112 protein-coding genes and 1 tRNA gene (1 of these 113 running past the window's edge) are annotated in these 111,872 nt (G+C 66.6%); 51 read left to right on the forward strand and 62 right to left on the reverse strand.

Annotation, left to right across the window (positions count from 1 at the left end; genetic code table 11):
• The 4 genes from ACILR9_RS03550 to ACILR9_RS03565 all read right to left on the reverse strand — a co-directional run.
• Window positions 1-1,653: recombinase family protein (locus tag ACILR9_RS03550; RefSeq protein ID WP_395708516.1), on the reverse strand; the 1,653-nt coding region annotated here is incomplete at its 3' end.
• Window positions 1,654-1,796: 143 nt separating this feature from the next.
• Entirely contained in the window at window positions 1,797-2,099 is a 303-nt protein-coding gene (locus ACILR9_RS03555; RefSeq protein ID WP_395708517.1) for a hypothetical protein, read from the reverse strand.
• Window positions 2,100-2,190: 91 nt separating this feature from the next.
• On the reverse strand, window positions 2,191-2,727 hold the full coding sequence (locus ACILR9_RS03560) for a reverse transcriptase domain-containing protein (protein ID WP_395708518.1): 537 nt from the start codon (window positions 2,725-2,727) through the stop codon (window positions 2,191-2,193).
• 1,153 nt (window positions 2,728-3,880) lie between these two features.
• Window positions 3,881-5,392 (reverse strand): DegQ family serine endoprotease, encoded by a 1,512-nt coding sequence (locus ACILR9_RS03565; RefSeq protein WP_395708519.1) that lies wholly within the window; start codon window positions 5,390-5,392, stop codon window positions 3,881-3,883.
• Window positions 5,393-5,618: 226 nt separating this feature from the next.
• On the opposite strand from ACILR9_RS03565, the gene ACILR9_RS03570 reads away from it, so the two are divergent.
• Window positions 5,619-6,293: a winged helix-turn-helix domain-containing protein gene (locus ACILR9_RS03570; RefSeq protein ID WP_395708520.1), complete on the forward strand. Its 675-nt coding sequence runs from the start codon at window positions 5,619-5,621 to the stop codon at window positions 6,291-6,293.
• On the forward strand, window positions 6,271-7,716 hold the full coding sequence (locus ACILR9_RS03575) for a sensor histidine kinase (protein ID WP_395708521.1): 1,446 nt from the start codon (window positions 6,271-6,273) through the stop codon (window positions 7,714-7,716). Before ACILR9_RS03570 ends, ACILR9_RS03575 begins: the two co-directional genes overlap by 23 nt.
• 117 nt (window positions 7,717-7,833) lie before the next feature.
• Here ACILR9_RS03575 and ACILR9_RS03580 read toward each other — a convergent pair whose 3' ends face one another.
• Entirely contained in the window at window positions 7,834-8,079 is a 246-nt protein-coding gene (locus ACILR9_RS03580) for a hypothetical protein (RefSeq protein WP_395708522.1), read from the reverse strand.
• Between the two features lie 214 nt (window positions 8,080-8,293).
• Between ACILR9_RS03580 and ACILR9_RS03585 the strand changes: the two genes are divergently transcribed.
• The 9 genes from ACILR9_RS03585 to ACILR9_RS03625 all read left to right on the forward strand — a co-directional run bounded on the left by ACILR9_RS03585 (window position 8,294) and on the right by ACILR9_RS03625 (window position 20,796).
• Window positions 8,294-9,364 (forward strand): lactonase family protein, encoded by a 1,071-nt coding sequence (locus tag ACILR9_RS03585; protein ID WP_395708523.1) that lies wholly within the window; start codon window positions 8,294-8,296, stop codon window positions 9,362-9,364.
• A 377-nt stretch (window positions 9,365-9,741) separates the two neighbouring features.
• Window positions 9,742-11,274 (forward strand): toll/interleukin-1 receptor domain-containing protein, encoded by a 1,533-nt coding sequence (locus ACILR9_RS03590; RefSeq protein WP_395708524.1) that lies wholly within the window; start codon window positions 9,742-9,744, stop codon window positions 11,272-11,274.
• Window positions 11,274-14,684 carry an AAA family ATPase gene (locus tag ACILR9_RS03595; protein ID WP_395708525.1) on the forward strand — a complete coding sequence of 1,137 codons (3,411 nt, stop codon included), beginning with the start codon at window positions 11,274-11,276 and terminating at the stop codon, window positions 14,682-14,684. The genes ACILR9_RS03590 and ACILR9_RS03595 overlap by 1 nt, the downstream gene beginning before the upstream one ends.
• Window positions 14,681-14,926, forward strand: coding sequence for a hypothetical protein (locus ACILR9_RS03600; protein ID WP_395708526.1), 246 nt, complete (start codon window positions 14,681-14,683; stop codon window positions 14,924-14,926). The genes ACILR9_RS03595 and ACILR9_RS03600 overlap by 4 nt, the downstream gene beginning before the upstream one ends.
• A gap of 29 nt (window positions 14,927-14,955) precedes the next feature.
• Window positions 14,956-16,077 (forward strand): cyclophane-forming radical SAM/SPASM peptide maturase GrrM/OscB, encoded by a 1,122-nt coding sequence (gene grrM, locus ACILR9_RS03605; RefSeq protein ID WP_395708527.1) that lies wholly within the window; start codon window positions 14,956-14,958, stop codon window positions 16,075-16,077.
• 63 nt (window positions 16,078-16,140) lie between these two features.
• Complete coding sequence (locus ACILR9_RS03610) at window positions 16,141-17,430, forward strand: O-acetylhomoserine aminocarboxypropyltransferase/cysteine synthase family protein (protein ID WP_395708528.1); 1,290 nt, start codon at window positions 16,141-16,143, stop codon at window positions 17,428-17,430.
• Window positions 17,431-17,461: 31 nt separating this feature from the next.
• Window positions 17,462-18,796 carry a Rieske 2Fe-2S domain-containing protein gene (locus tag ACILR9_RS03615; RefSeq protein WP_395708529.1) on the forward strand — a complete coding sequence of 445 codons (1,335 nt, stop codon included), beginning with the start codon at window positions 17,462-17,464 and terminating at the stop codon, window positions 18,794-18,796.
• Entirely contained in the window at window positions 18,796-20,133 is a 1,338-nt protein-coding gene (locus ACILR9_RS03620) for a Rieske 2Fe-2S domain-containing protein (protein ID WP_395708530.1), read from the forward strand. The genes ACILR9_RS03615 and ACILR9_RS03620 overlap by 1 nt, the downstream gene beginning before the upstream one ends.
• A 60-nt stretch (window positions 20,134-20,193) precedes the next feature.
• Complete coding sequence (locus ACILR9_RS03625; RefSeq protein WP_395708531.1) at window positions 20,194-20,796, forward strand: glutathione S-transferase family protein; 603 nt, start codon at window positions 20,194-20,196, stop codon at window positions 20,794-20,796.
• 162 nt (window positions 20,797-20,958) lie between these two features.
• Here the strand turns inward: ACILR9_RS03625 and ACILR9_RS03630 are convergent, their stop codons facing one another.
• Window positions 20,959-22,242, reverse strand: coding sequence for an MFS transporter (locus ACILR9_RS03630; RefSeq protein ID WP_395708532.1), 1,284 nt, complete (start codon window positions 22,240-22,242; stop codon window positions 20,959-20,961).
• Window positions 22,243-22,345: 103 nt separating this feature from the next.
• Here ACILR9_RS03630 and ACILR9_RS03635 point away from each other — a divergent pair.
• The 8 genes from ACILR9_RS03635 to ACILR9_RS03670 all read left to right on the forward strand — a co-directional run bounded on the left by ACILR9_RS03635 (window position 22,346) and on the right by ACILR9_RS03670 (window position 29,260).
• Window positions 22,346-22,422, forward strand: a tRNA-Pro gene (locus ACILR9_RS03635).
• Between the two features lie 269 nt (window positions 22,423-22,691).
• The gene (locus ACILR9_RS03640; protein WP_395708533.1) at window positions 22,692-23,555 is read left to right on the forward strand and encodes a bifunctional DNA primase/polymerase; all 864 of its coding nucleotides are present in this window, start codon (window positions 22,692-22,694) and stop codon (window positions 23,553-23,555) included.
• Between the two features lie 276 nt (window positions 23,556-23,831).
• A complete protein-coding gene (locus ACILR9_RS03645) occupies window positions 23,832-25,466 on the forward strand; it encodes a terminase TerL endonuclease subunit (RefSeq protein ID WP_395708534.1) in 1,635 nt (544 codons plus the stop codon).
• Window positions 25,463-25,795 (forward strand): HNH endonuclease, encoded by a 333-nt coding sequence (locus ACILR9_RS03650; protein ID WP_395708535.1) that lies wholly within the window; start codon window positions 25,463-25,465, stop codon window positions 25,793-25,795. Before ACILR9_RS03645 ends, ACILR9_RS03650 begins: the two co-directional genes overlap by 4 nt.
• Window positions 25,780-27,042: a phage major capsid protein gene (locus ACILR9_RS03655; RefSeq protein WP_395708536.1), complete on the forward strand. Its 1,263-nt coding sequence runs from the start codon at window positions 25,780-25,782 to the stop codon at window positions 27,040-27,042. Before ACILR9_RS03650 ends, ACILR9_RS03655 begins: the two co-directional genes overlap by 16 nt.
• Entirely contained in the window at window positions 27,043-27,630 is a 588-nt protein-coding gene (locus tag ACILR9_RS03660) for an HK97 family phage prohead protease (protein WP_395708537.1), read from the forward strand.
• Window positions 27,630-28,181, forward strand: a complete 552-nt coding sequence (locus tag ACILR9_RS03665) for a hypothetical protein (protein ID WP_395708538.1) — start codon at window positions 27,630-27,632, stop codon at window positions 28,179-28,181. The genes ACILR9_RS03660 and ACILR9_RS03665 overlap by 1 nt, the downstream gene beginning before the upstream one ends.
• On the forward strand, window positions 28,178-29,260 hold the full coding sequence (locus ACILR9_RS03670; RefSeq protein WP_395708539.1) for a phage portal protein: 1,083 nt from the start codon (window positions 28,178-28,180) through the stop codon (window positions 29,258-29,260). The genes ACILR9_RS03665 and ACILR9_RS03670 overlap by 4 nt, the downstream gene beginning before the upstream one ends.
• On the opposite strand, the gene ACILR9_RS03675 is transcribed toward ACILR9_RS03670, so the two are convergent.
• Window positions 29,257-29,457 (reverse strand): YodC family protein, encoded by a 201-nt coding sequence (locus ACILR9_RS03675; protein ID WP_395708540.1) that lies wholly within the window; start codon window positions 29,455-29,457, stop codon window positions 29,257-29,259. The genes ACILR9_RS03670 and ACILR9_RS03675 overlap by 4 nt on opposite strands.
• Window positions 29,458-29,712: 255 nt before the next feature.
• Between ACILR9_RS03675 and ACILR9_RS03680 the strand changes: the two genes are divergently transcribed.
• From ACILR9_RS03680 to ACILR9_RS03715, 8 genes are all read left to right on the forward strand, one after another.
• Complete coding sequence (locus tag ACILR9_RS03680) at window positions 29,713-29,952, forward strand: hypothetical protein (protein ID WP_395708541.1); 240 nt, start codon at window positions 29,713-29,715, stop codon at window positions 29,950-29,952.
• Window positions 29,949-30,224, forward strand: coding sequence for a hypothetical protein (locus ACILR9_RS03685; protein WP_395708542.1), 276 nt, complete (start codon window positions 29,949-29,951; stop codon window positions 30,222-30,224). Before ACILR9_RS03680 ends, ACILR9_RS03685 begins: the two co-directional genes overlap by 4 nt.
• On the forward strand, window positions 30,221-30,610 hold the full coding sequence (locus ACILR9_RS03690) for a hypothetical protein (protein WP_395708543.1): 390 nt from the start codon (window positions 30,221-30,223) through the stop codon (window positions 30,608-30,610). Before ACILR9_RS03685 ends, ACILR9_RS03690 begins: the two co-directional genes overlap by 4 nt.
• Complete coding sequence (locus ACILR9_RS03695) at window positions 30,607-30,819, forward strand: hypothetical protein (RefSeq protein ID WP_395708544.1); 213 nt, start codon at window positions 30,607-30,609, stop codon at window positions 30,817-30,819. Before ACILR9_RS03690 ends, ACILR9_RS03695 begins: the two co-directional genes overlap by 4 nt.
• 126 nt (window positions 30,820-30,945) lie before the next feature.
• The gene (locus ACILR9_RS03700) at window positions 30,946-31,512 is read left to right on the forward strand and encodes a MerR family transcriptional regulator (RefSeq protein ID WP_395708545.1); all 567 of its coding nucleotides are present in this window, start codon (window positions 30,946-30,948) and stop codon (window positions 31,510-31,512) included.
• Window positions 31,513-31,810: 298 nt separating this feature from the next.
• Window positions 31,811-32,116: a helix-turn-helix domain-containing protein gene (locus ACILR9_RS03705; RefSeq protein WP_395708546.1), complete on the forward strand. Its 306-nt coding sequence runs from the start codon at window positions 31,811-31,813 to the stop codon at window positions 32,114-32,116.
• A gap of 68 nt (window positions 32,117-32,184) precedes the next feature.
• Complete coding sequence (locus tag ACILR9_RS03710; protein ID WP_395708547.1) at window positions 32,185-33,117, forward strand: tyrosine-type recombinase/integrase; 933 nt, start codon at window positions 32,185-32,187, stop codon at window positions 33,115-33,117.
• A 13-nt stretch (window positions 33,118-33,130) separates the two neighbouring features.
• Window positions 33,131-33,748, forward strand: a complete 618-nt coding sequence (locus ACILR9_RS03715; RefSeq protein WP_395708548.1) for a hypothetical protein — start codon at window positions 33,131-33,133, stop codon at window positions 33,746-33,748.
• Between the two features lie 9 nt (window positions 33,749-33,757).
• Here the strand turns inward: ACILR9_RS03715 and ACILR9_RS03720 are convergent, their stop codons facing one another.
• The 9 genes from ACILR9_RS03720 to ACILR9_RS03760 all read right to left on the reverse strand — a co-directional run bounded on the left by ACILR9_RS03720 (window position 33,758) and on the right by ACILR9_RS03760 (window position 41,272).
• A complete protein-coding gene (locus tag ACILR9_RS03720; RefSeq protein WP_395708549.1) occupies window positions 33,758-36,019 on the reverse strand; it encodes a xanthine dehydrogenase family protein molybdopterin-binding subunit in 2,262 nt (753 codons plus the stop codon).
• A gap of 288 nt (window positions 36,020-36,307) precedes the next feature.
• Window positions 36,308-36,613, reverse strand: coding sequence for a hypothetical protein (locus ACILR9_RS03725; protein ID WP_395708550.1), 306 nt, complete (start codon window positions 36,611-36,613; stop codon window positions 36,308-36,310).
• Window positions 36,614-36,770: 157 nt separating this feature from the next.
• The gene (locus ACILR9_RS03730) at window positions 36,771-37,307 is read right to left on the reverse strand and encodes a MerR family transcriptional regulator (protein ID WP_395708551.1); all 537 of its coding nucleotides are present in this window, start codon (window positions 37,305-37,307) and stop codon (window positions 36,771-36,773) included.
• Between the two features lie 18 nt (window positions 37,308-37,325).
• A complete protein-coding gene (locus tag ACILR9_RS03735; protein WP_395708552.1) occupies window positions 37,326-37,643 on the reverse strand; it encodes an integration host factor subunit alpha in 318 nt (105 codons plus the stop codon).
• A 131-nt stretch (window positions 37,644-37,774) separates the two neighbouring features.
• A complete protein-coding gene (locus tag ACILR9_RS03740) occupies window positions 37,775-38,746 on the reverse strand; it encodes a beta-ketoacyl-ACP synthase III (RefSeq protein WP_395708553.1) in 972 nt (323 codons plus the stop codon).
• The gene (plsX, locus tag ACILR9_RS03745; RefSeq protein WP_395708554.1) at window positions 38,743-39,822 is read right to left on the reverse strand and encodes a phosphate acyltransferase PlsX; all 1,080 of its coding nucleotides are present in this window, start codon (window positions 39,820-39,822) and stop codon (window positions 38,743-38,745) included. Before plsX ends, ACILR9_RS03740 begins: the two co-directional genes overlap by 4 nt.
• 51 nt (window positions 39,823-39,873) lie before the next feature.
• Entirely contained in the window at window positions 39,874-40,068 is a 195-nt protein-coding gene (rpmF, locus tag ACILR9_RS03750) for a 50S ribosomal protein L32 (protein ID WP_395708555.1), read from the reverse strand.
• Window positions 40,069-40,183: 115 nt separating this feature from the next.
• A complete protein-coding gene (locus ACILR9_RS03755) occupies window positions 40,184-40,705 on the reverse strand; it encodes a YceD family protein (RefSeq protein ID WP_395708556.1) in 522 nt (173 codons plus the stop codon).
• A 72-nt stretch (window positions 40,706-40,777) separates the two neighbouring features.
• Window positions 40,778-41,272: a ubiquinol-cytochrome C chaperone family protein gene (locus ACILR9_RS03760; RefSeq protein WP_395708557.1), complete on the reverse strand. Its 495-nt coding sequence runs from the start codon at window positions 41,270-41,272 to the stop codon at window positions 40,778-40,780.
• A 96-nt stretch (window positions 41,273-41,368) separates the two neighbouring features.
• On the opposite strand from ACILR9_RS03760, the gene ACILR9_RS03765 reads away from it, so the two are divergent.
• The gene (locus tag ACILR9_RS03765) at window positions 41,369-41,842 is read left to right on the forward strand and encodes an outer membrane protein assembly factor BamE (RefSeq protein WP_395708558.1); all 474 of its coding nucleotides are present in this window, start codon (window positions 41,369-41,371) and stop codon (window positions 41,840-41,842) included.
• A 117-nt stretch (window positions 41,843-41,959) separates the two neighbouring features.
• Here ACILR9_RS03765 and ACILR9_RS03770 read toward each other — a convergent pair whose 3' ends face one another.
• Window positions 41,960-44,065, reverse strand: a complete 2,106-nt coding sequence (locus tag ACILR9_RS03770; RefSeq protein WP_395708559.1) for a sodium-translocating pyrophosphatase — start codon at window positions 44,063-44,065, stop codon at window positions 41,960-41,962.
• A 172-nt stretch (window positions 44,066-44,237) separates the two neighbouring features.
• Entirely contained in the window at window positions 44,238-45,473 is a 1,236-nt protein-coding gene (locus ACILR9_RS03775) for an MFS transporter (protein ID WP_395708560.1), read from the reverse strand.
• A gap of 182 nt (window positions 45,474-45,655) precedes the next feature.
• Here ACILR9_RS03775 and ACILR9_RS03780 point away from each other — a divergent pair, with 182 nt between their 5' ends.
• Window positions 45,656-47,758 (forward strand): protein kinase domain-containing protein, encoded by a 2,103-nt coding sequence (locus ACILR9_RS03780; RefSeq protein ID WP_395708561.1) that lies wholly within the window; start codon window positions 45,656-45,658, stop codon window positions 47,756-47,758.
• Between the two features lie 51 nt (window positions 47,759-47,809).
• On the opposite strand, the gene thiL is transcribed toward ACILR9_RS03780, so the two are convergent.
• The 21 genes from thiL to ACILR9_RS03885 all read right to left on the reverse strand — a co-directional run bounded on the left by thiL (window position 47,810) and on the right by ACILR9_RS03885 (window position 69,316).
• Entirely contained in the window at window positions 47,810-48,778 is a 969-nt protein-coding gene (thiL, locus tag ACILR9_RS03785) for a thiamine-phosphate kinase (protein WP_395708562.1), read from the reverse strand.
• A gap of 7 nt (window positions 48,779-48,785) precedes the next feature.
• Window positions 48,786-49,253, reverse strand: coding sequence for a transcription antitermination factor NusB (gene nusB / locus ACILR9_RS03790; protein ID WP_395708563.1), 468 nt, complete (start codon window positions 49,251-49,253; stop codon window positions 48,786-48,788).
• On the reverse strand, window positions 49,250-49,726 hold the full coding sequence (gene ribH, locus ACILR9_RS03795; RefSeq protein ID WP_395708564.1) for a 6,7-dimethyl-8-ribityllumazine synthase: 477 nt from the start codon (window positions 49,724-49,726) through the stop codon (window positions 49,250-49,252). The genes nusB and ribH overlap by 4 nt, the downstream gene beginning before the upstream one ends.
• Window positions 49,727-49,728: 2 nt before the next feature.
• Window positions 49,729-50,880, reverse strand: a complete 1,152-nt coding sequence (gene ribB, locus ACILR9_RS03800; RefSeq protein ID WP_395708565.1) for a 3,4-dihydroxy-2-butanone-4-phosphate synthase — start codon at window positions 50,878-50,880, stop codon at window positions 49,729-49,731.
• Window positions 50,877-51,479, reverse strand: coding sequence for a riboflavin synthase (locus tag ACILR9_RS03805; RefSeq protein ID WP_395708566.1), 603 nt, complete (start codon window positions 51,477-51,479; stop codon window positions 50,877-50,879). The genes ribB and ACILR9_RS03805 overlap by 4 nt, the downstream gene beginning before the upstream one ends.
• Before the next feature lie 9 nt (window positions 51,480-51,488).
• Window positions 51,489-52,571, reverse strand: coding sequence for a bifunctional diaminohydroxyphosphoribosylaminopyrimidine deaminase/5-amino-6-(5-phosphoribosylamino)uracil reductase RibD (gene ribD, locus ACILR9_RS03810; RefSeq protein WP_395708567.1), 1,083 nt, complete (start codon window positions 52,569-52,571; stop codon window positions 51,489-51,491).
• A 4-nt stretch (window positions 52,572-52,575) separates the two neighbouring features.
• Complete coding sequence (gene nrdR / locus ACILR9_RS03815; RefSeq protein WP_395708568.1) at window positions 52,576-53,043, reverse strand: transcriptional regulator NrdR; 468 nt, start codon at window positions 53,041-53,043, stop codon at window positions 52,576-52,578.
• 33 nt (window positions 53,044-53,076) lie between these two features.
• Window positions 53,077-54,384, reverse strand: a complete 1,308-nt coding sequence (glyA, locus tag ACILR9_RS03820) for a serine hydroxymethyltransferase (protein WP_395708569.1) — start codon at window positions 54,382-54,384, stop codon at window positions 53,077-53,079.
• Window positions 54,381-54,830, reverse strand: coding sequence for a ribose 5-phosphate isomerase B (gene rpiB, locus ACILR9_RS03825; RefSeq protein WP_395708570.1), 450 nt, complete (start codon window positions 54,828-54,830; stop codon window positions 54,381-54,383). Before rpiB ends, glyA begins: the two co-directional genes overlap by 4 nt.
• Before the next feature lie 374 nt (window positions 54,831-55,204).
• On the reverse strand, window positions 55,205-56,827 hold the full coding sequence (locus ACILR9_RS03830) for an ATP-dependent acyl-CoA ligase (protein WP_395708571.1): 1,623 nt from the start codon (window positions 56,825-56,827) through the stop codon (window positions 55,205-55,207).
• 2 nt (window positions 56,828-56,829) lie between these two features.
• Complete coding sequence (locus ACILR9_RS03835) at window positions 56,830-57,807, reverse strand: 3-hydroxybutyryl-CoA dehydrogenase (protein ID WP_395708572.1); 978 nt, start codon at window positions 57,805-57,807, stop codon at window positions 56,830-56,832.
• A complete protein-coding gene (locus ACILR9_RS03840) occupies window positions 57,804-58,895 on the reverse strand; it encodes an NAD/NADP octopine/nopaline dehydrogenase family protein (protein WP_395708573.1) in 1,092 nt (363 codons plus the stop codon). The genes ACILR9_RS03835 and ACILR9_RS03840 overlap by 4 nt, the downstream gene beginning before the upstream one ends.
• A gap of 200 nt (window positions 58,896-59,095) precedes the next feature.
• The gene (locus ACILR9_RS03845) at window positions 59,096-59,635 is read right to left on the reverse strand and encodes a MarR family winged helix-turn-helix transcriptional regulator (protein ID WP_395708574.1); all 540 of its coding nucleotides are present in this window, start codon (window positions 59,633-59,635) and stop codon (window positions 59,096-59,098) included.
• Between the two features lie 12 nt (window positions 59,636-59,647).
• The gene (locus ACILR9_RS03850) at window positions 59,648-60,379 is read right to left on the reverse strand and encodes an SDR family oxidoreductase (RefSeq protein ID WP_395708575.1); all 732 of its coding nucleotides are present in this window, start codon (window positions 60,377-60,379) and stop codon (window positions 59,648-59,650) included.
• Window positions 60,376-61,191 carry a cyclase family protein gene (locus ACILR9_RS03855; protein WP_395708576.1) on the reverse strand — a complete coding sequence of 272 codons (816 nt, stop codon included), beginning with the start codon at window positions 61,189-61,191 and terminating at the stop codon, window positions 60,376-60,378. Before ACILR9_RS03855 ends, ACILR9_RS03850 begins: the two co-directional genes overlap by 4 nt.
• Window positions 61,188-62,429, reverse strand: coding sequence for an SDR family NAD(P)-dependent oxidoreductase (locus ACILR9_RS03860; protein ID WP_395708577.1), 1,242 nt, complete (start codon window positions 62,427-62,429; stop codon window positions 61,188-61,190). Before ACILR9_RS03860 ends, ACILR9_RS03855 begins: the two co-directional genes overlap by 4 nt.
• On the reverse strand, window positions 62,426-63,586 hold the full coding sequence (locus ACILR9_RS03865) for a thiolase family protein (protein ID WP_395708578.1): 1,161 nt from the start codon (window positions 63,584-63,586) through the stop codon (window positions 62,426-62,428). The genes ACILR9_RS03860 and ACILR9_RS03865 overlap by 4 nt, the downstream gene beginning before the upstream one ends.
• Before the next feature lie 41 nt (window positions 63,587-63,627).
• Window positions 63,628-64,113, reverse strand: a complete 486-nt coding sequence (locus ACILR9_RS03870; RefSeq protein ID WP_395708579.1) for an aromatic-ring-hydroxylating dioxygenase subunit beta — start codon at window positions 64,111-64,113, stop codon at window positions 63,628-63,630.
• 6 nt (window positions 64,114-64,119) lie between these two features.
• A complete protein-coding gene (locus ACILR9_RS03875) occupies window positions 64,120-65,436 on the reverse strand; it encodes an aromatic ring-hydroxylating dioxygenase subunit alpha (protein WP_395708580.1) in 1,317 nt (438 codons plus the stop codon).
• Window positions 65,437-65,596: 160 nt separating this feature from the next.
• Window positions 65,597-67,153 carry an indolepyruvate oxidoreductase subunit beta family protein gene (locus ACILR9_RS03880; protein ID WP_395708581.1) on the reverse strand — a complete coding sequence of 519 codons (1,557 nt, stop codon included), beginning with the start codon at window positions 67,151-67,153 and terminating at the stop codon, window positions 65,597-65,599.
• 12 nt (window positions 67,154-67,165) lie between these two features.
• Window positions 67,166-69,316, reverse strand: a complete 2,151-nt coding sequence (locus ACILR9_RS03885) for a thiamine pyrophosphate-dependent enzyme (RefSeq protein WP_395708582.1) — start codon at window positions 69,314-69,316, stop codon at window positions 67,166-67,168.
• Window positions 69,317-69,697: 381 nt separating this feature from the next.
• On the opposite strand from ACILR9_RS03885, the gene ACILR9_RS03890 reads away from it, so the two are divergent.
• The 10 genes from ACILR9_RS03890 to ACILR9_RS03935 all read left to right on the forward strand — a co-directional run bounded on the left by ACILR9_RS03890 (window position 69,698) and on the right by ACILR9_RS03935 (window position 81,172).
• Complete coding sequence (locus ACILR9_RS03890; protein WP_395708583.1) at window positions 69,698-70,846, forward strand: ABC transporter substrate-binding protein; 1,149 nt, start codon at window positions 69,698-69,700, stop codon at window positions 70,844-70,846.
• Window positions 70,847-71,047: 201 nt separating this feature from the next.
• A complete protein-coding gene (locus ACILR9_RS03895) occupies window positions 71,048-72,097 on the forward strand; it encodes a branched-chain amino acid ABC transporter permease (protein ID WP_395708584.1) in 1,050 nt (349 codons plus the stop codon).
• A complete protein-coding gene (locus ACILR9_RS03900; RefSeq protein ID WP_395708585.1) occupies window positions 72,094-73,863 on the forward strand; it encodes an ABC transporter permease subunit in 1,770 nt (589 codons plus the stop codon). The genes ACILR9_RS03895 and ACILR9_RS03900 overlap by 4 nt, the downstream gene beginning before the upstream one ends.
• Window positions 73,863-74,579 carry an ABC transporter ATP-binding protein gene (locus ACILR9_RS03905; protein ID WP_395708586.1) on the forward strand — a complete coding sequence of 239 codons (717 nt, stop codon included), beginning with the start codon at window positions 73,863-73,865 and terminating at the stop codon, window positions 74,577-74,579. The genes ACILR9_RS03900 and ACILR9_RS03905 overlap by 1 nt, the downstream gene beginning before the upstream one ends.
• Before the next feature lie 242 nt (window positions 74,580-74,821).
• Window positions 74,822-77,113 carry a bifunctional salicylyl-CoA 5-hydroxylase/oxidoreductase gene (locus tag ACILR9_RS03910; protein WP_395708587.1) on the forward strand — a complete coding sequence of 764 codons (2,292 nt, stop codon included), beginning with the start codon at window positions 74,822-74,824 and terminating at the stop codon, window positions 77,111-77,113.
• Entirely contained in the window at window positions 77,110-77,868 is a 759-nt protein-coding gene (locus ACILR9_RS03915; RefSeq protein ID WP_395708588.1) for an SDR family NAD(P)-dependent oxidoreductase, read from the forward strand. The genes ACILR9_RS03910 and ACILR9_RS03915 overlap by 4 nt, the downstream gene beginning before the upstream one ends.
• A complete protein-coding gene (locus ACILR9_RS03920; protein ID WP_395708589.1) occupies window positions 77,862-78,338 on the forward strand; it encodes a MarR family winged helix-turn-helix transcriptional regulator in 477 nt (158 codons plus the stop codon). The genes ACILR9_RS03915 and ACILR9_RS03920 overlap by 7 nt, the downstream gene beginning before the upstream one ends.
• Entirely contained in the window at window positions 78,335-79,147 is an 813-nt protein-coding gene (locus tag ACILR9_RS03925; RefSeq protein WP_395708590.1) for an enoyl-CoA hydratase family protein, read from the forward strand. The genes ACILR9_RS03920 and ACILR9_RS03925 overlap by 4 nt, the downstream gene beginning before the upstream one ends.
• Before the next feature lie 4 nt (window positions 79,148-79,151).
• Window positions 79,152-80,768 carry an AMP-binding protein gene (locus tag ACILR9_RS03930; protein WP_395708591.1) on the forward strand — a complete coding sequence of 539 codons (1,617 nt, stop codon included), beginning with the start codon at window positions 79,152-79,154 and terminating at the stop codon, window positions 80,766-80,768.
• Between the two features lie 2 nt (window positions 80,769-80,770).
• Entirely contained in the window at window positions 80,771-81,172 is a 402-nt protein-coding gene (locus ACILR9_RS03935) for a RidA family protein (RefSeq protein WP_395708592.1), read from the forward strand.
• 135 nt (window positions 81,173-81,307) lie between these two features.
• On the opposite strand, the gene ACILR9_RS03940 is transcribed toward ACILR9_RS03935, so the two are convergent.
• A complete protein-coding gene (locus ACILR9_RS03940) occupies window positions 81,308-82,486 on the reverse strand; it encodes an MFS transporter (protein ID WP_395708593.1) in 1,179 nt (392 codons plus the stop codon).
• Window positions 82,483-83,226 carry a GNAT family N-acetyltransferase gene (locus ACILR9_RS03945; protein ID WP_395708594.1) on the reverse strand — a complete coding sequence of 248 codons (744 nt, stop codon included), beginning with the start codon at window positions 83,224-83,226 and terminating at the stop codon, window positions 82,483-82,485. The genes ACILR9_RS03940 and ACILR9_RS03945 overlap by 4 nt, the downstream gene beginning before the upstream one ends.
• Between ACILR9_RS03945 and ACILR9_RS03950 the strand changes: the two genes are divergently transcribed.
• Window positions 83,219-83,818 carry an Ada metal-binding domain-containing protein gene (locus ACILR9_RS03950; RefSeq protein WP_395708595.1) on the forward strand — a complete coding sequence of 200 codons (600 nt, stop codon included), beginning with the start codon at window positions 83,219-83,221 and terminating at the stop codon, window positions 83,816-83,818. The two genes, ACILR9_RS03945 and ACILR9_RS03950, sit on opposite strands and share 8 nt — an antisense overlap.
• A gap of 168 nt (window positions 83,819-83,986) precedes the next feature.
• On the opposite strand, the gene ACILR9_RS03955 is transcribed toward ACILR9_RS03950, so the two are convergent.
• From ACILR9_RS03955 to ACILR9_RS04000, 10 genes are all read right to left on the reverse strand, one after another.
• A complete protein-coding gene (locus ACILR9_RS03955; RefSeq protein WP_395708596.1) occupies window positions 83,987-85,099 on the reverse strand; it encodes a branched-chain amino acid ABC transporter substrate-binding protein in 1,113 nt (370 codons plus the stop codon).
• A 56-nt stretch (window positions 85,100-85,155) separates the two neighbouring features.
• Window positions 85,156-85,518 carry a DUF6867 family protein gene (locus tag ACILR9_RS03960; protein WP_395708597.1) on the reverse strand — a complete coding sequence of 121 codons (363 nt, stop codon included), beginning with the start codon at window positions 85,516-85,518 and terminating at the stop codon, window positions 85,156-85,158.
• On the reverse strand, window positions 85,515-86,240 hold the full coding sequence (locus ACILR9_RS03965; protein ID WP_395708598.1) for an ABC transporter ATP-binding protein: 726 nt from the start codon (window positions 86,238-86,240) through the stop codon (window positions 85,515-85,517). The genes ACILR9_RS03960 and ACILR9_RS03965 overlap by 4 nt, the downstream gene beginning before the upstream one ends.
• The gene (locus tag ACILR9_RS03970; RefSeq protein WP_395708599.1) at window positions 86,233-87,039 is read right to left on the reverse strand and encodes an ABC transporter ATP-binding protein; all 807 of its coding nucleotides are present in this window, start codon (window positions 87,037-87,039) and stop codon (window positions 86,233-86,235) included. Before ACILR9_RS03970 ends, ACILR9_RS03965 begins: the two co-directional genes overlap by 8 nt.
• Window positions 87,036-88,460, reverse strand: coding sequence for a high-affinity branched-chain amino acid ABC transporter permease LivM (livM, locus tag ACILR9_RS03975; protein WP_395708600.1), 1,425 nt, complete (start codon window positions 88,458-88,460; stop codon window positions 87,036-87,038). The genes ACILR9_RS03970 and livM overlap by 4 nt, the downstream gene beginning before the upstream one ends.
• Window position 88,461: 1 nt before the next feature.
• Window positions 88,462-89,376 (reverse strand): ABC transporter permease subunit, encoded by a 915-nt coding sequence (locus ACILR9_RS03980; RefSeq protein WP_395708601.1) that lies wholly within the window; start codon window positions 89,374-89,376, stop codon window positions 88,462-88,464.
• Window positions 89,377-89,637: 261 nt separating this feature from the next.
• Window positions 89,638-90,210: a glutathione peroxidase gene (locus ACILR9_RS03985; RefSeq protein WP_395708602.1), complete on the reverse strand. Its 573-nt coding sequence runs from the start codon at window positions 90,208-90,210 to the stop codon at window positions 89,638-89,640.
• A gap of 299 nt (window positions 90,211-90,509) precedes the next feature.
• Window positions 90,510-91,109: a hypothetical protein gene (locus ACILR9_RS03990; protein ID WP_395708603.1), complete on the reverse strand. Its 600-nt coding sequence runs from the start codon at window positions 91,107-91,109 to the stop codon at window positions 90,510-90,512.
• Window positions 91,106-91,750, reverse strand: a complete 645-nt coding sequence (locus ACILR9_RS03995; RefSeq protein WP_395708604.1) for a hypothetical protein — start codon at window positions 91,748-91,750, stop codon at window positions 91,106-91,108. The genes ACILR9_RS03990 and ACILR9_RS03995 overlap by 4 nt, the downstream gene beginning before the upstream one ends.
• On the reverse strand, window positions 91,738-92,064 hold the full coding sequence (locus tag ACILR9_RS04000) for a PadR family transcriptional regulator (protein WP_395708605.1): 327 nt from the start codon (window positions 92,062-92,064) through the stop codon (window positions 91,738-91,740). The genes ACILR9_RS03995 and ACILR9_RS04000 overlap by 13 nt, the downstream gene beginning before the upstream one ends.
• An 88-nt stretch (window positions 92,065-92,152) precedes the next feature.
• Between ACILR9_RS04000 and ACILR9_RS04005 the strand changes: the two genes are divergently transcribed.
• The 5 genes from ACILR9_RS04005 (at window position 92,153) to ACILR9_RS04025 (ending at window position 95,580) form a co-directional block, all read left to right on the forward strand.
• Window positions 92,153-93,031: an NAD(P)/FAD-dependent oxidoreductase gene (locus ACILR9_RS04005; RefSeq protein ID WP_395708606.1), complete on the forward strand. Its 879-nt coding sequence runs from the start codon at window positions 92,153-92,155 to the stop codon at window positions 93,029-93,031.
• Between the two features lie 11 nt (window positions 93,032-93,042).
• Complete coding sequence (locus tag ACILR9_RS04010) at window positions 93,043-93,324, forward strand: hypothetical protein (protein WP_395708607.1); 282 nt, start codon at window positions 93,043-93,045, stop codon at window positions 93,322-93,324.
• A 66-nt stretch (window positions 93,325-93,390) separates the two neighbouring features.
• A complete protein-coding gene (locus tag ACILR9_RS04015; RefSeq protein ID WP_395708608.1) occupies window positions 93,391-93,561 on the forward strand; it encodes a hypothetical protein in 171 nt (56 codons plus the stop codon).
• Window positions 93,558-94,595, forward strand: a complete 1,038-nt coding sequence (locus ACILR9_RS04020; protein ID WP_395708609.1) for a hypothetical protein — start codon at window positions 93,558-93,560, stop codon at window positions 94,593-94,595. Before ACILR9_RS04015 ends, ACILR9_RS04020 begins: the two co-directional genes overlap by 4 nt.
• 10 nt (window positions 94,596-94,605) lie before the next feature.
• Window positions 94,606-95,580 (forward strand): hypothetical protein, encoded by a 975-nt coding sequence (locus ACILR9_RS04025; protein ID WP_395708610.1) that lies wholly within the window; start codon window positions 94,606-94,608, stop codon window positions 95,578-95,580.
• A gap of 337 nt (window positions 95,581-95,917) precedes the next feature.
• Here the strand turns inward: ACILR9_RS04025 and ACILR9_RS04030 are convergent, their stop codons facing one another.
• The 9 genes from ACILR9_RS04030 to ACILR9_RS04070 form a co-directional block, all read right to left on the reverse strand.
• Window positions 95,918-96,115: a hypothetical protein gene (locus ACILR9_RS04030; protein ID WP_395708611.1), complete on the reverse strand. Its 198-nt coding sequence runs from the start codon at window positions 96,113-96,115 to the stop codon at window positions 95,918-95,920.
• Window positions 96,115-96,951, reverse strand: a complete 837-nt coding sequence (locus ACILR9_RS04035) for an amidohydrolase family protein (RefSeq protein WP_395708612.1) — start codon at window positions 96,949-96,951, stop codon at window positions 96,115-96,117. The genes ACILR9_RS04030 and ACILR9_RS04035 overlap by 1 nt, the downstream gene beginning before the upstream one ends.
• A 19-nt stretch (window positions 96,952-96,970) precedes the next feature.
• Window positions 96,971-97,411 (reverse strand): hypothetical protein, encoded by a 441-nt coding sequence (locus tag ACILR9_RS04040; RefSeq protein WP_395708613.1) that lies wholly within the window; start codon window positions 97,409-97,411, stop codon window positions 96,971-96,973.
• A complete protein-coding gene (locus ACILR9_RS04045) occupies window positions 97,408-98,829 on the reverse strand; it encodes an amidase (RefSeq protein ID WP_395708614.1) in 1,422 nt (473 codons plus the stop codon). The genes ACILR9_RS04040 and ACILR9_RS04045 overlap by 4 nt, the downstream gene beginning before the upstream one ends.
• Before the next feature lies 1 nt (window position 98,830).
• Window positions 98,831-99,904, reverse strand: a complete 1,074-nt coding sequence (locus ACILR9_RS04050; protein WP_395708615.1) for a dihydrodipicolinate synthase family protein — start codon at window positions 99,902-99,904, stop codon at window positions 98,831-98,833.
• Window positions 99,905-100,081: 177 nt separating this feature from the next.
• A complete protein-coding gene (locus ACILR9_RS04055; RefSeq protein WP_395708616.1) occupies window positions 100,082-100,948 on the reverse strand; it encodes a GNAT family N-acetyltransferase in 867 nt (288 codons plus the stop codon).
• Window positions 100,935-101,969, reverse strand: coding sequence for an NAD-dependent epimerase/dehydratase family protein (locus ACILR9_RS04060; RefSeq protein ID WP_395708617.1), 1,035 nt, complete (start codon window positions 101,967-101,969; stop codon window positions 100,935-100,937). Before ACILR9_RS04060 ends, ACILR9_RS04055 begins: the two co-directional genes overlap by 14 nt.
• A 161-nt stretch (window positions 101,970-102,130) precedes the next feature.
• On the reverse strand, window positions 102,131-103,582 hold the full coding sequence (locus ACILR9_RS04065; protein WP_395708618.1) for a mandelate racemase: 1,452 nt from the start codon (window positions 103,580-103,582) through the stop codon (window positions 102,131-102,133).
• On the reverse strand, window positions 103,579-104,397 hold the full coding sequence (locus ACILR9_RS04070; RefSeq protein ID WP_395708619.1) for a sugar phosphate isomerase/epimerase family protein: 819 nt from the start codon (window positions 104,395-104,397) through the stop codon (window positions 103,579-103,581). The genes ACILR9_RS04065 and ACILR9_RS04070 overlap by 4 nt, the downstream gene beginning before the upstream one ends.
• A gap of 117 nt (window positions 104,398-104,514) precedes the next feature.
• On the opposite strand from ACILR9_RS04070, the gene ACILR9_RS04075 reads away from it, so the two are divergent.
• The 6 genes from ACILR9_RS04075 (at window position 104,515) to ACILR9_RS04100 (ending at window position 110,189) form a co-directional block, all read left to right on the forward strand.
• On the forward strand, window positions 104,515-105,267 hold the full coding sequence (locus tag ACILR9_RS04075) for an ABC transporter permease (RefSeq protein WP_395708620.1): 753 nt from the start codon (window positions 104,515-104,517) through the stop codon (window positions 105,265-105,267).
• Window positions 105,268-105,303: 36 nt separating this feature from the next.
• Window positions 105,304-106,290, forward strand: coding sequence for an ABC transporter substrate-binding protein (locus ACILR9_RS04080; RefSeq protein WP_395708621.1), 987 nt, complete (start codon window positions 105,304-105,306; stop codon window positions 106,288-106,290).
• A 57-nt stretch (window positions 106,291-106,347) separates the two neighbouring features.
• On the forward strand, window positions 106,348-107,142 hold the full coding sequence (locus ACILR9_RS04085; RefSeq protein ID WP_395708622.1) for an ABC transporter ATP-binding protein: 795 nt from the start codon (window positions 106,348-106,350) through the stop codon (window positions 107,140-107,142).
• A 198-nt stretch (window positions 107,143-107,340) separates the two neighbouring features.
• Window positions 107,341-108,576: an acyl-CoA dehydrogenase gene (locus ACILR9_RS04090; RefSeq protein ID WP_395708623.1), complete on the forward strand. Its 1,236-nt coding sequence runs from the start codon at window positions 107,341-107,343 to the stop codon at window positions 108,574-108,576.
• A gap of 51 nt (window positions 108,577-108,627) precedes the next feature.
• Window positions 108,628-109,326, forward strand: a complete 699-nt coding sequence (locus ACILR9_RS04095) for a sulfite exporter TauE/SafE family protein (RefSeq protein ID WP_395708792.1) — start codon at window positions 108,628-108,630, stop codon at window positions 109,324-109,326.
• A complete protein-coding gene (locus tag ACILR9_RS04100; RefSeq protein WP_395708624.1) occupies window positions 109,323-110,189 on the forward strand; it encodes a c-type cytochrome in 867 nt (288 codons plus the stop codon). The genes ACILR9_RS04095 and ACILR9_RS04100 overlap by 4 nt, the downstream gene beginning before the upstream one ends.
• Before the next feature lie 192 nt (window positions 110,190-110,381).
• On the opposite strand, the gene ACILR9_RS04105 is transcribed toward ACILR9_RS04100, so the two are convergent.
• Both ACILR9_RS04105 and corA read right to left on the reverse strand, forming a co-directional pair.
• Window positions 110,382-111,380, reverse strand: a complete 999-nt coding sequence (locus tag ACILR9_RS04105; protein ID WP_395708625.1) for a glutathione S-transferase family protein — start codon at window positions 111,378-111,380, stop codon at window positions 110,382-110,384.
• A 12-nt stretch (window positions 111,381-111,392) separates the two neighbouring features.
• Window positions 111,393-111,872 carry the final stretch of a magnesium/cobalt transporter CorA gene (gene corA / locus ACILR9_RS04110; RefSeq protein ID WP_395708626.1) on the reverse strand. Its footprint extends 588 nt past the window's final position, so the window shows 480 of its 1,068 coding nt (coding positions 589-1,068); its start codon lies off the right edge, out of view — the gene reads right to left on this strand; the stop codon is at window positions 111,393-111,395.

Raw genomic sequence — 111,872 nt, forward strand, 5'->3', positions numbered from 1 at the left:
TCCACGCCCCGAACGCAAAAGGTAACTTCCGCGATGCGAGCCTGTTGAGCGGCCATTTGTCGGCGCTTCGCCGCCTCCAGCGGGCTCATCGGCGATAGGGATGGAGTGGCGGATCACGATTTTATCTTCGCCGACGAGGATCTCCTTGACCAGCAACCGCACGATTTTTTGGCGATCGCGGACGTCGATGGATTTCGCCGACGAGCGGAGCCTGGCCAGAAACGCAGCGAGCGTCTCGGCAAGGCGAAGCGTGGCGGCACGGTCACTCGCTTGATCGGCAATCGATTGCAACTCGGCACGAAGGGCCTGTTCACGTTGGCGCAGCGCCGGGCTGCGCTGACGCAGCTCATCGAGCGAGATGAGCTCTTCCTGGAATGCGGTGACCAACCGGTCGAGACTCTTCGTCGTGCGAATGAGTTCACGCTGCAGCGCATCGACACGGCGTTTGGTTGGATCAGAGTGACGCGCCACCTCCAGGCGACGATCGAGTTCGGCTTGGATGAGACTGCGATCCTCGATGAGCTTGACGACCTCGCTCCACACAACCGAATCGAGAAGGTCCTGGCGGATCGGTCGATTGTCGCAGACCGGTCCACCAAGGCGCCGCCAGCCGTCGGAACCCAAACAGCGATAATAATGGATCGTACGTGCGCTTGTTCGGGTCGACGTTCGATAAAGCGCGTAGCTGCACTTGGTGCAGGACACGATGCTTTGAGAGACGCTGGGCTCTACAGTGCGGCGTGGCCCGCGCTTCTTGTTGTCCTGCAGCCGCTCTTGGGCGAGCGCGAAGGCCGTCGCACTGACGATGGCAGGCACCTCGATCTCGATCCACTCGTCGCGCGGTCTGTCGAGGTGGGTGCTGTCGCGTGCAGCGATGCCGCCGCGCAAGCGGAGTTGTCGAGTGATCCGTTGGCGTGTCGCGGCCTTCGTCTTTCCGAAGCAGGCAGTTCCCTTGTACGCAGGATTGCGCAACATCGCCCACACCACCGAGCGCTCCCAGCGAGCGGCTCTGCGCGTCGGAATCTTCTGTTCGTTCAGCAGGCGCGCGATCGCGCCGATGCTGAGCCCTTGCACGGTGTAGCGTTCGTAGACCGATCGGACAATCTCCGCTTCCGTCTCGATCACCGTGTAATACGCGGCCGTTTGATCGCTCTTGCGGACATAGCGATAGCCGTATGGCGCGCCGCTCAAGACACTGATCTGGCCTTCGCGCGCACGGTGGCGTTTGCCGCGACGCGATCGCTCGAGAATTTGCGCCCGCTCGTATTCGGCGATCATACCTTGAAACTGCAACAGCAGGTGGTCTTCAGGAGACGCTGCACGTGGCGCATTGACGAAAAGGACCTCGATGCCGGCGCGCGCGAACTCTTCGATCAGCAGAATCTGATAAGCATACTTGCGGCTCAGTCGATCGGGCGCGAGGACGAGGACGGCGTGGATCTGACCTTCAGCGGCGAGATCGCGCACGCGCTCGAGGCCGGGGCGGACCAAGCTTGCGCCACTATAACCTTGGTCCTCGAACACCCAACCGTCGGGCACGGTGAAGCCTTGGTCGCGAGCGAAGGCGATCAGTGTCGCCGTCTGGCTGGCGATCGTGTTCTCCTCCTTCTGCTTGTCGGAAGAGACCCGAGCGTAAATCGCAGCGATCTTCATCATCGGCTCCTGTCAGCTTGGTTCGCCCGCCCACGACGCGCACGCAGTCGGAGACCAGAATCGCGTAAGCCTGCTCGAGCTTGGCGACGAGCAAACGGTCGTAGGTGTATTCAAGATGGACAGCGCGCGGCTTGACGCGGCGCTCAGCCACGCCGACCGACCGTCGACAAGAAGCTCGCCAATGCCCGTCGCACGATCTCGCTCAAGGTCAGGCCGCTGGCTGCCGAATAGGTATGGAGCTCGCCAATGAGACTGCGTGGAAGCTTGAACGTCGTCGCGAGCGAAGGCTCGGGCACTGGCGTCGGACGCCCGATCGCTTGCGCCTCTTCGAGGTATCGGTAGGCTTGGCGCAAGGAGAGATCGTAGTCGTGCGACAACTGCTGGGCGTTCTCCGCCATGCTGTTGCTGCCTGACAGCAAGCGTTGCGCGGCGTTGAGCCGTTCCACTTTCTGCGCTTGGGTCGACCGCGTCATAAGACATAAACATATTACCGTTTACGACGCATATCAAGCACTGGTCCGCAGCGCCAACCTTCAATCACACGCTCAAACTGGAAGTTACCTTTTGCGTTCGGGGCGTGATCACACCACCCTGAGGCGTGCCGGTCGTCGTGCGCTCCAGGCGCCCCCCTTCGAGGACGCCCGCCTTCAGCCATTTGTCGATCATCCGCCGGATCACCCCGTCAGTGACCCTCCGGTCGAGCAGCTCACGCAGATGGGCGTGTGCGATGGTGTCGAAGTACTTGCGCACATCGACGTCCAGCACCCAGCGCAGCTTCCCGTCCATGCAGGCATTGCGTAGCGCTTGCAGTGCCTGATGGGCCGAGCGTCCCGGTCGAAAGCCATACGAGCAGTCCACAAAGTCCTGTTCGTAGACCTCCTCCAGAACCATCGCTATCGCCCGCTGCGCCACCTTGTCTTCGAGCGTCGGGATGCCCAACGGTCGCTGCGTGCCGTCCGCTTTCGGGATGTACGTCCGACGCACCGGTGGCGCCTGATAGCGTCCCGACTTGAGGCGCTCCAGCAGGGCTTCAAGATTGCCCTGCAGGTTCGACTCATAGTCCTCCGCTGTCACTCCATCGATACCCGGAGCGCCGTCCTTGCGCGTCCGCCGCCACGCTTCCGTCAGCCAGTCAACGTCGATCAGGTGATGCAGCGAGAACAGCGCCTGGCCGCGCTTGCTTCTCGCCAGTTCGGCTATCCATTGCCGTTTCGTGGACAGGTTTGCAGGGTCCAGTGTCCCCTCCCGTGTTGCCCGTCAATGGCTCTCCACTCGCGACGCCTCCCTTCCCTCGGCCGGGTCTCGATGGGCTCAATTCCCCGGCGTCACCAGTACTATGAAGGCGCTACGACTCCCCGTACCGCATGGCCCGCTCGCTCATGGTGTTCGCGACCGGGCTCCTCGCCTATCTCCTCGTTCGTGCTCTCGCCGAAGCGCTCCCGCTCGGCTGGAGAAGCCGCGCAGGCCAGGACACATTGATCACCCGGCCGTCCCTCTTTGCCGGGTACTCGTCGCGCGGGCGAATACGGGGTCTCCCAGGTTCCCTGGCGGTCCTTCCCATGCCTCTGCCAAGCTCCAGGACCCCGGACGGACCCGCTCTCGAAAGCCATTACTCAAGGCGGGTGCTGCCCCCGCAGCGAAGAAAACGAGGGCTCCGACGGTCAGAGCGATTTCGGGGCTTACCACTTGGCTTCAGCACTCGCTGTCTACGCTTCAAGAGCTCTCTCGCCAGGCCCCTGCAAGACTCGCTTCCGGCTGGCTGGCTAGCCTTTGCCGCGCGGGCTTCGATCCCGCTGAACCGCTTCAACAGGTTTCGGATCAGGCAATCACATGACCTTCCTCCTCTTCAGGGCTTACCCTGGCGCTACCTCGCTGCGCGCGGGATGACACCGGTGATGTTGCCCCAAGGTGATGTCATCCCGCGCGCAGCGAGGGACCTTTCCTCATGCGAGCCTAGGCAGAAGAAGCCCGCGGTCCGGAAGAGCATGAGCGCCACGGGAGTGGCGCGCTCCCAGCAACGAGGACCTGCCCTAAACAGAAGAAGCCCGCGGTCACACTTACACGTGAACCGCGGGCTTCCCGCCCCCTCCATGAACGCGCCCGGCTGCGGGTTCCCCGTCTAGCGGCGCGCGCCCCCCTGTTGAAGGAGTTGACTGCCAAGTCGAGGGAGCTTGTTAAGAAGAAGCCGGCGGTGGTGGGGCCACCGCCGGCTCACCGAGAGGATCAGCTACGCCGCCCGGGGAGAGATAGCGACGAACCTGGTCATCCCCTCTCGATACACTTTCACGAGCACCGGCTTGCCGGTGTCCTTGGCTTCCTTGAGCTTCTCGACAGCCGCCTTCGGGCTGTCGACGGCCTCGCGACCGACCTGCTGCAGGATGTCACCCGCCTTCAAGCCCATCTCCTCGGCCGGGCTGCCCGCCTCGACCGAGGCGATCAGCGCGCCCTTGACCGAGTCGTCCAGCTTCATTTCCTCGCGCGCCTCCTTGGAGAGGGGCGCCAGCGACACACCGTAGGACAGCGGCTCGGCCGTCTTGTCGGCCTTCTCGGCCTTGGCCTTGACGATGCCGCCCTCGTCCTTCTGGTCGCCGACCTTGGCGGTGACGGTCATGTCCTTGCCGTCGCGCCACACGCCGAGCTTCACCGAGGCGCCAGGCTTGGTCGCCGAGATCATGCGGGTCAGGTCCTTGATCGTGTCGACGTTCTTGCCGTCGACGCTCACGATCACGTCACCCGACTTGAGGCCGGCCGCCAGCGCCGGGCTGTCCGGCTGCACCTGGGCCACCAGGGCACCCTTCTCGCCGTTGTACGCCATGCTCTGCGACAGCTCGCCGGTCATCGGCTGGATCTGCACGCCCAGCATGCCGCGCTCGACCTTGCCGTTGGTCTTGAGCTGGTTCACCACCGGCTGGGCCAGGCTCGACGGGATCGCGAAGCCCAGGCCGACGCTGCCGCCGGTCGGCGAGAAGATGGCGGTGTTGATGCCGATCACCTTGCCTTCCATGTCGAACAGCGGGCCGCCCGAGTTGCCGCGATTGATGGCGGCGTCGGTCTGGATATAGTCGTCGAACGGACCGGAGTGGATGTCACGGCCGCGCGCCGACACGATGCCCGTGGTCACGGTGCCACCGAGGCCGAACGGATTGCCGACCGCCATCACCGCCTGGCCGACGCGAACCTTGGTGGCGTCGCCGAACTCGACGAACGGCAGCGCCTTGTCGCTCTCGACCTTGAGCAGGGCGAGGTCGGTCTTCTCGTCGCCACCCACCATCTTGGCATTGAGCTTGCGGCCGTCGGCCATCGTCACCACGATCTTGTCGGCCTTGCCGGCGACGTGATGGTTGGTCACGATCCAGCCGGCCGGGTCGATGATGAACCCGGTGCCGACCGCCTCGGCCTTCTGGTTGGCCTTGGGCTGCGGCTTCATCGGACGCATCGGCTGACCGAAACGCTCGCCGAAGCGCTGCATGAACTCTTCCATCTGCTTCTGCTGCGAGCGGTCCGACATCTGGACCTCGTCGTCGCCCGCCGCGCCGGCCTTCATGGTCACGGCGACGTTCACGACTGCGGGCGACACCTTGGCGGCGAGATCGGAGAAGTCCTGCACGCCCGACACGGTCGGGGCGGTCGGAGCCGCGGCGATCGCCGCCGGCGCCGAGAACAGGGGGGCGATGAGCGCCGGAGCGGTCAACGCCGTCGTCAACGCCAGGGCTGACAGAATGGTCTTGGTCTTCGTCACTTTCTTCATCCTCCTGAAAGGGGCTTGGCAGGAGGGAATATGAGACTTGGCCCATGGCGCGCGGATGGCCGCCGCATTGAATGTTTGTATAGTTGGGGAACGTTGCTTTTGCCGGGAAAACCGCGCAAACGGCGCGTGTTCGGCCTCATTGCCCCGGTGTGGACGGCGCCTCTACGCCGTTGTCCCCAGCCTGGCAAGGGACCGCGATCAGGCAACGGGTGACGACGTGAAGATCCTCCTCGTCGAAGACGACAAGCAGACGTCCGACTACATCAGCAAGGGCCTGCGCGAGCACGGCCACGTCGTCGATCGCGCCGACAACGGGCGCGACGGCCTCTATCTGGCGACCGGCGAGAAGTACGACGTCATCATCGTCGATCGCATGTTGCCGGCGATGGACGGGCTGTCGCTGGTCAAGGCGGCGCGCGCCTCTCAGGTCCGCACGCCGGTGCTGTTCCTCACCACCATGGGCGGCATCGACGATCGCGTGAACGGCTTCGAAGCCGGCGGCGACGACTACCTGGTGAAGCCGTTCGCCTTCGCCGAGCTGCTGGCGCGGGTCGGCGCGCTGGCGCGCCGGCCGCCGATCGTGGCGACGACCTCGCTCAGCGTCGGCGATCTGCAGGTCGATCTGCTCACCCGCACCGTGACGCGCGGCGGCAAGCGCCTCGACCTCTTGGCGCAGGAGTTCAAGATCCTCGAGTACCTGATGCGCCACGCCGGCGAGGTGGTGACGCGCACCATGCTGCTCGAGAAGGTCTGGGATTTCCATTTCGATCCCAAGACCAACATCGTCGAGACCCACATCAGCCGCCTGCGCTCCAAGATCGACAAGGGCTTCGACAAGCCGCTGCTGCACACGGTCCGGGGAGCCGGCTATGTCATCCGCGCCCAGGACTAGCCAACACCAGACTGGCCAACGCCAGACTGACCAAAGCCAGGCTGGCGAGCTCGCCAGCAGCTTCGGGCAGACCCTGTCGCGCATCCTGCGCTCGGCCAGCTTCCGGCTGACACTGTACTACGCCGTGCTGTTCATGGCATCGGCCGGCACGCTGTTCGCCGCCGTGTACTGGATCGCCACGGCGGCGATGCAGGACGACATGGCGGCGGTGCTGCGCTCCGAGGCCTACCAGCTGGCCGATGTCCATAGCCGCAGCGGGCCCAAGGGACTGACCGACCAGATCACCCGGCGCATCAGCTACCGCACCCGGGGGCCGATCTTCTACCTGCTGCAGGCGCCGGGCGGACGTGTCGTGGTCGGCAACCTGCCCGGCATGCCGCCGGTCAACGGTGCGGTCGATTTCATTCCCCAGGGCGACGCACCGGAGGCCGACGGCGAGCGCGCCAAGCTCACCGGCTTCGGCCTCACCCTGTCCGACGGCGCGTTCCTGCTGGTCGCGCAGGATGCCAACCGTCTCACCGACATGCAGCACGCCATCATCGTCGCCTTCGCCTGGGCAAGCGGCCTCACCCTGCTGCTCGCCATCGCCGGCGGCGCCCTGATCGGCTCGAGCTTCCTCGGCCGCATCGACGAGATTACGCGGACCAGCCGGACGATCATGGGCGGCGATCTCTCGGCGCGCATCCCGGCGCGCGGCACCAACGACGAGATCGACCAGCTGGTCGCCAGCCTCAATGCCATGCTGACCCGCATTCAGCAGCTGATGGACGGGTTGCGCCAGGTCTCGAGCGACATCGCCCACGATCTGCGCACCCCCCTGGGGCGCCTGCGCCAGCACCTCGAGGACGCACGCGAACGCGCGACGACGACGGGCGAATACGAAGCCGCAACCGATTCTGCGATCGACGAGGCCGACGCGTTGCTGGAAACCTTCTCCGCCCTGCTGCGCATCGCCCAGGTGGAGGCCGGAGCCCAGCGCAGCGCCTTCACGCAGGTCGATCTGTCGGCGCTGGCGCGCAGCATCGCCGAGGCCTACCGGCCGGCGGCCGAGGATGCCGACCATCGGCTCGACTGCCGGATCGACGACGGCATTGTCGTGACCGGCGACCGTCAGCTTCTCGCCCAGATGATCTCCAACCTGGTGGAGAATGCCCTCAATCACACGCCCGCGCGCTCGACCGTGTCGCTCGCCTTGGCCAAAGCCGATGCGGGGTTCTCGCTGGAGGTCGCCGACAACGGCCCGGGCATCCCGGCGGAGGAGCACGACAAGGTGTTCGACCGCTTCTATCGCCTCGACCGCAGCCGCTCGACCGCCGGCAGCGGCCTCGGGTTGCCGTTGGTGAAGGCCATCGCCGGCCTGCACGGCTTCACCATCCGCCTCGAAGACCGCAAGCCCGGGCTGGGGGTTGTGATCGGGGCGTGACGGCGGCTCCTTACCTCCCTGGCGAAGCTGGGGAATGTCCGAGTCTTCCTCTCCTCCTCCCCAGCTTCGCTGGGGAGGGAGATGATCACCGTGACGGCTGCTTGCGCATCAGGATGATCAGCAGGCCCTGACGCGGGCGATCTCGTCGCGCAGCTCGTCGACCTCGGCGGCCAGGTTTTCGTACTGGCGCGCCTGCGCCACGGACACGACCGACAGATGCAGGACGGTCGCCTGCAGATAGCCGATCAATGCCGCCTGGTAGCCGCTGTCCAGCGGCGACAGCACCTGAAGGTGTCGCTTCGCCTCGATGGCGCGCCGTGCGGCTTCCGCCAGCTCGCGCGATATGGTGGTGTCGTCGATCATTGCCGCTCTCCGCTGCGAAGGTCCATGGGGGCCAGTGGGCCGTTTGCCAAGTCAACTCATAGAAGCGGCCGGTGTTGCGTCTGCGAATGCCACGCCATCCGATTTCAATAGGCGGTGGTTCGTTCCCCCTTCGGGCACACAAGCTCTGGCCACGACAATTCAAGCGCTAGCCACAACAGTTGTCGTCGTCGCGCCGTGACGCCACACTGCCGACATGAAGAAGACCACGCGCCCCTTGTTCGCTTATGTCGGCAGCTACACGACGCCGGAACGTCGTGGCCAGGGCAACGGCATCAACGTCTATCGGGCGGATCGCACCAGCGGTGCGCTCAGTCACGTCCAGCATTATGGCGGCCTCGAGAATCCGTCGTTTCTCGCCGTCAATGCCGACGGGACACGGCTCTACTCCGTGCACGGCGATCGCACCGAGGCCAATTCGTTCATTATCGAACCAACGACAGGGCACATCACCCCGCTGAACCGCCAGCCGACCGGCGGCTACAACCCGGTCCACCTCGCCTTCGATGCGACCGGCCGGTATCTCGCAGTGTGCAACTACGGCACCGATTCGCTGGCCGTTCTGCCGATCGCCGACGACGGCAGCCTGCTGCCCTATCGCACCCTGACGACCGTCACCGGCACGCTGGGCCCGCATCGCGTCCAGCAGCATTGCATGTGCGTGCATCACATCCCGCTCGATCGCCAGGGGCGCTTCTTCTACGTGCCGTGCAAGGGCTCCGATGTCGTCATCGCCTACCGGCTCGACACCAGGCGCAAGATCCTGGTCGAAGCGGCGCGCGTCACGGCCCGTCCCGGTGCTGCGCCCCGCCATATCGATTTCCATCCGCGCAAGGCGCTGGCCTACGTCATCAACGAGCTCGATTCCACCCTCACCACCTATCGCCAGGATCGCGACAGCGGCGCCCTGACGCCGCTGCAGACGATTCCCTCGACGCCGTCCGATTTCACCGGCTACAGCACCGGCGCCGAGATCTGGGTCGATCGCGCCGGCCGCAACGTCTACGTCTCCAATCGCGGCCACGACAGCATCGGCGTATTCGGCATCGATCTCGCCAAGGGCACGCTGGCACCGCGCCAATGGGTGCCGACCCACGGCGGCACGCCGCGCTTCTTCACCTTCGACCCCGATCAGCGCTTCCTCTACATCGCCAACCAGGACGGCCGCTCGATCGTCGGCTACCGGGTCGGCCGCGACGGACGTCTCTCGCCCACCCGCCTCAGGGTCAAGGTCGGCAGCCCGGCCTGCATCGTGTTTTCGCAGTAGTATGGCGGCCTGCGGTGTTCTCCTGTAACCGCCAGGAGCACTGCCGTGCGACAGTTCTCACGGAATCCCGCGGTGATCTTGCGGCAAGCTCGCAGGCACGGTGCCGGGTTTCTGGAAACTGCCAGGAGTGGAATTGGCTCCAGAGTTTCAATTTTCAGGAGACGAGCAGGCACATCTTGGGGTAGAGTTACCGGCTATTCGTGTTCCGAGCAATCACTGAAAATGACGGGGGATGGTGACGTGGCGTGACGCGCCTGTCCTGGTGACTGGTCAGACAGTGCCTGCGGTCACTTGAGCGCCCGCTCCTTTCGAGGGCTCCGTCGTCGCTCGGCGTGGTGTCGTTTGCCGGAATATCCGGCAGACGATTGGGGGGCAGAATGGTTGAAACAGTTCGCGATGACGGATCCGACGGTCCAAGCGCGCCACGCGTGTTTCTGAGCTACGCCAGCGAAGACCACTTTTGGGTGAGAGCGTTCACCGCAGCCGCCCATACCGCGCTGGGGACGGTTCGCGTTGAGGACTACCTTGCAGGCGATAATCTGGCGTTTGGTAACCTCGAGCCGTGGCTGGATCAGCGTATCGGTCGGGCTGCGGTAGTCATCGCCTTCGTCTCGAAAATCTATCGCAGCAAGAAATGGACGATTGTCGAATGGCTTCGGACGCTGGACGCCAAGCGACTCGGCAAGCTGATCTTCGTGCCCGTCATGATGGACAGCGACGCCAAGGTGTGGTGGGGCGAGTTGCGCCGCAACGGCGGCCTTTCGGTCCTGCCGGATGACTACCAATACGCCGATTTCACCGACCACCTGGGCAAATGCCTCGACATCGACCCTGAGCGCACGGCGGTACTCCTGCGGATCAGGGATCTGGCGATGGAAATTCGAGGCATGCTGGCCCATCGGGACGAATCCGGGATCGTGAGAGGTCCAGCCGATGTCGTCGTCCTGGGTCACCCGACGGCCTACAATGACGATGAGCTCAAGGCTCAGTCCGCCGTCCTTCTCAAGGAGCTGACGGCGGCGACATTGAGGGCCGAGGTTTTCGGCGACCGCTGGCGCGGCAGGACGGAGGCCGTCCCACCTCTGAGCAAGGAAGCCATCTTCGTGCAGCCCTTGGCCGCCCTCGAGGCCGCCGACTACGTGGCGGCACCCGGTATCACGAGCAGCAACCTGGAGCGCATCGGGATCGGCAATGCGCGCGTGGCGCTATGGCTGCCAGGCCGATTTCATGACACGGCGTTCGAGAGCAAGGTTAGCGCCAGCCCGCCGGGTGGCGCCGCGACGTTCCGCAATGATACGCCGGATGGTCTCGCGGCATGGCTGAGGGGCCTGCTGCGTCTCCAGGAAACGGCGCTGCGTGACGCTCTCGCCTTGCAGATCGAGGACGTAGGCTATCCGGACGAAGCCGAGCCGGATCCCGAGGCGGTGCGGCTGGCAGCGGAAATTCATGATGGCTTGTGCGGAGTCGTGAATGGAATCGTGAAACCCAATCCAAGCCCCTGGCCTTTCGTCGGCTTCGACCCCGGTCTCAAGGAATTGATCACCATCGTTCAGGGCGACCGCGCCATCGTGGCGGTTCACGATCTCGATATTGCGCCCTCGACCGAGCTGCAGACCCGAAAGGCCATCGAACGGAAATTTCAGGCGATGCAGGACGTCGTGCAGTCGGTGGAATCCGCCACCCAGCGACCGCTCAATCTCTTTCGCGCCGCCCTGGTCGTCAGGAACCCCAAGGTGCTGCCCTTCTTCAGGTATCCCCACGACGGCCGCTACAAAGACTGGCGCCTCTTGCGATTTGATCGGCCGGACGATGACACGCCCCTAAAGCCGGATCCGGCGTCCAAGGCCTATTTTCGAGCCCAGCTCGCTGCCTGGGCAAGTCCGAGGAAAGCGTCATCCCCGGTGCACTGATGGAAGCGAACGCCAAGCCGCTCACGGCGCTGGAGCTGCTGATAGCAGCCTACAAGCGTCGGATGGCCAAGGCCGCAGAGGACGTCGGCGACGTCGCCTCCTGGGGAGCTGGCCAGCCAATCTCGCTCGACGAGGAGGACGCCAAGCTCGCCGGCCAGGCCGACTTCCGCATTTGGCCCTATCCTTATCCCGGCCTGCGATCCTTCCAGCCTGACGAAGGAGAGGTCTTTTTCGGCCGTGACTACAGCGTCGAGCAGGTACGCACGTACCTCGAGCGACAGCGCATCGTGGTGGTCCTGGGAGGCTCGGGGTCGGGCAAGTCATCGCTCGTTCGCGCCGGGCTGCTGCCCTATCTGAACAGCAAGCGACGGATCAAGGGACGCGGCGGAAGTTGGTACTGCGCCGAATTCAGACCGCGCACGAATCCTTTCGGGGAGCTTGCCAACGCGCTGGCGGAGCAACTCCTGATGCCCCTGCTCGGCCAGGAGGTGCCCAAGCTGGCGGAAGCACTAGGCGTCGGCGGCGTATCACCTGGCGAGGTCCTGGCCATATTGCAGGAGAAGCTCCGTCGGGAATTCGACGAAGCGAAGAAGCAAGGGCGACAGGCCCTGCTGGACCTGATCCTCGAGATCGCCAACCGGCGTCTCGATCTGTACGACCGGCTTGTCTCGGGTGGCTTGAGATCGCCGGATCCGAGCTTGCTGCTGCTGCTCGATCAGTTCGAGGAGGTGTTTCGACCCGAGGTGCCGGCAACCGAACGCCGGTTCCTCCTCGACCTGATCGTCGACCTGCACAGAACGCTGGGCGATTCGTCCAGCAAGGGCGCCCTGTTTCTTGCCATCACTATGCGCAGCGAGGAACTCCATCGGTGCGCCGAGCATCACGGGCTGTCCGAGGTGGTCAACAAGAGCCTGTATCTGCTCGAGCTTCTCGATCCCAACAATGCCAAGGACGCGGCGGACCTCCACCGGTCGATCGTCCAACCGGCGCGCAACGTCTTCGACGATTGGGGCTTGGACTACGATCACAGTCATCCCGACGCCCCGTTCGAGCCCGGCATGCCAGCCTGGATCTTGGCAGGCGCCAAGGTCATGTCCAGGCAGTTGGAGCACCGGCCGGACCAGTTGCCGTTGCTGCAACATGCGCTGCAGGCGACCTGGCATGCTGCCGTGCGCCGGTGGTCGGCGACGGACGGCGCGATCGACGCCCCCAGCATCCGCCGAGAAGATATGCCTGGACAGGAGGTTCCAGCCGGCGAGGCGCCGGATCTGTCCGCCTGCTTGCGAGAACGAGCCGACAAGGCCGCGGAAAAGGCGATCACGCGGTTCATCACGGAAGTTCGCATTGAAAGCCCCGACGCGAGCCTTGTCGGAGAGGCTGCCCTGCGGGCGGCGTTCCGCGCCCTGGCCCGGCGCGACGACCGAAACAACTGGGCTCGCCGCTTCGCCAAGAAGGGCGACATCCTTTCCTTTCTCGATGCCGACCCGGAACTGCGGCTCGTACCCGTCGACACCGAGGCGCGCTGGAAAGCCCTGAAGCTCGCTCTGAACGCCTTCCTGGTTCGCGGCTACCTCACGGGTGGCGGCGGCGCACCATACGACATCAGCCACGAAGCCCTGATCCGCAACTGGCCGCGCTTCCTCGTGTGGCTGCGCGATCCGGAGGACGTCGCCAATGCGCTGAACCGGGTGCTCCAGGACATCGATCCCGTGATGTTCAAGGACGACAGCGACAACACGAAGGCCGACGCCATCTCGGTCGATGTCGCCACCAAGATCGCCAAGGTGACCAACAGCAACGGTCTTCCACGGCGTTGGGGAGAATACCAGATCGCCACGGCGCTGGTTCGCTCGACAATGCGCCAGCGCTGGGGAACCACCGAGTCCAAGGCGCTCGATGAAATCGGGAAAGTCTGCACCGAAGCGGACGCTGCGCGCTACCGTCTCGCAGCGAGGCGCCAGCAGGATAACAGGGCGGCGAGTGGCATCGTTGCCTTTGGCGTGATCCTCGCTGCGATCGTTGGCCTTTGGTACCAATCCAAAGAGACGCTGGCGCAAGTCAAGCAGGCGGAGTTGAACGCTGAAAAGGTGGCCGCGGAAACCGCGACGCGGACCGCAATCGAGTCAGGGGAACAGATGAAGAAGTCGGCGTTGATGATGGGCGCCAACAGCCTGATCGGTTCCATGCAGTCGGAGAAGAACAATTGGCCGCCAGGCGTGCGCGAACGCGCCGCCGTGCACGCGCTCGGAATGGTGACGGCCGGAGAAGGCAAAGCCCTGGAACTACCGAAAGCGGAAAGTCTCCTGTGGAAGCGCTGGGACGTTGGCGTGCGCACAATTCTTGGTGCGACCTTCGTGCTCTCCAGGAAGCCTCGCCTGATTGACGATCGCGCTATCGCAGGATCGTGCGTAGTGGTTACGGAATCGTTGTCTGCCCAGAAGTCGGACCCGACGCCGCTCGACGTCAGATCGGGTACAGAGGCGCGCATTCACGTGGGGGGCAAGGGCGAGCGCAGAAATCTCGATATACAGATCAAGTCCGCGCAAGTGCCGGAGTGGACGAGAATTCCATTCGACCTGCCCGCTCCGGTATTGGGTGGTCAGGTGTGCTTGGCGCCAGGAGCGGGCCTTCTCACACTCACGGCGCCTCGCAACCAGTTGCCGAACATAGTCGCGTTGAAGTGGCTGCGCTGCGGAGCAGATCAGGACAACTCCAACTGCAATCAGAACCCTTGGATATTCGAAGCGACCAACATCTGGCCGCAAATCGGCATCGCGCAGGACGAGATGCCGGTCGAAAAATCGACACCGTGCATCCGAGCGATCTGGGAAGATCAGGAGATGGGCCTTCTGAATGTCGATTTCACGAGCGGAGACGAGCTCGACTGCAGCATTCCAGCGGAGAGCACCGAATTCACTGCGTCGTTCCTGCCTGGCGCCGCCAGCCCGAGATTGCTGCCCTCGATCGATATCGAAACCGTCGAAAGCGACCCAAGCGCGACAATCGAGTTCGACAATGGCCCGATCCCGGAAACCGAATATGTGTGGAAGCTTTCTTCGGAAGTCACGTTGAAGAAGCGGGAACAGGATAAGGAGAAACGCCGGATGCAAACCAGCGCGCCATCGAGGCTTACGCTGGAGTCCACCGGTACGCCTCCCGGCGGGCCGAAGGTCTTGCTGCAGCAATTCGTGATCCGAATGCAAATCGAGAGAGCCGGCCTGGATGGCAATGACGACCTGATCCTGATCGACAAGGCAGGTCAGTCCTGGCGGATAGCGACGAGCATGAAACATTTCAAGGAAGTGCTCAGAGCCCGGGCTTCCTACGAGTCCAAATACTACGATGAGGAACTCTACTTCCTCATGACGGATCAAGAACGGAATTTCAAACCAGAGAGCAATCGGAGATGACGCACAAGTTCGCTTGGCTTCTGTTGCCGTCGTTCCTGGCGCCGCTCGCAGGAGCGAATGCCGGCCCCAAGGACGGAGGTGAATCGCCCGCCGTGACTCGTCTCGACGAGATCCGTGCGTCGCTTCTTGACCACGGCTCGATCACGGTCGAGGTTGACTCTCCCAACGGGCAGCGCACGGCGCAGTATTGGCCGAACTGGGGAAAGTGGCCCAACTGGGGGAATTTCTGGTTCAACAGGTAACCGCCGATCGCCTCTTTGGCCGTACCCGCATGCTGGTGCTGCAGGGTACGCCCTTCTGCAATATTGCCTGTGACTATTGCTACCTGCCGGGCCGCGACGACAAGCGACGGATGGATCACGACACCGTCGGCGCCGCTATCGAGTTTCTGTATCGTGAAGGGCTGGCCGGCGATACCCTCGATATGGTCTGGCACGCCGGCGAGCCGCTCGCCCTGCCCCGAGCCTGGTATGAGCGCGCCTTCGCCACGGCAGCGGCTGCCGCGCCGCACGGGGTGCGACTGCAGCACTGCGTGCAGACCAACGCCACGCTGATCGACGCCGAGTGGTGCGATTTCTTCCTCAGCCACGACGTCAGGGTGGGCGTCAGCCTCGACGGGCCGGCACGCCTGCACGATGCACGGCGGCGCACCCGGAGAGGCGTCGGCACGCATGCCGCAGCCATGAAAGGGGTTCGCGCGCTGCGCCGACACGGAGTGCCGTTTCATGCGATCTGTGTCGTCACCCGCGAGGCTCTCGACTCGGCCGACGACGTGGTTGACTTCTTCCTTGCCGAAGGGGTCGGCGATGTCGGCTTCAACATCGAGGAGGTCGAAGGCATCAACTGCACCTCGAGCCTCGCGGCAGGGGCCGACACCCCGGTGCGCTTTGCCCGCTTTCTCGACCGCGTGCTGGAACGGGCCGAGGCCTCGGGTCAGTTGACGGTGCGCGAGGAGCGCAATCTGCGTGACATGCTGCAGTCATCCGATTTCGGCCAGCTACCTGGTAACGACCAGAATACACCGTTCTCCATTGTGACCGTTGCACGCGACGGCACGCTCTCGACTTTCTCACCGGAGCTCGCAGGATTGTCTCATCCCAGGCTGGGGTCCTTCGCGCTCGGCAATGTGAAGAGCGCAACCCTCGCCGGCATCCTGGCCGATCCGCGGTGGGTCGCATTGTCCGAAGAGGTGGCCGAGGGCGTAAGGGCCTGCGCAGCGCGCTGCCCTTACTTCCGCCTGTGCCTCGGCGGGGCGCCTTCCAACAAGCTCGCCGAGTTGGGCACCGCCGCTGGCACCGAGACGCTCTTTTGCCGCCTGACGCAGGTCGCCGTAGCCGAGGTAGTGCTGCCGCGACTGGAAGCGAGGCTGAAGGCCGCCACGCACCCGGTTTGACCGCTTGCCCGAGCTGTGGTCGGAATTGCACCGTTTCATCTGCCAGCACGACGGAGCGTTCCGGTGAGCGACAAGACCTATGGCTTCGAGACGCTATCGATCCACGCCGGTGCCGCCCCCGACGCCACGACCGGCGCGCGCGCCCTGCCGATCTACCAGACGACGGCCTACGCCTTCGACGATGCCGACCATGCGGCCGCGCTGTTCAACCTGCAAACCGTGGGCTTCATCTACTCGCGGCTCACCAACCCGACCAATGCCGCGCTCGAGACCAGGCTCGCGACCCTGGAGGGCGGGCGCGGCTGCACGGTCACCTCGTCCGGCCATGCGGCGCAGGTGCTGGCGCTGTTTCCGCTGATGTCGTCGGGCGCCGAGATCGTCGCCTCATCCAGGCTCTACGGCGGCTCGCTGCAGCAGATGCGCAACACCTATCCCAAGTTCGGCTGGAAGGCGCAGATCGTCGATGCCGACCAGCCGGACAGTTTCAAGCGCGCGGCGAACGAGAACACGCGCTGCTTCTTCATCGAGAGCCTGGCCAATCCCGGCGGCGTGGTGAGCGATCTCCAGGCGATCGCGCGCATCGCCGAATCGGTCGGCGTGCCGCTGCTGGTCGACAACACGCTGGCCACGCCTTACCTCTGCAAGCCGATCGACTACGGCGCCACCCTGATCGTCCATTCGACCACCAAGTTCCTGAGCGGCACCGGCACCTCGATGGGCGGTGCGGTGGTCGACTCGGGCAAGTTCGACTGGACTCGCGGGGCCAGGTTCCCGAGCCTCGCCGGGCCCGAACCGGCCTATCACGGCCTGAACTTCTTCGAGACGTTCGGCGACATGGCCTACACCTTCCACAGCCACGCCGTCGGCCTGCGCGACCTCGGCCCCAGCCAGGCGCCGTTCAATTCGTGGATCACCATGCTCGGCATGGAGACGCTCGGCCTGCGCATGGAGCGCCACTGCGCCAACGCGCTCGCCGTGGCGCGCTTCCTCGAGAGTCATCCCGCTGTGGCCTGGGTCAACTACGCCGGCCTGCCCTCCAACAGATACTTCGCGCTGGCGCAGAAATACCTGCCCAAGGGCGCGGGCTCGGTGTTCACCTTCGGCGTCAAGGGCGGCTACGACGTGGGCGTCAAGGTCGTCGACAACGTCGACCTGTTCTCGCACCTCGCCAACATCGGCGACGCCAAGAGCCTGATCATCCATCCCGCCTCGACCACGCATCGCCAGCTCACCGACGAGCAGCGTGTCGCGGCCGGCGCCGGACCCGACGTGCTCCGCCTGTCGATCGGCATCGAAACGGTGGACGACATCATCCGCGATCTGGCGCAAGCTCTCGACAAAGCGATAGCCTGATGGTGCAGGCTTTCGACAAGGCGATGGTGCGATGCTGAGCAAATCCGACAACGACCTTCTCACCCTGACCGGGCCCGGCGCCCCGATGGGCGACCTGCTGCGCCGCTTCTGGATGCCTGCCCTGCTCTCGGCCGAGCTGCCCGAACGCGACGGGCCGCCCAGGAAGATGAAAATCCTGGGCGAGGATCTTCTGGCCTTTCGCGCCACCGACGGCCGGGTCGGCATCGTCGAGCCGCACTGCCCGCATCGCGGCGCCAATCTGTACTACGGCCGCAACGAGGAGTGCGGCATCCGCTGCGCCTTCCACGGCTGGAAGTTCGATGTCGACGGCAACTGCGTCGACCTGCCGACCTCGCCACCCGAGTCGACCTACAAGGACACGATCAAGCTCCTCGCCTATCCGACGCGCGAATGGGGCGACATGATCTGGGTCTACATGGGCCCGCGCGAGCATATGCCCGAGCTGCCGCAGCTCGAGCTCGGGCTGCTGCCCGCTTCGCAGCGCTACGTCACCAAGAAGTGGCAGGACTGCAACTGGGTGCAGAGTGTCGAAGGCGCGCTCGACACGGCGCACTTCTCCTTCCTGCACGCCGTGCTGGCCAAGGACGAGGCGGTGGCGCGCGCCGCGCTGGCCAAGGCGGCGATCGCCGACCAGTCGAAACCCGACGATCGCATCCGCTGGATCCACAACGACCCGCGGCCGAAATTCACCATCCACGGCCACGATGCCGGCCTGCTGATCGGCGCGGCGCGCAAGACCGACGGCGCCGATCTCTACTGGCGCATCTCGCAGTTCCTGATGCCCAACCACGCCTACACGCCGACTGCCTTCCCGGGCGAGATCTACTATGGTCAGTGCTGGGTGCCGGTCGACGACGGGTCGTGCTGGATCTACACCTACTGCTGGAATCCCGACCGGCCCTTCACCAACTCCGAGCGCGCCAAGTTCGACGGCGGCTTCAACGTCCATGCCGAGGTCGACGCCGAGTACGTGCCGCTGCGCAATCCGCGCAACGACTACCGGCTCGATCGGCAGGCCCAGAAGACGGTGAGCTTCACCGGCATTGAGGGTGTGAGCGAGCAGGACGCCGCCATCCAGGACAGCATGGGCCCCATCCAGGACCGCACCCGCGAGCATCTCGGGCCGACCGACGTCGCCATCATCGAGTTCCGCAAGCTGCTGATGGGCAGCGCGCGCGCCCTGCGCAGCGGCGAGACGCCGAAGGCGGCGGGCAAGGCGGGCAAATATGCCGTGCGCGCCGGCGGCTGGGTCGCCGCACCTGACAAGGACCTGGTCGCCGTCATGACCGAACGGTTCGGCCATCGCGACGGCTATGTCGGCAACCATTACGGGCTGGGGGACTGATGCTGAGCAAGGCGGACAACGAGTTCCTGACCCGCGGCGGCCCCGGCACGCCGATGGGCGACCTGCTGCGCCGCTTCTGGATGCCGGCGCTGCTGTCGGACGAGCTGCCCGAGCGCGACGGGCCACCCAAGAAGATAAGGATCCTCGGCGAGGACCTGCTGGCCTTCCGCACGACCGACGGCCGGGTCGGCATCGTCGAGCCGCACTGTCCGCATCGCGGCGCCAATCTGTACTACGGGCGCAACGAGGAGTGCGGCATCCGCTGCGCCTTCCACGGCTGGAAGTTCGACGTCGACGGCAACTGCGTCGACCTGCCGACCTCGCCGCCCGAGTCGACCTACAAGGACACGATCAAGCTCCTCGCCTATCCGACGCGCGAATGGGGCGACATGATCTGGGTCTACATGGGCCCGCGCGAGCATATGCCCGAGCTGCCGCAGCTCGAGCTCGGCCTGGTGCCGGCGGCGCAGCGCTACGTCTCCAAGAAGTGGCAGGACTGCAACTGGGTTCAAAGCCTCGAGGGGGCAATCGACACGGCCCACTTCTCCTTCCTGCACAAGGTGCCGACCACGGACGAGAGGACCAGGCTCGAGATCTTTCGCAGCACCTCGGCAATCGGCGCCGGCCAGGAGCTGCAGGACCGTATCCGCTGGGTGATGGACGATCCGCGCCCGAGATTCGCGATCGCCGGCCACGATACCGGGCTGGTCATCGGGGCGGCGCGCAAGACCGACTCGGCCGACAAGTACTGGCGCCTCTCGCAGTTCCTGATGCCCAACCACGCCCTCGTGCCGGTGGCCTTTCCGGGCGATGTCTATCACGGGCAGTGCTGGGTGCCGGTCGATGACGTGAACTGCTGGATCTATACCTACAGCTGGCTGCCTGACCGGCCTTTCACCAACTCCGAGCGCGAGAAATATGCCAGGGGCCTCAGCCTGCACGCCGAGGTCGATGCCGACTACGTGCCGGTGCGCAACATCCGCAACGACTACATGCTCGACCGCGCCAAGCAGAAGACGGAGAGCTTCACCGGCATCATGGGCGTGAGCGAGCAGGATGCTGCGATCCAGGACAGCCAGGGGCCGATCCAGGATCGCACGCGCGAGCATCTCGGCCCGACCGATCTCGGCATCGTCGAGTTCCGCAAGCTGGTGATGGGCGCTGCGCGGGCCCTGCAGAAAGGCGAAACGCCGAAGGCGGCGCAAAGCGCCGGGCAGTACGCGGTGCGCGCCGGCGGCTGGATTGCGCCGCCCGAGCGCGATCTCGCCGAGGTCATGACCGAGCGTTTCGGCCACCGGCACGGCTATGTCGGAAACCAGCACGGGCTGGGGGATTGAGTTAGACCGTCGCGCGGCGCTGCATTATCGTCCGACGCCGTAACGGCGGGGAGACATTCCGTGACGATCAAGATCTATGGCCCATCGGCCTCTCGGGCATCGCGCGCACTTTGGATCGTGCACGAGCTCGGCGTCCCCTTCGAGCACATTGCCGTCGAGATGAAGGACCTGAAGAGCGCCGAGTATCTCAAGGTCAACCCCAACGGCAAGGTACCGACCCTGGTCGACGGCGACTTCAAGCTGTTCGAATCGATGGCGATCAACCTCTACCTCGCGGAGAAGCACGGCAAGGACGGCTTCTTTCCGGCCAGCGCCGAGGACCGTGCGCTGTGCACCCAGTGGAGCTTCTGGGGCATGACCGAGGTCGAGAAGCCCCTGCTCACGGTCCTGATCGACATGTTCATGACGCCGCCCGACAAGAAGAAGCCGGAGGCGGTCGCCGAGGCGCTGAAAGCGCTGCCCAAGCCGTTCGGCGTGCTGAACGGCGCGCTCGAGGGGCGCGAGTATCTGCTGGGGTCGACCTTCACGGTGGCCGACCTCAACCTCGCCTCGATCTGCAGCTGGGCCAAGCCCATCAAGTACGATTTCGGCCCCTTCCCCAACGTCCAGGCCTGGCTCGACCGCTGCCTCGCCCGCCCGGCCTACAAGGCGGCAAGGAAGTAGGAGCTACTGACGAGACGAAAGGTCCCTCGCTGCGCTGGGGATGACAGCGATTCTGTCATCCCCAGCGCAGCGAGGGACCTTTCTTCATGCTCTTCTCGGACTGCGGGCGTCTCGCCCGTTCATGATCATGAGCGGGCGAGACGCCCGCGGTCCAAGAAGAGCCTACTCCGCCGGCTGGGCCGCTGCCGAGATCGCCCGCTGTGCCTGCGCCCGCTCGCCGCCGGGCAGCAACAGCGCCACCAGGGTGATTAGCAGGGCAACGCCGGCCAGCCCGTAGAACAGCAGGTCGAGCTCACCCGTCGCCTTGCGTACCCAGGCGATCAGCAGGATGGCGATCGGACCGGTGCCCAGCGCAACGACGAACTTTGCGCCGAAGCCCAGCCCATGGTAGCGGCTGGGCGTATAGCGCGCGATCAGGATGTTCTCGATCGGGCCGGTCGCCGCGCTGAGGACCGCCGAGGCGATCGCGCCCAGGATGGCGAGATAGCCGTTGCCCATGGCGAGCGCGAGCATGGCGAGGATCTGCAGGGCCGAGGCCACGATGTAGGTCGACTTGAGCGGGTAGCGGTCGATGATCGTGCGGCCCATGACATACTGCGCAAAGCCCGAGACGATGTAGATCATCGACGTGGCGAGACCGACCCACAGGACGGCCTGGGTCACCACACCCCATGACGCCAGCCCGGCACGCAGGCTCTCGATGTCGCTGGCCAGCCGGGTCTCGAACACCAGGGCGGCCCCGAACATCACCGCGGTCCAGATAATGCCCTCGAACGCCATGGTGACGGAAAGGACGGAAAAGACCCGCCAGAATTCCTTGCGGCCGGTTTGCGCGCCGGCCGTCGCCGGCATCGGCCGATCGCCGACCCGGCCGCGCCGGACCTCCCAGAGCAGGCCCGCGCCGACAACCAGGCAGACGATGCCGGGCACGATGAAGGCGGCCCGCCATGAGGCCAGCGTGATCAGCACGCCGGGCACGATGCCGTAGAGCGCCAAGCCGGCGCTGCCCCACAGGCCGTTGACGCCCATGGCATGGCCCTGCTCGCGCGCGGTGCGGATGATCCAGCCGATGCCGGCGGAATGGTAGATGGCGCCGAACACGCCCAGCCCGCACAGCGCCAGCGACAGCATCAGCGTGTCGCCCTTGGGCACCAGCCCGCACAAGATCGAGGAGAGGCCGAGGCCGAAGAACATGATCACCATGGTGAGCGGCGCGCCGATGCGGTCCGACAGCCAGCCGGCCGGCAGGGACATGATGCCGAGCAGCACCGTGGCCGGCGCGTAGAGCTCGAGCAGGCTCTCCGCCGGCATGTCCCAGGCGACGGCCAGGGTCAGCACGATGACGGCATAGAACGCCGTCATCATGTGCATCAGCGCATGGCCGATCGAGGAGAACACCAGGACGCGCCGGCCGATGTCCGGGCCGGCGGAAGCTACTGTCGTCATGGCGCCTGTATCTTCTTTGCCCGCTCCCTGTGCAAGCCGGCTTGCGGCATCGCTGCCATTCGCGCTAAAGCCCCTTTGCCGAGGCGGTCGCCACGGCACCGGTCGGGGCGTAGCGCAGTCTGGTAGCGCATCAGTCTGGGGGACTGGGGGTCGTCGGTTCAAATCCGGCCGCCCCGACCAACTAACCCTCGAAAGCACTGCATTCCTGCTTCCGCTCTTCGCGTGGGCCAAACGCGAAAACGGAACAGAACAGCGACGAAGTGCACAACTCGGCGCACAGAGTCCCGGAAAAGTCCCGGAGGATGTTCGTCGGCCGTTCACGGCGAGCGACCCGCCGAAAATGAAATGCCCGGCAGCGGCGGCAACCACTGACCGGGCAAGCATTCACGAAAACACTGACAGCACCCAATATCGCACCACCGACCCCGTGGTCGCAAGCGTGGTGCGGGTTGAAAGCAAACCCGCACTCGCGGCGCCTCGCATCATCGCCGAGCACTTCGGGCTCGACGCATGAGCTTTGCCGCCATCCACCGCGCAACGGCCTGACCGTCGTCGACATCGACAGCACCGACGACAGGTTGGTCGACGAATGCCTCGCCCGATTCGGCGACACTCCGCTGCAGGTCCTCACGCCCAGCGGCGGGCGCCATCTCTACTTCCGGAACAACGGCGAGACGCGCCGAATCCGCCCGCTGCCCGACGTCGACGTACTCGGCGCTGGCAACGTCGTCTGTGCCGGCTCTGTCGTGCCCAAGGGACGCTATCTCATCGAGCGGGGCTCCCTGGACGACATCAACCGGCTCCCCGCGCTACGGGCCGCGCTAGCCTCGCCGACGAAGGTCGAGAAGGTGCCGGTGGGCGAACGCAACGAGACGCTGTTCCGCTACTGCCAGAGGACGGTGAGCTTCTGCGACACGCTGGACCAGCTTCTCGACGCCGCTCGCACGTGGGCGGATAACCAGCTAGCCGCGCCGTTGCCGGACGCCGAGATAGTCAAGACCTGCAACAGCGTGTGGAACTATCGCGGAGGCAGGAGGCGCGTCATGAACCACATCGTCGAATCGCCTACATGGGCGGCGCTGGTGGCCAAGCCCGATGCACTGGCGCTGTTCGCCTATCTCTCGGCCGAGAACGGACCCGATGCCGACTTCATGATTGCTGATGGGCTCGGCCCCGCGCGTGGCTGGTCGCATCGCTTCGTTCCGACCGCCCGCAAGGCGCTGCTCGACATGGGCGTCGTCCGCTGCGTAAGGCGCCCTGGCAAGAAAGCGCCCGGGCTCTATCGCTGGAATTTAGACCTGACGAATCCGTAGTGTAATCCTTCATCACCCTCTCCCCCTCATACAGGGGGTGTAGGGGGCTGGGGCAGCGCGCGGCGCAGGCGCGCTTCGGTCGGGACGATTGACAGCTACGTCATGGTCGGGCGGCTCGACCTGCCCCGCCGTCGAGGCCCGCGCGTAGCGGCGCCAGCCAAGCGAAGCGCAGCGCGGGCCGGCAACCGACAAGCTGCCTGTCAATCTGTGTGTCCCCGCGCGTCCCCGCTCCGCCCTTCGATGTGGCGAGCGTGGCGCGCATCATCACGCAACAAAATGACCGACGCTGCCAACACCGCACCTGACCGTGCGCGCAACAATCGTGCGCGTGCCGGCTCGCGGGTCCCAATGCCTGGAAATGAGCCAGAGGGGCCGAACCGCTGGAGACCTGTCGCTTTCTCGCTCTCTGACGAAGCCATCGCCTTCTTGCACACCTTGCGGATCCCCGAGGGGCCCCATGCTGGCGAGAAGATTCGGCTGGCAGAGTTCCAGCAGCGCTTCATCCGGGGCGGGCTGGCAGACGGCGTCTCGATTGCTGCTCTCTCGGTCGGTCGCGGGGCCGGCAAGACGATGTTGGGTGCCGGGCTCGCCTTGGGCGCGCTGCTGGGCAAACTCGACAGGCAGCCGCGGCGCGAGGTCATCGTCGGCGCCAAGACCCGCGACCAAGGCCAGATTGCCTGGCGCTTCGTGGAAGGACTGGCGGCCTCGCTGCCGGTAGCGACCCGTAAGAAGCTGACCTTCGTCCGGGCGCCTCGCTTGGAGGTGCGCTACGAGGGCGACGGCGGCGGCCATGCTCTCCGCGTGCTGGCCAGTGACGCCCGCAATGCGCTGGGACTGGCCCCGGTCTTTGCCCTACTGGATGAGCGCGGCTTCTGGGACCCTGACAAGGGGGACGCCCTGGAGGCGGCCATCTTCTCGGCGCTGGGCAAGCGCGCCGGCCGGGCCATGGTCATCTCGACGTCGGCCCCCACCGACTCGCACAGCTTCTCTCGGCTGCTCGACGAGCCCGGCGAGGGCGTCTACGTGCAGGAGCATCGCGCACCTGATGGCTGCGCACCCGACGATATCGAGGCGCTGAAGCTCGCCAACCCAGGCGCCGTTGAGGGCATCGGCTCGAGTATCGAGTGGCTGCAGGCGCAGGCGCGCCGCGCGATCGCCAGAGGCGGCTCGACACTCTCCAGCTTCCGCTTGTTCAATTTGAACCAGCGCGTGAGCGATGAATCGCGGGCCGTGCTCATTTCGACGGACCAGTGGCTACGCTGTGAAGCGCAGGAGCTGCCGTCGCGGCAAGGCCCGCTGGTCTGCGGTATCGACCTGGGCGGTTCATCGTCCATGTCCGCATGGACAAACTTCTGGCCCGAGACGCAGCGCCTGGAGTGCTACGGCGCGTTCCCGAGTTCGCCGTCGCTGCTCGACCGTGGCCGGCACGACAGCGTCAACGACCGATACGTCGAGATGCACAAGCGCGGCGAGCTGATGACGCTGGGCGGCGCCGTCGTCCCGGTGCACGAGTTCGTGGCGGCCATGCTGGCGAAGCTCGACGGCCATCCCATCGCCGCTATCTGCTGCGACCGCTTTCGCCAAGCCGAGTTCATCGAGGCGCTCGCCAAGACGGCGCTGCGCATCGTGCCGACCTGGCGCGGACAAGGATGGAAGGACTCCGGAGAGGATACCGAGCGCTTCCGGCAGATGGTGTTTGACCAGCGCGTGAAGGCGAAGCCCTCGCTCTTGCTGCGCAGCGCCTTCGCTGATGCCGTCGTGCTGGTAGACCCCACGGGCGCGGCCAAGATAGCCAAGGGTCGCTCGCTCGGGAGAATTGACCCCGCTGCCGCCTCGGTCCTGGCTGTCGCTGAAGGCGCCCGGCTACTGGCGCGCACCGCGAAAAAAGCTCGACCTGCGGTGTGGGCATGAGCGCTGTGCATCATGACCGCCGGTGGCCCGCCCTGCGCCTCGCTGCGAAGCGACGCGATGGGTGGAAGTGTGTGGGCACGTTGCCTGACGGCGACGCGTGCGGTGCGCGCGGCCGACTCGAGGTCGACCATATCAAGCGCGCTCGATTGCGACCTGACTTGGCCTACAACCTCGACAATCTCCAGACGCTTTGCATTGCATGCCACATCCGGAAATCACGGGCCGAGCTTGGCTTGCGCTCCGACCCGACGCACGCGGCATGGAATGAGTTAGTGCGTCAGCTGCAACTCCCCTCGAAAAAGGAAACAAGCGAATGTTGGAATCAGTGAAGATTTCTCGCCGTCAGAGCGAGATTCGTCAGGCCCTCGCCGGCTTGGTTGGCAAGGCGACGCCGACCGAAGACGAGACGCGGCAGATGGAATCGTTCGACTCGGAATACCGGACCAACGAGACGCGCTTCCGCGCCGCGCTCATCGCCGAAGACAGCGAACGGCGCGACGCTGGCAAGGACCTGGAGACCCGTGGCACAAAGGAATGGCGCGAGCTGGTCGGCCGTTTCGAGCTGCGCCAGGTCGTGTTGGCGCTCGACGAGGGCGCGACGCTGAACGGGCCGACGCAGGAGATCGTGTCGGAGATGCGCGGCGCCGGCGGCTATCGCGGCATGCCGGTTCCGTGGGCGGCCCTGGAGCGTCGCGCTGGTGAGACCGTCGCCTCGGGCGTGTTCGACCCGACCGAAATCAAGCCGGTCATCGACCGCCTGTTTCCCGACAGCGTCGCGGCTCGCATGGGCGCGCAGATGATTAACATCGACACCGGCCTGGTCGAGTTCCCAATCGTCTCGGGCTCTGTGACTGCCGGCTGGGCATCGACCGAAACCGGCAACGTCGCAGGCCCGACCGTCTTCGCCACGACCGAGCGAGCACTGTCGCCGGACCAGAACGTCGGCATTCAGGTCAAGCTCACCCGCAAGACCCTGAAGCAAAGCGGCGCGGCATTGGAAGCCGCAGTCCGGCGTGACATCAACGGCACGATTGGCACCGTGATGGATGCCGGCGTGTTCAATGGCACCGGCTCGAGCGGCCAGCCGCTGGGAGTCATTTATGGCCAGTCGACCTACGGCTACGGCACGACGGCCGTCAGCGCCGCCGCCGCGGCGGCAGTGTTCCGCACCGTCGCCGCTACCTTTATGGTCGGCAACTCGGCGAACGGGCCCGGCGACGTGAAGATTCTGGCGCACCCGCAGGCCTGGACCTACATGGACGCGGCGCTGGTGTCCGGGACGGCGGTCTCACAGTGGGACCTCCACCTGAAGAACTTCTCGGCGGCGAACAACGTGCTTTCGTCGCTGGCGACGTTGACCGCAGGAACCCCGGACACGTCGGTCGCGCTTCTGACCACGAGCGCCGGTGGCGTCCCCCCGATTTTCATCGGCGCCTGGGGCGGCATCGACTTGATTCGTGACGCCGTGTCGGACGCTCAATCGGGAATGTTGAGGCTGACTGCGATTGCGACAATCGACGTCAACGTCTCGCGGCTGGCGCAACTGCATTTGCTCACCGCTCTGCAGGTCGAGTAGATGCTGTTCGGCGGCTTCTCTCCCGGCGGCCTCGAAATCCGGCAGGACGGAGACGGTTCACGCCGTCTTCGTGGCCGGTTCCCCTATGGTCGTCGGACGGTACTCGGCGAGGGCAAGCGCGTCACGATGGAAGAGCAGTTCGCCGCTCGCGCCTTCGCGCCACGTGTCAACGTGACCGGCGAGGACATTCACCTGCTCTTCGGTCACGATTTCTCGCGCCCGCTCGCCAGCCGCGCGACCGGCACGCTGGAGATCCGGGACAACGATGACGCGCTCACGTTCGATGCCGTCATCACGTCACAGATTGCGACAACGACACATGGCCGCGACGCCCTGGCGTTGATGGATTCAGGCCTCGCCGCAGGCCTCTCGCCCGGCTTCACGGTGCCCGATGACCCCGGCGCCGAATCGGTGGTGCGCGAACCTCGGGCGCTCATCCGGACCATTCGAGCTGCCAGGCTGTGGGAGCTTTCAGTCGTGACCCGGCCAGCATATCCCGAGGGTACGGTCACGGCTCGCAATTGGCGGCCTACCAGTGAGCGAGCGGACGCCGGCCTGCAGCGCATGCTCACTCGATGGAGGGCTTGATGAATGCGGTGCTCATCTTCGTCAACGAGGCATTGCCCGATGAATATCCGGCAACGCCAGAAGGCCTGAGCGACGCGGCTACCGCCATCAACGCCGACATGGTGTGGCAGCGCATCGAGTCGTACGTCTGCACACGCTACACTGAGCGCGCCGTCGAGTTCATCGTCGAGGGGCCCGGCGACTGGCGGCCGCCGCTGAAGCCGGTCACGCTGGCCACTGTCGAGGAATGGCGCGGCGAAACCTGGGTGAACACGACACTCGCACCGTCGCCGCTGGGCGGATTCATCCTGAAAGGCTGCGGCCCATATCGCTTCACCGGCATTGCCGGCGAAGACGATGCCGACATACCCGCCACCGTCACAGAAGCGTTCCGCCGCATCATCGAGTACATGGCCGGCATCGACGAGAGCGACAGACCCGGCGCCCGCAGCGTGACGGAGGCAGTGCCAGACGTGCACAGCACGACCATTGAGCGCTCGCCGACATGGATGGCGCAGGCGCTGCAGAACAGCGGTGCGGCCGACCTGCTGCGCAATCTCAGGAGGGCATGACCTTGGCTTGGTACTGGCCCTTCAAAACTGGGTTGAAGAACAACCCGGTTTCTGAGCAGCGCTCGAGCATGAGCGGCTTCACGGTGGAGTTGATGGCGGCGCGCGAATCCTACATCTCCGGCCGCCGTGGCGTCGCAGAGCTGACAGGCACCGCACAGAGCTGCATTTCCCTGTGGGAGAACGGCTTTGCCCTCGCCGATGTCATCGGCGCTGATATTCTCGACCGTCGTACCATGGCGATGTTGGCGCGTTCGCTGGCGCTGCGGGGCGAGGCGCTCTTCCTGATTCGCGACAAGCTGACGCCGTGTAGCGACTGGGACTTGTCGACGCGCTTTGGAGTGCCGCGCGCCTATCGTGTCAGCATTTCCGAGGCGGGCGGCGGCACCACGCAGACGGTGCTCGCCGCGGAGGTGATGCACATCAGGATCGGTAGCGACGTCGCGGCACCCTGGATAGGCACCGCGCCATTGCGGCGCGCATCGCTCACGGCCGGCTTGCTGCAGGCCGTCGAGTCAGCGCTCGGCGAGGTCTACGAGAACGCACCAATCGGCAGTTCCATCATCCCGTTCCCTGAGGCGCCCGACGTCGACATGGTGACGATGGCGCGCGACTTCCGCGGGCGCCGCGGCCGGGTGCTCTTGCGTGAGAGCGTGAACGTCAGCGCGGCCGGCGGCCCGGCGCCACAGACCGATTGGAAGCCTCAGGACGTCACGCCAAACCTGCAACAGGCGATGACGACAGAGAGCCTGGCTGCGGCGCGCGAGTCGGTATGCGGCGTGTTCGGCGTGCTGCCGGCGCTGTTCGATGCGGCCGCGCAAGGTCCGCTGGTCAGAGAAGCGCAAAGGCATCTCTGCACGTGGACGCTGCAGCCGCTTGCCGAGCTGCTCGCCGAGGAAGCCTCAGAGAAGCTCGGCGCGAAGGTCGCAATCGACACGCTGCGACCGACGCAGGCCTTCGATGCCGGCGGCGCGGCACGCGCGGTGTCGACGCTCGTGCAGGCGATGTCGCAGGCCAAGGAAGTCGGGCTCGACCCGGCTGCGGTGGCTGGGGTGTTCAAGCGGCTAGACTGGGAGAACTAGACAGAGAGCCGGTCGTTGACCTTTTCCAAGAGTGTAGCCGCGAAGTTGCCCGACTTCTGTTGGTGCTTATCATCAAACCAAACGACGTCGATGTCCCCCTCACCGTGGTACGTCTGAACGGTCATTTTGGGTCCGCCCGAACGAAGGCGCACGACATCCCCTTCCTTGAAACTTGGTTCGCTCATATTTCGTCCCATTCAGTTGTGAACGATCTACGTTGACACAACCGCCGTCGGCGCGCATCCTCTCTGTGCTGCTAGTAACAGCGAGATGTGCAGGCGGATACCGACCCCGAAAGCTGTCGGCATTTTTGTGCCCAGCGTTCATGTCGGGAGTGCGCGGATATAATACCCGCGAGGGGAAGAAGCGCGCCGGTCCTGCACCGGTTACTAGCTCCCGGCGCCAGCGCCGTTCCGCTGGCAAGGCCTAGTAAGCCTTATGCAGGAGTGCAAATGTCTACTTCACCACATGCCGGCCACGTCGGCGATTTGACCTGGATAACCGAGGTCGACAGGCGGCGAAACATGGTCGCCATTCACGCGACCCATGGCCAGTATCGCGAAGCAAATCTGTCGTCGTCACTGTGGCTCGCACCCGATGAGGCCGAGAAGCTGGGCCGCGCGCTGCTCGACGCCGTCGCCAGCTGGCGCTCCGATGAAGCAGCCAAGGCCTGGACTGGAGGTGCGCAATGAGACGCCCCGACATCCTCCGCCCCCTGTCGCCGTCGCTGTGCGTGCCCATCATCAACGGCAAGGTCGCAGACCTGCGCATGCAGAAGGTCAACATTCAGCACGCGGCTAACCTGCTGTGCGTCGTCGCCGACCAGACTGGTCCACTGTGGGCTCATGTTCAGTACCTCGCCGAACGGATACTCGACCACACCCACGAAATGGACCACCTGCTGGCCGGGATGACGTACGTGGCGGGGCATCTGCACCCCGGCTATCCGAGGCCCGAACGATGAGCGACCGTCGCGCACACCGGCGAGCGATGGCGCGCTTCGCTGTCGAGGCCGGCCTCGAGCCGCGGGCCGTGGCGCTCCTGCAGTACATCATCGAGTGGGGCGACCTCGTTGAGGCGCCCCCGACCGAGATGGGCGCGAAGTGGCTGCTCGTGCCGCTGACGCCGACCGCCTTCGACGCGCTCTGCCTGTTCGAGGCAGACCTCGCCGACTACGGCAGCGACCACGACGACCGGGAGCCCGATGTCGACGCCGAGCCCGACGTTGACGAGGACGATGGCAGCCACGAACCGAACGTCGCGGCTGTCGAGCGCTTTCGGCAAGGCGACGTCCGGTCGATGGAAAGTCTGACGGCGCTCGACTACCTCGCCGGAGCGGGCGTCGCATGATGGGCGAAAAGCGCGAGATCGAGCGGTCTGACCTGCGCGACATGCAGACCGCAATCATGGGCGCCGAGGCCATCTTCATCGCTCTGTCATGGATCGATGAAGGCTACCTCGATGGCACCTACTCGGACCCGCATCGTCTCTCCAACGTGCGCTCCAACCTGCTCGCCGCGGGCGAGACGCTCTGCCGGGTGACGGCGGCCCGCTTCTGACGACCTGCGAAGAGGGCGGGCAACCGCCCCTTTCACGGCCGGGGCGGGAGACTGCCCCGGCCGCATCCATTGCTCGTTTGAGCAATTGCTGTTGCTCATCTGAGCAATTCATGGTCTATTGCTCAAATGAGCAGCGGCCCCACCCCCATCCATTTTGACCGATCCGACATCACGATGAGCGATGCCGCACGGCTCGCCCGTGTCGAGGAAAAGACCATCCGGAATTGGATTGCCCGCGACATGCTCAACATCGGACAGAAGATTGGCTCGCGCTGGACCTTCAATTTCTATGACGTGCTTCATCTCAAGGTGGCCAGCTACCTTGTGAGCTGTGCCCGCATGGAGCCAGCCGTTGCTGCTGACATCGCCCCCCATGTCGGGAAACTCGTTTCCGACCGTGCACTGCAGAAATCGGAACGCAATCCGCGCACCGGCAAGCTTGTCGAACATGAAGCCGGATACAAGCACTGGCAGTGCGTGCTGATTGGCTTCAACGGTAACACGGTTGCCTTTGCGACCACTGGCACCGATCCGTCTCGCCGCGATCCGCCGCGATATATCGAGGGCGACCGAAATGTGAACTGGCTGCACCGGCCTTATGTCTCCGTCCCTGCCGACTCACTGGCCATGGAACTAGTTTTCGACCTGGAGCGACTGCGCGACGGCAAGCCGCTCGACGGAGAGCAGGGCTAATGACCCTTGGTCGCGCGACCCGGCCCCGCCCGCGCCTGGGCACTCAAGCTCTCTCGGCGCCGAGAGAGCAGGTCGCACTCCACCCCGGCGAGGCGAGTCCGCCATGTGACCGGGGTGGAGTTTTCATCATCGGCCGCAAGCGCATCGCCTTCGCGTTGAAGCGCTCGCCGCGCACCGTGAGCAGGTGGTTGCGCTCAGGCGTGTTGCCGGTGGTGAAGCTCGGCCCCTTCGAGAACTCCCTACTCGCAGTCCGCGTCGCCGACGTCGAGCGGCTGGCGGCTATGGAGGAGCCGGTCTCGTGACCGAACTGCGCACGCCGGACGAAACGGCCGCCCGCCTCCGATGCTCTCGGAAGACGCTGAGCAGCTACGTCCGCGACGGCAAGCTGCGGTACGTCATCATGGGAAGCGGGACGAAGCGCCCGCGCAAGATGTTCACAGACCCCGACATCGACGATTTCATCGAACGCCAGACGCGTAGGGACGTGCCATGTCCGTCTACCTCTCCCCGAAATCGCCGTACTACCAGTACGATTTCCAGTGGCGAAATCGTCGCTTTTTCGGCTCTACGCAACGCACGAATCGCCGAGAAGCTGAAGCGGTAGAGCGCGCCGAGAAGGAGCGCGTCAAGCAGGAGGCGAAGGCCTCGCAGGCTTCATCGACGTCGCTGAAGATGGACGATGTCGCCGGCCGATACTGGGGCGAGGTCGGCCAGCATCATGCCGGCTCGACCGACACTTGGCGCGATGTCGAGCGCTTGGTCGACTACTTCACGCCAACGAAGCTGCTCACCGAGATCTCCGACGACGACGTGACCCGCCTCGTGGCCTGGCGTCGTGGGCATCGCGTCGTGCGCTCCAAGAAGCACAAGGCCGAGTCCCCGCTCGTCAGCAACGCCACCGTGAACAGGTCGACGACCGAGGTGCTCAAGAAGCTGTTCACGCGCGCCAAGAAGAACTGGGGCGTGCGCTTCGAGAACGAGCCCGATTGGAAGTCCCATCTCCTGCCGGAACCGCAGGAGCGCATACGCGAGCTCGTCGGCGACGAATGGGAGAAGCTCGAGGGCGCGACGCGCGACGACTACGTGCCGTTCCTCACCTTCGCCCGAGCGTCCGGCCTCCGGCTCCGGGAATGCCTGCTACGCTGGCCCGAGGTCGATTGGGACGCCCGCCAAATCAGGAAGCTCGGCAAGGGCAAGAAGCTGGTGACCGTGCCCATCACCCCGACCATTCGCGGCATCCTGTGGCCGCTGCGCGGGCAGCATGCCGAGCATGTCTTCACCTACGTCGCTGCGCGGACCCGTGCCGGCCGGGTGAAGGGCAAGCGCTATCCCCTCACCTACTCCGGCGTCAAAATCGCGTGGCGCCGACTGCGGGCCAAGGCTGGCGTGACTGACTTCCGGTTCCACGACATCCGGCACGACGTCGGCACCAAGCTCCTGCGCGAGACCGGCAACCTGAAGCTGGTGCAGAAGGCGCTGAATCACTCCGACCTCAAGACCACCACGCGCTATGCGCACGTGCTGGAAGACGAAGTTGCGACGGCAATGGAACGCGTCGCCAAGTCCCGGGCAAAGTCCCGGAAACCCGCCCGCGAGGCAAGCTAAGGAGTTGAAGACATTGGATAATTTCAGCACCAGCGCCCATCACTGGGGGACTGGGGGTCGTCGGTTCAAATCCGGCCGCCCCGACCATTCATCGTGCAGGCCCGAAGGGCGCAGCAGCGCCGATGTGGAGCCACCTCTGCGGGCTGCCGCCGCGGCAATTGAAGTCCATACCCCGACTATGGTGAAACAGTTCCGTTGCCCCGGCGGTCTTCGCGTCTGGAGCGCGCCTCGAAGCGGCAGCGAGATCAAGTTCATCTTTCGAGAGATATTCGAAGATTGGTGGTACGAGCGACATGGCGTGACAATCCGCGATGGCGACGTTGCCCTCGATATCGGAGCCAACGTCGGACTGTTTGCGCTCTCGCTGATGGAGCGCTTCGACGGACTGAGCATCGTCTGCCTCGAACCGGTGCCGCTTACCCGCGCCTGTTTGGAGCGCAACATCGCGGAGTCGCGATGGCGAGGTCGCCATCAGGTGACGATTCTGGCGGATGCTGCCGGCTCCGCGAATGCCGACGCCATGATCACCTATTTCAGCTTGTTGCGGACGAAGCGCGCCGGCCTGCCGCCGATGACATCGCTCACCACCGTGCACGACCTCCCCCGTAAGACGGGGGAGGCAAAGGAATGAGTGACGGGGCTAGTCGGCCGCGCGCGGCAACGGCTCGGGCTCGAGCGCTGCCAGCACCTTGGGCGGCGACATCGGCAGGCTGTCGAAGCGAATGCCGAGCGCGCCGTGCAGGGCATTGGCGACCGCCGCCATCACTGGAACCAGCGGCACCTCGCCGACGCCGCGCACGCCCTGCGGATGCTTGGGATTGGGGATTTCGATCATCACGGCATCCAGCATCGGCAGGTCCGACGTGACGGGCATGCGATAGTCGAGGAAGCCCGCGTTATCGAGCTTGCCGTTCTTGTCGTAGATGTATTCCTCGCTCAGTGCCCAGCCGATGCCCTGGGCGACGCCGCCCTGCAACTGGCCCTCGACGTAGTCGGGATGGATGGCGCGTCCGACATCCTGGAAGGCGGTGTAGCGCACGACCCAGACGCGTCCCGTGGCCGGGTCTACCTCGACGTCGCAGATGTGGGTGCCGAAGCCGCCTTCCGCGCCGATCGTGTTGCTCGCCGCGGCCTCGCCGATCGGTCCGCCGGTCTCGCTGGCCCGCGCAGCGAGCTGGGCCAGCGACAGCGGGTCGAACTTGCCGGCATTGTCGCCGGCCGGCTTGGCTTCGCCGTTATCCCAGCTGACGGCATCAGGATCGATCTTCCAGATCTTGGCGGCGCGGCGACGCAGGTCGGTGATGACCTTCTCCGCCGCCTGCGTGACCACCATGGCGGAGGCGAAGGTGACGCGGCTGCCGCCCGTCAGGTTCGAGAAGCCGACACTGCTGGTATCGCCGATCAGCACCGTCACCTTGCTGTGATCGATGCCCAGGATCTCGGCGGCGATGTTGGCCGTCGAGGCGCGCGAGCCGCCGATGTCGGGATGGCCGGTCATCACGACCACGGTGCCGTCCTCGTTGATGCGCATGGTGGCGCTCGATTCGCCCCCGGCGTTGAACCAGTAGCCGCTCGCCACGCCACGGCCCTGATTGGGCTTGAGCGGCGCCTTGTAGTGCGGATGGGCGAGCGCCTGCTTCACCGTCTCCTGGTAGCCCATGACCGGGTAGACCGGACCATGCACCGCCTTGGTGCCCTGCTTGGCGGCGTTCTTGAGACGCAGCTCGAGCGGGTCCATCTTGAGCTTCTCGGCGAGTTCGTCCAGCACGCATTCGACCGCATAGGCACCGATCGGCGCGCCGGGGGCGCGGTAGGCAGCAACCTTCGACCGGTTGGAGACGACGTCGTAGCCCTTCGTATAGGCGTTGGGGATGTCGTAGGGTCCGAAGGCGCACCCGGCGGCACCGCGGATCGGCGAACCCGGGAAGGCGCCGGCCTGCAGCCAATAGGTTCCCTCGCCGGCGACGATGGTGCCGTCCTTCTTCGCGCCGATCTTGACCTTGCTGACCGAGCCCGAGGTCGGACCGGAAGCGCGGAAGACCTCCTCGCGCGACATCACCATCTTGACCGGCCGGCCCGACTTGCGCGCCAGGATCAGCGCCAGCGGCTCCAGGTAGATGATGGTCTTGCCGCCGAAACCGCCGCCGATCTCGGCCGGAATGGCACGGATGTCGCTCTGAGCCATGCCGGTCAGCAAGGCGGACATGGCGCGGACCATGAACTGGCCCTGGCTCGAGCTCCAGATCGTGGCCTTGCCGTCGACGACGCTGACGAGGCAGGCATGCGGCTCGATGTAGCCCTGGTGCACGGCCTCGGTCTTGAAGCTGCGCTCGACGATCACGTCGGCTTCCTTGAAGCCCGCCTCGACGTCGCCCTTCTTGTGCTCGAGCGTGCCGGCGATGTTGGAAGGCTTGCCCTCGAACTTGACGTGGTCATGCAGCGGGGTCGCGGCCGGCTTCATCGCGTCCTCGACATCGATCGCCCACGGCAGGATCTCGTAGTCGACCTTGATCAGCCCGAGGGCCTCGGCCGCGATCGCCTGGGTGGTCGCCGCGATGGCGGCCACGGGATGGCCGTGGAACAGCGCCTTCTCGCGCGCCATCACGTTGCGGCACATCCAGCGCATGTCCTGGATGCCCAGCATCACCGGCCCCTTGTCGATCGGGAAATCGACGATGTCCTTGGCCGTCACCACCGCCTTGACGCCCGGGAAGGCCTCGGCCGCCGAGGTATCGATCGACTTGATCCGGGCATGCGGATGAGGGCTGCGCAGCACCTTGCCCCAGATCATGCCCGGCATGGTGGTGTCGGCGGCATAGGCCGCCCGTCCCGTGACCTTGTCCGCGCCATCCGGCCGCGGCGTACGCTTGCCAATCCACTTGTTGTCGGCTGTGTCGGTCATGGCTGATCGTCCTGTTCGTTCGGTGAGCGATGCGAATTCACCCGACGATCAGAACGAGTCGCGACGGCGAGATCAAGCCCTGCGTGCATGATCTCTGCGCATCCTAGTATCTTGGCGATGGCTGGACTGCATTCTCATGTTCCTCCCCAACTCCGTTGGGGAGATGTCGCCGTCTTCGGCGACGGAGCGGGACTGAGGCTCATGACCCCTCCGCCCCGTATGACGGGGCACCTCCCCAGCGCAGCTGGGGAGGAGAGTGAAAGGCGCGCCCTAAAGTGGCAAAGACTGTCAGCCCTCGCCGACGACCCGCCGTCCTGACATTGTCAATTTACAGACCAGCCAGCCCGGTTTCAGCGGGTTGTTGAACCATGGCTCGGCCCAGCCTACCTGGAGGCAGCGCCGTACGATGGCGGCGTCGATTTCCTGGCCGTCAAGATCGAACAGCGGCAGCTTGCCACCCGGCTGGGTCAGCCCCCGCCGCAGGTAGAGCAATTCATGTAGAGTTGGAGCAATAACCTCCAACTCATTGTCGTTCAAAGCATTTAGATGAAACAGGTGCGTCCAATCTGGAACGCGATCCAAATCTGCGAACACGGCGGCGTCCCCCTCTGACGTTGCCGGCTAATCAGTAAAATATAAGATGATCAGGTGGTTACAGCCCTTTCTTCGCGCTCTCCACCCGACTTCGTGGGTATCCCGAACCCTGGCAAGACCCCGACCCGCGACCCCCCGGTGGCGTGTCAGCCCCTGATCAGTTGTTCGTCTTGAGCGTGCTGCGCAATTGGGTCAGCGCCTGCTCGAGATCCTCGAGCACGGCTTCGATTTCGCGCCGCTTGTGAAGGTCGAGCATGGTGGCCCGCGGCGTGTTGGTCGCCGGCTGCGGCCCGGTCCGGGGCAGCGGCTGGCGCTGGTTGCCCTGCGCCATCGCCTCGGCGCGTGCCGAGACGATCCGCAGGCTTTCCAGGGCACTCTCGGCGGCGAGATCGAGCCGCTGCTGCTGCGGCGGCAGCCGCCCGCGGCCTTCCTTCAGCAGGCGCTGAACGCCCTTGATAGTGTAACCGTCCTCGTACAGCAGGGACCGGATCCGGCGCAGAAGATCGATATCCTCCGGCCGGTAGTAACGTCGGCCGCCGCCGCGCTTCAGCGGACGGACCTGGCTGAACTTGCTTTCCCAGAAGCGCAACACGTGCTGAGGCACGTCGAGCTCGGTGGCGACTTCGCTGATGGTGCGAAACGCCTGCGCCGATTTCTCGACCCGCCTTTCCGTGGCCTGAACCGAAACGGCCATGACCTACCCCCCGATTGACTACTGTCCCTTGCTCTCGTCGGGCGCCCCATTGATCAGAGATTTGAGAACGTTCGACGCTCGAAAGACGAGTACCCGCCGCGGCAGGATCGGGACCTCCTGCCCGGTCTTTGGATTGCGACCGACACGCTGGCCCTTGTCGCGAACCGTGAAGCTTCCAAATGAGGAAACCTTCACCGATTCGCCACGCGCCAAGGCTTCGACAACCTCCGACAAGATTGTCTCGACCAGATCGCTCGATTCGTTGCGAGACAGGCCCACTTCCTGGAACACCGACTCGCTCAGATCGGCACGCGTGATTGTCCGGCCTTCTTCCATCCGGTACCCTCTTTCCCCCTTAGTTAATCCTTACTCTAAGGTGGGAAAGCGGTCAATATCAGGAGGATAGACGCTGGCCTTTAATTGGCGTCTGTTCGCCTTCCGTTGCGCCTCTCGCGTCTTGACGATGCCTACCAGCGCACCAGCGAGGCACCCCAGGCCAAGCCGCCGCCGATCCCTTCCAGCAGCAGCAGATCGCCGCGCTGGATTCGGCCGTCCTTGACGGCCACGTCGAGGGCGAGCGGGATCGAGGCGGCCGACGTGTTGGCATGCCGATCGACGGTGACCACGACGCGCTCGGGCGGCAGGCCGAGCTTGCGGCCGGTGCCGTCGATGATGCGTTTGTTGGCCTGATGCGGCACCAGCCAATCGATGTCGGTGGCCTGAAGACCGGCCTTCTCCAGCACCTCGCCGACCACCGCCGCCATGTTGACCACGGCGTGCTTGAAGACTTCCTTGCCCTCCATGCGCAGATAGCCGGTGGTCCTGGTCGAGGACGGGCCGCCATCGACATAGAGGATGTCGTGCTGGCGGCCGTCGGAATGCAGCGCGTTGGCGAGAATGCCGCGATCGGCCGACGTGCCGGCGCCCTGCTCGGCCTTGAGCACGATCGCGCCGGCGCCGTCACCGAACAGCACGCAGGTGCCGCGGTCGTTCCAGTCGAGGATGCGCGAGAAGGTCTCGGCGCCGATCACCAGGGCCGTCGAGGCGACACTGCTGCGCAACAGGCTGTCGGCCACCGACACGCCGTAGACGAAGCCCGCGCACACCGCCTGGACATCGAACGCAGCCCCCTTGGTCATGCCGAGCGCCGCCTGCACGCGGGTCGCGGTGGCGGGAAAGGTTTCGTCCGGAGTCGCCGTGGCGAGCACGATCAGATCGAGATCGGCGACCGTGAGCCCGGCATGGTCGAGAGCACGCTGCGCCGCCTTGATCGCGAGATGCGAGGTGAACTCGCCATCGGCCGCGATGTGGCGCTGGCGGATGCCGGTACGCTGGCGAATCCAGTCGTCCGAGGTGTCCAGGGTCTTGGCAAGCTCGTCGTTGGTGACGACCCTCTCCGGCAGGTAGGCGCCGCACCCCTGTACGACCGAACGAATCACGCAGCCCCTCCGCTTGCCTGCAGCGCCGACGTCGACGGCGCCTCGGCCGGCGACCGCACGTGCTGCAGCCTGCCCAACCCCTCGATCAGCTTGCTCTTGTACTCGTAGCGCACGAGGTCGACTGCGACGCCGATGGCATAGGCGAAACCCAGCGCGTCCGTGCCGCCATGGCTCTTCACGCACACGCCGTCGAGGCCAAGGAACACGCCGCCATTGTAGCGCCGCGGGTCGACGCGCTTGCGCATCTTGCGAAAGGCGCCGTACGCGAACAGGCCGCCGATCTTGGCGAAGGTCGACGTCCGGAAGACCTCGCGCACCCACTGGGTGTAGAGCTTGGCGGTGCCTTCGATCGCCTTCAGCGCGACATTGCCGGTGAAGCCGTCGGCCACCACGACGTCGATCTTGCCGGAACCGATATCATCACCCTCGACGAAGCCGTGGAAGTCGACCGGCGAGCCTTCGGCGCGCAGCAGTGCAGCGGCCTGCCGCAGTTCCTCGTGACCCTTCATTTCCTCGGAGCCGACATTGAGCAGGCCGACCCGGGGGCGATCGAGGCCGAGCAGCACTTGCGCGAAGACGCTGCCCATCACCGCGAACTCGGCAAGATTGTCGGCGTCGCAATCGAGATTGGCGCCCAGATCGAGCATCACGGTCTCGCCGCGCGCGGTCGGCAGGAACGACGCGAGCGCCGGCCGATGCGCGCCCGGCAGCATGCGCATCGCCACCATCGAGATGGCCAGCAGCGCGCCGGTATTGCCCGCCGATACCACGGTGTCGGCGCGCCCCTGCGCCGCCGCTTCGACGGCCAGCCACATGCTCGACTTGCGGCGGCGGCGCAGCGCGAAGGACGGCTTGTCCTCGGCCAGCACCGCGTCCTCCGCCGCCACGATCTCGAGCACCGACGCCAGGCCCTTGCGCTTGTCGACCAGCGGTTTCAGCCGCGCCGGATCCCCGAACAGCAGGAAGCTCGTGCCCGGGTAACGTTCGCGCGCAATATCGGCGCCGGTCACCACGACATCGGGCGCACGATCACCACCCATGCCGTCGAGCGCCAGGACGATCTTGCCCCCGCTCACCACGTATTCCTGCCTGTCGGATGCCAGCGCATCGCCGGCAGCGTGCCTGGTCTACTTCTCGGCCGACGTGCTGTCGGCCAGGACCGGCATGTCCTCGCGATAGTAGCCGCAATGCGAGCACACCGCGTGCGGCCGCTTCAGCTCGCCGCAATTCTTGCACTCGACATAGGCCATCGAGGGCACGGCGTGGTGGGCCCGGCGCATGTTGCGGCGGGACTTCGAAACCTTCTTCTTGGGAACGGCCATGACAATCTCCACGACGGGGCGGCACCGGCAGCCTGCCCCAAAAAACGCTGCAGCCGCGCTCTAGCGGCGCGGCGGGCCGGCTTCTCTAGCCAAAACCCACCATCACCGCAAGAATTTAGCGTCCGCGGCCCGGTTTGTCTCTGAGCGCCGCCAGGCCGGCGAAAGGATGCCGGCGCTGGTCCGGCGGCCCGCGGCGGCCTGGATGGCGCGGCTTGGGCATCACGTCCTCGAGCCGGGCGCCCGGCCGCCGGGGATACGGGTCGGCGGCGAGCGACAGCTGCTCGGCGACGATCTCGCCGACGTCGAGCAGGTTTCCCGACAACGGCTCCGGCGCATCGGCCTGCGCACTCAGCACCGCCTCGCCGTTCTCGGGGTCGCGGTCGTCGGAAAGGTCCTTCTTGAAGACGATGCGGAAGGTGTCGTCCAGATCCTGGTTCACGGGGTCGAGGGTGAGCACGCAGGCTTGCACGATCCGTCCGCGCAGGCGCCCTTCGACGACGATCTGGCCGCCCAGCCGGCGATCGACGGTCACCCGGGCCGACAGGGCCGGAAGGCCGAGAAAGCCGAACCGCTTGGCCAGCGCCGCTCGCTCGCTGTCGCTTGCGACGATGTCGAGAGCCGCGCCGCCCGGTCCCATGCGGTCCAGGTCGACGACTCTCTCGATTTCTGATTTTGTTTCTTTTTGAGGTACTTGCGACATCTTTTTTATCTACTTGACCAGGAGGTTGCGCGGTGTTTCCGCCAGCCACGCCGCATACTGCCGTACATGGCCGGCAAGCCGTTCCACGGCCTGATCGTCGACAGGCGGCCTACCGCCATAGGCGTTGCGGCGCAAGGCCTCAAGTAGCTGATCGGACGTTCCGACGAGCGCCTCCCGATAGGCGAGCGCCCGGCCATGCAGCCCCTCGGCCATGATCTTGATGCGCCGCCCGACGCCCAGATCCTGGACGCCGATCTCGCGCAGGGTGAGATCGAGGTGGCGGAACATGGCGTCGAAAAATGCCTGCGCCAGGGCTTCGCCATCCGGTTCCCGGCGCAGGCGATCGATCGCGAGCGCGGCATGCAAGGCAAGCGCATCGAAGCGGCCGTCGAGGGTATCGGGAATGCCGCACGCCTCGAACAGCTCCGGCGCACGGGCCCGCTCGGCCGTCCGGGTATAGAGGGCGGTGGCGAAGGCATCTTCTGGCTTGCGGCGGCGAAACACCGGCGACGGGCCTCTTGGCTAGCGCGGTTGACCTGCCGCGCCCGTCGCGACATCTTCCGCTCAGCCCTTCTCTCCGACGAAACAAAGAACCAGTCCATGCGTCGCGCCGTCCCGCTCGCCCTCGCCCTGCTCGCCGTGGCCGCGTGCGAGAGCAGTACCGCCATCCGCGGATTCGCGCCGTCGCCCGGCTCGGTCGACAAGCTTGAGGTCAACACCCAGAGCCGCGAGGACGTGCAGCGCCTGATCGGCTCGCCGTCCGCGGTCGCGACGTTCAATCCCAACGTTTGGTACTACATCAGCCAGAAGCAGGAATCCTGGGGACCCAAGCGACCCTGGATCAGCGAGCAGAACGTCATCCAGATCACATTCAACGATTCCGGTCGCATCTCCTCGCTCAAGTACTACGATCTCGAGGACGCCAAGGACATCACCATGGTGGCGCGGATCACGCCGACCTCGGGCAAGGAGCTCACCGTCCTCGAGCAGCTGCTTGGCAACGTCGGCAAGTTCACCGGCCCGGCCAAGCAGACCGGCGGCAACCCCGGAGCGCCCACCGGCGGCGGCGGCTAGAAGGGCATTCTCCCGGGTTGAGGCACAGGAACAGGCGCCAGCTCCGGGGATGAACAGCGCAAATGAAAAGCCCCGGTCTTGCGACCGGGGCTCTTGCTTTGACTCCTGCAAGGCCGCTCAGTGCGCGAGCACGGCGAGCAGCAGCAGGGCCACGATATTGGTGATCTTGATCATCGGGTTCACCGCCGGGCCAGAGGTGTCCTTGTAGGGATCGCCGACGGTGTCGCCGGTGACGGCAGCCTTGTGGGCTTCCGAACCCTTGCCTCCGAAGTGACCCTCTTCGATGTACTTCTTGGCATTGTCCCACGCACCGCCGCCCGCCGTCATCGAGATGGCGACGAACAGGCCGGTGACGATGACGCCGAGCAGCATGGCGCCGACCGCGGCGAAGGCGTCGGCGCGGTTGGCGATGGCGCTGATGACGATGAACAGCACGATCGGCGACAGCACCGGCAGCAGCGACGGGATCATCATCTCCTTGATCGCGGCCTTGGTGAGCATGTCGACGGCGCGGCCATAATCAGGCCGGTCCTTGCCTTCCATGATGCCGGGCTTTTCCTTGAACTGCCGGCGAACCTCCTCGACGACTGACTGAGCGGCACGGCCGACCGCCAGCATCGACATGCCGCCGAACAGGTACGGCAGCAGGCCGCCGATCAGCAGGCCGACCACGACGTAGGGGTTCTTGAGCGAGAACTCGACGGATTTGATCCCGAGCTTGCCCTGAGCGATGAAGTAGTCGAGGTCCGACGTGTAGGCCGCGAACAACACCAGGGCGCCGAGGCCGGCCGAGGCGATGGCATAGCCCTTGGTGACGGCCTTGGTCGTGTTGCCGACGGCGTCGAGCGCATCGGTGTTCTTGCGAACTTCCTTCGGCAGTCCCGACATCTCGGCGATGCCGCCGGCGTTGTCGGTGACCGGGCCATAGGCGTCGAGCGCCACCACCATTCCGGCCAGCGCCAGCATGGCGGTGGTGGCGATGGCGATGCCGAACAGGCCGGCCAGCAGGTAGCAAACGACGATGCCGGCACAGATGAGCAGCGCCGGCAGGGCGGTGGCTTCCATCGACATCGCCAAGCCGGCAATGACGTTGGTGCCGTGGCCCGTGACCGACGCCTGGGCGACCGCCTTGACCGGCCGGTAGTCGGTACCGGTGTAGTACTCGGTGATCCACACGATCAGGCCGGTGACGGCGAGGCCGACCAGCGCGCACCAGAACAAGGTCGATCCGTGGAACGTAAGATTACCAACCTTCAGTTCCGTGCCGGATCCGACCACCCAGTCGGTGACGAACCAGATGGCGGGGATCGACAGCACGGCGGCCGCGATCACGCCCTTGTACATCGCCCACATGATGTTGCCGTCGGAGCCGAGGCGCACGAAGTAGGTGCCGATGATGGAGGTGATGATGCAGACGCCGCCGATGGCCAGCGGGTAGAGCATCAGCTTGGTGACCAGGGCCTGGTTGCCGGCGAAGAAAATCGACGCCAGCACCATGGTGGCGACCGTGGTCACCGCGTAAGTCTCGAACAGGTCGGCCGCCATGCCGGCGCAGTCGCCGACATTGTCGCCCACGTTGTCGGCGATGGTCGCCGGGTTGCGCGGGTCATCCTCCGGAATGCCGGCCTCGACCTTGCCGACCATGTCGCCGCCGACATCCGCGCCCTTGGTGAAAATGCCGCCGCCCAGACGGGCGAAGATCGAGATCAGCGAGGCACCGAAGCCCAGCGCCACCAACCCGTCGATCATCTCGCGGCTGCCGATGGTCACGCCCATCTTGATCAGCACGGAGAAGTAACCGACGACGCCCAGCAGGGCCAAGCCCGCAACCAGCATGCCGGTAACCGCGCCCGCCTTGAAGGCGAGGTCGAGACCCTGCCCCAGGCTCTTCTGGGCGGCGACGGCGGTTCGCACGTTGGCGCGCACCGAAACGTTCATGCCGATGAAGCCGGTCGCGCCGGACAGCACGGCGCCGATCAGGAAGCCGATGGCAGCGTATTTGCCGAGCAGAATGAAGAGCAGCACGAGCACGACCACGCCGACGATGGCGATGGTGGTGTACTGGCGGCGCAGGTAGGCGGCGGCGCCCTCCTGCACGGCCTGCGCAATCTCCTGCATCCGCGCAGTGCCCGAATCGGCCGCCATGACCCGCGAGGCGGTGACGACGCCGTACAGGACGGCGATGACACCGCACGCGATGACGGCCCAGAGGATGGTGGACATATTGAATTAACCTGTTGTTTTTACGGCAATCTCCGCCCGGCGCATGCTGAAGTACGGTCTCTCCCCGGCGCAAGGCGGGCCGGAAAATGGCAGAACGCTTCCCGCTGCGCAACCCGCGCTGGGAAAAACCCCGCTGCCTCAAGGGCTTGGCTTCCGGCCTGCGACCGGAATTCTACGCCCGCGAGGGGCGCAAAAGGCGATAGGCGCTGATCACCAGGAGAGCAACGACGACCAGCGCCAGGGCGAAGTAGTTGAGCATCGCCCACCCCTCGATCTCGAGCACCACGCTCGCCATCAGGCTGGCTACCGTGGTCGTGCCGAAGACCATGAAATCGTTGAACGCCTGCGCCTTGCCGCGCTCGGCCGGCCGATAGGTGGTGGTGAGCAGCGTGGTCGCGCCGACGAACAGGAAATTCCAGCCGACGCCGTTCAGGCTGAGCGCGATCCGGAAGTTCCATACGGTCACTCCCATCAGGGCCACCACGACGCCCAGCACCAGCAATGCGATACCCGCCGTCATGACGTTGAACAGGCCGAACCGCTGGATCAGGTGACCGGTGAAGAAGGCCGGCACGAACATGCCCATGACGTGGACGAAGATCGTGATCGGCGCCTCGCCCTTGTCGAGGCCGCACTGCACGATGGCGAGCGGCGATGCGGCCATGACGAACGACATGACGCCGAAGGCGATCATGCCGCCAGCGCAGGCCACCATGTAGGCCGGCTGGGTGACGATGGTGGACAAGGAGCGCTGCGGGCCGCTCGAATCCTCCGCCTTCACGGTCGGGAACTCGATGAAGCCCAGCACCACGAAGACGATGGCGTGGATGAAAATGACGGCGCAGAAGCTCGCCTGGAACGTCGGCAGCCACAAATCGGGCGTGAAGCGCGCGAGCCCCGGCCCGATGATGCCGGCAATGACGCCGCCCGCAGTCACGTAGGAAATCGCCTGGGCGCGGAAATGTCCGGGCGCCAGCTCGACGGCGGCGAAGCGGTAGAGCTGCATGTTGGCGATGCCGTAGCCCATCATCAGGCCGCCCATGCACATGATCGGGAAGCTGGCGAGGCCGAGCCCGATGGCGGCGCACGACGCCCCCGCCATGCCCATCGCCGAGCCCGAGCGAAAGCCGAACTTGCGGCCGCGCCGCATCATCAGAATCGAAGCCGGGAAAACCGAGAGCATGACTCCGAGATGCTGCATGGTGACCGGCAGATTTGCCCACATGCGCATGTCGGGCGAGACGATGGTCAGCACAGCGAGTGCAGAGGAGGCGAACATCAGCGTGTTGCTGCTCTGGGTCAGCGCCTGGCAGATCGCCAGCAGGGCGATGTTGCGCAGGGCGCGACGCGGTATCGCGCCTCCGGTAGACTGTGCCGCCGTTCTCTCTACCTTGTTCGATCCATCCATCGGGCGCGCACCATAGTCGCCGCCCCCTTCCGCCCCAAGCGATTAGAACGAGGGCCGGCGCAGCCCAGACCTGCTATTTCCGAGCCGCTCGCTGTAATATGAGCTTGCCCAACCGGCCGTAGACAGGCGGGCGGCTGGGTTTCAAAATCACTCTTCACGTCCCCGAGGCTTGCACTGCAGCAATGACCGACGACGCGCCGACTGCGAAACGACCCGAGGTCGATCGCACCGAACATCACGCCGCCCTGACGGCCGGCGTGATGATCGGACGGTATCGCATCGAGTCGGTGCTGGGCCTCGGCGGCTTCGGCATCACCTATCGCTGCTACGATACCCACCTGCGACGCGACGTTGCCGTGAAGGAGTACCTGCCGACCGGCATCGCCATCCGCCACGAAAGCTCGACCGTGCTGCCGCGCTCGACCGAGATGTCGACCGACTTCGTGTGGGGCCGCAATCGCTTCCTCGACGAGGCACGCACCATCGCCAAGCTGGGCCACGTGCCGGCCGTCGTGCGCGTGCACGACTTCCTCGAGGCGTTCGGCACGGCGTACGTCGTGATGGAGCTGCTGTCGGGCGAGACGATGTCGCAGCGCCTGAAGAGCGAGCCGCGGCTTTCACAAGAGACCATCGATCGCATCCTGCCGCCGCTCCTCGACGGCCTCGAGCAGATCCACACGGCCGGCTTCCTGCATCGCGATATCAAGCCGGCCAACATCGTTCTCGGGCCCGGCGACGCCGCGACCTTGATCGATTTCGGGGCCTCGCGCGTCGCCATTGCCGACCGCTCGCAAGCGCTTACCGCGGTTTTCACGCCGGGCTACGCCGCGCCTGAGCAATCGACATCGGGCAAGCAGGGACCGTGGACCGACATATACGGGCTGGCGGCAACGCTATTCACCGCGGTGACCGGCAAGGTGCCGCCGAGCGTCATGGAGCGCGTGTTCGAAGGCGCCTCCGTGATTCCGGCGGAGGCGAGCGTCAACGGCTACTCGGCGAACCTGCTGACGGGTATCGACGCCGGCCTGCGCTTGCCTATCGAAGCCCGGCCGCAAGACATCGCGGCGTGGCGGCAGATCCTCTTCGGCAAGGAAGAATCTCCCGTCGCCCAGGCAGTTCCGCCAGCAACGCTGTCGGTTTCGCCGCCGCCTGCGGCGCTTCCGCTCCCGCCTGCCTCCCCAGTCATTCCTCCCAATCGCCTGAGATACGGCGTGGTGGCCGGAGCTGTCGTCGTGGCGCTTGCGCTAGGCTATGCATTGTTTGCTCTCACCGCGCGCGACCAGCGCCCGGCGATCGCATCGGCGCCCACGCCGGCGGCTGCGTCCCCGTCGGCAGGGGCGAACGGATCGGGCCCCTACCCGCCGGCGGCCACCCTGACCTCTGCGCCAGCCCAGTCGGCGGCCGCTCCGGCGGCCAGTGCTCCCGTGACGACCACGACATCACAACCGGCGCCTCTGCCGCCAGCGGTGCCGGCGCCTGCATCGACGGCGGTTGCGCCGGCGCCCCCGCCGGATGCGTCACCTGCACCGGTCGCGGCGTCCCCGCCTGCATCGACGGCAACGCCGCCAGCAGCCGTGACTCCTCCTGCTGCCTCGATTGCACCGCCGCCTCTGCCGGCTGCGACGCCGGCACCTGCCGTCGTCCCTCCGCCTGCCTCAGCCGCACCGCCGCCTTCACCGCCTGCAACGCCGGCGCCGAGCGCGGCCGCTCCGCCCGATCCCACACCCGCGCCGACACCAGCAACGTCGCCTCGGCCCGCTGCGCCGGGGGACACGACCGTCCCGGTCCTCGACGACCTGAAGGTGCAAGACGCCGACTCGCGCGCCATCGAGGAAGTCCAGAGCCGTCGCGACCGTCCCGCCCAGGAGGCGGCGCGGCCGGACGAGCCGAAGAAGAGCGAGGAGCAGCTCAAGGCCGAAGCCGAGCAGGCCGAGACGGCCTTGAAGCTCAGCACGCGCGATCGACAGAAGATCCAAGTCGCGCTCACGTCCCTGGGCTTCGACGCGGGCGGCGCCGATGGGGTGTTCGGCCCGCGCACACGCACCAGGATCGCCGACTGGCAGAGCGCAAACGGCGAACCGCCGACCGGCTTCATCAGCGCCGACAATAAGACGACGCTCTTCACCAAGGCGGCGCCGGCGATTGCCCGCTGGGAAGAGGCTCAACGCCGCGCCTGGCTCGAAGAGCAGCGCCGCCTGGAGGAGCTGCGGAAGCCGACGCCAGCTCCCTCGCCGCCGCCCAAGAGGACTTGGCGCTGGCCCTGGGAAGACCGCACTTTTCCCTGAGACTCTTGGCGCGCCTCCAGCAGCGCTTCGAGACGCAGCCGCCTGGCCGGATCAGAAATGCACGTACCCGCGGCGCGGTGCGTGGGCCGGTTGGCCGCCTATCGTCAGTCGTACACCGCGTCCCTCGCCCACCGTGCCGATGGTCGTCACCGCTACGCCGGCGGCATCGGCGGCGCGCAGCAGCGCACGGCGCCGGCGCGGCGGCACGGCGAATACGAGTTCGTAGTCATCGCCGCCGCCCAGGATTTCCGGCCAGAGATCGGGATCGGCGGTGACGGCCCGCCGCGCCGGCGCCGACAGCGGCACGCGGTCGCGCTCGATGACGATTCCCACACGCGAGGCCTCGCCAATATGGCCGGCGTCGGCCAGCAGGCCGTCGGAGACGTCGGCTGCCGCCGTGGCGATGCCGACGAGGCGGACGCCGAGGGTGGTGCGCGGCTGTGGCTGCCGGAAGCGTCGCTCGAGCGCAGGGCTCATGAGCTGGCCGCGGGCGGCGCGCAGGCCCAGGGCACCATCCCCGATCGTGCCGCTCACCCACAGCTCGTCGCCCGCGCGCCCGCCGGCACGGGTCAGGCCGCGCCCGCGCGGCACCTTGCCGAACGCCGTGATGGTGACGGTGAGCGGCCCGGGCGAGACCACCGTGTCGCCGCCGCACAGCACGATACCGTAGCGGCGCTGGTCGGCCGCCAGGCCGCGCGCGAAGCCGGCAACCCATGCTTCGGTCCAGGCGTCGGGGAGCGCCAGCGAGAGCTGGTAGACGAACGGCGTGCCGCCGCCTGCAGCAAGGTCGGAGAGGCACACGCGCAGCGCCTTGGCAGCGACAAGACCCGGCTTCTCGTCACCCAGGAAATGGACGCCGGCCACCACGGTGTCGGTCTTGACGACAAGATCGTGCCGGGCGTCGCCCGACAGGAAGGCATTGTCGCTCTTCAGGCCTCCGGCACCGGTGAAGCCTCTTGCCAGCGGCGCAAAATAGCGGGCGATCAGCTCGAATTCGCCGATGCGCCCGGTGCGCGCCATCAGCCGCTCACCTCACCAGTTCAGCGGGGCGGACATCGCGTCCGACCCGGTCGAGCACCGAGTTGACGAAGCTCGGCTCGCCCTGGTCGTAGAAGGCGTGGGCGATCTCGACGTACTCGTTGATCGCCACCCGGAGCGGCACGTCCTTGCGATGCACGAGCTCATAGGCGCCGGCGAGCAGGATGGCCCGCACCAGGCGATCGATGCGCGCCCATGTCCAATCCTTGGACAGCGCCGCCGACACGGTCTGCTCGAGCGCGTCCTTGTTGGCCACGGTGCCTTCGACCACGTCCTTGAACAGCGGCCGGTCGGCATCGCGCCGCATGCCGCCCTCCCCGGCCTCGCCGGTGCGGACCTTGAGGAACTGCTCGACGATCTCGCCGGCTCCGTGCGCACCCTCCTGCCACTGGTACAGGGCCTGCACCGCCGCAAGCCGCGCGGCCTGCCGGCGGCTCGGCGTCGCCTGTTGGCTCATTGCGGCGGCCAGCGCCGGCGCAGCGCCACCATGGCAAGGCAGGCATGGGCGGAATCGCCCCCCTTGTCGCCGCGATCGATGAAGGCTCGCGCCTGGGCTTGCTCGAAGGTGTTCACGGTGACGATGCCATAGCCGATGGCGAGCTTGCTTTGAACCGCCAGATCCATCAGCGCGCGCGCGCTCTCGCCGCACACATAGTCGTAGTGCGAGGTTTCGCCGCGGATGACGCAGCCCAGCGCCACGAAGCCGTCGTAATGGCCGGCCGCCAGGGCGATTGCCCCCGGGATCTCGAAGGCGCCCGGCACGACGACGCGCTCGGAGACCGCGCCATTGCGCACGATCTCGCGCTCGGCGCCGGCGATCAGGGCATCGGCGATCTCCGGATAGTAGCGCGATTCCACGATCAGGATGCGTGCACCTGCCACTCCGCCGACCGGCGGGCGGGCCGTCGGGGTCTCCGTCCGGGTCGACATGGTCAGCGTGCCGCGCGGCCGGGGACCGGCTTCTGGCCGACGATCTTGAGGCCGAAGCCTTCGAGGCCGACGACGCTCCTGCGGCTGTTGCTCAGCAGGACCATTTCCTTGACCCCGAGGTCGATCAGGATCTGGGCGCCGACGCCGTAGTCGCGCAACTCGCCGCCCGACGGCGCGATCGGCTCGCCGGCGCGACGGCGCTGCTCGGCCAGCATCACCGTCAGCGGCTCGCGGATCAGCACGATGACGCCGCGCCCCTCTTCGGCGATCAGCTTCATCGACGCCTCGATCTCGCCGCCGCGACCGGTGTCGCGCTGGCCCAGCGCGTCGGTGAAGATGTTGACGGCATGCATGCGCACGGTGACCGGACCGCCGCTCGCCGGGTCGCCCTTCACCAGCGCGATGTGCTGCGCCAGGGTCACCTTGTTGACGTAGATGACGCAGCGGAAATCGCCGCCGTAGATGCTCTCGAAGGTAGTCTCGGAAAGCCGCTTGACGATCGAATCGTAGCGCCGCCGATAGGCGATCAGATCGGCGATGGTGCCGACCTTGAGCCCGTGACGCTGGGCGAAAGTGATCAGGTCGTTGCGACGGGCCATCGTGCCGTCGTCGTTCATGATCTCGCAGATCACGCCGGCCGGGGTCAGCCCGGCGAGCCGCGCCAGGTCGACGGCGGCCTCGGTATGGCCGGTGCGCTCCAGCGTGCCGCCGTCGCGCGCCACCAGCGGGAACACGTGGCCCGGCGAGACGATGTCCTGCGGCCCGCACGACGGGTCGATCGCCACCGACACGGTGCGCGCCCGATCGGCGGCCGAGATGCCGGTGGTCACGCCCTCGCGCGCCTCGATCGACACGGTGAACGCGGTCTGGTGGCGGGTGCCATTGTTGCGCGCCATCAGCGCCAAGCCGAGCTGCTCGACGCGCTCGCGCGTCAGCGCCAGGCAGATCAGGCCGCGCGCATGCTTGGCCATGAAGTTGATGGCCTCGGGCGTCGCCCATTGGGCGGGGATCACCAGATCGCCTTCGTTCTCGCGATCTTCGTCGTCGACAAGGATGAACATCCGGCCGCGGCGGGCCTCTTCGATGATGTCCTCGGCTGCCGCCTTCACTTCCGAGAAGGTGATCCGCCAGGCATCCTTTTCGAGCGCGCTCATGATCTTCCGTGCTCCAACAGTCGCTGAACGTATCGCGCGAGCATGTCGACCTCAAGGTTGACCCGCTGGCCGACCTCGGCCTGCCCCAGGGTGGTGACCGCCTGGGTGTGCGAGATGATGTTGATGCCGAAGCGGTTGCCGTCGACCTCGTTAACCGTGAGCGAGATGCCGTCGACCGCGATCGACCCCTTGGCGGCGATGAAGCGGGCCAACTCGGCCGGCGCCTCGAAGACGAAGCGTACACTGCCGCCTTCCGGGGTCATGGACACGATGCTGCCGACGCCGTCGACATGTCCGTACACCAGATGACCGCCCAGCTCGTCGCCCAGCTTGAGCGACAGCTCGAGGTTGAGCCGGCTGCCTTGGAGCCAATCGCCGAGATGGGTCTTGGCAAGGCTTTCGCCGGACACTTCCACGGCGAACCAGTCCTTCCCCTTCTCGACCACGGTCAGGCAACAACCCGAGCAGGCAATCGATGCCCCGATGGCGATCGGCGCCATGTCGTGGCTCGTGCGAATCACGAAGCGGCGATCGCCCTGGCTACCGCCCGGGGTCATGGCCGTGATCTCGCCGACATCGGTGACAATTCCGGTGAACATGCCGCGTACTTAAGGCCCCCGTCTCCAGGTTTCCAGCGTGTCGCCGCCGACCACGCGCGTCGAAACCAGGGTAAACCGGGGCGCGAAACCCAGTCGCGCGAGCGTCAGGGGGCCGACCGCAGAGCGGCTGTCCCCGCCCAGCGCCAAGCCGCCGCGAAAGATGCTCAGGCGATCGACCTCGCCCGTCTTGAGGAATGCGGCCGCCACCTCGCCTCCGCCTTCGACCATGAGGCGCATGATACCACGGGCGGCGAGCGCGCGGACGGCGGCTGCGACGTCGACCCGGCCGGCCGGATCGGGAGCGACCTCGATGAGCTCGACGCCCAGCGCCTGCAGCGTCTCCCGTTTGGCCGCGGGCGCGGCCGGGGTGCAGATCAGCCAGACCGGATGGGCGCGTGCCGTCGTTGCCAGCCTGGACGCCGGGTCGAGACGCGCCCGCGTATCGAGCACGACCCGAATCGGCGAATATCGTGCGAGGCCCGGCAGGCGGCAGGTCAGCTCGGGATCGTCCTGCGCCACGGTGTTGGCGCCGACCAGGATGGCCTCGTGCGTCGCCCGCAGGCGGTGCCCCCAGGCCCGTGCTTCGGGACCGGTGATCCACTGGCTCTCGCCCGCCGCCGTGGCGACGCAGCCGTCGAGCGAGGTTGCCAGCTTGAGATGGATCAGCGGCCTGCCCTCGCGTACGCGCAGCAGGAAGCCGGCATTGATCTCGGCCGCCTCCGCCGCGCCCTCGCCGACCTCCACGGCGATGCCCGCCGCGCGCAGCCGGGCATGGCCCTGGCCGTTGACCTGTGGATTGGGATCCTCGAGCGCCGAGACGACGCGGGAAACGCCGGCCGCGATCAAGGCGTCGGCGCAGGGCGGCGAGCGGCCGTGATGCGAGCACGGCTCCAGCGTCACGTAGGTCGTCGCGCCCCTCGCCAGGTCGCCAGCTTGCCGCAGCGCATCGACCTCGGCATGCGGGCGGCCGCCATCCTGCGTGCGGCCGCGCCCGACAATCCTGCCGTCGCGCACGATGACGCAGCCGACGGCCGGGTTGGGCCAGGTGCGCCCCAACGATCGGCGCGCCAGCGCGAGCGCCGCGCGCATCATCGCGTCAGTCCTTGAGGCTGGCCGTCTCGGCGAGATCGGAGATGAACTCCTCGAAATCCCGGGCCTCGCGGAAATTGCGATAGACCGAGGCGAAGCGCACATAGGCGACCGGATCGAGCGCGCGCAGCGCGTCCATCACCAGCTCGCCGATCTGCGTCGAGGGGATCTCGCTCTCGCCCGAGCTTTCCAGGCGGCGCACGATGCCGTTGACGACGCGCTCGACGCGCTCGGGATCGACCGGCCGCTTGCGGCAGGCGACCGAGATCGAGCGCGCGAGCTTGTCGCGGTCGAAGGCGACGCGCTGGCCGTTCTTCTTGATCACCGTGAGCTCGCGCAGCTGCACGCGCTCGAAGGTGGTGAAGCGCGACCCGCAGGACGGGCAGTAGCGCCGCCGGCGGATCGCCGAATTGTCGTCGGTTGGTCGCGAGTCCTTAACTTGTGTGTCCTCGTGACCGCAGAATGGACAGCGCATTGTTTCTCCCCCCGGTTATTGCCTGCGCTTTCGTCAGTCGCGGTAGATCGGAAACCGGGCGCAGAGCGCGTGCACCTTGGTGCGCACTTGGCTCTCCACCTGGGCGTCGCCGTCCGGCCCGTTGCGGGCGATGCCGTCGAGCACGTCGGCGATTAGATGGCCGATCTGGCGGAACTCGGCGACGCCGAATCCGCGCGTCGTGCCGGCCGGCGAACCCAGCCGCACGCCCGACGTCACGGTGAATTTTTCCGGATCGCCCGGGATGCTGTTCTTGTTCACCGTGATGCCGGCGCGGTCGAGCACCTTCTCCGCCGCGATACCGGTCGCCTTCTTGGGCCGCAGATCGACCAGCATGACGTGGCTGTCGGTGCCGCCGGAGACGATGGCGAGGCCGCGCTCGATCAGCGATGCCGACAGCGCGCGCGCATTGTCTACGACGTTCTGGGCATAGACCTTGAACTCGGGGCGCAGCGCCTCGCCCAGCGCCACCGCCTTGGCAGCGATGATGTGCATCAGCGGGCCGCCCTGCAGGCCGGGGAACACCGCCGAATTGATCTTCTTGCCGACCTCGACGTCGTTCGACAGCACCATGCCGCCGCGCGGACCGCGCAGGGTCTTGTGCGTCGTCGTCGTCACGACATGGGCATGCGGCAGCGGGCTCGGGTAGACGCCGGCGGCGACCAGGCCGGCATAGTGCGCCATGTCGACCATGAACATGGCGCCGATCTCGTCGGCAACCTTGCGGAAGCGTGCCCAGTCGATGTGGCGCGAATAAGCCGACGCGCCGGCGACGATCAGCTTCGGCTTCTCGCGCCGCGCCAGCTCCTCCATCTGCTCGTAGTCGATCAGATGGCTGTCGGGCTTGACGCCGTACGACACGACCCTGAACCACTTGCCCGACTGGTTGGCGGGCGAGCCGTGCGTGAGATGGCCGCCCTGGTCGAGCGCCATGCCCATGAAGGTGTCGCCGGGCTTGAGCAGCGCCATGAACACGGCCTGGTTGGCCTGCGCGCCGGAGTGCGGCTGGACGTTGGCGAAGCGGCAGTCGAACAGCTTGCAGGCGCGATCGATGGCGAGCTGCTCGGCCTTGTCGACCTCCTCGCATCCGCCGTAGTAGCGCCGGCCGGGATAGCCTTCGGCGTATTTGTTGGTCAGCACCGAGCCGGCGGCCTCGAGCACCGCGCGGGAGACGATGTTCTCGGAGGCGATCAGCTCGATCTGCTCGCGCTGGCGATGCAGCTCGCCCTTGAGAACGGCATCGACCGCCGGATCCGATTCGGCGAGATCACGGGTGAACATCGGCAGCGGCACGTCGCCCAGCCTGGCAGCGGCTTGACTCATTTTTGACAACCCTTCGAAAGCTTTTCGACGCGGCGCGCGTGGCGGCCGCCTTCCCAGTCGGTTTTCAGAAAGACCTGAAGCGCCTCGCGTGCCACTTCGACGCCGATGACCCGCTGGCCGAACGCCACGACGTTGGCGTCGTTGTGCTCGCGCGCCAGGCGCGCCGATGTCGTGTCATGAACCACTGCCGCGCGGACCCCGGGATTGCGGTTGGCGGCGATCGAGATGCCGATGCCGGTGCCGCAGACGAGAACCCCGCGCCCCGCCTTGCCCGACGCGATGGCGTCGGCCATCGCCTTGCCAAAGTCAGGATAGTCGACCGATTCCGTGGAGCCGGTGCCAAGATCGAGCACCTCGTGGCCGGCGCTCTGCAGGTCACGCTTGAGTATCTCCTTGAGGTCGAAGCCGGCATGATCCGACGCGACCGCGATGGCGCTTTCCGTCATCTCGACGGCTGGTCCCTTTCTAGCTGTTGATCTTCCGTTACCATATCGGGGGTGACGATGTCACGGTTCCCCCAAAATCGTGGAGTATGGCCTACAAGACGTTGAATCGGTTCAGGAAATTGGCGGGGCCGCGCGTGGCGCCTGCGGCAGTTGGTCCGCGCTTGAGACATCGCCGAATTTTGACGGTGTCAAAATGGAACTTCCTCCCCCGTAATCGAGGAAGGTGCCCCGTCATACGGGGCGGAGGGGGAAGGCCTCAGTCGAGATTCATATGACTCCGACGCCGGACTTAAATGAATCTCCTGGTGGCCTTCCCCCTCCGCCCCCTTCGGGGGCACCTCCCCCGATTACGGGGGAGGAATAGGAATAAAACGTCACCGCCGCCTGACCGTGATCCCCGCGGCCTCGCGGTCCCAGGTCTGGTCGGTGATGCCACGTTCGCGCAGCTTGTACTTCTGGATCTTGCCGTTCTCGGTCGCCGGCAGGGTATCGACGAACTCGAGGAAGCGCGGCACGGCGAAGTACGGCATGCGGGTCTCGCAGAAGCGGATGACGGCCACCGCGTCGAGCGTGCTGCCCGCCTGCAGGACGATGGCCGCCATGACCTCGTCCTCGGCGAGCTCGGAACGCACCGGAAAGGCGGCGGCCGTGGCGATCTCGGGGTGGCTCAGCAGCACCTGCTCCACCTCGAACGAGGACACGTTCTCGCCGCGCCGGCGGATCGCGTCCTTGAGGCGGTCGACGAAGCGGAAATAGCCATCGGGCTCGCGGATGACCCGATCGCCGCTGTGGAACCAGAGATTGCGCCACGCCTCGACGGTCTTCTCCGGGGTGCCGAAATAGCCGGTGCCGAAAGCGAACGGTGCCTCGGCCCGCAGGATGAGCTCGCCTGGCGTGCCGTCGGGCACCTCGTTGTCGTCGTCGTCGACCACGCGGGCGGCGAAGCCCTCGAAGATGCGTCCCATGGTACCCGGCTTCTGCTCGCCGAGCGGCGTGCCGATGACGAAATTCGTCTCGGTCGAACCGTAGCCGTCGAGCAGGCCGATGCCGGTGCGCTGGGTGAACTCGGCATGGAAGTGGCCCGGCACGCCCGGCGCCAGGGCGATGCGCGTCGAATGGCGCTGTTCATCGGGGTGCGGATCGCGCGACAGCAGGATCGGCACCATCGCGCCCAGCAGATAGGTCACCGTCGCCTGTCGCTCGGCCAGGGTGGTCCAGAAGGCTGAGGCGGAGAACCGGCTTTCGAAGCTCGCCGTGGCACCGGTCAGCATCGCCTGGAAGAAGGTGTTCAGGGCGTTGGTATGAAAGAGCGGGAGCGTCGTGCAGAGGACGTCGCTCTCGCCGACACCCAGCAGATGGGCGGTGTTGACGCCCCACCAGAAGAATTGCGCATGTGGGCAGCACACGCCCTTGGACGGCCCGGTGGTGCCCGAGGTGTAGAGAATCGCCAGCGTGTCGCTCGGTCGCGCCGGCCCGGCGGCGATCGCCTCGCCCAGGGGCGGCAGCACCTGTGCCGGCACGACGGAGGGTGGCGCGCCGACCGGCTCGTCGATGATCCAGATCGCCTGGAGCGGCAAGGTCGCGAGATCGACGTGCTCGAGGGCGCTCAGCAGGGCCGCCTCGATCACCAGCAGCCGGGCGCCGGAATTCTCCAGGATGTGGCGCAGCTGCAGGCCGCGCGAGGCAGTGTTGATCGGCACCAGGATGGCGCCGAGCCATGCTGTGCCCAGGAATACCTCGATGAACTCCGGTCGGTTCTCGCAGATCAGGGCGACGCGATCGCCCGGCCGCACGCCGGCCTCATGCAGGCGACCGGCAGCGCGGGCAGCAAGTTGCGGGGCGTCGGCAAAGCTCCAGCGCTTGCCGCCGGATTGAACCAGCGGCCTGGCGCCGAACTTGTCGGCCTGGGCCTGCAGCATCACCGCGACGCTGCGCTCGCCGGGAGCGAAGAAGCGGCCGGCATCGAGTGGTTCATGGACCAGCGATTCACGGGCCATGGTCACAGCACCGGCGGCCGGACGAGGCCGAGACCGCGCAGCAGCGTCGTGAACGCCGCCAGCCGCTCGAGGCGATGGCGCTCGTGGTCGAGCTTGTCGTAGTCGAGAAAGCCGCGGCCGGTCTTCATGCCGATGTTCCCCTCATGCATGTTGCGCTCGACGATCGCCGGCGCGGCGTAGCGTTCGTTGCCCAGCGCCTGGGTGAGATAGCGGCTGGCGTAATAGAGAATGTCGCCCCCGCCCCAGTCGATGAACTCGAGCAGGCCGAGAACGGCAAAGCGCAAGCCGAAGCCATACTTGACCGCTTTGTCGATCTCCTCGGCCGAGGCCACCCCCTCCTCCACCATGCGCGCCGCCTCGTTCATCGCGAGCGCCTGGATGCGCGGCACGATGTAGCCCGGCGTCGCCGCGCAGAGCACGGTGACCTTGCCGATCCCGTCGAGCAGAGCCCGCAGCGTCTGCACCGCGTCGGCACCCGTCGCCTTGCCGACCGACAGCTCGACCAGGGGCATCAGGTAGGGCGGATTGAGCCAGTGGGCGTTGAGGAACCGCTCGCGATGCTCGATCGCCTCGGCGAGATCGTCGACCAGGATGGTCGAGGTGGTCGAGGCGATGATCGGCCGCGGTCCGGCAAGGCGCGACACCAGGGCGAGTGCTGCACGCTTCTGCTCGAGCACTTCCGGCACGCCCTCGAAGATGAAGCCGGCATCAGGCAGCACGGCGCCGGCCTCGCTCAAGGGAACGACGCGCACGCGGGCGGCGATGGCCGGCGCCTGGTCGGCGGCGCAGACGCCGAGGCGCGCCAGCGTGCCCAGGGTCGCGATGATCTCGCTCTCCGCTTCCTTCGCGAGAGACGTGAACTGCTCGACGGGACGTTCCTTCAGGTCGATCAATACCACGTCATGACCGGCATAGGCGAACACGACGGCGAGGCCGCGGCCCATCCGCCCCGCGCCGACCAGGGCGATCGGCTGTCTCATGCGAAGCCCTCGCGCAGCAGCTTCTGCACGCCGATGCGGTCGAGACCGCCGAGACCGACGCTCTCCAGGGTGCGGCCGGTCCGGGAAAAGTCTTCGTCGCAGACCGCGCCGCCGATCGACAGGAAGGCCTCGACCAGGGGCACGGCAACGCCGGCGAGCCGTGCCGTCGAGGCCAGCAACGCCAGCCCCATGCGCACGTCCTCGATCATGTAGCGGTGCTCGCGGAGAACGATGCGCTCGCGCCAGTCACCTGATTTCGTCAGCCGCTCGTGCGAGCCGCGGCCGTACATCCATTCCGGCCCGCTCGCGGCGTAGTGATCGGCCAGTGGGAAATGCGGCGCGCCATAGCCCAACGCCTCGCGGATCGCCACGCGCTCGCGGTCGAGGGCATCGGTGACGCGACGCACAGCGGGCTGCGTGCCTTCGTTGTGGATGTCCCACTTCTCGAAATGCTCGAGCGGCGCTGCGTTCATGATGATGAGCGGCGGATGGATGATCGGGCCGGCATTCATCAGCGCGCCAGACAGCGCATCGCCGCACGGCCGGATCGCGCCTGGAAAGGCCCGTTCGATAACCGTCAGCGCCCAGCCGGCGCTCGCCTGCGGAAAGACGCCGGTCGGCAGATGTTTTCCGCGGGCGGAGATCTGCACCTCGTACGGGCCGTGCTTGCGCGCCAGCCAAGGCAAGGTGCCGGTCTCGGCAAACGCCACGCGCGCCCGATTAGCCGCCCGTCGCGCGGCTTGGGCGAACAGGAACGACCCCAGCGTTCCCGGCGGCAGGAATACGACCTGCCCGTCGGAAAGATGCGGGGCAAGGTGCCGGGCGATATCGGCCTGAGCGAAGGCCGGCGTCGGGCAGACGATCAGCTCGGCGCCGCGTACAGCCTCGGCAATGTCAGACGTGACGAGCGTCGGCGTGGCCGTGTGGCTGCCGCGAAAATCCTTGACCGTGATGGCGCCGCCGCTCGCGCGGTGGCAGGCAACGGCGGCGCCGTCGCGCCGCCACATCCGCACGCTGTGCCCCGCCAGCGCAAAGTCGCCCGCCGCCGCAAACGATCCGTTGCCGCCGCCCAGGACTGCTATTTCCAAGACCGTCCCTTTCCATCAGAGAGGACGCGCTCTTCATTCTCCTCCCCAGCATCGCTGGGGAGGTGTCGCCGTCTTACGGCGACGGAGGGGTCGAAAGCCCCACTGAAACCTATGACCCCTCCGTCCGCGATTACGCGGACACATCCCCAGCATCGCTGGGGAGGAGAATGAAGATGTGCTCTGTGCCGACACCGCATCGTTCAACCCTTGCCGTGCAGGTCGAGATTGCGCTGCAGCAGCGTCAGGTTCTGCAGCAGCTCGGATTGCGCCTCGACGCTGAGCTCGCCCAGGATCGACACTACCCATTCCTCGTGCCGCCGCGCCATGCGCTGGAACACCTCGCGGCCCTTGCGCGTCAGCTTCACGATCATGCTGCGGCGGTCGTTGGGATCCTCGTGGCGCGACACCAGCCCCGCTTCACCCAGCTTGTCGACCAATCCGGTCACCGCGCCGTTGGACACGAGGAGCCGTCGCGACAGCTCCGACATGGAAAGACCATCGGGAAAGCGTTCGAGCTGCGCCAGCACGTCGAAGCGGGCGAGCGAGGTACCGAACTCCTTGCGCAGGCGCTGGCCGAGGATGTTCTCCATCTTGCCGGAGCAGCCGAGCAGGCGCAGCCACACCCGGAGCTCGAGATGTCCCTTCTGCGTCGCCGCCGTTCCACTCTCGACGATCCGCACCATGCCATTGGCACGGTGGCGCATCCTGCCATTGGACGACCTCGAGACGGGTTCGGTCATGATCGCGTCCCTTCAGATGACCAGGGTGCCGACGCTGGCGCCGCCGCACACATAGAGGATCTGGCCAGTGATGAAGGACGCTTCTCGGCCGGCGAAGAATTTGACCGCCGCGGCGACGTCCTCGGGCTGGCCGAGCCGGCGCATCGGAATGGCAGCCGCCAGCGCCGATTCGCGTTCGCTGCCGGCCGGAATAATCTCGTGGAACATCTGCGTGCCCTGGACGGGACCGGGCGCCACCATGTTGACGGTGATGCCGAACGGTGCGAGCTCGAGCGCCCAGGTGCGCCCCATGCCAATGATGCCGGCCTTGGTGGCGGAATAGGCCGTGCGCCCAGTGGCGCCCAGTGCCGCGCGCGAGGAGATCAGCACCACCCGGCCGAAGCCGGCCTGCTTCATGTGCGGTACCGTTGCGCCGAGCAGCGTGAGCGCAGCGCCGAGATGGAGCTGGGCGAGGGCTGCGATGTCGGCTGCCGTGGTGCTCTCGACCGCGTTGGCCCTGATGACTCCGGCGTTGTGCACGAGGTGGGTCACGCGATGCTCGCGCGCGATCTCGGCTGCCGCCGCTTCGGTCGCCCGGGCATCGAACAGATCGACCGTCCTGGCCTCGAGCTGCGGATGGGACCACGCCGGTTTCTCCAGAGCGAGCGAGATCACGCGATAGCCGTCCGCCAGCAGCGCCTTGGCGATGGCAGCGCCGATGCCGCCGCTGGCGCCGGTGACGATCGCGGTGCCGGCGTCGCTCACGTGCCGCTCTCGGTGCGCGGCACCAGCGCCAGCACGCGCAACGGGCTGCCCGAGCCGCGCCGGATCTTGAGCGGCGCCGCCAGGATCACAGCGCCGATCGGCGGCAGCCGGTCGAGATTGGCGAGGCACTGCAGGCCATAACGGCCCTTGCCGTGCATGTAATAGTGCGCCGGATAGGGCGGGTTGAAATGGAAGGCTTGCCCCGCGTCGGTGCCGATGGTCTCGGTGCCGAGCCCGTGCAGGTCGCGCTGCTCGACCAGGAAACGCACGACCTCGGGACACGGGCCCGGCGTGTGCTGGCCGTCCTCGCGCATGTTGACGTACTCGCGGCCGTTGCGCTTCGACCAGTCGGTGCGCAGCAGCACCCAGCTGCGTGGCGGGATGCGCCCGTGCATCACTTCCCATGCCTCGACGTCGGCGACGGTCAGCTCGTAGTCCGGGTTGGCGGCCGACTGCCGCGAGATGTCGATCACGACGGCGGGCGCAATGAAATTCGCGACCGGAATGGTGTCGACGGAATTCTCGGGCAGGTCCTTGCCCGAGATCCAATGCACCGGCGCGTCGAAATGCGTGCCGGTGTGCTCGCCCATGGAGATGTTGTTCCAATACCAGGCCGAGCCGCGCTCGTCGTAGCGGGACACCTCCTCCATCCGGAAGGGCGCACACTGGCCAAGCTCGGGCGGCATCACGATGGTAGGAAAATCCGGCGACAGCGTATGGGTGAGATCGACGACCTCGATCTCGCCGGCCGCGATCGCACCGGCGAAGGCGAGCAGATCGGGAGAGGCGATTGCGTCCGTGTTCCTGCTCATGAGCCGAGCTCTCGTTCGAGGGCCTTGGGATTGACGGCAAGCCGCGCGCGGATGTCCTCGGCGATGTCGCCGACGAAGACGTCCTCCAGTCCCTGCCGCAATGCCTGCACCACCGAGCGGCCGAGCGTCGAGGGGGCGAGCTTGGGCGGCGGCACGGCCTGGTACCATTCGGTCTCGAGCGGGCCGAAGAAGACGTTCACCACCTTGACGCCGCCCGGCCGCAGCTCGGCGCGCAGCGACTGCGCTGCCGACAGGCAGGCCGCCTCGGTGGCCGAGAAGGCGCCGTAGGCCGGCCAGTTGGTGAGCGCGAACACCGACACCAGGTTGACGAAGGCGGCGGCGGAGTTGATTCCGTCGGCGCCGCGCGCGCGCAACATAGGGCCGAACGCCTGGGCGAGCCGCATCAGGCCGAGATAGCGGACTTCCAGCTCTTCGCGCGCCACGGTGAGCCCCTTGCGCTCGATGATGCCGCCGGTGCGCACGTGCTCGGTGGTGTTGATCAGGATATCGACCCGCGGCGCGAACTCGCCGGCGCACTCGTTGACCGAGATCGTATCGGTGAGATCGAGCGCCACGATTTCCACGCGCTCGAGCTTGCGCAGCCGCTCCTCGCCGGGAAACGGCTTCCACAGGTCGGCGACGCCGACGAACACGATGCTGGCCCCCGCGTGCGAGAGCGCCTCGGCCATCGCCTGCCCGACCGCCGTACGCCCGTCGGTGACCAGCACCCGGCGATACTTCGGATCGCAAGTGAGCTCGCGCCATTGCGGATCGTCGGCCATGTTCGGCGTGTCCTTGGCCGGCAGCGCGATCACGATCGCCTGGCCGGACTTGTCGAGCTTCAATTCCAGCCGGGTCCTCTCGCCCTCGCGCAGATCGCCGTGCAGGTGCGCCACGATCGCGGGACCGGCATCGAGCAGCACCGTGCCGATGCGCCAGGGCATGCGTTCGCGGAAATAGACGTCGGTCGAGGTGCGGATGGTCGTCTCGGCGAGCAAGGTGCCGACATTGTCGACGTCGCGGAACGGCAGGTTGGCCGACAGGCAGCGCGGGCAGGCGTCACGCGGCGGATAGACGACCGCGGCGCAGTCGCCGCAGACCTGCAGCTGGAAGCGGCCCTCGGCCGCGGCCGCCGTCAGCCCAAGCGCCGTGCGGCTGCGCGTGCCCTGCGGCAGCAGCGGGATGCGCGTCTTCTTGAGCGGATCCTTGCGCTGGGGACGGCTCAGCGGCTCGGTCATGCCTGCTCTCCCGCCAGCAGCGCCGCGCCGCTCGCCAGACCGCGATCGTAGTTGATCATGCCGAACCCCGAGGCGAGGCCGATCCTGGCCTCCGGTACCTTGGCGCCGATCGCCGCGCCGGTGAGCTGACGCACCGTCTCGACCAGCCCGAGGAAGCCGCCGGCCGCCCCCGCCTGCCCGACCGAAAGCTGCCCGCCCGAGGTATTGTGCGGAAAGCTGCCGTCTGCGGTGAGCGTATGCGAGCGGACGAAGTCCGGCCCCCCGCCCTTGCCGCAGAAGCCCAGGTCCTCGATCTGCATCATGCAGATCACCGGGTAATCGTCGTAGGTCTGCACGAAATCGACATCGTCAGGCGTCACGCCCGCCATTGCATACAAATCGCCGATGTCCATCGCCCAGCCGCCACGATACTGGATCGGGTCGTCGGAAAAGGCGTTGTGCCGCTCGACGGTGGCAAGCAGCCGCGCTGCCGGCAGGCCGAGTGACTTCGCCGCGTCCTCGCGGCACACCAGGAAGGCGTCGGCGCCGGCGCATGGCATGACGCAGTCGAACAGGTGGATCGGATCGGAGATCGCCCGCGCACCCATGTACTCGTCGAGCGTCAGCTTCTTCTTCATCAGGGCGTGTGGGAAGTGCAGCGCGTTGTCCCGCTGGGCCACGCAGATCTTGCCGAAATCCTCGCGCGTCGCGCCGTAGCGCATCATGTAGTTGCGGGTGATCAGGGCAAAGCTCGCATTGGGGCCGCCCGAGCCGTAGGGATAGACGGCGTCCTGGGCGAAGCGCGAGAAGGTCGACAGCATGCGGCGGAACGAATCGACCTGGTTGGTGTCGCCGGCGACACAAACCACGAACTCGGCGTCGCCGCATTGCACGGCGCGGGCCGCCCGCCGCAAGGCCACCACTCCGCTGGCGCCGCCCAGCGGCACGTGGTCGAGCCAGCGCGGGCTCAGCCCCAGGTGCTGCGTGAGACCGATCGCCGTGTCGGGGCCGACGGTAAAGCTCGACAGCGACAGCCCGTCGATGTCAGTGCTCCTGAGGCCGGCCCGCTGGACGACCTCGCGAACCGCGCGCCCGACCCACCAGTGGGCCGTGTTGGTCGAATAGCGCCGATAGGGAATCGTGACCGGCGCGCCGACGACGACACCGTCGTAGGGCATGCGCGGCGATGCTGATCTCGAAACTGCCATCTCCATCTGGCTCATACGAAAAGCTGGATGCTGCCCAGCGCGGCGTCGCAATTGATCAGGTCGACGCGCTTGAGGCGGATCCGGATTTGGTCGTCGATCACCGCCAGGTGATGCGTCGCCCAGGCGGCATACAGGGTCTGCAAGTCGCCGCGACTCTCGACGTAGTGCAGCGGCGTCCAGGTGATGTAGGTCCGCCCGGCGTCGTCGCGCGCGTCGACCTGCGGCATCTGCAGCACGTGATGGCAGCGGCTCTTCGGGCTCTGGCTGAACGTGCGATTGCTCTTCAGGCGATCGATGCGCAGGCGCAGCAGGAACTTGTCCTCGTACATCAGCGACGTTGTCAGGCGAGGATCGGCTTGGCCCCATTCCACCGGCATCCAGTAATGACCGTCCTCGGTGAACAGGTCGAGCCAAGTGTCGAGCTGCTGCTGGTCGAGCAGCCGCGCCTCGCGGATCACGAAGTCGATCAGCTGCTGATCGCTGGGGTGTGTACTCATCGAGTGCTAGAGGCTCAGGGTCATGAATTTTTTCCAGGCGCGGAACTGGTTGCGCATCTGCGATTCAGAAGTGCCGCCGGTCACCAGCGTGTGGCCGTCCGCCTCTCCCGGTTCGTAGAGGCGCTGCAGGTTGACCCATTCGTTGCCGTCGGCCAGCAGGCCGTTCTGGGCGCGCTCGTAGACCTCGAGATCGTCGTGGCCGACGACCGAGGTCGGCGCGTTGACCAGGCGGTTGTACATCACCGTGCGCTCGAGCAGCAGGTCGGGCGCGCCGACCAGGCGGAACGTCCAGGACTCGACCAGCGTGCGGTTGGCGGAGAGCGGCTTGAACAGGCGCAGGAGCTGGATCGGCCCCTTCATCATGAGGTTGGGGAAGTAGATCGTGTTGTGGCGGTTCTCGCCCAGGATCGCCTTGGCGCGCTCGTCGCCGTAGGCCGCCTTCATCTGGTCGAAGTAGCCCGGCACCGCCGAATAGTGGGAATGGATGGAGTGCGACACGCCGGTGTGGCCGTGGCCGTTGTCCCATACGCGCAGGCCCATGCCCTGGAAGAATTCGTAGGAGCTGACGAACGGAGCGTAGATCTCGACCGCCATCGGCTTCTTCGCCCCGGGCGGCGGCGCCTTCCAGGCGTCGGCGGCGATGCCGGCCGACGATTGATGGACGATCATGGGATGGCAGGCATCGGTCTGGTTCTCGACCAGGATCTTCCAGTTGCAGTCGTGCATGTAGCGCAGCACGCCGCCCGCCACCTCGAGCCTTCCCTCCGGAGAACGGTCGACCATGTTGTCGATGCTGCTGAGCGCCTCGCCGAAGAACGCCTCGAAGACCGGGCCGGCGTCGCTCATCTTGGCGAAGACGAATCCGCGATAATTGTAGACGTGCCCTATCGGCGTCAGGCCTTGTGCGCCGTGGCTGCTGGCGAAGCGCGCCGCGTTGTATTCCGCCTTGAGTGGAATGCTCGCCAGGCTGCCGTCGAGGCGGAAGGTCCAGGCGTGATAGGGGCAGCGGAAGAACTGGCCGGTGTTGCCGCAGCTGTCGCCGGTCAGCCGTGTCCCCTTGTGCGGGCAGCGATTGTAGAACACCCGCACCTGCCCCTTGCCGTCGCGCACCATGATGACCGGTTGCGCCCCGATGGTGGTGGCATAGTAGTCGCCGGCCTTGGGCACCTGGCTGTCGTGCCCGACATAGATCCAGGTGTTGGCGAACAGGTGCTCCATCTCGAGCTCGAACAGCTCCTGGTCGACATAGAGATCGCGATGGACCTCGGTCTCGCGCACCAGCGCCGAGATGGCCTGACGATTGCCGCGGTACTTGCCAATCATGGTGCGTACTCCGCGTTCAAGCTCTCCTCCCCAGCTCTGCTGGGGAGGTGTCGCCGTCTTGCGGCGACGAAGGGGTCATGAGTCTCATGGCTCATGACCCCTCCGTCCGCTTCGCGGACACCTCCCCAACAGAGCTGGGGAGGAGAAGAGCTCGAGCCCCTCACAGGAAACTCTCCACCGTCTTGATCGTGTCGGCGAACGCCCGCCCCTCGGCGTCGGCCAGTGCCGACTGGCGCAGCCGCCGGACCCAGTCGGCGGCATCCGCCCGTCCCTCGAGTCGCCGCGCCATCGCCATCAGGCGCGAGAAGCGGCCTTCGCCGGCGTCGTGCGTATCCGAATAGCCCTTCACCAGGCGGCGGGCCTCGAGAAGCGCGACGCCGAGCGCGATGTCGTGCTTCGCCGCCGCCCCTGCCTGATCGAGCCAGGCCGCGATATGGGCCTCCTCGCGACGATGGCGCAGCGTGCCGCGGCGGAAGCGCCGCCAGCCCGCCAGGAGATAGAGCGGCAGGAACCAACCGATCGTGCCGGTCTGAACCCGCCGGCCGCGGTCGACGAAACGGCGCAGCGCTCCCATTACGCGCGGGCTCGATTCCAGCCACAGGCCGATCCCCGCCGGCAGCGTGCCGCACACTTCCTCCATGCGCGGATGCATGAACTCCGTCGTGTAGGCGATCTGGTCCGGCCGCAACGCGATCTCGCTGCGCACGCGGTCGAAGCGACTGCCGCGCGTCTTGAGATCGGCGACGCGGATCACGTCGTCGTAGGCCATCGCCCGTGCGATCTGCTTGGCGGCGGCGCAGGTCAGCAGGAATGCCGCGCTGCCTGAAGCCGATTGCCGTTCGATCGCGGCGAATGCCTCGACGCGATCGAGATATTCCTGGCCGTAGGCTACATCCTGGAAGTCGACGACGCGCGCGAGGCCGGCGGCCGCCATCCCGTGCGCTGGCTCGGGAAGCTTGCCCGCCCGCTCGACCAGGGCGTCGAATCCGGAATCGCCGATCGGACCGAGTGCCGGCAGCTTCTTCTTTACACTGCCGCGGGATGGCCGCGCGGCTGGTGCCGTCGGTGTCCGCCGCTCGTTTTCCGCCGCGGCATAGGCGCGATCGAATGCGCGCAGGCTCGCCTCGACGCCGAGCCCTGCCGCCCGGATCGTCGCTTCGTAAGCCCCTCGCGGGTACGGCAAGGCGCCGGAGGCTGCCAGGGCTCCAAACAGTGCGGCCGAGACGACGCTTTCCGTCTCCTCGGCGATCGCGGCCATGTCGAAGGCCAGGAATTGCTTGCTGGCGGCCTGGGCCGCCTCATAGACCTTGGCTGGATCGCCGGCGCCGTCGCCCGGCACGACCTTTTCGCTCACGGCATAGGCGCGGTGCGACGATGCGATCAGCGCCGTGCGATCAGGCGAGACCAGGCCGCGCTGGATGGCGCGACCGGCCTCCATGAGCTCGGCGCCGATCACGATGTCGACCTCGCCCGGCACCGGCATCAGCGACAGGATCGGCCGGCGCCCCGATCCATCCGGCGCGATCGTCTCGACATAGTAGATGGTGGCGCCGGTGCGCTGGGCGACGCCGGGAACGGACGTCGCCTGCGCGATATGGCCCTGGGACTCGGCCAGGGCCACGATCCAGTCGACCAGCACGCCGCCGCCCTGCCCGCCCATCGCCAGCACCGCGATGGCGGTCGGCCGTCGCGTGTCGAGGCGTAAAGCGGGCGCCATCGTGTCCATCTATCAGGCCAACCGCAACTGGCGCCGGGCGCGGCGGCGCTGCAGGAAGCCGATGACGGCTGTCCGCAGACGCTCGACGGCGCGATCCCAGCCGGTCGGATTGACGATGATGTCGGCGCGATAGAATGACGGGCAGAGCACGGCGGCTTCCGCAACCTCGCCGCAATTGCCGCAGCCGACGCAGGAATTGTCGATAGCCGCGACGGGATCGTCCTTCAAGGGATCGGCGGTGTGCTTGACCGAGAGCGACGGGCAGCCGGACAGACGGATGCAGGCGTGATCGCCCGTGCACACATCCTCGTCGACGCCGAAGCGCTGACGCACCAGGCGCTGGCCGGCCTTAGCCGCCTTGGCGAACAGCGGCCGCTCGCGCCTCTGCCGGTTGAGCATGCATTCCGACGAGGCGACGATGACCTTGGGCCCGGCGTCGCGGCTGGTCAGCGCCTCCTTGAGCGTGTCACGCACACGCCGGACGTCGTAGGTGCGATCGATGTGGCGCACCCATTCCACGCCCATGCCTTTGACTGCCGTGGTGATCGCATGCTGAGTCGACCGCGTACGGTTTCTGGCGCGCGACGACAGCAGGTCCTGCCCGCCGGTCGCCGACGTATAGTGATTGTCGACGATCAGCACGACGCCATCGCTCTTGTTGAACACGGCGTTGCCGATGCCCGAGGTCAGGCCGTTGTGCCAGAAGCCGCCGTCGCCCATCACCGAGATGGCGCGCTTGCCGGCCTTGACGTTGAAGGCCGAGGCCGACGCGGGTCCCAGCCCGTAGCCCATGGTGGTCGAGCCGATGTTGAACGGCGGCATGATCGAGAACAGGTGGCAGCCGATGTCGGCTGCGACGTGATGCGGCCCCATCTCGCGCTCGACCAGCTTCATGGCGGCGAAGATCGGCCGCTCGGGGCAGCCGGTGCAGAAGCCGGGCGGCCGCGGCGGTACGGCCTCGGCGAGGCCCTTCACATGCTTCTCGTCGAGGGCGGGCGCGGCGTTGGAAGCCCGCACCTCGGGCGCCAGCACGTTGGGAATCCATTGCCGGGCGAAGGTGCCGATGGCCTCGGCCATCACCGCGGCGGTGTACTCGCCCGCCATCGGGAACGGGTCCTTGCCGGCCAGCACCGTCGGGACGGCCGCCTGGCGCAGGATCTTGTTCAGCGCCTGCTCGATGTAGTCGGGCTGGCCTTCCTCGACCAGCAGCACGGCCCGCTTGCCGCGGCAGAATTCGACGACCTCGTCGGGCACCAGCGGATAGGTGACATTGAGCACGTAGAGCGGGATGCGGCTGGTTCCCCAGATGTCGGCCAGGCCCAGTCCCTGCAGGGCGCGCATCACGCCGTTGTACATGCCGCCCTGGAGGATGATGCCGATCTCGCCGATGTCACCGGGCACGTGCTCGTTCATCCGGCGCTCCTGGATGAACTTCACCGCCGCCGGCCAGCGCTTCTCGATCTTCTCCTTCTCGTGCACGTAGGAGGCGGGCGGCAGAACGATGCGGTTGGCGTCGCGTCGCGGCGATTCGAGAGCCTCGACCAGGCTCATGCCGGGACGCCGGTTGTCCTTGGCGCGGAAGCTGCCGCGGACATGGCAGGCGCGGATCCTCACCTCGAGCATGACCGGCGTGTTCGACGCTTCGGACAGTTCGAAGCCCGTCTCCACCGCGGCGACGATGCTCTCAAGATCGGGCTTGGGATCGAGCAGCCAGATCTGCGACTTCATCGCAAAGGCGTGCGAGCGCTCCTGCATGATGGAGGAGCCTTCGCCGTAATCCTCGCCGACGATGATCAGCGCGCCGCCGGTGACGCCGCCCGAAGCGAGGTTTGCCAGCGCGTCCGAGGCGACGTTGGTGCCGACCGTCGACTTGAAGGTCGCCGCACCGCGGATCGGATACATGACCGAGGCCGCCAGCGTCGCCGCCGCCGCCGCCTCGCTGGCGCTGGTCTCGAAATGCACGCCGAGCTCTTCCAGGATCTCCTGGCCATCGGCCAGCACGTCCATGAGATGGGAGATCGGCGCCCCCTGGTAGCCGGCGACGTAGCCGACGCCGGACTGCAGGAGCGCCTTGGTGATGGCGAGAATCCCCTCGCCGCGGAACTCCTGCCCGTCACCGAGCTTGAGATCCTCGACTTCCTTGGCAAATGATCGCTCGGCCATGGTCGGTCTCTGACGATCGCGAATCGACGCTGCCTGATCGCACGTCGAAGTTATTTAAGAATTGAAGCATTTCCCTGTCAATCGCGACGGTGCGCTCTCTCGTTTTCCTCCCCAACTCTGTTGGGAAGGTGTCGCCGTCTTCGGCGACGGAGGGGTCATGAGCAGCGGGACTGAGGCTCATGACCCCTCCGCCCCGTATGACGCGGACACCTCCCCAGCGAAGCTGGGGAGGAGAGTGAGCCTTGACTCTCAAATTCCCGAAACTTTAGATTTGAAATATCTTGGGGCGAAAATCGGGCCGTTGAGGCGGCTCGCGGCGCAGCGGGACGAACGTACGCTCCAGGTGTCGTGACGGGGAGATCGACAAGCAAGGAGGTGGGCATGAGAAAATTAATCGCGGCGGTGCTGGCTGTCGCCTCGCTCGGTATCGGCACGGCTGAGGCCGAGATCACCGTCGGGTTCGTGACCTCGCAAAGCGGACCAGGGTCGTCGATCGGCGTTCTCTACGATCGCGGCATGAAGGCCGCCGTCGAGTATGCCAACAGCGTCGGCGAGGAGAAGATCAAGTTCATCCAGCTCGACGACGGGTCCGATCCGTCGGCGGCGACGCGCAACGCGCGCAAGCTGGTCGAAGAGAACAAGGTCGACCTGCTGATCGGCACGGCGACCGCACCCTCCTCCATCGCCATGGTGGCGGTCGCCAACGAGCTCAAGGTGCCGATGATCTCGATCTCGCCGATCACCGTGCCGGCGACCGATTCGGGCGACCGCTGGGCGATCGCCATGCCGCAGCCGCCCAGCCTGATGGTCAAGGTGGTGGTCGACCGCATGAAGCGGGACGGCATCAAGAACTTCGCCTATATCGGCTTCTCCGACGCCTGGGGCGACCTGGTCTACAACGGCGCGCAGAAGCCCGCCGAAGCCGACGGCATGAAGATCCTGACCAACGAGCGCTACGCCCGCACCGACACCTCGGTGACTGGCCAGGTGCTCAAGATCATGGCGACGAAGCCTGATGCCGTGCTGCTGGGCGGCTCGGCGACCCAGGGCGCGCTGCCGCCGCTCACGCTGGCCGAACGCGGCTACAAGGGCCCGCTCTACGGCACGCCGGCCCTGCTCAATGCCGACTTCATCCGCGTCGGCGGCAAGGCCGTCGAGGGCGTGCTGGTGTCGGCCGGGCCGGTGATCGTGGCCGAGCAGCTGCCGGACTCGCATTTCAGCAAGAAGATCTCGCTCGACTTCCGCGCCGCCTACCAGAAGGCCAACGGCATGCCGACGACCGACGGCTTCTCGGCCTACTCGTTCGATGCCTGGCTGGTGTTCCTCGACGCAGCGAAGCGGGCGATGGCCACCGCCAAGCCGGGCACGCCGGAGTTCCGCACGGCGCTCAAGAACGCGATCTTCACCACCAAGGATCTGGTGGGCACGCATGCGATCTACAACTTCAAGCCGGGCGAGAGCTACGGCGTCGACGAGCGCAGCCTCGTGCTGGTCCGCCTCGTCGACGGCAAGTGGAAGTACGAGCCGTAGAGTAGTTTCCTGGTGGTCGTTGCGCGCGTTCTTCTCATTCTCCTCCCCAGCTCCGCTGGGGAGGTGCCCCGTCATACGGGGCGGAGGGGTCATGAGCCTCAGTCTCGCTGCTCATGACCCCCCCGTCGCCGAAGACGGCGACACCTCCCCAGCAAAGCTGGGGAGGAGGGTAAGCGCTTTCCGGGCGAAGCGGCTCCTCCCATGACCGGAGAGATAGCCGCCATCCTGGCGATGGATGGCATCGCCAGCGGCGCGATCTATCTCCTCATCGGCCTGGGCCTGGTCCTGATCTTCGCAGTGACCCGCGTCATCTTCGTGCCGTTCGGCGACATCGCCGCCTTCACGGCCCTCTCCCTCGCCTCGCTGGAAACCGGCACCCGGCCGGGCACGGTGGCCCTGGTGGCCGGTCTCGCGCTGCTCGCCACTCTCATCGAATGCACCGCGCTGGTGCGGGCAGGCGAGATCGGCCGCCTGCCGCGCACCCTCTTCTTCTATCTGGTGCTTCCCCTCATCCCGGTCGCCGCGGTCTGGCTGGTCGCGGGCATGGCCCTGTCGATGCCGGTGCGCATCGCGCTTTCGCTGGCGCTGGTGCTGCCGATCGCGCCCCTGCTCGACCGCATCGTGTTCCGGCCCATTGCCGATGCCTCGGTCCTGCTGCTGCTCACCGTCGCGGTCGCGCTGCACTTCGCCCTGTCGGGGATGGGGCTGCTGTTCTTCGGACCGGAGGGCGTGCGCACCAAGCCGCTCGCCGATGCCGTGCTCGATGTCGCCGGCCTGATCGTCAACGCCCAGACCCTGCTGATCGTGATCGCCGCGATCGTCTTCAGCGGGCTGCTCTTCCTGGTCTTCGAGTACACGCTGCTGGGCAAAGCGCTGCGCGCCACGGCGGTCAACCGTACCGGCGCGCGGCTGGTCGGCATCCGGCCCGCCACGACCGGAACGATCGCCTATCTCCTGGCGTCCCTCCTCGCCGGCATCTCGGGCGTGCTGATCGCGCCGGTGACGACGATCTTCTACGATTCGGGATTCCTGATCGGCCTGAAGGCCTTCGTTGGCGCCATCATCGCCGGGATGACGAGCTATCCGGGCACCGCCCTGGGCTCCCTGTTGGTCGGCCTGCTGGAGAGCTACGCCTCGTTCTGGAGCAGCGCTTACAAGGAAGTCGTGGTGTTCGGCATCCTGATCCCGGTGCTGCTCTGGCGCTCGCTCAGCATGGCCGCGACCGACGAGGAGGAGGAGGCCGAGGAATGACCGCGGCCCAGCTTCGCCTCGCGGGCCTGGGCGCGATTGCCCTGCTCGCCGTCTTCCCCGCCGTGCTGAGCCCCTTCAGCATCACCCTGCTGAACTTCATCGGCATCTATGCCCTCGCCGTCCTCGGGCTCGTCCTGCTGACCGGCATCGGCGGCATGCTCTCGTTCGGCCAAGCCGCCTTCGTCGGCATCGCCGCCTATGCCACGGCGTGGGTGACGGCGAAGCAGGGCTACTCGCCGTGGCTCGGCCTGGCGCTCGCCCTGGTCCTCACAGCCGCGATTGCCGCCATTCTCGGCGGCGTGACCTTGCGGCTCGGCGGGCACTTCCTGTCGCTCAGCACCATCGCCTGGGGCCTCGCGATCTATTTCCTGTTCGGCAATTTGCCCATGCTGGGCCAGTTCAACGGCATCAGCGACATCCCGCCGATCTCGATCGCCGGCGTCTCGCTCGCCGCCAGCCAGAGCATCTACTACCTGATCTGGATATTCCTGATCGTGGCGCTCGTGCTCGCCGCGAACCTGCTCGGCTCGCGTGAAGGCCGGGCCATCCGGGCCCTGCGCGGAGGGCGCATCATGGTCGAGAGCCTCGGCATCGACCCGTTCCGCATCAAGCTCGTGACGTTCGTGCTGGCGGCGCTGCTGTCGGCCCTGTCGGGCTGGCTCTACGCCCACATGAGCCGCTTCGTCAGCCCGGCGCCGTTCGACGTCAATGTCGGCATTCTCTACCTGCTGATGGCGATGGTCGGCGGCATGGGTCATCTGTCGAGCGCCATCCTCGGCGCCACCATCGTCACCCTGCTCAAGAACAGCATCCAGGACTACCTGCCGAAGATCGCCTTCAGCGCCTCGGGCCAGGTCGAGGTCGTGGTCTTCGCCGTGCTGTTCATCCTGCTGCTTCAGCGGGCGCGCGGCGGCCTGGTGCCGCTCGCCCTGCGCTACCTGCCGCGCGTGCAGCCGACGCCGCCGACGGCCACGGGCGCTCTGGATCGCCGCCAGCAGCCGGCCCGCGGCACGCCGATCCTCGCCGTCTTCGAAGCGACGCGCCGTTTCGGCGGCCTGGTGGCGGTCAACAGCGTCAGCTTCGAGGTCGAGGCCGGCGAGATCCTGGGACTCATCGGCCCCAACGGCGCGGGCAAGACCACGATGTTCAACCTGATCACCGGCGCCCTGCCGCTCGACCGGGGGCGCATCACGTTTCTCGGCCAGGACATCACGCGGAAGCCGCAGCGCCAGATCGCGCGTGCCGGCATCGCCCGCACCTTCCAGCACGTGAAGCTGCGTCCCCACATGACGCTGCTCGATACCGTGCTGCTGGGAACCTACGGACGCACCTCGTCGGGTTTCCTGCGCGGCGCCCTGCGGCTCGATCGCGCCGAGGAATGGCGCGCCGAGGCCGAGACGATTCGGCAACTGCAACGGGTCGGGCTCGCCGAGCGCGCTTTCGAGCTGGCCGGCAACCTGCCCCTGGGCAACCAGCGCCTGCTCGAGATCGCCCGCGCGCTCGCCGCCGATCCGGCGCTGCTGGTGCTCGACGAGCCGGCGGCCGGCCTGCGTACGGCTGAGAAGGCCGAGCTCGCCCGTCTGCTCGAGGCGCTGCGCGCCGAAGGCCTCACCATCCTGCTGGTCGAGCACGACATGGACTTCGTGATGGGCCTGGTCGATCGCACCGTGGTGATGGATTTCGGCTCCAAGCTCTGCGAGGGCGCGCCTGACGTCGTGCGTGCCGACCCGCGCGTGCAAGAGGCCTATCTCGGCGGGGTCGTCTGATGGCCGCCCTGCTCGCCATCGAAGACCTGACGGTGACCTACGACAAGGTCGAGGCGGTGCGCGGCGTCTCGCTGTCGATCGAGCCCGGCCAGATCGTCACCGTGATCGGCCCCAACGGCGCCGGCAAGACGACGATGCTCGGCGCCGCGATCGGCCTGCTGCGTTGGCGCGGTCGCATGTCCTACGACGGCGTCGATTTGCGACGGCTCGACGTCGAGGCGCGCATCGAGCGCGGCTTCTGCCTGGTGCCGGAGAAGCGCGAGCTGTTCGGCGATCTTACGGTCGCCGACAACCTGCTGCTTGGCGGATACACGAAGCGCCACGATGGCGCAGCCCTGAAGCGGTCCTTGGCTGACGTTTATGGCCGCTTCCCGCGCCTCTCCGAGCGTCGCCGTCAGCTCGCCTCGACCCTGTCGGGTGGCGAACGCCAGATGCTGGCGCTGGGCCGCGCGCTGATGTCGCGACCGCGCCTGCTGATGCTCGACGAGCCCAGCCTGGGGCTGGCGCCGCTGATCGTCCGCGAGGTCTTCCGCATCATCGCCTCCCTGCGCGAGACCGGCGTTTCCATTCTGCTGGTCGAGCAGAACGCCCGCGCCGCCCTCGAGACCGCCGATTTCGGCTACGTCCTGGAGACCGGCGAGATCGTCCATTCCGGCCCCGCTGCCGACCTGATGCACGACCCGCGCGTGACCGCAAGCTATCTCGGCGGGCATTGAGCTCTCCATCCTCCCCAGCTTCGCTGGGGAGGTGTCGCGTCATACGCGACGGAGGGGTCATGAGCCTCGGTCTCGCTGCTCATGACCCCTCCGTCCGCGATTACGCGGACACCTCCCCAAGCTAAGCTTGGGGAGGAGAATGAGGGGTGGACAATATTTCAAACCTAAAGCTTTAGGCTTGAATTAATCTTCCGGCGGAGTCATCACTGGCCTGCGCCCGCTAGGATGGAGGAGACCCTCCTGTGAAGGTTGCTGTTCTCGGCGCCGGCCCTGCCGGCCTCTACTTCGCCATCTCGATGAAGCGCAGGAATCCCGCGCATCAGGTCACCGTGGTCGAGCGCAACCGCCCGGACGACACGTTCGGCTGGGGCGTCGTGCTGTCGGCCGAGACGCTCGACAATCTCGCCGACAACGATCCGGTGAGCGCCGCCTGGATCCGCGATCACTTCGCCTACTGGGACGATATCGCCGTCTATCAGGGCGGACGCCGCACCGTGTCGACGGGGCACGGCTTCTGCGGCATCGGCCGCCGCCGCCTGCTCCTTCTGTTGCAACGCCGCGCCCGCGAGCTCGGCATCGAGATAGCCTTCGAGACCGAGATCGACGATCCACGGCCCTACATGGAGTCGCACGACCTGGTGGTTGCCGCCGACGGGCTGAACTCGCGCTCGCGGGCCGCCTTTCCCGAGGTCTTCAAGCCCGACATCGACGTTCGCAAATGCAAGTTCGTCTGGCTGGGCACGCGGCAGAAATTCGACGACGCCTTCACCTTCATCTTCGAGAAGACCGGGCACGGCTGGATATGGGCGCACGCCTACCAGTTCGAGGCCGAGACGGCGACCTTCATCGTCGAGTGCAGCGAGGAGACGTGGCGGCGATTCGGCTTCGGCGACATGAGCCGCGAGGAGTCGATCGCGACCTGCGAGCGCATCTTCGCCAGGTACCTGGGCGGCCATCCGCTGATGTCGAACGCCGGCCATCTGCGCGGCTCGGCCTGGATCAATTTCCCGCGCGTGCTGTGCGAGCGCTGGTCGCACAAGAACCTCGCCCTGATGGGCGACGCGGCCGCCAGCGCGCATTTCTCGATCGGCTCGGGCACCAAGCTCGCGCTCGAGAGCGCCGTCGCCCTGGCAGATTACCTGCACTCGGAGCCCGACCTGCCCGCCGCCTTCGACAGGTACGAGGATTCGCGTCGCGTCGAGGTGCTGCGCCTGCAGTCGGCGGCGCGCAACTCCCTGGAATGGTTCGAGGACGTCGAGCGCTATCTCGGTCTCGATCCGGTGCAGTTCAACTACGCGCTGCTCACGCGCTCGCAGCGCATCAGTCACGAGAACCTGCGGCTGCGCGATCCAACCTGGCTGAGCGACGCCGAGGCGTGGTTCCAGCGCCAGTCCGGCAATGCCGACAACGTGCATCGCACGCCCATGTTCGCACCCTTCCGTCTGCGCGAGATGGCCCTGAAGAACCGCGTCGTCGTCTCGCCGATGGCCCAGTACAAGGCGATCGACGGCTGCCCGACCGACTGGCATTTCGCCCACTATGCCGAGCGCGCCAAGGGCGGCGCCGGCCTGGTCAGCATCGAGATGACCTGCGTCAGCTCGGAGGGCCGCATCACGCCGGGCTGCACGGGCTTTTATGCCCCCGAGCACGAGCGCGCGTGGAAGCGGCTGGTCGACTTCGTCCATGCCGAGACGGAGGCGAAGATCTGCGCCCAGATCGGCCATTCCGGCCCCAAGGGCTCGACGCAGCTCGGCTGGCAGAAGATGGATGCACCGCTGCCCTCCGGCAATTGGCCGGTGATGGCCGCGTCCGCCGTCCCCTGGTCACAGGCCAACCAGGTGCCCAGGGCGATGGATGCCACCGACATGGCGCTGGTGCGCGCGCAGTTCGTGGCGTCGACCGAGATGGCGGCCCGCTGTGGCTTCGACATGCTCGAGATCCACGCCGCGCACGGCTACCTGCTGTCGTCCTTCATCACGCCGCTCACCAACAAGCGCACCGATGCGTACGGCGGATCGCTCGACAACCGCATGCGCTACCCGCTGGAGATCTTCCAGGCGGTGCGCGCGGTCTGGCCGGCGCACAAGCCAATCTCGATGCGCATCTCGGCCAACGACTGGGTTGGCGATGATGGCGTGACGCCAGGCGAATCGGTCGAGATCGCCCGTCTGCTGCAGGCCGCCGGCGTCGACATCTGCGACGTCTCGGCCGGGCAGACCTCGCTGCAGGCGCGGCCGGTCTACGGCCGCATGTTCCAGACGCCGTTCTCCGATCGCATCCGCAACGAGGCCGGGATGGCGACCATGGCAGTGGGCAACATCTACGAGCCCGACCACGTCAACTCGATCCTGCTCGCCGGCCGCGCCGACCTCGTCTGCCTGGCGCGCCCGCACCTCGCCGACCCCTACTGGACCTTGCACGCCGCTGTGCAGGTGGGTGACCGCGACGTGAAGTGGCCTGACCCTTACCTGCCTGGCCGCGACCAGATCTATCGGCTGAGCGAACGCAATGCGACGATGGGGATGCGCGTATGATTGTGGGAAGACATGCTCTGGTTACCGGGGGCGGCACGGGGGTCGGCCGCGCGATCGCGCTGGCGCTGGCCGAGGCCGGCCTCTTGGTCACCATCTGCGGACGGCGCCCGGCGCAGCTCGAAGCGGTTGCCGCCCAGAACAAGCGGATCAGTGCGATCGCCGCAGACGTCACGCAGGAGGCGGCGATCGCTGCGCTCTATGCCGACGCGGAATCGGCGCGCGGCCCCTTCGACATCGTCGTGGCCAATGCCGGCATGGCGGAGAGCAGCCCGGCGCATCGCACCAGCCTCGCCGACTGGCAGCGCACGCTCGACGTCAACCTGACTGGCTCCTTCCTGACGGTGAAGCCCGCCCTGTCCGGCATGATCAAGCGCAAGTCGGGCCGGGTCGTCTTCGTCGCCTCGACGGCCGGCCTGAAGGGCTATGCCTATGTCGCGCCCTATGTCGCCTCCAAGCATGGCGTCGTCGGTCTGATGCGGGCCCTCGCCACGGAAGTCGTGAAATCGGGCGTGACCGTGAATGCCGTCTGCCCGGGCTTCGTCGAGTCCGACATGCTGGAGGAGTCCGTGCAACGGATCATCCGCACCACGGGCCGTTCCGTCGCCGAGGCGCGCGCCAGCCTCTCGGCGACCAACCCGCAGGGCCGCTTCATCCAGCCCGATGAGGTGGCGGCAACGGTGTTGTGGCTGTGCAGCGAGGCAGCGGGCTCGGTCACCGGCCAGGCGCTCTCGCTCTCCGGAGGCGAGACGTGGTGAGCGCCCCGCTTCCGGCGTCCGCCCTGCCGCAGGACAGCAAGGACCGGCTGCGGCTCTGGATCCGGCTGCTGCGCGCCTCGCGCACCATCGAGGCCGAGCTGCGGGAACGGCTGAAGCAGCAATTCGACACCACCCTGCCGCGCTTCGACGTCCTGGCCGCGCTCTACCGTTCTCCCGAGGGGATGCTGATGAGCGACCTCTCGCGCTACCTGCTGGTGTCCAACGGCAACGTCACCGGCATCATCGATCGGCTGGTCTCCGAGGGCCTCGTCCTGCGCGCCCGCCGCAATGGTGATCGCCGCACCTCGATCGTGCGCCTGACGCGCGCCGGCAGCGAGCAGTTCCGCGCCATGGCGGCCGCGCACGAGGGCTGGATCGACGAGCTTCTGGGCGGAGTTTCCGGCAACGACACGCAGCGCCTGACGGCGATGCTGAAATCGTTCCGCAGCAATTGGGAGGGACGCGAATGACACGCATGGCCGGGCTCGAGCCCAAGCACTTCCTTTGGCGAGTCGAGGACAAGGTGGCGTGCGTGCGGCTCGACCGGCCGGAGCGCAAGAACCCGCTGACCTTCGACTCCTATGCCGAGCTGCGCGACACGTTCCGCGCCCTGCGCGACGCCGAGGACGTCGACGCCGTCGTCTTCCTGCCCAATGGCGGCAATTTCTGCTCCGGCGGCGACGTACACGACATCATCGGGCCGCTGGTCGACATGGACATGAAGGGCCTGCTCGCCTTCACGCGCATGACCGGCGATCTGGTCAAGGCGATGCTCGCCTGCGGCAAGCCGATCATCACCGCCGTCGACGGCGTGGCGGTGGGCGCCGGGGCGATCATCGTCATGGCGTCCGACATCCGCATCGCCACGCCCGAAGCCAAGACCGCCTTCCTGTTCACGCGCGTCGGCCTCGCCGGCTGCGACATGGGGGCGTGCGCGATCCTGCCGCGCATCGTCGGCCAGGGTCGCGCCGCCGAGCTGCTCTACACCGGGCGCACCATGTCGGGTGCCGAGGGCGAGCGCTGGGGCTTCTACAATCGCCTGGTCGATGCCGCCGCCCTGGAGGCCGATGCGCTCGGAATGGCCCAACGCATCGTTGCCGGGCCGACCTTCGCCCACGGCATCACCAAGACCCAGCTGAACCAGGAATGGTCGATGGGTCTCGACCAGGCGATCGAAGCGGAAGCCCAGGCCCAGGCGATCTGCATGCAGACGCGCGACTTCGAGCGTGCCTACCGCGCCTTCGTCGCCAAGCAGACCCCGGTGTTCGAGGGAACCTGACGCCATGCTTGGACCGAGCGCCCACACCGACACGTTCGCGCGCGACAGGCTGCCGCCGGCGAGCGAGATGCCCGACTTCCTGCTCCAGGGCTTCGACTATCCCGAGCGCCTCAACGTCGCCGTCGAGCTCACGGACCGCATGGTCGCCAAGGGCTTCGGCGATCGCACGGCGCTGATCGGCAACGGCCGCCAGCGCACCTACAAGGAGCTGACCGACTGGAGCAATCGCCTCGCCCGCGCACTGGTCGAGAACTACCGCGTCAGGCCGGGCAACCGGGTGCTGATCCGCTCGGCCAACAATCCCGCCATGGTGGCCTGCTGGCTGGCCGCCACCAAGGCCGGCGCGGTCGTGGTCAACACCATGCCGATGCTGCGGGCCGGCGAGCTCGCCAAGATCGTCGACAAGGCAGAGCCCGTGCTCGCCCTGTGCGACACGCGACTGATGGACGAGCTGGTCGCCTGCGCCAAGGACAACCGCTTTCCCGAGCAGGTGGTGGGTTTCGACGGCACCGCCAACCACGATGCCGAGCTCGATCGCATTGCCCTCAGCAAATCGGTGCGCTTCGAGGCAGTGAACACCGGACGTGACGACGTGGCGTTGCTGGGCTTCACGTCGGGCACGACCGGCGTGCCGAAAGCCACCGCTCACTTCCATCGCGACCTGCTCATCGTCGCCGATGGCTATGCGAAGGAAGTGCTGGGCGTGACGCCGGACGACGTGTTCGTGGGATCTCCGCCGCTCGCCTTCACCTTCGGCCTGGGGCTCGCCATCTTCCCGCTGCGCTTCGGCGCGGCCGCCGCCCTGCTCGAGGACGCCTCGCCCGCGAAGATGATCGAGATCATCGAGACCTATCGCGCCACCATCTGCTTCACCGCGCCGACCGCCTATCGCGCCATGCTGGCGGCGGCCGACGGCGGCGCCGACCTGTCGTCGCTGCGGTTTGCCGTGTCTGCCGGCGAGACCCTCCCTGCCCCGGTGTTCCAGGACTGGATGCGCAAGACCGGCAGGCCGATCCTCGACGGCATCGGCGCCACCGAGATGCTGCATATCTTCATCTCCAACCGGCTCGACGATCTCGCGCCGGCAAGTACCGGGCGACCGGTCACCGGCTATGAGGCCAAGATCGTCGACGACGACATGGTCGAGCTGCCGCGCGGCACGGTGGGACGGCTGGCCGTGCGCGGTCCGACCGGCTGTCGCTACCTGACCGACCCGCGCCAGCGCGAGTACGTGCGCGGCGGCTGGAACCTCACCGGTGATTCATTCCTGCAGGACGAGGCCGGCTATTTCCACTTCGCCGCGCGGTCCGACGACATGATCATCTCGGCCGGCTACAACATCGCCGGCCCGGAAGTGGAGGCCGCGCTACTGTCGCACCCCGACGTGCGCGAATGCGCGGTGGTCGGCGCGGTCGACCCCGATCGCGGGCAGATCGTGCAGGCCCATGTCGTGCTGGCCGGCGGGGTCCCGCCTGATGCCGATACGACGAAGCGCCTGCAGGACCACGTCAAGGCAACCATCGCCCCCTACAAGTATCCGCGCTCGGTGAAGTTCACCCCTGCCCTGCCCAAGACCGAGACGGGCAAGATCCAGCGCTTCAAGTTGAGGACCGAGGCCTGATCATGACGGTACACACGATCCTGCAACCCGATGGCTGGGCGAAGCCCAAAGGCTACGCCAACGGCGTCGCGGCGGAAGGCAGGCTGATCTTCGTCGGCGGCCAGATCGGCTGGAATGGCCAGGGCCAGTTCGAGACCGATGATTTCGTCGGCCAGGTAAGGCAGACGCTGCAGAACATCGTCGAGGTGCTCGCCGCGGGAGGAGCCCGGCCCGAACACGTCGTGTCGCTGACGTGGTACGTGACCGACAAGCGCGACTATCTCGGCAATCTCGCCGCGATGGGACAAGCCTATCGCGAGGTCATGGGCCGGAACTTCCCGGCAATGGCAGTGGTGCAGGTCACGGCGCTGGTCGAGGACCGCGCCAAGGTCGAAATTCAGGCAACGGCGGTGGTGCCTGTGTGAGCCCTCAGTGCCAGGAGGGCGCCACTAGCAAGAAGACTCTTCCGCCGGGAGCGCGCCACTCCGATGGCGCTCTTCTTGTCGATCACACACCCTATGAGCGCCATCGGAGTGGCGCGCTCGCAGCAATGAGCGACCTCATCGTCGGCCACCCACGACGATCACTGCAGCCATCACCTGGACGATGGCGGCGAGGACGAAGGCCACGACATAGTTCGCGTTGAGATCGCGCAGGGCACCAAAGATCGCAGGCGCAAAGGCGAAGACCGCCTGATTGATGGCCGTCACCAGCGCGACTACAGTCCCCGCGTCGGCCGGCCGAAATTCGCGCTGGGCAATCAAGGGCGGCAACGACGTTAGGTTGCCCACTCCCAATCCGAAGAGCACGCAGCCTCCAACCAGCAACGCCGGGTTCTCGCCGAACGCCAGGAACAGCGATCCCACGGCCTGGATCGAGAGGTTCATGGCCGCAGCGCGCCGGCGATCGGTCTCCCCGAGAAGCCATCCGAGCAACGTGCGCCCGAGGATGGCGCACAGAGTGGTCAGGCTCACGGCAAGGGCGGCCAGGTCTGATCCGACCCCAGGCGCCAGTCTGGCGATCAGGTGACTGAACAAGCCGATCTGCGCGAACAGGCCGAGCGCAAACGCTGCGGACAGAGTCTGGAAGCGAGACTGGCGAACCAGGGTGCGACTTGGCGAGGGAGGCTCGCTCTTCAACCCGACAGACTTCGGCGGCTGGCGAAGGTAAAGCCATGCCAGCGGGCACGTGGCCATGATCATGGCGCCTGAGATCGCTACCGCTGCCAGGCCCATCCCGACGCTTGTGATCGCCCACGTCCAGAGCGGCGCGAAGATCAAGCCGCCGACGCTCGCGCCGTTGAACGCCATGCTGATCGCCTTGGGCCGCTCGCGATCGAACCACGGCGCAATAATGGCGTTGAGCGCGGCACCGCTCATTGCCGACCATCCGGCACCGCTCAAGAGCAGCGCGGGGATGAGGTGCCAGGTCTCGCGAACGTTGGCCCAGGCGAGCACACCGGCCGCCGCCAGCAACACGCCGCCGATCGTCACGCGAGCGATACCCGCTCGACGGTAGAGGGCGGGCAGCCGAGCAATCAGGGCGGCGCTCACGAGAAAATGCGCGGTGATGGCCGCCGACAGGGTCGAGATCGACCAGCCGTGATCCCGATGCAAGGCCGCCAAATACACGGTGGGGCCGTAGAAGCCGACACCCCAGCCGAACACCGCGACGGCAAAGGCCGTCCAGACGACCGGCCAGCCGGACCCAACCACGCCGGACTGGGCCATGCCGGTCATTCGGGTCGCCGCCAGGTGACCACGAGTTCGCGGCGCGTCGCGAACCCCAGTTGCTGATAGAGGGCAACAGCAGCCGCATTGTCGGGTCGGACGTGCAGGAACGGCACCTCGCCGGCCGCGAAGGCGAGGCGCATCAGATGTCGCGTGAGCGACCTCGCATGGCCCTGCCCTCGCGCGCGCGGATGAACGCAGATTGCGCTGAGCTCGACGTATCCGGTGACCCGCAACCGCTCACCCGCCATGGCGACGAGGCATCCATCCCGTCGAACGCCGACATAGCGGCCCATCAACGGCGTCAGTCGCCCGAACGGCCCCGGCTTCGTCTCGGCCACGAGATCGAGCATCGCCGACGTATCGGCGGGCGACAGGATCTCGGCTTTGCAGGCATCGGCATCCGGCGGATGCAACGCCACCATCTGCAGAATCGGGAAGCTGGCAAGCTCGACCCAGCCTCTCGGCACCGACTCGGTACCCGGTCGGAACAGACGCGCCTCCTCATCAATTGCCAGGCCCGCCGCAAGATCGGCGTATGCCCCTTCACTGAGGTCGGCGATCGCGGAGAACGGCGCCATCTCGCGCGGATAGAATCGGGCTTTGCCCGATCCCAGGGCGTGAACTCGATGCGGCCCTGTCAGGGCATGCCAGACCGGATCATCCAGAACATTGCTCGTCATGGCCGGCCGGGTATCATGACGATCCGAGAGCGGCTCGCCGGAATCGGACTCCATCGCCATGCCCATCAAAGCCCTGCCCAATGCGATCATTCTCGATCACGCCGAATGCGAACGCGCCCGTGTACGGCGCGACCGTCGCTATGACGGCCGCTTCTTCTCCGGCGTACGCACCACGCGCATCTACTGCCGCCCGGTGTGTCCGGTACGGCCGGCGCTCGGCCGGAATGTCGAGTTCTATGCTACGGCCGCGGCTGCCGAAGCCGCCGGCTTCCGGCCCTGCCTGCGCTGCCGTCCGGAGACCGCGCCGTTCTCACCGGCCTGGCAGGGCTCGCGCACCACGGTTCAGCGCGCCATGCGACTCATCCGGCAAGGGGCGCTGGATCGGGCGGGCGTGGGTGAGCTCGCCGCCCGTCTCGGTGTCGGCGCCCGCCATCTCGACCGCCTGTTCCAGCGTCATGTCGGCGCAAGCCCGTTGCAGGTGGCGCGCACGCAGCGGATCCAACGGGCCAAGCTGCTGCTCGACGGCACTGCCCTGTCGATGACCGACATCGCAGCCCGAGCCGGATTTGCCAGCCTGCGGCGCTTCAATGCGGTGTTCGTCGAAGTCTACGGCCGCTCGCCGAGCGACATCCGACGGCTGCGCTACAAGGCTGTGTGACGATCAGGAGACTCATGCGCTGGGACCGCGCCACTCCAGTGGCGCTCTTCCTGCCGATCACACATCACATGAGCGCCACTGGAGTGGCGCGGTCCCAGCGCATGAGTTCATGACTCTCAACAAAAAGGGCCCGGCGAACCGGGCCCTTCTTCCTCGAAATCTGTGCGTCTACTTCTTGATCGGCGCCGACTTGCCGTCCTTCCAGAGGTAGATGTCGTAGACCGGGTTCTTGATGTCGCCCTTCTGGTCGAACTCGAGAACGCCGACGGCGGAGTCGTACTTGCCGCCGCGCAGGGCCGCCGCAATCTTCGCCGCATCGGTCGAACCGGCCTTCTTGGCCGCCTCGGCCCACGCCTTGACCGCGGCGTAGCTGAACAGGGTGTAGCCTTCCGGATTGTACTTGGCGTCGCGGAACTTCTTCACCAGCGCGGCATTCTTCGGGTCGTCCTCGGCCTTGGGCGGGAACGACATCAGCACGCCGTCGGTGGCGGCGCCGCCCAGCTGGGCGAACTCGGCGGTCTCGAGCGAGTCGAAGCCCATCATCTTGGCCGCCAGGCCCTGCTCGCGCGCCTGCTTGATCATCAGCGCCGCTGCGGTGTGATAGCCGCCCAGCACGATGATGTCGATCTTGGCCTGCTTCATCTTGTTGATGAGCGCGGTGAAGTCCTTGTCGGTGTCGTTGTAGGCCTCGTACATCGTCTCCTTGAGACCGCCCGCATTGATCGCCTTCTTGGTCTCGTCGGCGACGCCTTTGCCATAGGGCGACTTGTCGTGGAGGACCGCGACCTTGGCACCCTTGTTGTTCTTCAGGATATAGGCGCCGACGGTCGCGCCCTGAACGTCGTCACGGCCGCAGGTGCGGAACACCGTGGTGTTGCCCTTGGCGGCAGCATCGTCGGTCAGCTTCGGATTGGTCGAGGCCGGCGTGATCTGCAGGATCTTGGCTTCCTTGTAGATGTCGGAGGCCGGGATCGACGAGCCGGAGCAGAAGTGTCCGGCGACGAACACGACCTTGTCCGAGACCATCTTGTTGGCAACCGCGGTCGCCTGCTTGGGATCGCAGGCATCGTCGCCGATCAGCAGCTCGAGCTTCTGGCCGTTGACTCCGCCCGCGGCATTGATCTCCTCGACCGCCATGGTGGCGCCGCGCCGCAGTTGCTCGCCGAACGCGGCATACTGGCCTGTCATCGGGCCGGCCGATCCGATCTTGATCTGGGCAAATGCGGGTGTCGCCGCGAGAGCGATGGCCGCCGCTGCGAGCGCGCCGTAAGTCCTCTTCATGTTGAGCCTCCTCTGTTGACTCCCCGAACGTCCACGATGTGGAGCTGCCGACTAGATTAGTGCCGCTCCTCCCAGCCCAGCAAGCCTTTGCGCTGATAGAGCCAGGGATATTGCCGCACGAACTGTCGGGCCCGCGTCAGCCGATAGGCGAAGGCCGCGATGGCGAGCTGGATCACCCACCCGAGCACGAAGCCACCGACCGACCACAACTCGCCGTTGGCCAAGGCATAATCGAGAAACCGCAAGGTGGCGGACAGCAAGGCTGTGTAGAAGACGATCTGCCACCACGGGCGCCAGGTCAGCGCGACGCCGTGCCCGGTCGCGAACGACGCCGGGCCGACCAGGACCAGGTTGAACAGCAGGATCGGCACCAGCTCATCACCGAACCACTGGTACAGGATCGTGTCCAGGGGGCTCACGCGTGGCCCCCCTCGAGATAGGCCGCGCGCACCTCGGCGTTGGCCAGCAGGTCGCGGCCGCTGCCGCTCAACCGGACACGGCCGTTGGCCAGCACATACCCGCGGTCGGCCAGGCGCAGGGCATGGAAGGCGTTCTGCTCGACCAGGAAGATCGTCACCCCCTCCTCGCGGGCAATCCGGCCGATCGCCTCGAAAATCTGGCGCACGATCAGCGGCGCCAGCCCGAGCGACGGCTCGTCGAGCAGCAGCAGGCGCGGCCGGCTCATCAGCGCGCGGCCGATCGCCAGCATCTGCTGCTCGCCGCCCGACAGGGTGCCGCCGCGCTGGTCGCGCCGCTCGGCCAGCCGCGGGAACATCGCGAACACACGCTCGAGATCGTGCTGGAAGTTGGCCGGATTGCCCAACGTCGCGCCCATCTGCAGATTCTCGAACACACTCATACGGGCAAAGATGCGGCGGCCCTCCGGCACCTGCGACACGCCGCGCCGCACGATCTCGTGGGTCGGCATGCCGGTGATGTCCTCGCCGTCGAGCCGGATGCTGCCGGCGCGGGCACGCGGGTTGCCGCAGATCGTCATCAGCAGGGTCGACTTGCCGGCGCCATTGGCGCCGATCAGGGTCACGATCTCACCTCTGCCTACGTCCAGGTCGACGCCGTGCAGCGCCTGGATGGCACCGTAGAAGGTCTCGATCCCGGCGACGGCGAGCATCGGTTCAGCCATCGGCGCCGCTCTCGTCGGTGCCGAGATAGGCGCGGATGACGGCCGGATCGCGCTGGATCGCCGCCGGTGCACCCTCGGCGATCTTGCGGCCGTAGTCGAGCACCACGACGTGGTCGGAAATGCTCATCACGACGCTCATGTCGTGCTCGATCAGCAGCACGCCGATGCCGTCGAGATCGCGGATCGAGACCAGCAGCTTGTTGAGCTCGGCCGATTCGCGCGGATTGAGCCCGGCCGCCGGCTCATCGAGACAAAGCAGGCAGGGCTCGGTGCACATGGCACGGGCGATCTCCAGTCGCCGCTGGGCGCCGTAGGGAAGCTCGCCGGCCGGACGATCGGCGGCATCGATCAGATCGATGCGCTCCAGCCAGGCGCGCGCCAGTTCGACTGCGCTGGCCTCCGCCATCCGATAGCCGGGCAGGCCGAGCAAGCCGAACACGCTCATTCCCGACGCCGCCATCAGCTTGTTGTGCTGCGCCACCATCAGGTTCTCGAGCACCGTCATGGCGGGGAACAGACGGATGTTCTGGAACGTCCGGGCGACGCGGGCGCGCTGGCCGATCTCGTGGCCGAGCATGCGCTCGAGCAGATAGTCGCGGTCGCCGCGCAGCGTCAGCCGACCGATGGTCGGCTTGTAGAAGCCAGTGATGCAGTTGAACACTGTCGTCTTGCCGGCGCCGTTGGGGCCTATGATGGCGGTGATCTGGCGCGGCTGGCCGGCGAACGAGATGTCGTCGACTGCGACCAGGCCGCCGAAGCGCATGGTGAGATGCTCGACCTCGATCAGGGGCGCCGTCATCCGCTGCCCCCCGAGGCGACCGGGTGCAGGCGGATCGATGGCTCGCGATGGGCGATCAGGCCGCGCGGCCGGAACACCATGATCAGCACCATGGCGAGCCCGAAGGCCAGCATGCGGTAGTTGCCAAGGTCACGGAACCATTCGGGCAGGCCGATCAGCAGGATGGCCGCCAGGACCACGCCGATCTGGCTGCCCATGCCGCCCAGCACGACGATCGCCAGGATGATCGCCGATTCGATGAAGGTGAAGCTCTCCGGACTGATAAAGCGCTGCTTGGCGGCGAAGAAGGAGCCGGCGAAACCCGCGAACATGGCGCCGATCGCGAACGCGGTCAGCTTGGTGTTGGTCGGGTTGATGCCGAGCGCCTTGCACGCCGTCTCGTCCTCGCGCAGCGCCTCCCAAGCGCGGCCGACCGGCAGACGGCGCATGCGCTGGGTGAACAGGTTGGTGATCAGCGCCAGCACCAGGATGATGTAGTACAGAAAGATCAGGCGCTGGTTGCCGCTGAACGGGATGCCCAGCATCTCGGCTACGGTCTGCTTGCCGGCAGGCGCCGTTTCGGCGAACACCGCACCAAACAGGGTCGGGCCGGGAATCGAGCCGATGCCGGCCGGGCCGTTGGTGAAATCCACCCAGTTCAGAATGACCAGGCGAATGATCTCGCCGAAGCCCAGGGTGACGATCGCCAGGTAGTCACCACGCAGCCTGAGGACCGGAAAGCCCAGCAGGACGCCAAACGTCGCCGCCAGCATGCCGGCGAGCGGCAGCACCGCCCAGAAGCCCAGCCCGTGCTGGGTGCTGAGAAGCGCGTAGGCATAGGCGCCGACGGCGTAGAAGGCCACGTAACCAAGGTCGAGCAGTCCGGCCAAGCCGACCACGATATTGAGACCCCAGCCCAGCATGACGTAGGTCAGGATCAACACGCCGAGGTCCATCGTCTTCTGGTCGGCGAACGGCAGGAAGGGCATCAGCAGCGCAAAGGCCAGCATCATCACGCCGATCCACTTCGCGGCGAACCGGTCGAGCGTGCGCCCGCCCGGCGAGGCCGCCGCCGTGGCAAACGCCTGATTGGCCCACGGCCACGCCGCGCGGATCACCAGCAGCACACCGCCCAGCACGACGAACCAGTGCAGGAATCCCGACGGCAGCTTGAGCGGCGACGCGCCGATCGCCGCCATGACCACGCCCAGCGCCATGGCGGGCCAGCGCAATCCGATCGAGGCGAGCGACAGGCCAAGCCTGCCGACAAAGATGACGACGAGCGCGACGGCGAGATCGACGAACTCGTAGTCGAAACTCAAGCCCGTGCGTGAACCGACGTCGACGGTGCGGAAGCCGACAATGAAGATGCCGAGTGCGGCGGCCACCAGGGTGGTGAGACCTGCGTCCTTGAGCATGGCTGGCAGACGCGGTCCCGTCATGTCAGACCTTCTCGATCTCCGGCTTGCCGAGCAGGCCGGTCGGCCGGAAGATCAGCACCAGCACCAGGATGGCGAAGGCTGCGACGTCCTTGTACTCGCTCGAGAAGTAGGCGGCCCAGAACACCTCGATCAGCCCGATCAGCAGGCCACCCAGCATCGCCCCGGGCAACGAGCCGATCCCGCCCAGCACAGCGGCCGTGAAGGCCTTGATGCCGGCCAGGAAGCCGATGAAGAAGTCGATCACGCCGTAGTACATCAGGAACAGCATGCCGGCGACGGCGGCCAGCGCGGCGCCCAGCACGAAGGTAAGCGAAATCGTGCGGTCGACGTCGACGCCGAGCAGCGCCGCCATCTTCATGTCCTGCTCGCAGGCGCGCTGGCGCCGGCCGAGCGACGTGCGCGCGATCACCCAGGTGAAGCCCCCCATCAGAGCCACGGTGACGACGACGATGATGATCTGCAGCCAGCTCACGCGCACGTCGAAGCCGTCGGCGCTGAACAGGGTGAAGCCGCCCGAGACCACCTGCCCGCCCGGCTTGGGCCGGGCGCCCTGCACCAGCTGCACGTAGTTCTGCAGGGCTATGGAGACGCCGATGGCCGAGATCAGCGGCGCCAGCCGGAACGAGCCGCGCAAGGGCCTGTAGGCTGTTCGCTCGATCGCCCAGCCATAGACCGCCGAGAACGCCATGGCGATCAGCAGCACCAGCAGGATCGCCACCGGCGCCGAGCTGATGCCGAGCAGGCTGCAGATCATGAACCCGATCAGGGAAATGAAGGCGCCGATCATGAAGACTTCGCCGTGCGCGAAGTTGATCATGCCGATGATGCCGTAGACCATCGTGTAGCCGATGGCGATCAGCCCGTAGATTGCCCCCAATGTGATGGCGTTGATCAATTGTTGCGTGAAGTACGCCATTCTTCTTGCGAATTCCCTGCCTCTGCGACCTAAGACGCTTCCGACGGTGCATGCAAGCGAACTATCCACCAGTCCCGCGTGGAATTGAATGGACAGTCACCAAGGGACCGCGTGCAAGTCGCGGACCATGTCGGCGGAAGCCACGCGCCACTTGAGGCGGAGTAACCTCCGCTGGCGGTAATGCTCATGGCCGGGAGCGCCACGAGGTGGCGCTGCCTAGTCGAGAGTAACCGATCCTGCCCAGCTTGATGTCCGAGCGGCCTAGTTGCGAGCGGATAAAGCCGCCTCGAGGGCGCGCTCGAGCTTGGCGCCAGTGCCGCCGACGGCGGAGAACCACTCGATGACGCGGCCGTCGCGGCCGATCAGGATCTTGTGGAAGTTCCAGCTCGGCACGCCGATTGGCCCGGTCTGCTGCGCGGCCCAGCGATAGAGCGGGTGCGCGTTGGGGCCAGAGACGACCTGCTTGTCGGCGAGCGGAAAGGTGACGTCGAAATTGACCTCGCAGAAGCGCTTGATCTCGGCGTTGGTGCCAGGCTCCTGCCCGCCGAAGTCGTTCGATGGAACCCCGAGCACCACGAGGCCCCGATCCTTGTAGCGTCGCCACAAGGCCTCCAGCCCGCGATACTGGTCGGTGAAGCCGCACAAGGACGCCGTGTTGACCAGCAGGACGACATGGCCCTTGTAATCGCCGGTCGGCAGCTTCCCACCGCCGATCGAGTCGAGGGACACGGTGGACCAGTCGATCGGCTCGCGGCCGGCCTGCGCCCAGGCGCCGCCCGCTGCCGCCGCCAAAGCGCCAAGGACGGCAAACACCAGCATTCGGATGATCATCATGCCTCGCCCCATCCCTCAGCGCCTCGGCTGTCCATATACCAGTCCGGGCGATCGTAGAGCGTGATCTTCAATTATTGAATCACGCATGAGCGCCACGGAGTGGCGCGCTCCCGGCACAGACCCTATCGTGCTGCGCTGCCGTACACTCCCCGAAACGTCACGGCGCTGTCGCCATCCAGTTGCAGGAGCGGTCGTCGTTGCTGATGGCAAGCTTCTTGGGCACGGCCGACAGGTCGGCGCGGATCTTCACCATCGTCCACCACCGACGAGGGGCTGGTCTCAAGGCGACACCCATGGCTTCACGCGCTCAGCGCGGGGCGGCGCCGATTGCGGCGGGCCATGGCGATGAGGCGGACCGCAGCGGCGGCAAGGACCAGGGCAGCCATCGGCCAATAGAAGCGGTCGAGCGGCACGCGCTTGCCGACAGCGACGGCAAAGCTGATCCAGATGTACCAGCCGCCGACCAGATGCAGACGCCGCCAGTTGCGCGGACCGAGCCAGGCAGCCGTCCGGTCGAACGACGTCGCGGTCATTGCCGTGATGAACAGGTAGGCGGTCCCCGCCAGCACGATGGTGGTGAGGTTGGTGAGCTTCCAGAACAGCTCCCGGTCGAGCGTGGCGAGCGCCAGGATCGCCGCGAGGTGGATGAAGTGGGAGGCGGCGAAGGACACGCCGAGATAGCGCCGATTGCGACGCTGCCAGCGCGTCAGATCACCCGGCGCCAGCTCGACCAGGGCGCTGGCGGTAAAGGCGAGCACGAACAGCAGCAGCGAGGTGCGCGCCGTCGCTCGGATGACCAGGCGAGCACCTTCGAGATCCCAGCCGCTCATCGCCAGGAGAGCCAGCGACATGGCGAGAAGAAGTGCCGTCAGCACGCCAAACAGACGCCATCCGTTCATGGAGTGGCTCCTCTCAACGAAGCAGTCCGGCGCAGTCGCCGGCCGAAGCCCACGACCTCGACCAGCAACAGGCCAAGCAGCGCGAACTCGCCGGCGGCCGCCAGCAGCACCAGCAGCGGCGCACCCTGATCGAACAGGCCGGCCCGGACGACCCCGGCAGTGATAGAGGCCGCAAGGCCCACGAGGCAGAGCGTCGGCGCGAGCAGCGAGCGACGGAAGGCGAGCCAGCCGACGGCACTCACCGCGAGCGCCGCCAGGAAGCCGTAGCGATCGATCAGAGGTGCGAGCGCCGGTCCGGCGCTGTCGTCCAGTCCCATGATGCGCAGGCGCATGGCGACAAAGGTGACGACAACCGCGACCAGCAAGGTTAACCACGTCCGCCGCGCCTGACGGTCAACGGCCTCTGCCGCAAACTGGCCGGCGATCTCCCGGGCGAGGCCAAATCGCTCGACAGCGCGGTGTTCGGCCTCGATCGACGGACCAGCCGGATCCGCCTCGACCGCTTCGCGCAGATGGTCTTCGACTTCGCTGGCCAGTCGCTCCGCCAGGGCCGGATCGAAATCGAGCTGGCGGCGCAGGTTGGCGACGTACCGTTCGATCATGCCGACCCCCTCTACGCTGGCCGCCTCTACGCTGGCCATGGGCGCCCTCCTCCCAGCAGCGTGTCGACGGCGTGAGAAAAGCGACCCCATGCCTTGCGTCGGTCGGCCAGCGCCGCCGCCCCTGCCTTGGTGAGCGAATAGACGCGCCGCCGCCGTCCGCCGGCGGGCGTCGTCCAGGCGCTCGCCAGCAGGCCGGCCTGCTCCAGGCGATGCAGCGCGGGATAGACCGTGCCCTCCGGCAGGTCGAAGGTGCTCGCGCTCCTGGTCTTGATGGTCTCGATGATCGCGTAGCCGTGGGCCGGTCCCGCCTCGAGCGCCGCCAGCACGATGGCGTCCAGGTGACCCTTGAGCATTTCCGCTTCCATACCTAGTATTACTAGGTATTAGACCTCTGAAGTCAAGAGGCTTGCACTTCCCCGCCGAAAGCCGATTAGTGTGTTGATGGAACAAAACCCCAACTTCGACTTGATCGTCATCGGGGCAGGTCCGGCCGGCCTGACGGCCGCCAGCGATGCCGCCAGCGCCGGCCTCAAGGTGCTCTGCCTCGACAAGCTCGCGCCCGGCGGCGCATTGATCAATCTCGGCATCCTGCAGGATTACGACGAGGGCACCGACGGCCCGCAGGTTGCCGCCCAGCTCACCGACGAAGCCACTGTCGCCGGAGTCGAGATCGGCTTTGGCGAAGTGGTGAATCTCTCCGGATCAGGTCCCTGGACGATCGAAACAGCCGATGGCGAGCGTCACACCAGCCGCGCCGTCGTCATCGCCACGGGTCTCGACAAGGGGCGCCTCGGCCTGCCGGAAGAGGATCGCTACGAAGGACGCGGCCTCTCCCACTGCGCGTCGTGTGATGGTCCGCTCTATGCCGGGCTGCCGGTCATCGTCGCCGGCGCTTCCGGCTGGGCCGCGCACGAGGCCGAGGAGCTGCAGGGCATCGCCAGCGAGGTCACCGTCATCGACACAACCGGCGCCGACCTTCCCGATGGCGTCGTGCGAATCGACGGCCGCATCGTCGCTCTCGAAGGCAACGACGGCCTGCAGTCGATCGTCGTCGAGAGCGGCGGCGCGCGGAAGACGATTCCGACCAGCGCGGTCTTCGTCTATGTCGGTCAGGCGCCGGCTGCGAAATTCCTGCCGGAATCCCTTGCACGCGACGCCACCGGGCATATCGTGGTCGACGACCGGGGCCGCACCGCGTCGCCGACGCTGTTCGCGGTGGGCGACGTCCGCACCGGCACGTGCTGCACACTGTTGGATGCCGTCGCCGACGGCCAACGCGCGGCGCGGGCCGTCGTAGCGGCCCTATCGAAAGTCAGCTGAGGAGAACCGACATGCGTATCGTCAATCCCACCTTCGGCCTGGCCGCCGCCGGCGGCCCCAAGGTGGAGCTCAAACCGGTCAACTGGGCGACCGACGCGATCGCCCTGGTGTCCAACTCCAAGCCGAATGCCCGCGAGCTGCTCGCCGGCATCCGCGAGAAGCTGGGCGCCTTCCGGCCGATCGACAATATCGAGTTCCTGGCCAAGAACAGCGCCAGCCAGCCAGCCCCCGCCGACGTGATCGAGAAGGTCGCGGCGAACTACCGGGGCGCGCTGCTCGCCATAGCGGATTGAGGAAGCTGTTCATCGTGGAGTTTCCACGACAGCATCGAGCTCGAGAAACGCGGCATCACGGCCTACGTGATCGCCACTGAGACGTTCAGGCCGCTGGTTCTGGCCCAGGCCAAGGCCCGCAAGGTCGAACCCAAGCTGATCGTCGTCAAGCATCCCATCGGTGGCTTGAACGCCGACGAGCTGCGCGAACGCATCGAAGCCGCAACCAAGGGACTGTCCGAGGCGACCACGAAATGAAGGACATTGCCGACCAGGAAGTGATCGACATCGGCGACATGGATGTCGAAGCGTTCAACGAGCTCGCCGTCGAGCAGGGCTGGAGCGACGGCATGCCGCTCTACCTGCCGACGGAGGAGAAGGTCGCGAGGTTCGTCGAGACGGTGCGCGGCGACAACCGGCCCTATGCCCCGGTGCCGCCGCGGCAGATCGTGCCGACGCTGCAGAGCATCGCCGCCAATGCGGTGATGGCGGGCTGCAAGCCCGAATACTTCCCCGTGGTGACGGCCGCCCTGCGCGGCGTGCTCGATCCCGAGTACAATCTGCACGGCTCGCTGGCGACCACGCATTCATGCGCGCCGATGCTTATGGTGAGCGGCCCGATCCGCCATCAGCTCGGCATCAATTGCGGCTCCAACTGCTTCGGCCAGGGCTGGCGGCCCAACGCCACCATCGGCCGCGCCCTTGGCCTGATGCTGCTCAACATCGCCGGCGCCAAGCCGGGCGAGATGGACCGCTCGACCCAGGGCAATCCCGCCAAGTACACCTTCTGCTTCGGCGAGAACGAGGAGGAGAACCCCTGGATGCCGTACCACGTGCAGCGCGGCTTCGCGCCCGGCGACAGCGTGGTGACGGTGATGTCGGGTGAAGGCCCGCACAATCTCAACGATCACGGCAGCACGACCGGCAACGGCCTGCTGACCACCTTCGCCGGCGGCATGTCGAACCCCGGCGCCAACACGGTCTATGGCAAGGGCCCGATGTTCGTCATCATCGGCCCCGAGCATGCCGCCACGCTGAAGCGCGACGGCTTCACCATCGAGACCATCCGCGAGGAGCTGTTCAAGCGCTCGCGCGTGCACGCTTCGCGCATCTCTCCCGAGAACCAGGACACCTACATCAGCACCGGCCACAAGCCTGACGGTGACTGGTTCAATATCGGGCGCTCGCCGCAGGACATCCACATCACCGTGGCGGGTGGTCCCGGCAAGCACTCCGCCTTCATTCCCTCGTTCGGCGGCACGACCGTCGCCTGCGTGCGCATCAACGCATGACGGGCAACGCATGAGGGACGAATGGTGTAACTGGCCGGTCGTCGACGAGACGACCGGCTGGGAGACCGTCCAGCAGATCCTGACCGACGCCGAGCTGTCGGATGGCCTGCCGCTGGTACCGCCGACCCGGCGACGCCTCGACGCAATGGTGGCCGGCGTCGCCGACCGGATGGCCTCGCATGGCATGATGGCGCCGATGTTCGGCGAGCTCACGCCTGAAGCGGTAGCCTATCAATGCGTGATCTCGGGCTGCCGGCCAGGCGAGCTGCCGGTAGTTCTGGCGGCGGCGGCAGCGACGCTCGAACCCGACTTCAACCTTTTGGGCATCGCCACGACCACCGGCACGGCCTGCGTGGCGCTGTGCGTGCACGGCCCGATCGCGCGCAAGCTCGGCATCAATTCCGGCACCAATTGCCTGGGCCCCGGCAACCGCGCCAACGCCAGCATCGGCCGCGCCCTGCAGCTCGTCATCCGCAACATCGGCGGCGCGCGCGCCGAGACGGGCGACATGGCCACGATGGGTCAGCCCGGCAAATACACCTTCTGTTTCGCCGAGGGCAGCGACGGCCCCTTCCCCACCCTGACCGCGCGGCGCGGCCTTGGCATCGATGCCAGCGCCGTCACGGTGATGGGCATTTCCGGGACTGCCGAAGTGCTCCCCGGCGACGGCGAAGGTGCTACGCCGGAGGCGATCCTCTCGCCCATCGTCACGGCGATGCGGGCCGGCATCGTGATGTCGAGCATGCATCGCAAGAACGAGCGCGGCGAGCAGGTGGTCCTCTTGCCGCTCGAGATGGTGCAGAAGATCGCCCGCCACGACGGCTGGGATCTCGCGCGCGTGCAGCGCTACATGTTCGAGGAAGGCCAGGGCATCGCCCGATCGGCCGACGCCATCCATCCCATCCTGACCGGCGGCGCCGGCTACAAGATGACCTACCTGCCGATCTGGGGCGGCGGCTCGGAGACAGTGACGCGGAGGGTGTAGCCGCCGCGATTGACTCTCTGGCAGCGGACATGGGCGTCCTGCTCATGCGCTAAGAGCGCGGCACTCATAAGCGCCAACTTAACTTTGACTACGGACACGGCAAAAACCTCATCCTGAGGAGGCTGCACAGCGGCCGTCTCGAAGGATGGGCCACACAGGAAATCGTTGGAAAAGCCGTGTCGCGGCGCCCTTCACTGTTGCCGACCAAGGGCGAAGGTTACTTCGCCCGATCCGAGACGCGACCCTTCGGGCCGCTCCTCAGGGTGAGGTCCCTTCGTAATTTGACGCCTATGGCGCACCTCCCCGATTACGGGGGAGGCAAGCCGAGGGAATGGACTCACCCCTCGCTGAACCGGCCCTTCCTCTTCGCTTCCTGCTGCAGCCGGCTGCGCGCCTTCACCGTGGCGAGCGCCGGCGCCGTTGCGGCGATCATGCTCTTGCGGCTCACCTGGCGCAGCGATGACAGCGCCCGCTCGAGCGACAGCAGCGGGCGCTTGGCCTGCCAGAAGGGAATCGTTCGCTTGGTTCCAAGCACTACATCCTCCATCCGATCCACTCGCAGATGCCACGGCCCATCACCCACTCGAGATCCTGGCCTGTGAGCCACGGCAGCTCTTCGGTGAACATGGTGACTCCCTGGCGGTAGCTGCAAGGCAGGCGCGACCAATCGGTTCCCCAGAATGTGCGCTGTGGCCCGAATGCGTCGAAAACGCGGCGGATGTGCGGATGCACCGAGCGGAACGGATAGGTCTTGTCGTCGGCGTAGCACGGCATGGCCGAGACCTTGGCGGCCACGTTGGGACGCCTGGCGAGCGCCAGGATCTTGTCGAGCGTCGCGAAGTTGGTCGCCTCGGGCACGTCCTTGGCGCTCTTCAGGCCAAGATGGTCGAGCACCAGCCGGAGGCCGGGATGGCGCTCGGCGATCCTGTCGGCGAGATGCATGTACTCGTGATGGAACAGCACCATCGCCGCGATGCCCGCCTTCTCCATCTCACCCCACAACCAGTCGAAGCGGCCGTCGAGCAGAGGCTGGCGCAGAACCTCGGTGTGAAAGGTGAGGCGCACGCCGAGCATGCCCTTCTGCTGCTTCCAGCCGCGGATCTGCTCGCGCGCGCCGGGGGCATCGGGATCGAAGCGGCCCATGATGCAGAAACGGTCGGGATGGCTCGCTGCGGCGTCGAGGGCGATGTCGTTGCGATCGCCTTCCCATGACGGCGGCACGATGACGACGCCGTCGACACCGGCCTTGTCCATCTCGGCCAAAAGCTCTTCCTTGCCGAGCGGCGCGCGATGCGGCTCGGCGCGTGCCGGCCACGGCCGCTCAGGCGTGTTGGCCGCCCAGATATGGACCTGGGCATCGACGATTTTCATGGCTCTCCCTTTGTCCTTGTTAGCGCCAATTCAGCGTCGTCCGCAGCAGCCTGGTGAACACCCACATGCCGAAGCCCCAGATCCCATAGACGATCGGCACGACGACGACCCCGGGCAGCCGGAAGCCGTTCCCCGCGGCCTGCCCCTTGATGGGCAGAACGACGAACCAGTTGACCAGGGTGACGACGATGGCGGCGAACAGGATCCAGCCCAGCACGCCGCTCAGGGCACCGGGCAGCCGCGGGACGACAAACGCAGCGAGAACGCCCCACAGGCCGCCCCAGAACGCCAACGACACGATGGTCGGTACGCCCCACGGCGGCACGGGACGCATGTTGTAGAGCGTGAAGGTCGCATTGAGGAGCTTGCTCGACAACCAGAAGCCCAGCTGGTGAAAGACGAGCACGCTCAACGCGCCCGCCAGGAAGCCGACGACAACGGTGCGTACTGCGTCCCTCATGCGAGGCCTCCCTTCACGGGTCGTCGATCACGCCACGGCCGGGCTCGCTCGAGCGCGGCCGCCAGCGAGAACAGCATCTCCTCTGCGCCGAACCGACCCATGAACTGCAGGCCGATCGGCAAGCCGTCGTCCGTCCAGGCGAGCGGCATCGACATGGCCGGCACGCCGGCGGCGTTGCACACGGACGTGAAGGCGACCATCGGCGCCAGCCCCTCCTGATACGTCTCGACGCTGCCATCCATGCGCACGGCGCCGAGCGGCAGCGTCGGCCGCCCGATGGTCGGCGACAGCAGCACGTCGTAGCGCTCGAAGAACGCACCGAGCTGCCGGCCGGTGCGATGGAAGGTCTGGACCGCACGGATGTAATCATGTGCGCTGATGGTGCGGCCGTGCTCCGCCGTTTGCCACGTCACGGGCTCGAGGTCGTCCGGGCCCGGTACGCGGCCGTTGGCGCGCACCTGGATGTTGGTCCAGGTGTTGGCCGCCATGATGGTGCCCAGCGCCGCCCCGCTCGCGGCCATGTCGTAGTCCGGCGTCGCCTCCTCGACAGCGTGGCCGAGCTCCTCCAGAAGCTTGGCTGTCCGCTCGACCGCAGTCACCAGCGATCGATCGAGCGCATCGCCGCCGACGGGCTTCAGCAGGAATGCCACGCGCAGGCGGCCCGGCGGACGCCCGGTCGCTGCGAGAAAGGAGCCGGCTGCCGGTGCACGGTAGGGATCGCCCGGCTCGCCAACCGAAATGGCATCGAGCAGCGCGGCGCTGTCGCGCACCGAGATCGACACGCAATGCTGGGCGCCGGCGCCGGCCAGGGTCTCACCGATCGGCGCCAGGCTGACGCGGCCGCGCGAGGGCTTCAGCCCGAACAGGCCGCACAATGCCGCGGGAATGCGGATCGAGCCGCCGCCATCGGTCGCGTGCGCCATCGGCAGGCCACGCGCGGCCACAATCGCCGCCGATCCGCCCGACGAGCCGCCAGGTGAGAGGTCCTCGCGCCACGGATTGATCGTGGCGCCGCCGAAGGCCGGCTCGGTGGTCGGCGCCAGGCCGAACTCGCTGGTGTTGGTGCGCCCCACGATCACCAGGCCGGCGCGACGCATGGCGGCGATGGCCGCGCTGTCGCTGGCGGCGACCGGCCCGTGGGCGAAGAAGCGCGAGCCCAGCGTCGTCGGCGTGCCGGCGCAGTCGGCCATCAGTTGCTTCACCACGAAGGGCACGCCGTGGAACGGACCGTCGCCCGCGGCGGCCACCGACCTCTCGAGCAGGTCGCCGTCGTAGAGATCGGTGATGGCATTAAGCGACGCATTGAGGGAACGCAGCCTCCCCAGCGTGCCATCGAGGAGCTCGCGCGCGCCGAGCTTGCGCGCCTTGATCAGCTGCGCGATGGCGAGCGCATCGTGGCTGGCAAAGAGATCGTCCACCTCAGCTCCGCCAGCGCGCGAGGTTGGCGGCGACAAAAGCGTCGTCGTTGACCTCGGGATAGGTCGCGTAGAGACGATCGATGCCGGCGCCCTGCCCGGGGCTCAGCGTCTCGTGCGGGTCGAGGCACTCGATCGACGTCATCAGGCCCTGGCGCCGCAGAATCTCGTGGCAGCCGGCGATGCAGCCGGCAAAGTCGTGGTCGACGTCGAACACGACCGAGTTGCAGTCGGTGACGAAGGAATCGAGCGCCAGCACCTCGGGCGGAATGGAGCCGGCCGATACGGCGAGCTTGAGGCGCTGCAGCATCTCGACGGCACCGCGCGTCCACACGCTCCAATGACCGAGCAGCCCGCCCTGGAAGCGCATGATCACTTGGCGGTTGCCGGTGCGCACCACCAGCGGCGTCACGAGATCGGCGACGATGTGGTCGTCATTGCCGGTGTAAAGGGTGATCCTGTCCTCGGCCTGCGCCTGCACGACACCGACCGCAACATCGAGCGTGCGATAGCGATTGAACGGCGCCACCTTGACCGCCACGACATTGTCGATGGCGGCAAAGCGCGCCCAGAAGGCGCGCGAGAGGGCGATGCCGCCCACCACGGTCTGCAGGTAGAAGCCGACCAGCGGCATCTCGCGCGCCACCGCCGAGCAATGCTCGATCAGCTCGTCCTCGCTGGCGCCCTTCAAGGCGGCGAGCGAAAGCAGCACGGCGTGATAGCCGAGCGCACGGGCCGTTCTTGCTTCTTCGACCGCCTGGGCGGTCTTGCCGACTGCCCCGGCGATCATCACCAGCGGCCGGTCGGTCCAGTCGCGCGCCGTCTCGATGGCGAGTTCCAGCACCGGCCGGTAGAGCCCGACCTCGCGGATGGCGAACTGTGTGGTATGCACACCCACGGCCAAGCCGCCCGAGCCGGCATCGATGTAGTAGCGGCTGATCGCGCGCTGCGACTCGCGATCGAATTCGCGGTCGGGCCCGAGGGCCAGCGGGTGGGCCGGTATCACCGCGCCGTGGCGCAACTGCGCGATCACGGGCGCCGGCAAGTCGTGCCAATGAAGAGCAGAATTCGACATCATGCTCGCATCCTATCGCTTTTCTACCGCGTCGATCACGTCTCTCGTTGCCTCCGAGAGGACATCCCGATCTCAGATGTCGTCATGCCGGGTCGGCGCTCTTTTCCTCTGCGGCTTCGCAGGGGGAGGAGAAGAGCATGAGTACCACGGGAGCGGCGCGTTCCCGGCGATGAGGCCCCCTCAACCGAGCTCCGGCCCCGCCAGGGCGAAGAGGTGGGACGGATCGTCGAGGCCCTTGGAGTCGCCCAAGGTCATGCGCATGTAGCCGCGCGGCGAGACGGCGCCCTGCGACTCCAACCAATTCCGCAGCGCACCATGCGTCGCCGGCACGTCGATGATGAAAGGTCCCGGCGCTGCTGCGGTCGCCCGCGCGATCATCGCCAGGGCGATGGCCTCGCTGTCGGCCACCACCGGGCCAAGCGAGGTCGCGGTCCTGCCCTCGCGCCCCAGCACGTACCCGACCAGCTTGCCCGCGACATCCTCGGCCAGCCACGCCCGCACCGGCTGGCGCAGGGCGAGATGGGCCAGCAACGCCGGCCGTTCCATGCCAGTGTGCAGGCGATCGTAGAGCGCCAACCGCGGCAGGTCGGCAGCGGTGGCCGGGCGCACCGAGAGGCCGGCCGGCAAGGATGGCACATCGGTCGCCGCGTCGAAATGCCAGCGTGCAATCGGATAGAGATCTCGGAAACCCAGTGGCAGGTAGATCGGCCGCCCCTGCTCGGTAGCGTCGAGGCCGGCGACCGCGCCGGCCGACTGCACCTCGCCGATACAGTGCTTCAGCAGCGAGGTGCCGACGCCGCTGCGCCGGCGCTGGCGCGCCACCAGCACCATGCTGATCCAGGCGAGCCGCTGGCCGAGCGGGAGGATCAGCGAGCTGGCCTGCCATTGACCGTTTGAATCGCAGCAGCCGAAGCCCCTGCCCGCCGCCAGCATGAAACGCCAATCGGCCAGGTTCTGGTTCCAGCCCGCCTCGATCGACAGCGGCCAGACGCCTTCGCAGTCGTCGATGCCGATCGGCCGGATCGCCGGCGCTTCAGTACTTGCCATCGCGCACCTCGTAGCGCGTCGGCTTGTTGAAGCTCGTCATGCCGCGCGCCAGCCAGTCGGCGGTCCATTCGATCATCGCCCCGATCGGCACGCCGGGCCGGCCGAACTCCTGCACCATGCGCCGCGCGTCGTTCAGCCAGCCGGCCGGCGCCTCCTTGCCCGCGAGCACCGGCTTGCGGCCCAGGAGCTTGCCGAACTCGCCGGCGAGCCAGCGCACCTCGAGGGTCTCCGGACCGGTGACGTTCAACGGCGATGTCGGCGTCGTGACGCGCGTCAACGCGCGCAAGGCCACGGCATTGGCATCACCCTGCCAGATCACGTTGACGTGCCCCATGGTGAGGTCGATCGTCTCACCGTCGCGGACCTTGCGGCCAATGTCGTGCAGCACGCCGTAGCGCATGTCGATTGCGTAGTTCAGCCGGAACAGGCGGCCCGGCGTGCCGTGCCGGGCAGAAAAGTACTCGAACATGCGCTCGCGGCCGACGCACGAATATGCGTAGTCGCCGGGCGGCGGCACGGGTGCCACCTCTTCGGCGGCGCCACCGGTCTCGACCGGCACCCATGGATAGACGTTGCCGGTCGAGAAGGCGACGATACGCGAGGCCTTGAAAACCTCGGCCACCATGGCCGGGACCTGCACGTTCATCGCCCAGGTCAGCGGCACGTTGCCGGTAGCGCCAAACTTGCGCCCGGCCATGAACATCACGTTGTCGGCCTTGGGCAGCCGTTCGAGCGCGGCGCGATCGATCAGGTCGGCGGCGATCGGCTCGACGCCGGCCGCCATGAGGTTCTCGCGCACACCTTGCTCGCTGAAGCGCGCCACGCCCATGACCCGCTTGCCCGGCGCGGCGCGCTTGGCAAGCCGCGCCAGGGTCGGCCCCATCTTGCCGCCGACTCCCAGCACCAGGATGTCGCCCGGCACTTTCGCGAGATCGTCAACAAGCGATGGCGACGGCGTCGTCATGAAGTCTTCCATGGCCTCGACGGTGTCGAAACGGGACGGCAGTTTCTTGTCAGTCATCGAGCGTCCTCCCTCGGGGCGCCATTTACAAAGAAACCTCACCCTGAGGAGCGGCCGCAGGCCGCGTCTCGAAGGGTCGGCAACAGAGCGGGTGCCATGCCCCCGGTTGTCCAACGAAACGTGTGTAGCCCATCCTTCGAGACGGCCGCTACGCGGCCTCCTCAGGATGAGGATCTTGTTGGCCGTCGACCAAAGCTAATGTCTATGGGAGCCTCCCCGGCCATCGGTCTCATCGAGGTGAAGTCCATAGCGGCGCCGACGGCGAAGCCCGGCACATCGAGCGATCCCAAGATCAGCCGGCCGCCGACGGCCTTGAGGCGCGCCGGCTTGCCCACCTGCTTCTCGTAGAGATCCGGATGGGCAGCCACGAAGGCACGCTGCTCGGCCTCCGGCGCGAAGCTCATGCCGTCGATGAAATGATGGGCGTTGCGCTCGACGTGCGTCATACCGAGCAGCGACACCAAGGCCAGATCCTGCTGTACGCTGACCCCCGGCCACGTCGTCAGATCCTCGGCCGACATGAAGTAGCCGGGCCCCAGCCGCGCGACGCGCGCGGCGTTGAGGATCGACTTGTAGAAGCCCTTGCAGTTCTTGCTCGAGACGCCGGCGTAGCCGAGCTTCAGCGCCTGCGGAAACGACGACAGCTCGCCGTCCGATTCGTCGATGATCACCGCGCGATGACGGGCCAGCGGCCCAACCGAGCAGGAAAGAGCGACTGCCCGCTTGATCGGCTGCTCGATGAACAGGGTCGACCTGGCGAGCCGAGCCAGAGCTGGCGTCTCCTCGACCTTGCGCCACAGCTCGACGATACCCTCGACGTCGTCGTACTGCTCATTGCCGTCGAGCGTCGTGCGATAGTCTCCGGCGCCGGCATCGAGCACAGCGGCAATACGGCCCAGACGCTCCAGATCGGCCTTGATGTCGCCGCCCACCTTCAGCTTGTAATAGTGGCCGCGATAGTACGAGACGACCTCCTCCAAGGTTTCGGGCAAGCCATCATTGACGCGTTCGGACGGCGGGCGATCGGCCGCCGTCAGGGGATCGACCAAGCCAACCGTATGGCGAACGTCGATGCCCTGTTGTGGAGTCAGACCGGCCAGGAAGACCGCGAGCGCCACATCGTCGATATCCGGCGTCAGTGAGGTCGCACGAATCCCGGGCACGTTGGTCCTGATCATGGTCGCGAACGACTGGCCGGTAGCGCGGCCGACCGCATCGAGGATGGCGCGATCGAGCAAGGCGGGACCGTACCCTGCGGCCAGCGGATTGAGATTGAGTTCAGCTCCGCGCCGCCGCTGATCGGCATAGCTGCCGGCATAGAGGCCGAACGGCGTCTCGAAGCCCTGCGCCCGGTAGAGCTCGATGGCGAGGCCGAGCGCCTGTCTGAGCTGCTCGAGGTTCTGCTCGTCGGTGAAGTGCGGGCTCTTCTCGAACCACTTCGCCGCCAGAGCCTCCGCCGCAACGCCCTCGCTGGTGCGGCCGTCCGCCAGGGCGACGCGCACCTTGATCACCGCCTGGGTGGCGTCGGTGACCGTGATGACGCCGAAGCGGAAGGCGAGCCTCATCGTCACGTGCCGCTCGTAGCGCTCGACCTCCTCCAGCTTCAGCTTCATGCGTGATGCTCCAACAGTCCCGAGACGTAACCGATCATGCGTGCCGCACACGTCGGTCCATCAGGTTCATAGATGAAGGGTTCCATCGCAATCCAGCCGCCATAGCCGGTCTCGCGCAGCGCCCGGAGGATCGGCGAGAAGCGGTCCTCGCCCTGGCCCGGACCACGCCGGTTGCGGTCGTTGAGCTGGACATGAGCCATCAGACCGGTCGGCATCCAGCGGCGGATGGCGTCGGCCACCGGCTCAGGCTCCATCAGGCCGGCCGCCAGCGTGTCGACCATGGTGCGCAGCGCCGGATTGCCGAGCCGGCGCACGATCTCGGCGGCCTCGGCGAGGGTGTTGACGAAGTTGCAGTCCGGCGCCGCCAGCGGCTCGAGGCAATAGGCGACGCGCGCGGTTGCCGCCCGCTCGGCTGCCAGCAGCCACGCCTCCTCGGCACGCGACCGGTCGTCGGCGCTCGCCACGCGACGCTGAGCCGGCGAGCCATGGACGAGGTAGGCGCCACCGAGCTCGGCGCAGAGATCGACCGAGGCTGAGAGCACGTCGACGCTTTTCTGCCAGACGGCGCGGTCGGCCGTCGTGATCGAGAGGCCGGCCGGCGCGGCGAGCAACCAGTGCAGACCGCTCACCTCGAGGCCAGCCTTCGCGCAGGTGCGGCGGATCTCGGCGCGCTTTGCCGCCGGCATACGCCAGGCGTCGTCGCCGAAGGTGAAAGGGGCGAGCTCGAGCCCCCGATAGCCGAGCGCGGCGGCCAGCGCGCATTGACGTTCGAACGGGAGATCGCGAATCACCTCGTTGCAAAGAGAAAGCTTCACCGATCCTCACGTTGACAAGCAAATCCGCTTTCAGTCGCGGTGCATGCTGGGGCATGATAGCAGCGACATGAAAGCACTGAACAGCGCCGTCGCTCCACACGTATGACGAAATTCTCGTTGGGAAGTGGCCAATACTGGCCGACGATCGTGCTGTTCGCGATCCTGCTGGCGAGCTGGCAGATCGCCGTGAGCTTCGGCGGCATCCGCGAATACCTGCTGCCCTCGCCGCTCGCCGTCTGGAACGCGCTGTGGTTCGGCGACACCAACTGGGCGCAGCATGTCTGGATCACGACGCTCGAGATCATCGGCGCCTTCGTGCTGGCAGCCGTGGCCGGCATCGCGCTCGGCGTGGCCATCGCCTGGTCGCCGTTGATGGCCAATGCACTGGTGCCGTTCCTGGTGTTCGTCAACACCCTGCCCAAGGTCGCGGTGGCGCCGCTGTTCCTGATCTGGATGGGCTACGGCATCTTTCCCAACATGCTGATGGGCGCGCTGATCGGCTTCTTTCCGGTGGTCATCAACACCGCGGTCGGCCTGACCCAGGTCGAGCCTGACATGCTCGATCTCGGCCGGGTGTTCAGCGCGCCGAAATGGAAGATCTTCGTGAAGATCCGGCTGCCCAATGCGCTGCCCTACATCCTGAGCGCGCTCAAGATCACGGCCACGGCGGCGGTGGTCGGCGCCATCGTCGGCGAGTTCGTCGCCTCGCAGCGGGGCCTGGGCTATGTCATCGTCACGACCCAGAGCAGCATGAACACCTCGGTGGCGTTCGCCGCGCTGATCTGGATCTCCGTCGTCGGCCTGCTGCTGTACGGCGCCGTCGTCCTCGCCGCCCGCCTTTGGGCACCATGGGCCGAAGGGACGGAATGAAATGAATCGAACGGGGAGCTGCAACAGGAGCGCATCATGATACGTATCGCCTCACTATCACTGGCCGCCTTGCTCGCGGCTGCCACCAGCGCGTCGGCGCAGGAGAAGTTCACCTTCGCCCTGAATTGGTTCGCCGTCGGCGACCATGCCGCCTATTGGGTGGCGCTCGACAAGGGCTACTACAAGGCCAAGGGGCTCGACGTCACCCTGGAGAACTCCAAGGGCTCCGGCGATTCGATCGCCAAGGTCGATACCGGCCGGGCCGATGCAGGTCTCGCCGATGCCGCGGTCGTGATCGCCTCGGTCGGCCGCGGTACCACCATCAAGACCGTCGGCATGGTGTTCGACAAGACGCCACTCAACATCTTCAGCCTCAAGAGCAACCCGCTCGCCAAGCCCAAGGATCTCGAAGGCAAGACGCTGGGCGCCCCTCCGGGCGACAGCCAGCGCCAGATGTTCCCGGCCTTCGCCAAGGTGAACGGCATCGACGCCTCGAAGGTCGCCTGGGTCAACATCGAGCCTGCCGCCAAGATCGCCGCCGTGGCCGAGAAGCGCATGGACGGCGTCGGCGACTACTCGACCGGCCTGCCGCTCTACGAGAAGGCCGCCGGCAAGGGCAATGTCGTGATGATGCCGTGGGCCGACTTCGGCTTCGACATGTATTCCATGTCGATCATGGCCAGCGCCAAGACGATGAAGGAGCGCCCGGCCGTCCTCAAGGCGTTCCTCGAGGCTTCCTACATGGGCTGGCGCGACGTCATGGCCGATCCCAAGGCCGCCATGGAGATCTTCAAGAAGCGCGTGCCCGAGGTCGACGTCGAGGTGATGACACCCAACATGATGATCGGCCTCGGCCTGATGAAGACCGACCGCTACGCCAAGAACGGCATCGGCTGGATCGACAAGACGAAGATGTGCGAATCGGTCGACTTGGTGAACACCTACATGGGCCTGTCGAAGAAGGTCGAGTGCGCCGACGTGTACTCGGCAGATTTCTTCACCAAGGTCGACATGCCCAAGTAGAGCGCGAGCAAGTAGAGCGCGAGCAAGTAGACCCCGAACGAGTAGATCCTGACCAGCGTGGACAAGTCCCTGATCGGCCTCGACCGGGTCGACATGTCGTATCCGACGGCGAGCGGCCCGGTCGAGGCCCTCGCCGGCATCTCGTTGTCAGTCGGAAACGGCGAGTTCGTCTCGCTGGTCGGCCCGAGCGGCTGCGGAAAGTCCACTCTGCTGCGCATCGTCGCCGGGTTGCGACCGGCCACCCTCGGCACGGTGATGGTGGCCGGGCGAGCGGTGCGCGAGCCGATTCCCGACGTCGGCATGGTGTTCCAGGCCCCCAACCTGCTGCGCTGGCGCACGATCGTGCAAAACGTGCTGCTACCCGCCGAGCTCGCCGGCAAGGACGTCCGGACCGTGCGGCGACGAGCACACGAGCTGCTCGCCATGGCTGGCCTCGAGGGCTTTGCCGACAGGCTGCCGCGCGAGCTGTCGGGCGGCATGCAGCAGCGCGCCGCGCTCTGCCGTGCCCTGCTGCTCGATCCGCCTTTGCTGTTGATGGACGAGCCGTTCGGCGCCCTCGACGCCATGACCCGAGACGACATGGGCCTCGAGTTGCTGCGCATCTGGGGCGAGCGCGATATCGCGCGCGAGGCGCGCAAGACCATCCTGTTCGTCACCCATTCGATCGCCGAGGCCGTATTCCTGTCCGACCGTGTCGTCGTGATGACGCCCCGCCCCGGCCGCATCGCCGCCGATGTGACGATCGACCTGCCACGCCCGAGGACGGTCGAGCTGCGCGCCTCGGAAGCGTTCGGCCGCCTCAGCCTCCTCATCTCCCGCACCCTGACCGGCCGGTCGCACGCGGTGCTCTGATCCCCTCCTCCCCAGCTTCGCTGGAGAGGTGCCCCGTCATACGGGGCGGAGGGGTCATGAGCCTCAGTCCTGCGGCTCATGACCCCTCCGTCGCCGTAAGACGGCGACACCTCCCCAGCGGAGCTGGGGAGGAAAGCTGAGGCTTTGCCGCCGCCTGCCGACCCTGTTAAGACGCCGCGGAGACAGCCAGGAGAACCCATGTCCGTTGCCGCCATCCCGATCAGAAGCGCCGCCAAGGGCGTCAGCGCCGACGCCAAGCCGTTCGACTGGGAGGACCCGTTCTTCCTCGACGACCAGCTCACCGAGGATGAGATCGCGATCCGCGACGCGGCGCGCGACTACTGCCAGGAAAAGCTGATGACGCGCGTTCTCGAGGCCAACCGGCACGAGAAGTTCCATCGCGAGATCATGAACGAGATGGGCGCGCTCGGCCTGCTCGGCTCGACCCTTCCCGAGAAATACGGCTGCGCCGGCGCCAACTACACGAGCTACGGGCTGGTGGCGCGCGAGGTCGAACGGGTCGATTCGGGCTACCGCTCGGCGATGAGCGTGCAGTCCTCGCTGGTCATGCATCCGATCTACGCCTACGGCACGGAAGAGCAGCGCATGAAGTACCTGCCCAGGCTCGCGACTGGCGAGTGGGTCGGCTGCTTCGGCCTCACCGAGCCCGACCACGGCTCCGACCCGGGTGGCATGAAGACGCGCGCCGTCACCGTGCCCGGCGGCTTCCACCTCTCGGGCTCGAAGATGTGGATCACCAACTCGCCGATCGCCGACGTGCTGGTGGTATGGGCAAAGCTCGATGGCGGCGCCATCCGCGGCTTCATCCTCGAGCGCGGCTGGAAGGGCATCGAGACGCCCAAGATCGAGGGCAAGTTCAGCCTGCGCGCCTCGGCCACCGGCGCCATCATGCTCGACGAGGTGTTCGTCCCGGCCGAGAACCTGATGCCCAACGTCGCCGGCCTCGGCGGGCCGTTCGGCTGCCTCAACAACGCCCGCTACGGCATCGCCTGGGGCGCCATGGGGGCGGCCGAGTTCTGTTGGAAGCAGGCGCGCAACTACACGCTCGGGCGCAAGCAGTTCGGCCGGCCGCTCGCCGCCAACCAGCTGATCCAGAAGAAGCTCGCCGACATGCAGACCGAGATCGCGCTCGGCCTGCAGGCATGCCTCAGGGTCGGCCGGCTCAAGGACCAGGGCCATGCCCAGCCGGAGATGATCTCCCTGGTCAAGCGCAACAATTGCGGCAAGGCGCTCGACATCGCCCGCGTCGCCCGCGACATGCACGGCGGCAACGGCGTGTCGGACGAATACCACGTGATCCGCCATGTCATGAACCTCGAAGCGGTCAACACCTACGAGGGCACGCACGACGTCCACGCGCTGATCCTGGGCCGCGCCATGACCGGCATCCAGGCCTTCTCCGCCGGCGCCTAGGAACCGGACCTGCCAACCGCCGGCGACATCGCGATCGTCGTCACCGGCGCCCTGGTCGGCGGCTTCGTCAACGGCCTCACCGGCACCGGTTACGCGCTGATCTCGCTGGGGTTCTGGCTGCAGGCCATGCCGCCATCGACGGCGGCGCCGCTGGTCGCCCTGTGCTCCGTGTGCGGCCACGCCCAAGCCTTGCCGTCGATCTGGCGCGGCGTGCGCTGGCCGCGCCTGTGGCCGTTCCTTCTGGCCGGCCTGATCGGCGTTCCGCTGGGGACGCTATTGCTCGAGCATGTCCACGTCCAGCCGCTCAAGGTCGGGCTCGGCCTGTTCCTGATCCTGTACAGCGCCTGGATGGCGTTCGTCCGCTATCCGCCACGAGTGCGCCGCGGCGGCCGTCTCGCTGACGCCGCAGTGGGCCTCACCGGCGGCGTGATGGGCGGCATGGCGAGCCTCAGCGGGCCGGCACCGATCATCTGGGTGCAGTTGCGCGGCTGGGGCAAGGACGAGCAGCGCGGCGTCCTGCAACCCTACAACATGACGATCCTGTTCACCGCGCTGGTGTCGGCCGGCGTGGCCGGTTTTCTCGACCGCTCCTATCTCATCTGGGCAGCCATCTCGGTGCCCGTCAGCCTTACCGGCACGCGTCTCGGCCTGCTGCTCTATCGCCGCGTGAACGATGCCGCCTTCCGCCGCCTCGTGCTAATATTGCTTACCTTATCGGGGGTGACACTGATCGCTTCGGCACTGCGATGACGTCGGCTCGATCGCTGTTCGCGCTCGTGTTCGTAGCGGTCTGTGGGCTCATCGCCGCGACCGGCATCGCGCTCCGCCCTGCCCCTCCGTTGGCCGGCCCTGGCAGCGCGCCGCGGACGCCGCCGACGGCTTGGCCCGACTACCGTGTCGGCGGCGCAGGCTTCGTCACGCCCGCCATGCCCGACGGCGATCTGATCGCCTACGGCTACCGCCTGATCGCCGAAACCTATGCCGTGATCGGCCCCGAGGTCGGCGACTCGGCGCTGCGCTTCGCCGGCAACAATCTCGCCTGCAGGAACTGCCACCTCGACGTCGGCACCAACCGGGCGGCCATGCCGCTGGTGGGCATTGTCCGGACATTTCCGAAATTCTCGGATCGCGACCAGCGCGTCATCTCCCTTGTCGAGCGCATCAATGAATGCATGACGCGCTCAATGAACGGCCACAGGCTGCCCGACGAGTCGCGCGAGATGAACGGGTTCCTGGCTTTCCTGCGCTACATCGGCGAACCCGAGCCTCTCCATGCCCCGCCTGCTCCGGAGGCACCGCTGCCGCCCGATGCCGCGCGCGGTGCCGAGGTCTATACGAACGTGTGCGCCGCCTGTCACGGCCCCGACGGCCTCGGCAAGCGCAATGGCGCGGTCGGCGATGCGCTGGGCTACACCTTTCCGCCACTGTGGGGACCCGATTCGTTCAACGATGGCGCCGGAATGGATCGCTATGTCCGGATCGTCGGCTTCGTCCGCCGCAACATGCCGCGCGGCGTCGACCCGCAACATCCGGTGCTGAGCCTGCAGCAGGCCTGGGACGTCTCCGCCTACGTCATCGCCCGACCGAGACCACACCACGACATGGCGCGGTGAATGCCGCTGTCATGCGTCGCTGCGCTCGGGATGACAGAGTCGCTTCACTTCGGCCTTGCGACGTACATCGTCCCGAGCTCGTCGACCGGATGGTGCACTTTCTCAATCAAGAATCCTACCCGGCCAGCGGCCTCTCGAAAATAGGTCTCGGCGAAGCCAAGCGCGTTTCCGCCAAAAGCTACCAGAAGTCATTCATTCTGCCAGATACTTCAGGCAGCCGGTCTGCTCGAGGATCGCCGTCAGGCCGGGCACCGCAGCAGCGGCCTTGTACTTGCGTCGGATCTCGGCTAGCGATCGCGCATGATACTTCTGCGGCGTCTGCGACCATCCCGTGTCGCCCAGGCTCGTCTCGAAGGTATTGTCGTCGCGGGCGATCGCTGCTTCGTTCGCCGCCGACCATGGCAGGAACAGGCCGCCGACTTCCTTCTGGAGCAGCGGCACCAAGGTCGGCGCCAGCGCATCCCACGGCTCGAACGGACCCTGTGCGGCCGGGGACACCATGCGCTGCACCCAGGCCATTACGCTGGGCGATGAGGCGCGCATGACGGCACCCGGCGTGGGGTCGGTGGCGGCCTCGTAGAGCTGGCCCCACAGGCCGAGATCGGCCATCGCCGGCCGGCCGCCGAGGAGGTACGGCCGCTTTGCCAGATGCGCCTCGAGCAGGACGAGCACCTGCTTGAATGACGCTTCGATCGTCGGTCGGGTCTTGTCGCTGGAGCCGACGAATCCCAACCGCCCGGTCATGCGCTCGGCGACGGCAGTGCGCGCCTCGGCGACGGCGAGCGGGCCCTTGGCACCCATCATTTGCAGGGCAATGCGCTCGGCCGTCGCCCAGGCATCGGCCTGGTAGAACCAGCGATAGTGGAACATCCACTTATTGCCCCACTCGTCGCCGTACTCCTCGAGCAGGGCCGACAGGAAGGCGAGCGTGGGGTCCACCGGCACGATCGACGGATCGGGATGGCGTGCCTCGAGCTGCTCGATGATCGGTGTCGAATCCTGGATGCCGACCCCGTCCGGCGTCACCACCAAAGGCACCAGCGGTAGCTTGGCGTATTTCTGGAACTCGCCCTGCACGGCGGGCGATCGTGGGATCCATTGGTGCGGCAGGCCCTTGTAGCGGAAATACGAGCGCACCTTCACCGAGTAGGGCGACAGCTCGGATCCGAAGATGCGGAAATCGGACGACATCAAGGCTTTCCTTCAAATCCAGCGTTTGCGCTTCAGCCAGATGAACAGGGATATGACGATCAGCACCACCATGACCCAGAAGAAGGCGTAGCCGTACTTCCAGCCGAGCTCCGGCATGTTGCCCTTGTCGGTCTCGAAGTTCATGCCGTAGATGCCGGCAAGGAAGCTCAGCGGCATGAAGAACACGGTGATGATGGCCATCGTCTTCATCACCTCGCTCATGCGATTGGACGCATGCATGAGGTAGACTTCCATCAGGCCATTGGTCATTTCGCGATAGCTTTCGACCAGCTCGAGCACGGCCAGCGCGTGGTCGAAGCAGTCGCGCAGGTAGGTCCGCGTCTCGGGCATGATGAACGGCACGTCGGGCCGCATCACGGCCAGCACCGTCTCGCGCTCGGCCCACTGGATGCGATGAAACGCGACCAGCGCCCGCCGCGCGCGATGGATGCGGTTCAGCGTGTCGCTCGTCGGATGCTCCAGTGCCTCGTC

It is taken from the genome of Reyranella sp. (assembly GCF_044224635.1).
Lineage (GTDB): Bacteria > Pseudomonadota > Alphaproteobacteria > Reyranellales > Reyranellaceae > Reyranella.

What these genes read in the sequence shown, in the direction of transcription:
- ACILR9_RS03780 (WP_395708561.1), top strand. Translation starts at nt 45,656, where the DNA reads ATGACCGACGACGCGCCGACTGCGAAACGACCCGAGGTCGATCGCACC.
- ACILR9_RS03900 (WP_395708585.1), top strand. Translation starts at nt 72,094, where the DNA reads ATGACCGCGGCCCAGCTTCGCCTCGCGGGCCTGGGCGCGATTGCCCTG.
- ribD (WP_395708567.1), bottom strand. Translation starts at nt 52,571, where the DNA reads ATGATGCGCGCGGCGCTCGCGCTGGCGCGCCGATCGTTGGGGCGCACC.
- nusB (WP_395708563.1), bottom strand. Translation starts at nt 49,253, where the DNA reads ATGAGCCAACAGGCGACGCCGAGCCGCCGGCAGGCCGCGCGGCTTGCG.
- ACILR9_RS03990 (WP_395708603.1), bottom strand. Translation starts at nt 91,109, where the DNA reads ATGAACGGATGGCGTCTGTTTGGCGTGCTGACGGCACTTCTTCTCGCC.
- ACILR9_RS03665 (WP_395708538.1), top strand. Translation starts at nt 27,630, where the DNA reads ATGAATGCGGTGCTCATCTTCGTCAACGAGGCATTGCCCGATGAATAT.
- ACILR9_RS03935 (WP_395708592.1), top strand. Translation starts at nt 80,771, where the DNA reads ATGACGGTACACACGATCCTGCAACCCGATGGCTGGGCGAAGCCCAAA.
- ACILR9_RS03600 (WP_395708526.1), top strand. Translation starts at nt 14,681, where the DNA reads ATGACGCACAAGTTCGCTTGGCTTCTGTTGCCGTCGTTCCTGGCGCCG.
- ACILR9_RS03985 (WP_395708602.1), bottom strand. Translation starts at nt 90,210, where the DNA reads ATGATGATCATCCGAATGCTGGTGTTTGCCGTCCTTGGCGCTTTGGCG.
- ACILR9_RS03905 (WP_395708586.1), top strand. Translation starts at nt 73,863, where the DNA reads ATGGCCGCCCTGCTCGCCATCGAAGACCTGACGGTGACCTACGACAAG.
- ACILR9_RS03595 (WP_395708525.1), top strand. Translation starts at nt 11,274, where the DNA reads ATGGAAGCGAACGCCAAGCCGCTCACGGCGCTGGAGCTGCTGATAGCA.
- ACILR9_RS03620 (WP_395708530.1), top strand. Translation starts at nt 18,796, where the DNA reads ATGCTGAGCAAGGCGGACAACGAGTTCCTGACCCGCGGCGGCCCCGGC.
- ACILR9_RS03950 (WP_395708595.1), top strand. Translation starts at nt 83,219, where the DNA reads ATGCCCATCAAAGCCCTGCCCAATGCGATCATTCTCGATCACGCCGAA.
- ACILR9_RS04005 (WP_395708606.1), top strand. Translation starts at nt 92,153, where the DNA reads ATGGAACAAAACCCCAACTTCGACTTGATCGTCATCGGGGCAGGTCCG.
- ACILR9_RS03735 (WP_395708552.1), bottom strand. Translation starts at nt 37,643, where the DNA reads ATGGAAGAAGGCCGGACAATCACGCGTGCCGATCTGAGCGAGTCGGTG.
- ACILR9_RS03945 (WP_395708594.1), bottom strand. Translation starts at nt 83,226, where the DNA reads ATGGGCATGGCGATGGAGTCCGATTCCGGCGAGCCGCTCTCGGATCGT.
- ribB (WP_395708565.1), bottom strand. Translation starts at nt 50,880, where the DNA reads ATGAGCGCGCTCGAAAAGGATGCCTGGCGGATCACCTTCTCGGAAGTG.
- nrdR (WP_395708568.1), bottom strand. Translation starts at nt 53,043, where the DNA reads ATGCGCTGTCCATTCTGCGGTCACGAGGACACACAAGTTAAGGACTCG.
- ACILR9_RS03765 (WP_395708558.1), top strand. Translation starts at nt 41,369, where the DNA reads ATGCGTCGCGCCGTCCCGCTCGCCCTCGCCCTGCTCGCCGTGGCCGCG.
- glyA (WP_395708569.1), bottom strand. Translation starts at nt 54,384, where the DNA reads ATGAGTCAAGCCGCTGCCAGGCTGGGCGACGTGCCGCTGCCGATGTTC.
- ACILR9_RS03580 (WP_395708522.1), bottom strand. Translation starts at nt 8,079, where the DNA reads ATGATCGACGACACCACCATATCGCGCGAGCTGGCGGAAGCCGCACGG.
- ACILR9_RS04035 (WP_395708612.1), bottom strand. Translation starts at nt 96,951, where the DNA reads ATGAAAATCGTCGATGCCCAGGTCCATATCTGGGCGGCCAACACGCCT.
- ACILR9_RS03980 (WP_395708601.1), bottom strand. Translation starts at nt 89,376, where the DNA reads ATGGCGTACTTCACGCAACAATTGATCAACGCCATCACATTGGGGGCA.
- ACILR9_RS04040 (WP_395708613.1), bottom strand. Translation starts at nt 97,411, where the DNA reads ATGAGGGACGCAGTACGCACCGTTGTCGTCGGCTTCCTGGCGGGCGCG.
- ACILR9_RS03955 (WP_395708596.1), bottom strand. Translation starts at nt 85,099, where the DNA reads ATGAAGAGGACTTACGGCGCGCTCGCAGCGGCGGCCATCGCTCTCGCG.
- ACILR9_RS03835 (WP_395708572.1), bottom strand. Translation starts at nt 57,807, where the DNA reads ATGAGACAGCCGATCGCCCTGGTCGGCGCGGGGCGGATGGGCCGCGGC.
- ACILR9_RS03700 (WP_395708545.1), top strand. Translation starts at nt 30,946, where the DNA reads ATGAGCAGCGGCCCCACCCCCATCCATTTTGACCGATCCGACATCACG.
- ACILR9_RS03695 (WP_395708544.1), top strand. Translation starts at nt 30,607, where the DNA reads ATGATGGGCGAAAAGCGCGAGATCGAGCGGTCTGACCTGCGCGACATG.
- ACILR9_RS03965 (WP_395708598.1), bottom strand. Translation starts at nt 86,240, where the DNA reads ATGGCTGAACCGATGCTCGCCGTCGCCGGGATCGAGACCTTCTACGGT.
- ACILR9_RS03675 (WP_395708540.1), bottom strand. Translation starts at nt 29,457, where the DNA reads ATGGGACGAAATATGAGCGAACCAAGTTTCAAGGAAGGGGATGTCGTG.
- ACILR9_RS03830 (WP_395708571.1), bottom strand. Translation starts at nt 56,827, where the DNA reads ATGGCCCGTGAATCGCTGGTCCATGAACCACTCGATGCCGGCCGCTTC.
- ACILR9_RS04000 (WP_395708605.1), bottom strand. Translation starts at nt 92,064, where the DNA reads ATGCTCAAGGGTCACCTGGACGCCATCGTGCTGGCGGCGCTCGAGGCG.
- ACILR9_RS03885 (WP_395708582.1), bottom strand. Translation starts at nt 69,316, where the DNA reads ATGGCCGAGCGATCATTTGCCAAGGAAGTCGAGGATCTCAAGCTCGGT.
- ACILR9_RS03930 (WP_395708591.1), top strand. Translation starts at nt 79,152, where the DNA reads ATGCTTGGACCGAGCGCCCACACCGACACGTTCGCGCGCGACAGGCTG.
- ACILR9_RS04060 (WP_395708617.1), bottom strand. Translation starts at nt 101,969, where the DNA reads ATGACTGACAAGAAACTGCCGTCCCGTTTCGACACCGTCGAGGCCATG.
- ACILR9_RS03685 (WP_395708542.1), top strand. Translation starts at nt 29,949, where the DNA reads ATGAGACGCCCCGACATCCTCCGCCCCCTGTCGCCGTCGCTGTGCGTG.
- ACILR9_RS03710 (WP_395708547.1), top strand. Translation starts at nt 32,185, where the DNA reads ATGGACGATGTCGCCGGCCGATACTGGGGCGAGGTCGGCCAGCATCAT.
- ACILR9_RS04065 (WP_395708618.1), bottom strand. Translation starts at nt 103,582, where the DNA reads ATGAAGCTGAAGCTGGAGGAGGTCGAGCGCTACGAGCGGCACGTGACG.
- ACILR9_RS03690 (WP_395708543.1), top strand. Translation starts at nt 30,221, where the DNA reads ATGAGCGACCGTCGCGCACACCGGCGAGCGATGGCGCGCTTCGCTGTC.
- ACILR9_RS03995 (WP_395708604.1), bottom strand. Translation starts at nt 91,750, where the DNA reads ATGGCCAGCGTAGAGGCGGCCAGCGTAGAGGGGGTCGGCATGATCGAA.
- ACILR9_RS04090 (WP_395708623.1), top strand. Translation starts at nt 107,341, where the DNA reads ATGTCCGTTGCCGCCATCCCGATCAGAAGCGCCGCCAAGGGCGTCAGC.
- ACILR9_RS03940 (WP_395708593.1), bottom strand. Translation starts at nt 82,486, where the DNA reads ATGACCGGCATGGCCCAGTCCGGCGTGGTTGGGTCCGGCTGGCCGGTC.
- ACILR9_RS03890 (WP_395708583.1), top strand. Translation starts at nt 69,698, where the DNA reads ATGAGAAAATTAATCGCGGCGGTGCTGGCTGTCGCCTCGCTCGGTATC.
- ACILR9_RS03860 (WP_395708577.1), bottom strand. Translation starts at nt 62,429, where the DNA reads ATGACCGAGCCGCTGAGCCGTCCCCAGCGCAAGGATCCGCTCAAGAAG.
- ACILR9_RS03575 (WP_395708521.1), top strand. Translation starts at nt 6,271, where the DNA reads ATGTCATCCGCGCCCAGGACTAGCCAACACCAGACTGGCCAACGCCAG.
- ACILR9_RS03630 (WP_395708532.1), bottom strand. Translation starts at nt 22,242, where the DNA reads ATGACGACAGTAGCTTCCGCCGGCCCGGACATCGGCCGGCGCGTCCTG.
- ACILR9_RS03775 (WP_395708560.1), bottom strand. Translation starts at nt 45,473, where the DNA reads ATGGATGGATCGAACAAGGTAGAGAGAACGGCGGCACAGTCTACCGGA.
- ACILR9_RS03615 (WP_395708529.1), top strand. Translation starts at nt 17,462, where the DNA reads ATGCTGAGCAAATCCGACAACGACCTTCTCACCCTGACCGGGCCCGGC.
- ACILR9_RS03970 (WP_395708599.1), bottom strand. Translation starts at nt 87,039, where the DNA reads ATGACGGCGCCCCTGATCGAGGTCGAGCATCTCACCATGCGCTTCGGC.
- ACILR9_RS03720 (WP_395708549.1), bottom strand. Translation starts at nt 36,019, where the DNA reads ATGACCGACACAGCCGACAACAAGTGGATTGGCAAGCGTACGCCGCGG.
- rpiB (WP_395708570.1), bottom strand. Translation starts at nt 54,830, where the DNA reads ATGACGGAAAGCGCCATCGCGGTCGCGTCGGATCATGCCGGCTTCGAC.
- ACILR9_RS04055 (WP_395708616.1), bottom strand. Translation starts at nt 100,948, where the DNA reads ATGGCAAGTACTGAAGCGCCGGCGATCCGGCCGATCGGCATCGACGAC.
- ACILR9_RS03845 (WP_395708574.1), bottom strand. Translation starts at nt 59,635, where the DNA reads ATGACCGAACCCGTCTCGAGGTCGTCCAATGGCAGGATGCGCCACCGT.
- ACILR9_RS04010 (WP_395708607.1), top strand. Translation starts at nt 93,043, where the DNA reads ATGCGTATCGTCAATCCCACCTTCGGCCTGGCCGCCGCCGGCGGCCCC.
- ACILR9_RS03870 (WP_395708579.1), bottom strand. Translation starts at nt 64,113, where the DNA reads ATGAGTACACACCCCAGCGATCAGCAGCTGATCGACTTCGTGATCCGC.
- thiL (WP_395708562.1), bottom strand. Translation starts at nt 48,778, where the DNA reads ATGGCGCGCACCGGGCGCATCGGCGAATTCGAGCTGATCGCCCGCTAT.
- ACILR9_RS04080 (WP_395708621.1), top strand. Translation starts at nt 105,304, where the DNA reads ATGATACGTATCGCCTCACTATCACTGGCCGCCTTGCTCGCGGCTGCC.
- ACILR9_RS03770 (WP_395708559.1), bottom strand. Translation starts at nt 44,065, where the DNA reads ATGTCCACCATCCTCTGGGCCGTCATCGCGTGCGGTGTCATCGCCGTC.
- ACILR9_RS03655 (WP_395708536.1), top strand. Translation starts at nt 25,780, where the DNA reads ATGTTGGAATCAGTGAAGATTTCTCGCCGTCAGAGCGAGATTCGTCAG.
- ACILR9_RS03805 (WP_395708566.1), bottom strand. Translation starts at nt 51,479, where the DNA reads ATGTTCACCGGAATTGTCACCGATGTCGGCGAGATCACGGCCATGACC.
- rpmF (WP_395708555.1), bottom strand. Translation starts at nt 40,068, where the DNA reads ATGGCCGTTCCCAAGAAGAAGGTTTCGAAGTCCCGCCGCAACATGCGC.
- grrM (WP_395708527.1), top strand. Translation starts at nt 14,956, where the DNA reads ATGCTGGTGCTGCAGGGTACGCCCTTCTGCAATATTGCCTGTGACTAT.
- ACILR9_RS03915 (WP_395708588.1), top strand. Translation starts at nt 77,110, where the DNA reads ATGATTGTGGGAAGACATGCTCTGGTTACCGGGGGCGGCACGGGGGTC.
- ACILR9_RS03895 (WP_395708584.1), top strand. Translation starts at nt 71,048, where the DNA reads ATGACCGGAGAGATAGCCGCCATCCTGGCGATGGATGGCATCGCCAGC.
- livM (WP_395708600.1), bottom strand. Translation starts at nt 88,460, where the DNA reads ATGACGGGACCGCGTCTGCCAGCCATGCTCAAGGACGCAGGTCTCACC.
- ACILR9_RS03660 (WP_395708537.1), top strand. Translation starts at nt 27,043, where the DNA reads ATGCTGTTCGGCGGCTTCTCTCCCGGCGGCCTCGAAATCCGGCAGGAC.
- ACILR9_RS03925 (WP_395708590.1), top strand. Translation starts at nt 78,335, where the DNA reads ATGACACGCATGGCCGGGCTCGAGCCCAAGCACTTCCTTTGGCGAGTC.
- ACILR9_RS04105 (WP_395708625.1), bottom strand. Translation starts at nt 111,380, where the DNA reads ATGTCGTCCGATTTCCGCATCTTCGGATCCGAGCTGTCGCCCTACTCG.
- ACILR9_RS04025 (WP_395708610.1), top strand. Translation starts at nt 94,606, where the DNA reads ATGAGGGACGAATGGTGTAACTGGCCGGTCGTCGACGAGACGACCGGC.
- ACILR9_RS04100 (WP_395708624.1), top strand. Translation starts at nt 109,323, where the DNA reads ATGACGTCGGCTCGATCGCTGTTCGCGCTCGTGTTCGTAGCGGTCTGT.
- ACILR9_RS03645 (WP_395708534.1), top strand. Translation starts at nt 23,832, where the DNA reads ATGACCGACGCTGCCAACACCGCACCTGACCGTGCGCGCAACAATCGT.
- ACILR9_RS04050 (WP_395708615.1), bottom strand. Translation starts at nt 99,904, where the DNA reads ATGATGTCGAATTCTGCTCTTCATTGGCACGACTTGCCGGCGCCCGTG.
- ACILR9_RS03865 (WP_395708578.1), bottom strand. Translation starts at nt 63,586, where the DNA reads ATGCCCTACGACGGTGTCGTCGTCGGCGCGCCGGTCACGATTCCCTAT.
- ACILR9_RS03730 (WP_395708551.1), bottom strand. Translation starts at nt 37,307, where the DNA reads ATGGCCGTTTCGGTTCAGGCCACGGAAAGGCGGGTCGAGAAATCGGCG.
- ribH (WP_395708564.1), bottom strand. Translation starts at nt 49,726, where the DNA reads ATGTCGACCCGGACGGAGACCCCGACGGCCCGCCCGCCGGTCGGCGGA.
- ACILR9_RS03855 (WP_395708576.1), bottom strand. Translation starts at nt 61,191, where the DNA reads ATGAGCAGGAACACGGACGCAATCGCCTCTCCCGATCTGCTCGCCTTC.
- ACILR9_RS03880 (WP_395708581.1), bottom strand. Translation starts at nt 67,153, where the DNA reads ATGGCGCCCGCTTTACGCCTCGACACGCGACGGCCGACCGCCATCGCG.
- ACILR9_RS03650 (WP_395708535.1), top strand. Translation starts at nt 25,463, where the DNA reads ATGAGCGCTGTGCATCATGACCGCCGGTGGCCCGCCCTGCGCCTCGCT.
- ACILR9_RS03585 (WP_395708523.1), top strand. Translation starts at nt 8,294, where the DNA reads ATGAAGAAGACCACGCGCCCCTTGTTCGCTTATGTCGGCAGCTACACG.
- ACILR9_RS04020 (WP_395708609.1), top strand. Translation starts at nt 93,558, where the DNA reads ATGAAGGACATTGCCGACCAGGAAGTGATCGACATCGGCGACATGGAT.
- ACILR9_RS03590 (WP_395708524.1), top strand. Translation starts at nt 9,742, where the DNA reads ATGGTTGAAACAGTTCGCGATGACGGATCCGACGGTCCAAGCGCGCCA.
- ACILR9_RS03755 (WP_395708556.1), bottom strand. Translation starts at nt 40,705, where the DNA reads ATGGGACCGGGCGGCGCGGCTCTCGACATCGTCGCAAGCGACAGCGAG.
- ACILR9_RS03680 (WP_395708541.1), top strand. Translation starts at nt 29,713, where the DNA reads ATGTCTACTTCACCACATGCCGGCCACGTCGGCGATTTGACCTGGATA.
- ACILR9_RS03670 (WP_395708539.1), top strand. Translation starts at nt 28,178, where the DNA reads ATGACCTTGGCTTGGTACTGGCCCTTCAAAACTGGGTTGAAGAACAAC.
- ACILR9_RS03875 (WP_395708580.1), bottom strand. Translation starts at nt 65,436, where the DNA reads ATGATTGGCAAGTACCGCGGCAATCGTCAGGCCATCTCGGCGCTGGTG.